We start from the raw sequence: 113675 nt of genomic DNA, 5'->3' as shown, positions 1-113675 counted from the left end.
CCGGCTGCGCATCCGGCTGGCCGCGGCCGCCCAGGCCCGCGAGTCCGCGGTGGTCCGGGCCCGCGAGGCCGCCCGCGCCTACGCCCGCCAGCCCACCGCCGCCCGCGGGCAGGCCCTGGCCTGGACCCGCGACGAGCTGACCCGCACCACCTCACGCTGTACCGACCTGCACCAGCGGCTCGCCGCCGTGGCGCCTGCCGACCCCGCCCCGGGCGACCCGGCCCCGGCCGAGCCGGAGCCCCCTGCGCGGCGGCCGCGGGGTGCGCGCTTCGCCCGGGCGTACGACCAGCCGGCCGGGTCGCCCCTGCGCCGGGCCACCGCGCCCGCCGCACCGGACGCGCCCGCCGCCCGGGCTCCACGGGGCGCCCGGTTCGCCGGGAGTTACGAGCAGCCGGCGGCGCCGCCCGCGCCGGAACCTGTCAGGGCGGCCGCCCCGCGCGGTGCCCGGTTCGCCGGGGCGCCCCAGCAGGACGCGGCGCCCGTGCGGCCGGCCGCCGACCCGCGCTGGGCGGCGGAAGCGCGCGACGAGGCCGCCCGCCTCGGGCGGCTCCGGCAGGCCGGCGAGAGCGGCGCCGCCTACCTGGTGCTGTGCGCGGCCGCCGAGGGCCCGCCCGACCGGCTTCCGTACGTGGTGCGGGAACTGGAGCGCACCGGCCTGGCCGCCGACGTGGCGACGCTGCTCTGGGAGATCGCCGCGCTGCCGCCGCAACCGGTCGCCGAGGCGGTCTCGGCGCTCGCCGCCGACGGGCGGGGCATGCATTCGCGCACCCTGCTGCACCAGGTCGCCGCCCGCCCGGCCGGGGATGTCGCGGTGGTCGCCGACCTGCTGCACGGCGGCGGCCGCTCCGCCGAGGCCGGCGAGCTGCTGGAGACGGTCGCGCGCGGCCGGACCGCGGACGCCGCGGCCGCGGTGGCCCGCGCCCGCCCCGCCCTCACCGACCCGCTGCTCGCGGCGGCCGCCCGCGTCTCGCCGCCCTGCCACCGCGACCTGGCAGCGGCCCTCCACCGGGGCACCGCCTGGTGAGCCGCCGCGGACCGAGGGCGGCCGGCGCCGCGCGGCGCACAGGCCCTAGGGTCGAGGGGTGACCGCAACCACCACCCGCACCTGGGACGTCATCGAGAGCCAGGGCTACGAGACCGCCTGGATCACCGTCGGCACCGACACGCTGCACGCCCGCGGCCGGGCGGTGGGCACCGTCCCGGAGCCGTACTGGATCTCCTACGAGCTGGAGACCGGCGAGGACTTCGTCACCCGCAGCCTGCGGGTGACCGCCGAGACGGCGACCGCCACCCGCGAACTCGACCTGAGGCGCCGCGACGACGGCCGGTGGTCGGCCGACGGGGTGGTGCTGCCCGAGGTGGACGGCGCGCTCGACTGCGACCTGGGTCTGTGCCCGGTCACCAACGCCATGCCCGTGCTGCGGCACGGCCTGCACCTCCGGCCGGGACGGCGCCGCTTCCTGATGGCCTGGGTCTCGGTGCCCGACCTGACGGTCCGGCTGTCCCGGCAGACCTACACGCACCTGTCCCGTACGGACACCACCGCGGTCATCCGCTACGAGTCCGGCGACTACCGCAGCGACGTCACCTTCGACGAGGCGGGACTGGTGCTGACCTACCCGGGGATGGCCCGTCCGCTGGGCGCGGCGGACTGAGCGCGGGCGCCGGGGCCGCCGTCCGGCGCTCTCAGCGGACCGGGCGGCGGCCGGGGCGGCGCAGGTGCCGGTAGAGATAGGCGAAGTCGGCGAGGAAGACCAGGATGCCGATGACGAGCAGGAACAGCAGGCCGTTGACGACCGCGCCGATCAGGCCGAGCACCATTGCCACGATGATCAGCAGCAGGAAGACGACCATGACGCGGATACCTCCTCGATGCGGTCCGCCGCGGGAGCTCCCGCGGCGGGGTCAGCGGCGGGCAAGCTGGCGTTCGCCGTTGGCGCCGGGACGGTAGGTGATGCCGTAGTGCTTGAAGATCGCCGGCTCGTCCTCGGCCGGCAGCACGTCGTCGGTGCCGATCGACGGTGAGGTCTTGACCAGCTCCTTGTCGTAGCCGACCTTCACGTAGCCCGGCCCGACCTGCGCGTCGTCCAGCGGCACGAAGACCAGCCGGTGACGGGTGGGCATCCCCACCTGGACGGTGGCCATCGCCGGCTCGTCACTGGTGGTGTCCACGTAGACGGACTCCAGTATGCCGATCCGGTGTCCCGCAGGATCGATGACGTCCTGCGTGCGCCACTCGCGGATGTCCCCGATGTGGATCATGTTTCGGTCCCTTCGCCCGGCCGGAGAGCCCGACCCCTGAGTGCAGCCTTCCCCGGACCGGCGGAATCAGCTCATCGGAAGCCGGTCGCGTACGCCGCCCGCGAGATCGCGCACGCCGTCCGCCAGACCGTCGGCCGCGGAGTGGACGCCGTCACCGGCGCGGTGTGCCTGCCGGGCGGCGGCGCCGGCCGCGTGCCGGGTGCCGGCCTTGGTCCGGTAGGCCAGCGACGGCTTGCCGTGCGTGTCGGCGGCGGCGAGCAGCAGGCCGCCCAGCATGGCCAGGTCCGCGAAGAACCTGGCACGCTGCCGCGCCCGCTCGTCGGGGTCGGCGACGGTCCACCAGGGCTCCGCCACCGCGGCGGGCACCAGGCTGACGGCCAGCGCCAGCGCCGCGACGCGCGGCAGCCGGCCGAGCGCCAGCAGGCCGCCGGCGCCCAGCTGCACGGCGCCGGTGATCCGGGCCAGCTGCTCGGGGTCCTGCGGCAGGCGCTGCACCCGTTCGGTGAGCGGCAGCGCGGTCGGGGTCACGTCCGGCGACAGCGTCTCGGGGCGGCGCAGCGCCGCATAACCCCCGCTGACGAAAACCGACGCGAGCATGGGGCGGGCGAACTTCCTCAGAACGGCCATACGATCCGTCTGCCCCGGCGGCAGGCGCCGACACCACACTCACCCCTGAGGACCATCCATCTGGCCGAAGCGGGTCTCGGCGAAGACAAACGCCGTACGGCCGACCCCGAAGGGCTCGCGGAAGGGGTGGTTGAGCTGGGCCGCCAGGACGACGGCGAAGGCGACGGCGGCGCCGACGAAGGACAGGGCGACCAGGTGGCGTGCCGTCGTGGTGAGGCCCAGTACCGCCGGATAGGCGATCAGGAAGACGCCGGAGACGACCATCGCCAGCCAGATGACCCGGGGTATCCCGGCCTTGGCGGCCGCGGCGCGGTCGGACCGCGTCTCGTACACGGTCGCCAGCGCCGACTGGGCCGCGGCCTTCGCCGCCTGCTGGTCGGGCCGGGTGGCCGCAGCGGTGCGGACGGCCGCCCTGACCCGGTCCAGCGCCTGCCAGGTCGCCGGGCTGGTCCGCCCGTGGGCCAGCTCGGCGAACTCGGCGGTGCGCACGTCGGCGGTGTACTGCCGCAGCAGCCCGCGTACGGCCGTACGGTCGGCGGCGGCCAGGCCGCCCGCGGCCCAGTAGGTGTCGGTCAGCGCGCGGGCCTCGTCGTAGGTGCCGCTGCGGGCGCTGCTGAGCGCCGACCAGCTGCCGGCGACCTGGAAGCCGGTCAGCAGGATGAAGGAGCTGAGCAGCACCGCCCCGATCAGGGACAGCGCCTGCCCGCCGAAGTCCGCGTCGGTGGCCTCGCGGTTCCTGCCGAGGAAGTGCCCGAGGCAGAAGGCGAAGGCGGCACCGCCGAGGGTGGCGAGCAGGGGGAGGGCGTAAGAGGACATGGGGCTCCCAGGGGTCGTGACGGGAGACGGCGGTGGCCGGCGGCCTTCATGGCCGGCGCCGGGTGTGGCGGTACGGGAGCGCGGCGAGCGCCGCGGGCAGCAGGACGACCCCGAGCGTCATGAGCCACCAGCGCGTGGCCGCGCCGGAGTCCCGGTCGTACGGCTCGTCGGCGAGCGGCGGCGGCGTGTAGCCGGCGGTGCCGGGCGGGCCGGGCGGGCCGGGCGGGCTGGACGCGGTGGGCGCGGGCGGCACCGGGCGGTCGGCGGCCGGTGGTACGGCGGCCGGCGGGCTGCTGCCGGCCGCGGGGGCGAAGGCCGCCGGGTGCGGTGCGGCCGTTACGCCGCCGGGCGTACCGGGCCCCGGGCCGGCCGGCGGGACCGGCGGCGCGGACCCGCCCGGAGCTGTCGGCGGCGGCGCGCCGGGCGGCCCGGTCGGCGTGGTCGGATGCGGCCCGGTCGGGGGCGCGGTGGGCGTGACCGTCCCCGTCGGCGGTGGTGCCGGGGTCGACGGCGGCGGCGTCGTCGGCGGCCGGCACGAGCCGCCGGTGCGTACCGTCAGCCGGCCGAGCGGCAGCGGCGGGGGAGCGCCGGCCAGCCGCACCACCTGCGTGACGTGCCCGCCGCTCCCGCAGACCACCACGGAGATCCCGCACCCGCCCGTCCGGCCGCAGCCGATGGTCACCGCCACCCCGCCCGGCGCGGGGTGCGGCGCGGCCCGCACCGGCCCGGCCAGCAGCACCAGCAGGGGTACGGCCAGCCCGGCGGCGGCCAGACGCACCCGCGTACGACGTACAGCTTTCACGATCAGTACGGTAAATGCGCATATCCCACCTGCTCAGCCGAACGGCCCACTATGGCGGGAAGGCGCACCCCGCCCCGCCGCGGCCGTTCGATTCGCCTGTCCCCACGGTCCGGTGGCACCGGGCCGCGCCGCTCGAACGCGGCCGGCCCCGCCGACGGCGCCATGAGCTGCTTCAAGCCACCGCGAGCGGGTCCGCTCCGCCCCGGCGGCCCGCAGTGAGCCGTATGGGTCGGGCGCGGGCGAAACATGGGGGACGTCAGGCGGTAACGGCGGGGGCCTTGTCAGAGTGGGGCAAGGGATTTACGTTCGTCGGACGGCGGGGATCTACGTGCGTAGAACCGGCGTGACGTCACGTCAGAGGAGCTGCTGTCATGAGCAATGTCGTGCGTGCCGCACTGGTCCAGGCGACCTGGACCGGTGACACCGAGACGATGATCGCCAAGCATGAGGAACATGCCAGGGCCGCCGCCGCGCAGGGCGCGAAGGTGATCGGCTTCCAGGAGGTCTTCAACACCCCCTACTTCTGCCAGGTGCAGGAGGCCGAGCACTACCGGTGGGCTGAGCCGGTACCGGACGGTCCGACCGTGCGGCGCATGCAGGAACTGGCCCGGGAGACGGGCATGGTGATCGTGGTCCCGGTCTTCGAGGTCGAGCAGCCTGGGGTCTACTTCAACACCGCCGCGGTCATCGACGCCGACGGCAGCTTCCTCGGCAAGTACCGCAAGCACCACATCCCGCAGGTCACCGGCTTCTGGGAGAAGTACTACTTCAAACCGGGCAATCTGGGCTGGCCGGTCTTCGACACCGCGGTCGGCCGGATCGGTGTCTACATCTGCTACGACCGGCACTTCCCCGAGGGCTGGCGCGCCCTCGGCCTGGCCGGCGCCCAGCTCGTGTACAACCCGAGCGCCACCAGCCGCGGCCTGTCGGCGTATCTGTGGCAGCTGGAGCAGCCGGCCGCCGCCGTCGCCAACGAGTACTTCATCGCCGCGATCAACCGGGTCGGCCGCGAGGAGTACGGCGACAACGACTTCTACGGCACCAGCTACTTCGTCGACCCCCGCGGGCAGTTCGTGGACGGCACCGCCTCCGACACCAAGGAGGAACTGCTCGTCCGCGACCTGGACTTCGGCCTGATCGACGAGGTGCGCACCCAGTGGGCCTTCTACCGCGACCGCAGGCCCGAGGCCTACGGCGACCTGACGGAGGCCTGAGCCGGTGGCCACCGAGACCGTCAACGCCCATGCCGCGCTGCACGCCAGGCACCGTGCGGTGCTGCCCGACTGGCTGGCCACGTACTACGCGCGGCCGATCGAGCTGACGCACGGCGAGGGCCGGCACGTCTGGGACGCCGAGGGCAACCGCTACCTGGACTTCTTCGGCGGCATCCTCACCACGATGACCGCGCACGGCCTGCCCGAGGTCGCCGCCGCGGTCGCGGAGCAGGCCGGCCGGCTGCTGCACTCCTCGACGCTGTACCTCAGCAGCCAGGCGGTGGACCTGGCCGAGCGGATCGCCCGGCTGTCCGGCATCCCCGACGCCCGGGTGTTCTTCACCACCTCGGGCACCGAGGCCAACGACACCGCGCTGCTGCTGGCCACGGCGTACCGGAAGTCCAACCAGATCCTGGCGCTGCGCAACAGCTACCACGGCCGGTCCTTCAGCGCGATCGGCATCACCGGCAACTCGGCCTGGTCGCCGACCAGCCTGTCCCCGCTGCAGACGCTCTACGTGCACGGCGGGATCCGCACCCGCGGGCCGTACGCGCACCTGTCGGACGCCGAGTTCATCACCGCCTGCGTGGCCGACCTGGAGGACGTGCTCGGCCAGGCAGGCGGCCAGGTCGCCGCGCTGATCGCCGAACCCGTCCAGGGCGTCGGCGGGTTCACGCTGCCGCCCGACGGGCTCTTCGCGGCCTTCAAGCAGGTGCTCGACCGGCACGGCATCCTGTGGATCACCGACGAGGTGCAGACCGGCTGGGGCCGCACCGGCGAGCACTTCTGGGGCTGGCAGGCGCACGGCAAGGCCGGGCCGCCGGACATCCTGACCTTCGCCAAGGGCATCGGCAACGGCATGTCGATGGGCGGGGTGGTGGCCCGCGCCGAGGTGATGAACTGCCTGACCGCCAACTCGATCTCCACCTTCGGCGGCAGCCCGGTCACCGCCGCCGCGGCGCTGGCCAACCTCGGCTACCTCATCGACCACGACCTGCCGGGCAACGCCCGCCGGGTCGGCGGCCTGCTCAAGGCCAGGCTCGAATCCGTGGCCGCCGGCCTCGGCGTGGTCCGCGAGGTGCGCGGGCGCGGCCTGATGCTGGGCGTCGAGCTGGTGGTGCCCGGTACCGACCAGCCGTCCGCGCAGGCCGCAGGCCTGGTCCTGGAGGCCGCCCGCGAGCACGGGCTGCTCATCGGCAAGGGCGGCAGGGCCGGCAACGTGCTGCGGATCGCGCCGCCGCTGTCGCTGACCGTCGCCGAGGCCGAGGAGGGCGCGGCCGCGCTCGAAGCGGCGCTGAAGGCCGCGCAGATCGAGCTGGAGACACCGAGCAGCAGCACGGGAGGCGTCACCGTATGAGCACCGGCACCCGCACCGTCGTCCGCGGCGGCCTGGTCGTCACCGCCGCCGACGAGATGCACGCCGACGTCCTGATCGAGGGCGGCAGGATCGCCGCGCTGGCCGCCCACGACAGCGACACCGCGGCCGGCTGGACCGCGGACACCGTCATCGACGCCACCGGGAAGTACGTCATCCCCGGCGGCGTCGACGCGCACACCCACATGCAGATGCCCTTCGGCGGCACCACCGCCTCCGACACCTTCGAGACCGGCACCAGGGCCGCCGCCTGGGGCGGCACCACCACCATCGTGGACTTCGCGATCCAGGGCGTCGGCGCCTCGCTGCGGGCCGGTCTCGACGCCTGGCACGAGAAGGCCGACGCCCAGTGCGCCATCGACTACGGCTTCCACATGATCGTCGCCGACGTCAACGACAAGACCCTCGCCGAGATGGACACCCTGGTCGAGGAGGGCGTCACCAGCTTCAAGATGTTCATGGCCTACCCGGGGGTCTTCTACAGCGACGACGGGCAGATCCTGCGTGCCATGCAGCGCGCGTCGGGCAACGGCGGCCTGATCATGATGCACGCAGAGAACGGCATCGCCATCGACGTCCTGGTCCAGCAGGCGCTCGCCGCCGGGAAGACCGACCCCCGCTACCACGGCGAGGTGCGGCTGGCGCTGCTGGAGGCCGAGGCCACCCACCGCGCCATCCAGCTGGCTCGGGTGGCCGGCGCGCCCCTCTACGTCGTGCACGTCTCCGCCGAGCAGGCCGTCGCCGAACTGACCGCGGCCCGCGACCTCGGCCTGCCGGTCTTCGGCGAGACCTGCCCGCAGTATCTGTTCCTGTCCACCGACAACCTGGCGGAGCCGGACTTCGAGGGCGCCAAGTACGTGTGCAGCACGCCGCTGCGCCCGCGCGAGCACCAGGCCGCGCTGTGGCGCGGGCTGCGCGGCGACGACCTCCAGGTGGTCTCCACCGACCACTGCCCGTTCTGCTTCTCCGGGCAGAAGGAGATGGGCCGCGGCGACTTCTCGCAGATCCCCAACGGCATGCCGGGGGTGGAGAACCGGATGGACCTGCTCCACCAGGCGGTGGTCGACGGCCACATCACCCGCCGCCGCTGGATCGACATCGCCTGCGCCGCCCCCGCCCGGATGTTCGGCCTCTACCCGCGCAAGGGCACCATCGCCCCCGGCGCCGACGCCGACGTGGTCGTCTACGACCCGCACGCCGAGCAGACCATCTCGGCGAGCACCCACCACATGAACGTCGACTACTCCGCCTACGAGGGCCGCCGGCTCACCGGCCGGGTGGAGACCGTGCTCTCGCGCGGCGTCCCGGTGATCGAGCGGCAGAGCTACGTGGGCCGGGCAGGACACGGCCAGTACACCCCGCGCGGCATCTGCCAGTACCTGTAAGCCACCCGTCACCCAAGGAGTTGCGGCCCATGGACTTCGGCCTCGTGCTGCAGACCGACCCGCCCGCGTCCGACGTCGTCGAGCTGATGCGGCGCGCCGAGCGCAAGGGCTTCACCCACGGCTGGACCTTCGACTCCGCCGTGCTGTGGCAGGAGCCCTTCGTCATCCACAGCCGCATCCTGGACCACACCGAGCGGCTCACCGTCGGCACCATGGTCACCAACCCGGGCACCCGCACCTGGGAGGTGACCGCCTCCACCTTCGCCACCCTCAACTCGATGTACGGCAACCGCACGGTGTGCGGCATCGGCCGCGGCGACTCGGCGATGCGGGTCGCGGGCCGGCCGCCCAACACCCTGGCCAGGCTCGGCGAGGCCATCACCGCCATCCGCGACCTGGCCGAGGGCCGGGAGGCCGTGGTCGAGGGCACCGCCCTGCGGCTGCCGTGGGTCGAGGACGGCAGGCTGCCGGTGTGGATGGCCGCGTACGGCCCCAAGGCGCTGGCCATGGCCGGCGAGCTGGCCGACGGCTTCATCCTGCAGCTCGCCGACGTCTACCTCACCGAGTGGATGGTCAAGGCGGTCCGCGCCGCGGCGGAGAGCGCCGGCCGCGACCCGGCCGCCGTCACGATCTGCGTCGCCGCCCCCGCCTACGTCACCGCCGACGACTCGCCGGAGGCGCTGGCGCACGCCCGCGAGCAGTGCCGCTGGTTCGGCGGCATGGTCGGCAACCACGTCGCCGACCTGGTCGGCCGCTACGGCGAGCACTCCGCGCTGGTCCCGGCGGAGTTGACGGAGTACATCAAGCAGCGGCACGGCTACGACTACGCCCACCACGGCCGCAGCGGCAACCCCGACACCGCCTTCGTGCCCGACGACATCGTGGACCGCTTCTGCCTGATCGGCCCGCCCGAGGCGCACGTCGCCAAGCTCAAGGCGCTGCGCGACCTGGGCGTCGACCACTTCGCCGTCTACGACATGCACGACGCCAAGGAGGCCACCATCGACGCCTACGGCGAGCAGGTCATCCCGGCCATGGGATGAGCGGGCCGGCCTTGCGGGGTGGGGAACCACGGTGCCCCGGTGTCTGGTTGGATGGCGCCATGGGCAACGGAGTCGGTGTGTGCGAGAACCCGGCCGGCCGGACGGCGGCCCGGCCGTGAGGCGGGCCGTCGTCGCCGACGCGGTGGTCGTCGGAGCGGGCCCCAACGGGCTGACCGCGGCGGTCGAACTGGCCCGTGCGGGGCTGAGCGTGCAGGTCTACGAGGCCGCGGACACCGTGGGCGGCGGGGCGCGCACCGAGGAGCTGACGCTGCCGGGCTTCCGGCACGACCCCTGCTCGGCCGTGCACCCCTTCGGTATCGGCTCGCCCGCCTTCAAGGCGCTGCCGCTCGCCCGGCACGGCCTGGAGTGGCTGCAGCCCGAGGTGCCGATGGCGCACCCCTTCCCCGACGGCACCGCCGCGGTGCTCGGCCGTACGGTCGGCGAGACCGCCGCCTCGCTCGGGCCGCGCGACGCGGTCACCTACCGCAAACTGATGGCGCCCTACGTCGGCCACTGGGACACCATGGCGGCCGACTTCTTCCGGCCGCAGTGGGCCGGCATACCCAGGGACCCGTACCGTTTCGTGCGTTTCGGGCTGACCGGGACCCCGCCGGCCGCGCTGCTGGCGCTGCGCTTCCGCGACGCCCGGGCCCGTGGGCTGCTCGCGGGGCTCGCCGGGCACGCGATCTCCCGGCTGGGGCAGCCCTTCACCGGGGCGATGGCCATGATGTTCGCGCTGGCCGCCCACGAGCGGGGCTGGCCGGTGGCCCGCGGCGGCTCGCAGGCGATCGCCGACGCGCTGGCCGGGCATCTGACCGAGCTGGGCGGGGCGATCCGCACCGGGGTGACCGTGCGCAAACTGGACGAGCTGCCGCCGGCCCGCGCCTATGTCTTCGACACCTCGCCGACCGCGCTGGCCAGGATCGCCGCGCTCGGCGACGCCTACCGCGGCTACCGCTACGGCCCCTCGGTCTTCAAGATCGACTACGCCCTCGACGGCCCCGTCCCGTGGACGGCGGAGCAGGCCAGGCGGGCCGGCACCGTGCACATCGGCCCGACCTACACCGAGATCGGCGACGCCCTGAACCGCGCGGTCACCGGGCGCCCGCCGCACACCCCGTTCCTGATCACCTCGCAGCCCACCGTGGTGGACCCGTCGAGGGCGCCGGAGGGCAAGCACGTCTTCTGGGCCTACGGCCACGTCCCGCACGACTGGCACGGCGACGCCACCGGCGCCGTCGAGCGGCAGATCGAACGCTTCGCACCGGGCTTCCGCGACCTGGTGCTGGCCCGGGCGGTCACCGGGCCCGCCGGGCTCGCCGCGCGCAACGCCAACTACGTCGGCGGCGACGTGGCCTGCGGCGCCTTCGCGGGCCTGCAGGCCGTGCTCCGGCCGCGGCTGGCCGCGGTGCCCTACGCCACCCGCCGCCCGGGGGTCTTCCTGTGCTCCTCGGCGACCCCGCCGGGTCCCGGTGTGCACGGTATGAGCGGCCACCACGCGGCCCGTGCCGTCCTGCGGCACCTGCGGCGCGCGGCCCGGCGGTGACACCCGGCCCGGCGCCGACCGCACTCCTGGGGAGGGGCGGCGCCGGAGCGGGCGGCGGCCAGGGTCAGGGCGCGTACGGCGACTCTGCGGCCGACTGCGCGAACGCCTGCTGCGGGGCGGCGAAACGGACCTCGGAGAGCGCCTTCTTGGTGATGACCTTGGAGAAGTAGCCGGAACCGAAGAGGATGCACTGCACGACGTACCAGAACTTCTCGGCGCCGGTCAGCTCGACGAGGCCGTACTCGCTGAGCGCCTTCTTCGCCGGGACCTTGGACAGATAAGCGGCGCCGAAGTAGATGCAGCCGAGGACGTACCAGAACTTCTCCCACGAGGTGGACTGGCCGTTGCCGAGCGTCTGGGGCTGGGACATTGATGTAGCGCCTTTCGAAGATGAGCGGGTGCTGTGTGGGGACGGGCGGCCGGCAGAACACGACAAGCGGCCCTCGAAGGGCCGCATGGTGGGGGAGGACATGCCGAAGAAGCGGCTTGAGCCGCAAGGCACCTGTTTCCGCAGGCAGTTCACGGGTGCCGAACCGGAAGCATAGGGGTAGAGGTTGCTCTGTGTCGCCGCTTTACGGCCCGTTCGTGGATCTTCCAGATGAACAGCCGTCCGCGCCCTGTACGGGTTGTCACCATGGCGTACGGAAACTAGTCTTACTCGCTGGTAAGTTTACTCTGGAGTAAGGACGGTGGCCGATGGCCGCACTGGACGACCTCGACCTGGAGACCCTGGACTTCGGCTCGGTGGGGCCCCGCGAATTCGCCCGGATCGTCAAGGGCCTGCCGACCCGGCGGATCGCCGAGCTGATGAGCGGAACCCACCGGCGCCGGGTGCTCGACGAGGTCTTCGGCCGGATGCACACCCTCTTCAAGCCCGACGCGGCCGCCGGCAAGGACGCGCTGATCCGCTGGCGCATCACCGACGACGCCGGCGGGGCGGACGACGTCTACGAGACCCACATCGGCGGCGGCACCTGCACGGTGACCCCCGAGCGCACCGACCGCGAGCCGCAGCTCAGCCTCACCATGGCCGGGCCGGAGTTCCTCCGGCTCGTCTCCGGCAACGCCTCGGGCCCCACGCTCTTCTTCACCCGCAAGCTCAAGGTCAAGGGCGACATCCGGCTGGCCGGCGGGCTCACCTACTTCTTCGACATCCCCAAGCCCTGAGGCCCGAGCGGCCGCCCGCGCCCGGTCACCCCCCGTCGGTGGCCGGGCGGCCGTTGACCAGCTCCGCGGTGCCGGTGCCGTCGGCCAGCGCCGCCAGGGCGGCACGGATACGGCCCGCCTGGCCGCGCCCGAAGTAGCGCTCCGTCTCCGCCGGGTCCATCAGCCGCCACGAGTCCAGCTCCTCCTCCTGTAACCGCACCGACGCCAGCTGCTCCTCCGACAGCACCCCGCCGTCGTAGAGGTAGCTCACCCACGGCGGCCGGCCCGGAGCCGAGGACCAGTCGACCACCAGCAGCGGGCCGGGTGCCACGTCCAGCCCGACCTCCTCCGCGGTCTCCCGGCGCGCACCCTGCCGCGGGGTCTCGCCCTGGTCCGACTCGATCGTGCCGCCCGGCAGGTTCCAGGTGCCGTCGTGACGGTAGTTCGGCTCCACGATCAGGATCCGCCCGTCCGCCGAACGGCACAGCATGCTGGCCCCGGCCAGGATTCTCGGCAGCCCGGCGATGTAGCTCGCGAAATCGGTCGTCATGCCGCCAATTTACGGCGCGCGACGCGCCGGCGCGCCGTATTCGGGCGATCACGGAGCGCGCTGCCGATGGGCGCGGCGGCCGGGCCGGGATAGGGTCCGAAACGGCGCGATGTTCCGTATCGGATGGAGAAGACGAAGGTGTCCGACACCGCAGGGAATTCCACCGGCCGCGTGCTGATCGCCGCCGACAAGTTCAAGGGCTCGCTGACCGCGGTACAGGTGGCCGCACACGTCGCGGCCGGACTGCGCTCTGTCGTACCCGGCCTCGACGTGACCGAGCTGCCGGTCGCCGACGGCGGCGACGGCACGGTCGACGCGGCGGTCGCCGCCGGGTTCGAGCGCCGGACGGTACGGGTCACCGGGCCGATCGGCGAGACCGTCGAGGCCGCGTACGCGCTGCGCGACGGCACCGCCGTGGTGGAGATGGCCGAGGCCTCCGGGCTGCGCCGGCTGCCCCCAGGGATCTTCGCGCCGCTGACGGCCACCACGTACGGCACCGGGGAGCTGCTGCGGGCCGCGCTCGACGCCGGGGCCCGCACCATCGTGCTCGGCGTCGGCGGCAGCGCCACCACCGACGGCGGCGCGGGCATGCTCAGCGCGCTGGGCGCGCGGCTGCTCGACGCCGAGGGGGCGCCGGTGGCGCCGGGCGGCGCCGCGCTGGCCGGGCTGGCCACCGCCGACCTCGGCGACCTGGACCCCCGGCTGGCCAGCACCGAGGTCGTACTGGCCGGCGACGTCGACAACCCGCTGCTCGGCCCGAAGGGCGCGGCGGCCGTCTACGGCCCGCAGAAGGGAGCGTCCGTCGAGGACGTCGCCGCCCTCGACGCGGCGCTCGCCCAGTTCGTCCTGGTGCTCGGCGCCGCTGACGAGGCCCAGGCGCCCGGCGCCGGTGCCGCCGGCGGCATCGGCTTCGGCGCGCTGGTCGGCCTGCAGGCGTCCTTCCGGCCCGGGATCGAGGTGCTGCTCGACGTCCTCGGCTTCGAGGCCGCGCTCGACGGTGTCACGCTCGTCATCACCGGTGAGGGCTCCCTCGACGAGCAGAGCCTGCACGGCAAGGCGCCGGTGGGCGTCGCCCGGGCCGCCCGGGCCCGCGGCATCGACGTCGTCGCCGTCTGCGGCCGCCTCACCCTCCCGCCGGCCGCCCTCGGCCACGCCGGCATCCGCCGCGCCTACTCCCTCGCCGACCTGGAACCCGACCCCGCCCGCTCCATGTCCGACGCGGCCCCCCTTCTGGAACGCCTCTCCTCCCACCTGGCCCAGGACTTCCTCACCTGACCCTCCCGGGGGCGCGCGGTTCGTCACCACCCGCAAGCGGCACCCCCCCTTGGGCGCGGGGCGAACGGCGCGCCCAGCCCCCCCACCGGCCGTCGTGTGGCGACGGACCGCCACCACCCCAGGGGCGCGGCGAACGGCGCCCCCAGCCCCCACCAGCCGTCGTGTGGCGCCGGACCGCAAGCGCCACCCCCCCAGGGGCGCGGGGAACTGCGCGACAAGCCCCCACCGGGGGCGCGGGTCGTCACCGACCGAAAGGGGCTGTTCGGTCCGACCCGGGCCACCGGCCGGTGGTGGGCTGAGCGCCCAGTTCCCCGCGCCCCTGTCCGGCACCCCCCTGCGTAAGGGGAACCGCCAACCACCGCGGCCAGCGGATGGGCGCGGGCAAGCGCAAAAGCCCCCGCGGCCGGCGGTAGGAATGCCGCGGCCGCGGGGGAAAGGGGTGCCCGGGGGGACCCCGGGTAGGGCTAGCGGAGGGCCTCGGCGCGGGCCTCGCGCCGATTGGCCCGCATCGTGTTCACCCGTCGCGTCGTGGCGAAGCACGGAATGACCGCCGCCGCCAGGCACTGCAGTGCCGCCCCGGTCTGCAGGAGCTGGTGGCCGCCGGGAGCGTCGAGGGTCCAGGCGGTGAGGCAGCCCATGCTGACCAGGATCCAGGCCAGCGTGAGCACGGCCAGCCGCCCGCGCGGCTTGGGGTACTCGACCCGGCTCACCATCAGCCAGGCCACGCCCACGATCGCCACGATGGTGGGGACGAAGGGCAGCTCCAGCAGCACCACCGAGACCACCGTCATCGCCCCGAAGGGGCTGGGCATGCCCTGGAAGACGCCGTCCCGCAGCGTCGTGCAGGAGAAGCGGGCCAGCCGCAGCACCACCGCGAGCACCACGAGCACCGCGGCGACCGCGGAGACCTTCCCGTGGGCGTCGTCGGCCACCAGTCCCCACACGACCACGAAGTACGCCGGGGCGAGCCCGAAGCTGATCAGGTCGGAGAGGTTGTCCAGCTCGGCCCCCATCGCCGAGCTGCGCAGCTTGCGCGCGACGAGCCCGTCGAAGAGGTCGAAGACCGACGCGAGCAGCATCAGCGTGACCGCCGTGGCGGCGCTGTGCTTGGACATGCCGCCGTCGCTCGTCCCCATCAGGTGCGGGACCAGCACGCCGGTGGTGGTGAAGTACACGGCCATGAAGCCGCAGATCGCGTTTCCGAGGGTGAGCGCGTCGGCGATGGACAGCCGGGTCGACAGGGGGAGGTCGTCGACCTCGTCCTGGAGCTCGGAGACCCAGGTGGACTGCGCCGTATCCGGATCAGTCACGGTCAAGGCGTGTCACCCCAGCCGTGGTGTTCTGCCCGACCTCGACACCCGCTTCGATCCCGGCCGGCAGGTACACGTCGACCCGGGAGCCGAAGCGGATCAGCCCGATCCGGTCACCCTGCTCGACCTTGCAGCCACGCGGCACGTACGGGACGATCCGCCGCGCGACCGCGCCGGCGATCTGCACCATCTCGATGTCACCGGCCTCGGTGTCGAAATGCCAGATCACCCGCTCGTTGTGCTCGCTCTCCTTGTTGAACGCCGGTACGTAGCCGCCGGGGATGTGCTCGACGGAGGTGACCGTGCCGGCGAGCGGCGCCCGGTTGACGTGCACGTTCAGCGGGCTCATGAAGATCGCGACGCGGGTGCGCCCGTCCTTCCACGGCATGACGCTCTGGACCACGCCGTCGGCGGGGCTGATCACCCGGCCGTCGGCGATCTCCCGCTCGGGGTCGCGGAAGAACCACAGCATCCCGGCCGCGAGCGCGGTGGCGGGGACTGCCACGGTCGCCCAGCGGCCGGAGTGGCGCGCCTTCGCGAGGGAGACCGCCGCGGTGGCCACGGTCGGGAGGAGCCACGGTGATGCGCCACGCGCGAGGCGGACCCGGCCGCGTGGTGCAGGGGAATGGCTGTGGGGCATGGAAGACCTTCGTAGCGGAGGATGCCGCGAATTACTTCAGGGGACGGCGGCTTTGGTCGATGGTATCGGCTGACACCGGCAACTCGGCAAGCGCGAGGGCGAGTCGATGGCTGGTTCCGGTGGCACAGGCCATGACGTACTGTGACCTTCCCCTCGGATAAATCGCCATGAATGCGGACATTCAGCCCTGGATCCGGTACTCCTCCAAGAGTCTTCTTCCGATGATCATTTTCTGGATCTCGGCGGTTCCCTCGCCGATCAGCAGCATCGGGGCCTCCCGGTAGAGCCGCTCGATCTCGTACTCCTTGGAGAACCCGTAGCCGCCGTGGATGCGGAACGCGTCCTCGACGACCTCCTTGCAGAACTCCGCCGCCAGATATTTCGCCATTCCGGCTTCCAGATCGTTGCGCTCGCCGGAATCCTTCTTGCGCGCGGCATTGACCATCATCTGGTGGGCGGCCTCCACCTTGGTGGCCATTTCGGCGAGCTTGAACTGGATCGCCTGGTGCTCGGCGATGGCCTTGCCGAAAGTGTGCCGCTGCTGCGCGTAGCCGATACCGAGCTCGAAGGCCCGCCGTGCCACCCCGCAGCCGCGGGCGGCCACGTTGACCCGGCCCACCTCGACGCCGTCCATCATCTGGTAGAAGCCCTGCCCGCTCCGGCCGCCGAGCACGCGGTCGGCCGGCACCCGTACGTCCTGCAGGATCAGCTCGGTGGTGTCGACGCCCTTGTAGCCCATCTTGTCGATCTTGCCGGGCACGGTCAGGCCCGGGACCGTGGGATTGGGCCCGAAGCCGGGCTCCTTCTCGATCAGGAAGGTCGTCATCGACCGGTGCGCGGGCGCGTCCTGCGGCTGTCCCTCGTCGGTGCGGCACAGCACCGCCACCAGATTCGACGTGCCGCCGTTGGTCAGCCACATCTTCTGGCCGTTGACGACGTAGTCGTCGCCGTCGCGTACGCCCTTGGTGCGGATCGCCGACACGTCCGACCCGAGGCCCGGCTCGGACATCGAGAAAGCGCCGCGCACCTCGCCGGCCGCCATACGCGGCAGGAAATGCGCCTTCTGCTCCTCGGTGCCGTGCTGTTTGATCATGTAGGCCACGATGAAATGCGTGTTGATGATGCCCGACACGCTCATCCAGCCGCGGGCGATCTCCTCCACGGTCAGTGCGTAGGTCAGCAGCGATTCCCCGAGCCCGCCGTACTCCTCGGGGATCATCAGGCCGAAGATGCCGAGCTCTTTGAGGCCCTCGACGATGGCGGAGGGATATTCGTCGCGATGTTCGAGTTCGGTGGCGACCGGCAGGATCTCCTTGTCCACGAAATCGCGGACGGTGGAGAGGATCTCCTGCTGGATGTCGGTCAGGCCGTCGGTCTGTGCGAGTCGGTTGGCCATCTCTCAGTTCCCCTCCGGCTGCGGGCGGCCGGGCTGTTCCCCGCCCCGCTGCTCGATGTACCTGGCGGTGGGCACCATCACCTTGCGGCGGAACACGCAGACCAGGGTGCCGTCCTGGTTGTGGCCGCGGGTCTCGACCTGGACGATGCCGCGGTCGCTCTTCGACTTCGACGGCCACTTGTCCAGCACCGTCGTCTCGCCGTAGACGGTGTCGCCGTGGAAGGTCGGCGCGACGTGCCGCAGCGACTCGACCTCCAGATTGGCGATGGCCTTCCCCGACACATCGGGCACCGACATGCCGAGCAGCAGCGAGTAGACGTAGTTCCCGACGACCACGTTGCGGCCGAAGTCCGTTGTCTTCTCTGCGTAGTTGGCGTCCAGGTGCAGCGGGTGGTGATTCATGGTCAGGAGGCAGAAGAGGTGGTCGTCGTATTCCGTGACCGTCTTCCCCGGCCAGTGTTTGTACACCGCACCGACCTCGAACTCCTCATACGTGCGGCCGAACTGCACCGTCATACCTCCAGCTTGTTCGCGAGCCGGATCTCGTCCACGATCCGTCCGATGATCCCGGTGATACCGAAGTCCTTGGGGGTGAACACCGCCGCCACACCGGCGGCCCGCAAGGCGGTGGCGTCCGCGGCCGGGATGATGCCGCCTACGACCACCGGGACATCGTCCACCCCGGCCGTGCGCAACCGCTCCAGCACGTCCGGCACCAGCGCGGCGTGCGACCCCGACAGGATCGACAGGCCCACGCAGTGCACGTCCTCGGCGACCGCGGCCGAGACGATCTGCTCGGGGGTCAGCCTGATCCCCTGGTAGACCACCTCGAAACCGGCGTCCCTGGCGCGTACCGCGATCTGCTCGGCGCCGTTGGAGTGCCCGTCGAGACCCGGCTTCCCGACCAGCAGCCGCAGCCGCCCGCCGCCCAGCTCCTTCGCGGTCAGCGCGACCCTGCGGCGTACGTCGGCCAGCGGGCTGCCCTCCTCCGCGGCCGCCGCCACCGGCGCCCCGCCGACCCCGGTGGGGGCGCGGAACTCGCCGAAGACCTCCCGCAGCACTCCGGCCCACTCGCCGGTCGTCGCCCCCGCCCGCGCGCACTCCAGCGTCACCGTCATCAGGTTCCCGGTGCCCGCCGCGGCCGACCGCAGCGCGTCCAGCGCGGCCCGGGCACGCGGTTCGTCGCGGGCCCGCCGCCAGTCGTCAAGCGCGGCCACCACCCGCGCCTCGTTCGCCGGGTCGACGGTCATGATCGCGGTGTCCAGGTCGGCGGTCAGCGGGCTGGGCTCGGTGGCCTCATGGACGTTGACCCCGACGATCTTCTCCTCGCCCGACTCGATCCGCGCCCGGCGCTCGGCGTGCGAGGCGACCAGTTCGGACTTCAGGTAGCCGGACTCGACGGCCGCCATCGCGCCGCCCAGCGCCTCGATGTGCGCCATCTCGGCGGTCGCCTGCTCGACCAGTTCGGCGACCTTCGCCTCGATCACATGGCTGCCGTCGAAGATGTCCTCGTACTCCAGCAGGTCGCTCTCGTGCGCGAGCACCTGCTGTATGCGCAGGCTCCACTGCTGGTCCCACGGCCGGGGCAGGCCCAGCGCCTCGTTCCAGGCGGGCAGCTGGACCGCCCGGGCGCGCGCGTCCTTGGACAGCGTCACCGCCAGCATCTCCAGCACGATCCGCTGGACGTTGTTCTCCGGCTGCGCCTCGGTCAGCCCGAGGGAGTTGACCTGCACCCCGTAGCGGAACCGCCGGTGCCTGGGATCCTGGATGCCGTAGCGCTCCCGGGTGACGGTGTCCCAGATGCGCCCGAAGGCCCGCATCTTGCACATCTCCTCGACGAACCGGACACCGGCGTTGACGAAGAAGGAGATCCGGCCCACCACCTCGCCCCTGCGCTCCTCGGGCACCTGCCCGGACGCGAAGACCGCGTCCAGCACGGCGATCGCGGTGGACATCGCGTAGGCGATCTCCTGCACCGGCGTGGCCCCGGCCTCCTGCAGGTGGTAGCTGCAGATGTTGATCGGGTTCCACTTCGGCAGCTGGTGCACGGCGTACGTGATCATGTCCGTGGTCAGCCGCAGCGACGGCACCGGCGGGAAGACGTGCGTCCCGCGGGACAGGTACTCCTTGACGATGTCGTTCTGCGTGGTGCCCTGCAGCGCGGCGAGGTCCGCGCCCTGCTCCTCGGCGACCACCTGGTAGAGCGCCAGCAGCCACATGGCGGTGGCGTTGATGGTCATCGAGGTGTTCGTCCGCTCCAGCGGGATGTCCGCGAACAGCCGCCGCATGTCGCCGAGATGCGCGACCGGCACCCCGACCCGGCCGACCTCGCCGCGGGCCAGCACGTGGTCGGCGTCGTAGCCGGTCTGCGTCGGCAGGTCGAAGGCCACCGACAGTCCGGTCTGCCCCTTGTCGAGGTTGCGCCGGTAGAGGGCGTTGGAGGCCTCCGCGGTGGAGTGCCCGGCGTAGGTCCGCATCAGCCACGGACGGTCCTTGTGCCGGTGGCCGCCCGCCTGGCGCTCCATCAGGCGTCCCGGAAGCGGTTGATGGCCGGCAGGTGCCGCTCGCGCATGGCGGGGTCCGTGACGCCCATGCCCTCCTCGGGGGCCAGCGCCAGGACGCCGACCTTGCCGTGGTGCAGGTTGCGGTGGACGTCGTAGGCGGCCTGGCCGGTGTCCGCGAGGCGGTAGGTGCGCGACAGCGTGGGGTGGATGCGGCCCTTGGCGATCAGCCGGTTGGCCTCCCACGCCTCGCGGTAGTTGGCGAAGTGCGAGCCGACGATCTTCTTCAGGCTCATCCACAGGTAGCGGTTGTCGTACTCGTGGGTGTAGCCGCTGGTCGAGGCGCAGGTGACGATGGTGCCGCCCTTGCGGGTGACGTAGACCGAGGCGCCGAAGGTCTCGCGGCCCGGGTGCTCGAAGACGATGTCCACGTCCTCGCCGCCGGTCAGCTCGCGGATCCTGGCGCCGAAGCGCTTCCACTCCCGCGGGTCCTGGGTGTGCTCGTCGCGCCAGAAGCGGTACCCCTCGGCGCTGCGGTCGATGACCGCCTCCGCGCCCATCCGGCGGCAGATCTCCGCCTTCTCCGGGTTGGACACCACGCAGATCGGCGTGGCGCCGCCGGCCAGCGCGAACTGGGTGGCGTACGAGCCCAGTCCGCCGCTCGCGCCCCAGATCAGCACGTTGTCGCCCTGCTTCATGCCGGCGCCGTTGCGGGAGACCAGCTGCCGGTAGGCGGTGGAGTTGACCAGGCCGGGGGCGGCGGCCTCCTCCCAGCTCAGGTGCTCGGGCTTGGGCATCAGCTGGTTGGACTTGACCAGGGCGATCTCCGCCAGGCCGCCGAAGTTGGTCTCGAAGCCCCAGATCCGCTGCTCGGGGTCGAGCATGGTGTCGTTGTGGCCGTCGGCCGACTCCAGCTCCACGCTCAGGCAGTGCGCGACGACCCGGTCGCCGGGCTGCCACTTGTTCACCCCGGGGCCGGTGCGCAGCACGACGCCGGACAGGTCGGAGCCGATGACGTGGTAGGGCAGGTCGTGCCGGCGGGCCAGCGGCGACATGCGGCCGTAGCGCTCCAGGAAGGCGAAGGTCGAGACCGGCTCGAAGATCGAGGTCCAGACCGAGTTGTAGTTCACCGAGCTGGCCATCACGGCGACCAGCGCCTCGCCCGGGCCGATCTCCGGCACCGGCACGTCGTCGAGGTGCAGCGAGCTGCGCGGGTCCTTGTCACGGGTGGCGAGGCCGGCGAACATCTCCGCCTCGTCCTTGTGCACGGTGACCGCGCGGTAGGTGGCGGGCAGCTTCAGCGCCGCGAAGTCCGCGGCCGTACTGTCCGCCGCGAGAACCGCGTCCAGGATTTCCTTCATATGACTCGCCTCCGGCGAAGCGTTCCGCGTGCGCGCCGGTGTCTCCGGGTCCGTGTGGGGTGGCGCGTACGGGAACGCGGGGGTCGGGTGGGGTGGAGGTGCCGTCGGTCCGGCCAAGGGCTTGACGGTGGAGGAAAGGAGCCGCGCGGTGACGCGGAATGCCTGTGACGCAGGCGTCCGGGCCAGGGGGACAGCCGGCCTGCGCGGGAACCTTGCATGCCGTCCGCCCGGACTGGGGATACCGTATGGCACCGCGTGCCAGTCGTAAAGACACTGGGTGCCAAATTTTCATCCCAGTGTCACCCCGCCGCCGGAAAGCGGCAACAGCGGCCGCCCGGCAGGCCGGACAGCCGCTGTTCCGCGGGGTGCGGGCGGGCGGTCAGGCCTTGCGCAGCGCCTCTTCGATACTGCGCAGGATCTGCGCGGGGGAGGCGTCGGTGCGGGCCACTGCGACCACCACCTCGCCGTGCCGGGACACGGTCGGCGCGGCCGTGGAAGCGGCCCTGGAGGGTATCCGCCCGGCGCCGATGCCCGTGCCGAAGGTCGCCTTGATGACGTCGAAGGCGTGGTCGAGCTGCGCCTCCACGTCGCCCTTGCCGTCCGCCCGCAGCCAGCGCCGCAGCACGTGGTTGTGGGCGGCGACCACCGCGGAGGCGGCGACCTCGGCGAGCAGCGGGTCGTCGTCGCCGTAGCCCTGTGCGCCCTCGTCGAAGTGGCCCAGCAGATAGCGCGTGAAGAGCCGCTCGTAACGGGCAACCGAGGCGATCTCGCGCTCGCGCAGCGTCGGCACCTCGCGGGTCAGCCGGTAGCGCTCCACCGACACCTCGGGCACCTGCGCGTACATCCGCAGCACCTCGGTGATGCCGCGGCAGACGGTGTCCAGCGGGTGCTCGTGCGGGTCCGCGGAGTCCAGGACGGCCTGGACGCGGACCAGGGTGTCGTCGTGGTCGGGGAAGATCGCCTCTTCCTTGGACCGGAAATGCCGGAAGAAGGTCCGCCGGGCCACCCCGGCCGTCGCGGCGATCTCGTCCACCGTGGTCGCCTCGTAGCCCTGCGTCGCGAACAGGTGCATCGCCGCCGACGCGAGGTCCTGCCGCACCCGGTGGCGCTGGGCGGCGGCGCGGCGGACGGTCGCGGTCTCGGGAGGACCGGACTTCGCGGACTGGGGCATGTGGGGAACGTAACACGGCGGACCGCCCCGCCCGGCGGCCGGGGGGAAAACGCCCCAGCTCGCCGCACGGGTGTCGCGCCCGCCGGGACGCTCAGTCGCGGGCATACTCGCGGAAACCACGGCCGGTCTTGCGGCCCAGACAGCCCGCCGAGACCAGGTGCTCAAGCAGCGGCGCCGGCGCCAGTCCCGGGTCGCGGAACTCCTCGTGCAGCACCTGCTCGATCGCCAGCGACACGTCAAGGCCCACCACGTCGAGCAGTTCGAAGGGCCCCATCGGGTAGCCGCCGCCGAGCTTCATGGCCGCATCGATGGCCTCCACGCTCGCGTAGTGGTCCTGCACCATCTTCACCGCGTTGTTCAGATACGGGAAGAGCAGCGCGTTCACGATGAAGCCCGCCCGGTCGGCGCAGTCCACCGGGTGCTTGCGCAGGGTCCCGCAGACCTGGTGGACGGTGGCCCGGACCTCGTCGGAGGTGAGCACCGTGTGCACCACCTCCACCAGCTTCATGGCCGGCGCCGGGTTGAAGAAGTGCATCCCGACGACGTCCTGCGGGCGTTCGGTGGCCCGAGCGATCGCCACCACCGGCAGCGAGGAGGTCGTGGTGGCCAGTACCGCGCCCGGCCGGCACACCTTGTCGAGGACCCGGAAGAGCTGCTGCTTGACGAAGAGGTCCTCGACCACCGCCTCGACCACCAGGTCGGCCTGCCCGAGGGCGTCGTAGGAGCCCGCGGGCGTCACCAGGGCCACGGCCGCGTCGCGCTGCTCGGCGCTGAGCCGGCCCCGCGAGACCGAGCGGTCCAGGGACTTCGCCAGCCGCGCCACCGCCTTCTCGGCCTTCTCCGGGGTGCGCGCGGCGAGTTGCACCGGGAGACCGGCCTTCGCGAAGACCTCGGCGATGCCGGTCGCCATGGTGCCGGAACCTGCCACGCCCACGCTGCGGACCGTACGCCCCCGGGCCTGCGCGGGCCCGCCGGCCGCGGTCTGCGGGTCCGGCACCACCACCGAACTGCCCGGCGCCTGGTAGCTGTAGAAGCCGCGGCCCGACTTGCGGCCGAGTAGCCCGGCCGCCGTGAGCTGCCGCAGCACCGGCGCCGGGGCGTGCAGCCGGTCCCTGCTGGCCTCGTACATCGCGTCGAGAACGGTGGTCGCGGTGTCCACCCCGATCAGGTCGAGCAGGGCCAGCGGCCCCATCGGCAGGCCGCAGCCCAGCCGCATCGCCGCGTCGATGTCCTCCCTGGTGGCGTAGCGGGCCTCGTACATGGCGGCGGCCTGGTTCAGATACCCGAACAGCAGCCCGTCCGCGATGAAACCCGGCCGGTCGCCGACCGGCACCGGCTCCTTGCCGAGGCTGCGCACCAGCGCGGTGACGGCCTCGGTGGTCTCCGGCGAGGTCAGCACGGTGGACACCACCTCGACCAGCTTCATGGCCTGGGCGGGCGCGAAGAAGTGCAGCCCGAGCACCCGGTCGGGGCGGCCGGTCTCGGCCGCGAGCCGGGTCACCGACAGCGCGTTGGTGCCGGTGGCCAGGATCGCGCCGGGTTTGACGATCCGGTCGAGGGCGGTGATGACGTCCCGCTTGGTCTCGTAGCGCTCGTCCACCACCTCGATCACCAGGTCGGCGGCCGCGACCGCCTGCAGGTCGGGGGAGGTGCGGAAGCGGGCGAGCGCCTCGGTGCGCTCGGCGGCGGTGCTGCGGCCGCGTTCCACCGCGCGTGCGGTGGAGCGCTCCAGCGAGGTGACCGCGCGGCGGGCGGCCGCCGGGTCGAGGTCGACGCCGACGACGTCGTGGCCTGCCCTGGCCATGACCTCGGCGATGCCGGTGCCCATGGTGCCCAGGCCGATCACGGCGACGGCGGAGAGGGGGGTGACGGCGGGCGCGGGGGAGGGCGCCGCGGAGGGGTTTGCGGATGCCGAAACTGCGGAGGGACGGTCCATCGCGTGACTCCAGACGCTGAGGAGACCGGGCGCGGCCAGGCACGCACGGCAGGGGAGTGAGGGTGGAGACGGAGTCGCGGGCCGGTCGCCGAGATGTGCGCGCCCGCGTGGACTGCCGGCCGGCCCTGTCCCGGGGCCGCGCCGCGCTGATGCCGAACCGACGTGGTGGTGCGGAGTGCGCGGCGGCTGCGTCACCAGGCCGCCGAGCACGGTGCTTCGAGGGTAACCGGCGGGTAACTTGAGCGCCACCCCTCTGCGCATGTGATTCGCACCGCCGACAGATGAGCGCGACGGTGGGGGGATCTGCCGGCCGTGCGCCCCCGTGGAGTACGGCCGGCAGAAGTCGTGGTGGTGTGCGGCGGCGTCAGAGCAGGGTGAGCTGGGTGTCCCCCGGCTCCGCGGGCGGTCCGGACTCCGGGTGCGACCCCCGCCGGTGCGGCCGCCCCTGCTCGCGGATCCCCGACCGCTCCTGCTCCTGGCCCTGGGGTGGCAGCTCCTGCTCCCGCCCTTGCGGCTGCCGGAAGCCGGGCCTGCGGGACGGGCCGCAGCCGAACTCCGCGGCGAATTCGTGCACCTGGCGGGTGATCTTGCGCTGATACCAGGTCGGCGCGTAGGACCCGCCCGCGTACAGCGCCTCGTAACGCCGCACCAGATGCGGGTGGTTGCGGGCCAGCCACGACATGTACCACTCCCGCGCTCCCGGGCGCAGATGCAGCACCAGCGGGGTGATCGATCCGGCGCCCGCCTGGGCGATGGCGCGGACGGTCGCCCGCAACTGCTCGGGCGAGTCGCTGAGGAACGGCAGTACCGGTGCCATCAGGACCGAGGACGATATGCCGTTCTCCCTGAAGGTGCGGCAGACCGCGAGGCGCGTCTGGGGGGAAGGGGTGCCCGGCTCCACGCTGCGCCACAACTCGCCGTCGAGGAATCCGACGGACAGCGCGATGGACACCTCGGTGACGCGCGCGGCCTGCCGCACCAGTTCGAGGTCGCGCAGGATCAGCGAGCCCTTGGTGAGGATCGAGAACGGGTTGGCGTGGTCCCGCAGCGCCGCCAGGATCCCCGGCATCAGCTGGTAGCGACCCTCGGCCCGCTGGTAGCAGTCGACGTTGGTGCCCATCGCGACGTGCTCGCCCTGCCAGCGCGGCGCCGCCAGCTCCCGGCGCAGCAGCTCCGCCGCGTTGGTCTTCACCACGATCTGGGTGTCGAAGTCGTGTCCGGTGTCCAGGTCGAGGTAGCTGTGCGTCCTGCGCGCGAAGCAGTAGACGCAGGCGTGGCTGCACCCGCGGTAGGGGTTGATCGTCCACTCGAAGGGCATCCGCGACGCCCCCGGCACCCGGTTCAGGATCGACCGGGCCCGCACCTCGTGGAAGGTGATGCCGCGGAATTCGGGGGTGTCGAAGCGACGGGTGACCGCGTCCGTGCCGAAGAGCGCGGCCGTGGCGTCGTCCCGGCCCAGCTGTTCCCAGCGCATGGCGCCCTCCTTCGGGTGTCCGGCGTGTGCTGCCTGCGTCCACAATAGAACACAAATTCGAAAAGCGGGTGTGATTGGCTTGTGCGGCGCGTGCAGGACGTGCACAGGAACGGACCCGAGGGAGATTTCATGGCGCTGGTCGAGGCCACCACGGAGCGGATCGTCGCGGCGGAGCCGGAGCGGGTGTACGACGCCCTCGCCGACTACGCGGGCACCCGCGCGCGGCTGCTCCCTGAGCAGTTCAGCGAGTACGAGGTGCGTGAGGGCGGCACCGGCGCGGGCACCGTCGTGCACTGGAAGCTGCAGGCCACGAGCAAGCGCGTACGGGACTGCCTGCTCGACGTCACCGCGCCGGCCGAGCGGACGCTGGTCGAGACCGACCGCAACTCCACCCTGGTGACCACCTGGACGGTCACCCCGGCCGGCGCGGGCAGCAGCAAGGTGGTCGCGGCCACCCGCTGGCAGGGCGCCACCGGCGTCGGCGGCTTCTTCGAGCGCACCTTCGCCCCCAAGGGCCTCGGCCGCATCTACGACGCGATCCTCGCGTCGCTCGCCGCCCACGTCGAGGGCGGCACCCCGCAGGCCTAGCCCTCCGTCCCACGACACGGCCGCCGCCTGCGGGCGGACCGCGCCATGTGTTCGGACACGCCCTAGCAGACCGCCCCGTCACCCGGTTGGTTTCGTGATCTTTCACTGATACGGGTGGTTCTGCCTACTTCCTGAGAATCGCCGCGCCGCTTCTTCGTTGTCGCCTCATGCGGGAGACGGTGGCGCAACAGGTGTGACGAGGGGAGTGAAGGGTGGCTGGCAGCACGCTGACCGACCGGACGGCGGCACTGGTCGAGGACGGAGGCGGGGGCGGAGGCGGCGGCGCGGGCGGCACGCTGGTCGAGGGCGTCGCCCCGGCGCCCGACTCCGGGGCCGCCGCGCCCGCTGCCGGGCCGGATCTGACGCCGCGCCGGGTCCGGCTGGTCTTCCTCGGCCTGATGCTGGCGCTGCTGCTCGCCGCCCTCGACCAGATGATCGTGGCCACCGCCCTGCCGAAGATCGTCGGCGAGCTGCACGGCCTCGACCAGATGTCCTGGGTCGTCACCGCCTATCTGCTGGCCTCCACCATCGGGCTGCCCATCTACGGCAAGCTCGGCGACCTCTTCGGCCGCAAGGGCGTCTTCCAGTTCGCCATCCTGACCTTCGTCGCCGGCTCCGCCCTCGCCGCCTGGTCACGCTCCATGAACGAGCTCATCGCCTTCCGCGCGGTCCAGGGCATCGGCGGCGGCGGTCTGATGATCGGCGTGCAGGCGATCATGGCCGACATCGTGCCGCCCCGCGAACGCGGCCGCTACATGGGCATGATCGGCGCCGCCTTCGGCCTCGCCTCGGTCGCGGGGCCGCTGCTCGGCGGCTTCTTCACCGACCACGCCTCCTGGCGCTGGTGCTTCGCCGTCAACATCCCCTTCGGCATCGTCACCCTGGTCGTCATCACCATGGTGCTCAAGCTCCCCAAACCCACCGCCCGCCCCCGCCTCGACGTGCTCGGCGCGCTGCTGCTCGCGGCCGGCTCCACCTGCCTGGTGCTGCTCACCACCTGGGGCGGCTCCACCTATGGCTGGCAGTCCCGGGAGATCCTGGGCCTGGGCGCCGCAGCGGTCGGCTGCGCCCTGCTGTTCCTGCTGGTGGAGCGCTTCGCCGCGGAGCCGGTCATCCCGCTGCGGCTCTTCCGCGACGGGGTCTTCAACGTCACCGCGCTGATCGGCTGCGTCGTCGGCATCGCCCTGTTCGGCGCGGCCAGTTACCTGCCGACCTTCCTGCAGATGGTCGACGGGGCCAGCGCCACCGGCTCGGGGCTGCTGATGCTGCCGATGATGCTCGGCGTGGTGGTCGCGTCCATCGTCAGTGGCCAGCTGATCAGCCGCACCGGGCGGTACAAGATCTTCCCCGTCGCGGGCGGCGCCCTGTCCTCGGCCGGGATGTGGCTGCTCTCGCTGATGGACGCGGACACCCCGCAACTCACCTACAGCGTCTACATGGCGGTGCTGGGCCTCGGCATCGGCCTGGTGCTGCCGGTGCTGGTGCTCGCCGTGCAGAACTCGGTGAGTCCCGCCGACATCGGCGCCGCCACCAGCGCCAACAACTACTTCCGGCAGATCGGCGGCTCGGTCGGCGCGGCCGTCTTCGGCACCCTCTTCGCCGACCGGCTCAGCAAGGGGCTGGCGGTGCGGCTGCCGCACGGCGCCCACCTGCCCGACCCGCAGTCCGTCACCCCGCAGCTGGTCCGCACCCTGCCCGCGGCGGTGCGCGACGGCTATGTGCAGGCGTACGCCGACGCCATGCCGCGGATCTTCCTCTACCTGGTGCCGGTGCTCGTCCTCGGCTTCCTCTTCGCCTTCCTGCTCAAGGAGAAACCCTTGGTCACCCAGCACGGCCCCGCCGCAGCGACCGCCTACGACGCTCCACCCACCGACCGCCTCGACGGCGCCGTGGCCGGCGCCCAGCTGCCCGGCGCCCGCCGGCTGTCCGCCCCGCCGCACGCCGGTGTCGCGGTCTGCGGCACCGTTCAGCACTCCGACGGCAGCAGCGTCGGCCGGGCCGCGCTGACCCTCATCGACGGCACCGGCCGCCAGATCGGCCGCGGCGCCACCGGGGAGGACGGCCGTTACGCGCTGAGCACGCCAGGGGCCGGCAGCTACGTCCTGATCGCGGCGGCGGGCGGCCACCAGCCGCAGGCGGTGAGCGTGACCGTCGGCGAGCACCCGGTCGACCTGGACGTGGTCCTGGGCGGCGCCGGGCGCCTCGCGGGCGCGGTACGCACCGCGGACGGCACGCCGGTGCGGGACGCCATCGTGACCCTCACCGATGTGCGCGGCGACGTCGTGGCCACCGCGCGCAGCGGCCGCGAGGGCGCGTACGTCCTGGAAGAACTGGTGGCCGGCGAGTACACCCTGGCCGCCAGCGCCCCGGCCTACCGCCCCGCCGCGCTGCCGGTCACCGTCCAGGCCTCGCGGGAGACCCGCCAGGACGTCGAACTGGCCGGCGGCGCCGTCCTGCGCGGCACCGTCCGCGCCCCCGGCGGCCGCCTGGTCGAGGACGCCAGGGTCACCCTGCTGGACGCCGCGGGCAATGTCGTCGACTCCGTCACCACCGGCGCCGACGGCCACTTCCGCTTCGTCGACCTCGCGGCCGGTGAGTACACCGTCATCGCGGCCGGTTACCCGCCGGTGGCCACCGTCCTCCAGGTCGCCGGCGGCGGCCGCACCGAACGCGACCTCCAGCTCGGCCACCCCGACTAGCCGGTGCGGGGGGCGCGGCGAAAAGGGCTACGGGGTCTTGACCTTGGGGCACTGCGTCCCCCGGATGGACGCGTAGGTCCCGCCGATCCGGTACGTACCGGCGGCCGGCACGTTCAGCCGCGTCCACTCCCCGTCGGGGATGAGGCACCCGTGCCGGTTGTCGTCCGTGCCCTCGATGCCCAGCACCGGCGACCACGGGATGCGCAGCAGCACCGAGCCCGCGGTGGGCATCGAGACGGTCAGCTCGGCCGGCCCGGCCTCCTCGACGGTGGCCGGCGGGTCGGCCAGCGGGTCGACGTCGCCGGAGACCCGGAAGATCTGCCAGTTCGCGTCCTGCCACACCGGCACCAGCCACTGCGGCGCGGACCGCACGAGCTTGGCCTCGGCGACGGCGGCGCCGTCCGGCTGGTCGGACGGCAGCACCACGAAGTAGACACTCCAGTGCTGCAGCCACTCCCGGTAGCTCTCGGTGGTCAGCGTGCCGTCGTAGAACAACGGGTTGCGCTCGACGTCGGCCTGCCGGTTCCAGCCGCGGGCCAGGTTCACGTACGGCGACAGGCCGGACGCCTCCCAGTGCGAGCGCAGCGGTACGACCTCGACGCGGCCCTTGTCCGCGTGCACCTTCTGCAACTCGGCGATGAGCGGCGGCGCGTGCCGCACGATGGAGCTGACCGCGGAGGTGTTGACCAGGTCCACGATCGGCTTGGCGATCTGCCAGCCCGCCACCCCCGCGAAGGCCAGCCACAGGGCCAGCAGGCGCCGCCCGGTCCAGTTGCTGTCACGGGCCACCAGCAGCAGCACCGTGCCGCCGAAGAGCAGCGCGAGACGTTCCACGTTGCTGCCGATGGGGGAGGGGATCGCCCAGGTCAGCGCGACGCCGACGGCGTAGAGCCACGCCCCGGTACGCATCACCCGCCACGCCGTCGGCACCACCAGGGCGGTCACCACCGAGACGGCGAAGGGGATGATCGCGAAGTACCAGGCGAAGGGCTGCACCCCGTAGAAGGGGAAGAGCAGCGAGGTCGCGCCGACCACCAGCGGTGGTACGGCGCTGAGCACGTAGCTGTCGGCCCTGCGGCCGGTCAGGAACAGCGCGGCGGCCACCACCAGCAGGAACAGGCCCGCCACCGGGCTGCACATGGTGGCCAGCGCGGTCATCACCGCCGCGGTGGCCAGCCGCGGCGAGCGGCCGCGCAGGTTCAGGGCGGCGGGGAAGAGCACCAGCGTGGCGACCATCGCGAAGAGCATGCCGAGTGCGAAGGTGACCCGGCCGGAGACAACGTCACACCAAAGGGCGAACGTGGTCCACAGCGCCGGCAGCATCGGGCGGCGGATGCCGCTGCGGATCAGCAGGGCCGCCCCGACCGTCGCGGTGAGCGTGCCCGCGACCACCGCGGTGACCCGCACCCCGAGCGCGGCCATGATGTAGGGCGACAGGATGCTGTAGGAGGCGGGGTGCATCCCGCCGTACCAGGACAGGTTGTACGAGGCCGAGGGATGCGCCCGTATGAAGTCCGTCCAGGCGTACTGCGCCGCCATGTCGCCGGAATCCCTGGCCAGGAAGAACGCCCACAGCAGGTGCAGGACCGCCGCCACCGCGGTGGCCACCACGACGGGGTGGCCCAGATTCACCCGGCGCAGCATGGCTCTCGGTTTCCGGGGCACGGAAACAGGCGCAGGCTGCCAGGTCGTCACGGGGCCTCTTCCGGTGGCGGTGCGGTGCGGATGTCCCGGCCGGCTGACGCCTGGCGGGATCGGACTCCCACCCGTGACCGGCTCGGATCAGAGTTCGAACACAGAGTTTGGACGCTAGCACGGCTCGCGCGGTTGCTCGCGCGCGGGCGTGCGCCCGGATTCCCCCGTTGCGGCCCGGCAAGGACGCCCCGGCCGTACCGTGGTCCCGGCGTCGCGGACCGCACGCCGGAGGGGCGTGCCCACCCCGGTGCGGGGCCCGCCGATGCCCGGGGAAGGGGCCCGCGGTGCCTCGGAGCAGGGCCTGGTGGCGGCGCCGGCCCATCCCGGTGCGGGGAGCGCCCGGATCGTCGGATCGGCGCCCGGCGTCCGGTTCGGAGCACGGCCCGCCGGTACGCCCCGGGCGCTGATTCCGGCCCCCGGCGACCGGCCGGCCTTTCCGTACGATCACGACGTGGGGAGCGGTGAGTACGTGTGAACGTCTCCAGCGGCTACGCACAGGCGTGGGAGCGATTCTGGCAGGACGCGCCGGACGGGCCGGGCGGCGCCTTCTGGGACGTGGCACCGGCCCTGGCGGCGCAGCGGCACCTGGCGTACTTCGAGGCGCACTTCGACCCGGGTCTGCCGGTGGTGGACCTGGGCTGCGGCAGCGGCACCCAGACCCGCTTCCTGGCCGGCCGCTACCCGCGCGTCCTCGGCGTCGACCTGGCACACGCCGCCGTCGCGCGGGCCCGCAGGGACGACCCGCGCGGCCTGGCCGGCTACCAGCGGCTGGACGCCGTCGACACCGACGCGGTCCGCGCCCTGCACGCGGAAGTGGGCGACGCCAACGTCTACCTGCGGGGCATCCTGCACCTGTGCGAACCCGGCGACCGCAGCCGCCTGGTGGACGGCGTCGCCACCCTCACCGGCCAGCGAGGCCGGGCCTTCGCGGTGGAATGGGCCGAGGCAGCCGGGGACGTGCTCAGGGACCTGGCGCGGGGTCCGGACGGGCCGCGGCCGGAGCTCGCCGCGGTCCTCGCGTACGGCGTCGCCCCCGGCGGGCTCCGCGACGACGCGGTGCCCGGCTACTTCACCTCCGCGGGCCTCGACGTGCTCGCCGCAGGCCAGGAGCGGCAGCACGCCGCCGGACTCCGGCCGGACGGGGCACGGACCGAGGTCCCGTCCCACTGGCTGGTCGCGGGACTGGCCGCGTAATGTGATCTCGCATGCGGAAGATCCTCATCTCGGCCGACATGGAGGGCGCCACCGGTGTGACCTGGCCGGCTGACGTCCTGCCGGGCACCGAGCAGTGGCAGCGCTGCCGCCGGATGTTCACCTCCGACGTCAACGCCGCCGTCGCGGGCTTCCTGGACGGCGGGATCGACCAGGTGCTCATCAACGAGGCGCACTGGACGATGCGCAACCTGCTCCTGGAGGAGCTGGACGAGCGCGCCGAGCTGCTCACCGGGCGGCACAAGGAACTGTCCATGGTCGAAGGCGTCCAGCACGGCGACGTGGACGGCATCGCCTTCGTCGGCTACCACACCGGCGCCGGGACCGAGGGCGTCCTGGCCCACACCTATCTGGCCAACTCCATCACCGCGGTGCGGGTGAACGGCGAGCCCGCCAGCGAGGGCCGGCTCAACGCCCTGGTGGTGGCCGAATACGGCGTCCCCGTGGTCCTGGTGACCGGCGACGACCGCACCGGCGCCGACGCCCTCGGCTACGCCCCGCAGGCCCGCACGGTCGCGGTCAAGGACTACGTGTCCCGTTACGCCGCCGTCTGCCGGCCGCCCGCGAGGACCGCCGCCGACATCCGTGCCGCGGCTCAGCAGGCCGCCGGCCTCGCGGTGCGGCACGAGCCCGTACAGGCCGGGCCGTTCACCGTCGAGCTCGAATTCGACGCATGGCACCTGGTCGGCGCCGCCACCGTGGTCCCCGGGGTGGAGCAGACAGGTGAGCGGCGGGTGGCGTATACCCTGCCGACGATGTACGCGGCCCTGCGCGCGTTCAAGGCCGTGACCACGCTCGTGTCCCAGGCGGTGGAGGAGCAGTATGGCTGAGCGGCCCGTGGCGGCCCCGCGCGAACCCGGTGCACCGGTCGTCGACGAGACGGCGCTGGAGGAGGTGGTGCGCTTCACCTCCGACCTGATCCGGATCGACACCACCAACCGCGGCAGCGGGGACGGCAACGAGCGGGCCGCGGCCGAATACGTCGCCGAACGCCTCGCCGAGGTCGGGATCGAACCGGCCGTGCTGGAGAAGGCCCCCGGGCGCGGCAACGTGGTGGCCAGGATCGCCGGCACCGACCCGTCTGCCGACGCGCTGCTGGTGCACGGCCACCTCGACGTGGTGCCCGCGCAGGCCGACGACTGGACCGTGCACCCCTTCTCCGGCGAGGTCCGCGACGGTGTCGTCTGGGGCCGCGGCGCCATCGACATGAAGAACATGGACGCGATGGTGCTCGCCTGCGTCCGCGCCTGGGCCCGCAGCGGCACCCGGCCGCCGCGCGACATCGTGCTCGCCTTCACCGCGGACGAGGAGGACAGCGCCGCCTACGGCGCCGGCTTCCTCGCCACCGAGCACGCCGCCCTGTTCGCCGGCTGCACCGAGGGCATCAGCGAATCCGGCGCCTACACCAACCACACCGACAACGGGATGCGGGTCTACCCGGTCGGCGCCGGCGAGCGCGGCACCGCGTGGCTCGAACTGACCGCCGAGGGCAGGGCCGGCCACGGCTCGAAGATCAACCACGAGAACGCCGTGGTCCACCTGGCCGCCGCCGTCACCAGGATCGGCGAGTACCGCTGGCCGATCCGGCTCACCACCACCGTGCGGGCCGCGCTCACCGAACTCGCCGCGCTCTACGGCGTGCCCGCCGACCTCGACGACGTCGACGCGCTGCTCGACCGGCTCGGCACCGCCGCGGCCTTCGTGCGGCCCACCGTCCGCAACAGCTCCAACCCGACGATGCTGCAGGCCGGCTACAAGGTCAACGTCATCCCCGGCACCGCCACCGGCTTCGTCGACGGGCGCATCCTGCCCGGCGGCCAGGACGAGTTCACCGCCACCATGGACCGGCTCACCGGGCCGCTGGTGCGGTGGGACTACCACCACCACGAGGTGCCGCTCGAAGCGCCGGTCGACTCGGCGTCCTTCGCCGCGATGCGCGAGGCCATCGAGCACTTCGACCCGGGGGCGCACGTGGTGCCGTTCTGCATGTCCGGCGGCACCGACGCCAAGCAGTTCTCCCGGATCGGCATCACCGGTTACGGCTTCTCGCCGCTGCGGCTGCCGCCGGACTTCGACTACCAGGCGCTCTTCCACGGCGTCGACGAGCACGTCCCCGTCGACGCCCTGCACTTCGGCGTACGCGTACTCGACCGGTTCCTGCGCGGAACCGCCGGGGAGGAGAAGACCGCATGACAGCTACCGCACAGCAGCACACCGGTTACGGCAGCTGGGCCTCGCCGATCGACGCGGCCACCGCCGCCGGCCACGACGGCAGCCCCGACAGCCTCGGCGTCGTCGGCGACGACCTGTGGTGGACCGCGCCCCGCCCCGCGGAGGGCGGCCGCCGCGCGCTGATCAGGCGCCGCCCTGACGGCACCGAGGAATGCCCGCTGCCCGCGCCCTGGAACGTCCGCAACCGCGTCATGGAATACGGCGGCACTCCCTGGGGCGGCGCCGTCGTCGACGGCTCCCCGCTCATCGTCTTCGCCCACCACGCCGACCAGCGGCTCTACGCCTTCCGCCCCGACCGCCCGCAGGACCCGCCCTATCCGCTCACCCCGCTCTCCGCCGTCGGCGGCGGACTGCGCTGGGCTGAGCCGTCCGTGCACGCCGGGCGCGGCGAAGTGTGGGCGGTGCTCGAGGAGTTCACCGGCGAGGGGCCCAGCGACCTGCGCCGGGTCCACACCGCCGTCCCGCTGGACGGCACGGCCGCTGACGACCGCGCGGCCGTACGCGAACTCGCCCCCGCCGACCACCGCTTCGTCACCGGGCTGCGGCTCTCCCCCGACGGGGGCCGGGCCGTCTGGCTGGCCTGGGACCACCCGCGGATGCCCTGGGACGGCACCGAACTGCGCTGCGCCGACGTCCGCGCCGACGGCACCCTCGGTCCGGCCCGCACCCTCATGGGCGGCGCCGAGGAGTCCGTCCCGCAGGCCGAGTGGGCCGCAAACGGCACGCTGCTGGCCGCCACCGACCGCACCGGCTGGTGGAATCTGCACCGGGTCGACCCGGCGACCGGCGAGGCCGTCAACCTGTGCCCGCGCGAGGAGGAGTTCGCCGGGCCGCTGTGGAAGCTCGGGCAGCGCTGGTTCGTGCCGCTCGACCACGGCCTGATCGCCGTCCTGCACGGCGTGGGCGCCGCCCGGCTCGCGCTGCTCGACCCCGCCACCGGAGCGCTCACCGACGCCCCCGGCCACTGGACCGAGTGGGGCGCCACCCTCGCCGCCTCCGGCAGCCGCGTCATCGGCCTTGCCGCCGGCCCGAGCAGCGCCGCCGAGATCGTCGAACTCGACGCCGCCACCGGCCGCACCCGGGTCATCGGCAACCCGCACCAGGACACCGTGGACCCCGCCTACATCCCCGGCGCCGTCTCCCGCGTCTTCACCGGCCCCGGCGGCCGCGACGTGCACGCCCACGTCTACGCCCCGCGCCACCCCGACCACGCCGCCACCGAGCCGGCCCCGTACGTCATCTGGGTGCACGGCGGACCCACCAGCCGCACCTCCATGGTCCTCGACCTGGAGATCGCCTACTTCACCTCGCGTGGCATCGGCGTCGCCGAGGTCAACTACGGCGGCTCCACCGGTTACGGCCGCGCCTACCGCAACCGGCTGCGCGAGCAGTGGGGCATCGTCGACGTCGAGGACAGCGTCGCCGTCGCCGAGGGCCTGGTCGCAGAGGGTGCCGCCGACCCCGCGCGGCTCGCCATCCGCGGCGGCAGCGCGGGCGGCTGGACCACCGCCGCCGCACTGACCACCACCTCGACCTTCGCCTGCGGCGCGATCAGCTACCCGATCCTCGATCTGGCCGGCTGGTCGCCGGCCGGCGGCGAGACGCACGACTTCGAGTCCTGGTACCTCGAATCCCTCATCGGCCCGCACCTCGACGTCCCCGAGCGCTACCACGACCGGTCCCCGGTCCACCACGCCGACCGGGTCACCGTGCCCTTCCTGCTGATGCAGGGCCTGGACGACGTCATCTGCCCCCCCGCCCAGTGCGAACGCTTCCTCGCCGCGCTGGCCGGCCGCACGCTCCCGCACGCCTACCTCGCCTTCGCCGGCGAGAGCCACGGCTTCCGCCGGCTGGACACCCTGGTGACCTGCCTGGAGGCGGAACTCTCCCTCTACGGCCAGGTCTTCGGCTTCACCCCGCCGGGCGTGCCACTGCTCGACCTGACGCCGTGACGCGCGGTCCCGTGCGGGACGCCGTGCGCGTGCCCGCCCTCGTCAGGCCGCGGCGGCTGGTGGCGGGCGACCGGGTCGGCATCGTCGCCCCGGCGGGACCGGTGCCGCAGGCCATGCTGGAAGCCGGGCTCGACGTGCTGCGGGACTGGGGGCTCGACCCCGTCGTCGCGCCGCACGTGCTGGACGACCACCCCTCCGGCTACCTCGCGGGAGCCGACCAGGCACGCGCCGACGACCTGCGGGACGCCTGGTGCGACCCGGCGCTGGCCGCCGTGATCTGCGCCCGCGGCGGCTACGGCACCCAGCGGATGGCCGACCTGCTGGACTGGGACGCCATGCGGCAGGCCACCCCGAAGGCCTTTCTCGGCTACAGCGACATCACCGTGCTGCACGAGGCCTTCGCCTCCCGCCTCGGCGTGGCCACCCTGCACGGCCCGATGCCGGGCACCCCGGCCTTCCTCGCCGACACCGCCGGCCGTGAGCACCTGCGCCGCACCCTCTTCACGCCCGAGGAGGTCCTGGCGCTGCACGCCCCCGCCGCCCGCGCGCTGGTGCCGGGCCGGGCCGCGGGCGTCACCCTCGGCGGCTGCCTCAGCCTGCTCGCCTCCGACCTCGGTACGCGCTCCGGCCGGCCGTCGGCCGCGGGCGGCATCCTGTTGCTCGAGGACACCGGCGAGGAGGCGTACCGCCTTGACCGCTTCCTCACCCAGCTCCTGCGCGCCGGATGGCTCGACGGCGTCGCCGCCGTCGCGCTGGGCTCCTGGCTGGGCTGCGGCCCCGCCGACGATGTGCGAGCCCTCCTGCTCGACCGCCTCGGCCCCCTCGGCGTCCCGATTCTGGACAACCTCGGCTTCGGCCACTGCGTCCCGTCCCTGACCATCCCCCTCGGCGTCCCCGCCGTCCTCGACACGACGACGGCCACCCTGACCGCCGACCTCCCCGCCCTCACCTGACACACCCGTCCCGCCGGAATCGCCGGGACCGGCCCGCCCGGCCACGGACCCACCGCCAGGACACAGCGGGCGGCGACGCGGCACCCGCCCCGGGGCGCGGGGAACCGCGCGCGACGCCGGGACACGGTACGTCACATGGCTGGCCACATCGCCCGGCACGGCACCTGGGCCCCGGGGCGCAGGGAACCGCGCGTCCGGACGTGACGCCGCCGCATCGCACGCCACATCGCCCGGCACGGCACCTGGGACCCACCCGCGGCCCGCACCCCGGACGTACCCGCTACCCCCTCCCCGGCAGGGTCGCGGCCGCGGGCAGCACGACCTCGAACCGGCACCCGCCGGGGACGTTGCGCACCGCGGCCCGCCCGTGGTGGGCCTCCACGATCCCGCGCACGATCGCGAGCCCCAGCCCCGCCCCCGCGGGCGGCGTCGGCGTGCGCGCCCCGCTGCCCCGCCACCCGGTGTCGAAGACCCGGGGAAGGTCCGCGGCCGGAATGCCGCCGCATCCGTCCGTCACGGACACGACGACCGCCCCGGACGCGGTGTCCCGCGACGCGGACACCGCGACCGTCCCGTCCGCCGGCGTCCGGTGGATCGCGTTGGTCAGCAGGTTCGCCAGCACCCGCGTCATCTCCCGCCCGTCGACCTCGATAGGGATCCGCTCCACCCGCTCGCCGACGATCCGCACGCCGTGCTCCGCGGCGAGCGGATCAGCCCCGGCTATCGCGTCACCGACCAGGTCGTAGACGGACATCCGTGATGGGCTCAGCGCCAGCACCCCGGCCTGGATCCGGGACAGCTCGAACAGGTCGCCGACCATCCCGCTGAGCCGGTCGACCTCGGCGCGGATCTGCCGGTGGTAGCGGGCGGGGTCCTCCGCTATGCCGTCCTCCAGCGCTTCGGTCATCGCCCGCAGGCCGGCCAGCGGCGTGCGCAGGTCGTGCGAGATCCAGGCGACCAGCTCGCGCCGCGACGCTTCGAGCGCGCGCTCCCGCTGCCTGGAGACCTCCAGCTTGGCGCTGGTGGCGGCCAGTTCGCGGCCGAGCTCCGCCAGTTCGGCCGTGGGCGCGCCCGCGGGCGCGGCGAAGGCGTCGCCGTCCCCGAAGGCACGGGTCGCCGCGGCGAGCGCCCGGCTGCCGGCGACCACCGTACGGCCGAGCAGCAGCGCCACCCCGAGCGAGACGGCTGCGGCTATCGCGCACACGGTGGTGACGACACCGAGGTCGTGCTCGGAGAGGAACATCGCCCAGGCCACCGAGAGCGTCCCGGCCAGCATCGCGCAGACCGCGACAGCGACCACCACCGCGAGCGACAGCGCGACCGAGCGATGCCGCAGCAGCCGCAGCGCGGCGCCGCCGAGCAGCCCCACCACCGCCGCACCCGCCGCGGCATAGGCGGCGATGACCAGCAGATCACTCATCGCCCGCGCCCCCGTCCGCCCGCTCGGGGGACGGGTCGAAGCGGTAGCCGACCCCCCACACCGTGCTGATCAGCCGGGGCCTCGCCGGGTCGTCCTCGATCTTCTCCCGCAGCCGCCGTACGTGCACGGTCACCGTCGACAGGTCGCCGAACTCCCAGCCCCACACCCGCCGCATCAGCTCCTCTCGGCCGAGCACCCGCCCCGGGTGCTGCAGGAAGAAGGCGAGCAGATCGAACTCCCTTATGGTCAGCGGCAGTTCCACCCCGTCCCGCAGCGCACGGCGGGCGGCCGGGTCGAGGGCAAGCGGCCCCGACCGCAGCCACGGCCCGGCCGCGGGCGGCGCGCCCGCGCGGCGCAGCACCGACTCGACCCGCAGCACCAGCTCGCGCGGCGAGAACGGCTTGGTCACGTAGTCGTCCGCCCCGACCTCCAGGCCGAGGATGCGGTCGTCCTCGTCGCCCCGCGCGGTGAGCATGACCACCGGCAGCGGCCCCGCCACCCGTATCGCCCGGCACACTTCGAGCCCGTCCATGCCGGGCAGCATCAGGTCGAGCACGACCAGGTCGGGACGCGCGGCGGCGGCGCGGGCGACCGCGGTCGGGCCGTCCGCGGCCCGCTCCACGGCGAAACCGGCCCGGTCGAGATAGCCGGCGACGACCTCGGCGACCGTCGGGTCGTCGTCCACGACGAGGATCCGCCGGCGCGGGGGCGGTACGGACACGGATGCGGTACTCATGCGGACGAGTCTGGCACCCACCACTGACAGTGACCACGAAGCGGCGGCCCGGAGCCGCCGACGTCCGTAATCCGTAAGGATCCTCGGCCCTTTCTGTCACGTCCGGCTCCGGAGCGTGAGCGGCCCGGCGCCGGCCCGGCCGCCCGCTCGCAGGTGCGAGGGCCGTCAGTCGCCCGCCTCCGCCCCTGCGGCCGAACGTGGCGACCGCAGGGGCTGCTGAGACCCGCGTACGCCCTTCGCGGTAGCGCGCCCGCGACGGGTCGCGTAACAGGCGCGGTAGCACCGTTGACACCTCCGCGGCGGCCGTGTCGTACTAACGGGATCGAACTCGATGTCGTAATGCGGCCCTGGTTCCGTGTCAGGGCTCCTGGGGGATTGCGGTGGCGAGGATGGCGGGGATGCTCTACCCGACGACCGACGAAGTGACTGCGGGTGCACGAGCGCTGACAATGAGTTATCCGGGGATCTGCCGGCTGGGGAGGGTCGGCAGGTCACGCGCCGGCCGCCCGCTGCTGATGCTGACGGTGGGCGAGGGGCGCCGCAACGTCCTGGTGGTCGCCGGCCCGCACGCCAACGAGGCCGCGGTGGGTGGTGCGACGGCGCTGCGACTGGCCCGCCTCATCGCCCGCCGGCGGGCACGCGGCGAGCACGACGGCAGCAGCTGGCACTTCCTGCTGTGCATCGACCCCGACGGCGCCGCGCTCAACGAGCCGTGGCTGTCCGGCCCCTACACGCTGCGCGGCCACTACGAGCACTTCTTCCGGCCCTGCACCGCGGAACAGCCCGAGTGGCTGCCGCCCGAGGGTGACGACCGCGGCCCCGCCCTGCCGGAGACCCGCGCCCTGGTCGGCGTGCTGGACAGGCTGCGCCCGGTGCTGCAGTGCTCGCTGCACGGCATCGACGTCGGCGGCAGCTTCGTCCAGCTCACCAGTGAGGTGCCGGGGGTGCCGGAACGGATCGGCAAGTCGGCCGCTGAGCTGGACATCCCGCTGGAGAGCGGCTCGTCCGACGCCTTCCAGTGGCCGAGCCCCGGCCCCGGTGTCTACGTGATGCCGCCAAGCGGTGATCCCGCCGCCGGCGACGGCGCCCACTCCACCTGGGTGCACGCCAGGCGCTACGACGGGGTGACCGCGGTCGTGGAGGTCCCGATGTGGGCCTGCGACCGCAGCGCCGACACCGCCCCGCACCCCGACCCCGACCGCGCGCTGCGCACCGCCGGCGCCGCCCTGCGCCGCGACCTGCCCACCGTGGCGCGCCTGCTTGAAGCGGTACGCCCGCAGCTCAGAGGGGCGGACTGCGCCCTGCTGCGCACCGTACGGGAACTGGTGGTGCTCGGCCCCGCGCTCACCGCCGGCTGGGATCCTGCCGTCCGCGTGCCGGGTGCCGCGCCGATGCCCGACATGACCATGGCCCTGGTGAACAGCATCGAGGTCTACGCCCAGCGCATCCCGCTGCGCGCCGCCGCGATGCTCCGCCAGGTCGCGGACGTCCCGCTGATCGCCCGGCTCGTCGACAGGTGGTGCGAGGCGTACGAGCGCGCCTACCGCCCGCGCTGGGTCCCGGTCACCGACCAGGTCGAGCAGCAGACCCGCAGCGTGATGGCCGTCTACGAGGAGCTGCCCGCCTGAACGCGTCGCCCGCCCTCACCCGTTCGGAGCAGTACGCACCCGCACCCGCCGCCGTTCCCGGGGATCATGAGCCGCACAGGGACCGGCAGCCGAGCGCTGGAGGGCGTCATGACTTCCGACAAAGCAACCGGCCGCGGCGCGCGGGAACGGATGACGCCGGGCAGGGTCGTCGTCCTGGTGCTCGGCCTGCTCGGGCTGGTCTTCGTCTTCGAGAACACCAAGGACGTCCGCATCCGGCTGCTGATCCCCGAGGTCACCATGCCGCTGTGGCTGGCGCTGCTGATCACCCTCGTCATCGGCTGGCTCTGCGGGCGCTTCCTGCGCCTCTTCCAGCGGCGGCGCTAGCGGCCGCCGCGTGTCCTGCCCGCGGGCTCAGCCGCGCGGCTCGACCAGCGACTTGCCCAGGCACAGGCTGAGCTCCGCTTCGCGGTAGTGGCCGAACTTCTTGACCGGCAGGTAACCGCAGGACGTGTACAGCGCTATCGCCTCGGGCTGCCGCTGGCCGGTCTCCAGCACCATCCTGGTCCGTCCGGCCGCCGCCGCGCTCGCCTCCAGCTCCGCCAGGATCGCCCGGGCCAGACCCCGCCCGCGCGCCTCGCGCACCACGAACATCCGCTTGATCTCCGCGTCGCCGTCCTCGTACCCCTCGGGCGAGGTGTCCTGCGCCCGCCACCCGCCGCTCGCGACCGGCTTGCCGTCGGCGTCGTAGGCCACCAGATAGAGCCCGCGCGGCGGGTCGAAGTGGTCCGCGGCCATCGGGGTCTCGTCCCCGTCGCCGTACCGCTCGACATACTCCAGCTGCACCAGGTCGTTCAGCAGCACCGCGGCCGGCTCGTCGTAACGCGTCCTTCTGATCTCCACGCCAGCCATCGTACGTGGTGGGCGCACGTACATCTCGCACAGGCGTGCGACGCGACTTTCTGCCGTCCGGCCGCTGCGGGTATCGTCCGTCCGGTGCTGACCGTGACCTCCGCGAACGTGAACGGGCTGCGGGCCGCCGCCAAGAAGGGCTTCCTGCCCTGGCTGGCGGCGACCGCGGCCGACGTCGTCTGCCTGCAGGAGGTCCGCGCCGAACCCGACCAGCTGCCCGACGAGCTGCGCGACCCCGACGGCTGGCACGCCTATCACGCCCCCTCGGTCACCAAGGGCCGCGCCGGCGTCTCCATCTACTCCCGGACCGCGCCCACCGCGGTGCGGGTGGGCTTCGGCTCGGCCGAATACGACGCCTCCGGCCGCTACCTGGAGGTCGACCTCCCGGGCGACGGCAACGGCGCCGCGCTGACCGTCGGCAGCCTCTACCTGCCCACCGGTGAGGCGGAAACCGAGCGCCAGACCGCGAAATACCGTTTCATGGCGGAGTTCCGCGCCCATCTCGACGCCCTGCACGGACGCGCCGCGGACAGCGGCGGTCACGCGCTCATCTGCGGCGACTGGAACATCGCCCATCAGGAAGCCGACCTGCGCAACTGGCGCGGCAACCTCAAGTCCTCCGGCTTCCTGCCGGAGGAGCGCGCCTGGCTCACCGACCTCCTCGACCCCCCGACGGGCTGGACCGATGTGGTCCGCCGCCTGCACCCGGGCGTGGACGGCCCCTACTCGTGGTGGTCCTACCGCGGCAAGGCCTTCGACAACGACACGGGCTGGCGCATCGACTACCACGTGGCCACGCCCAAGCTCGGTGCCGCGGCCACCGCCGCCTCGGTCGAGCGGGCCCCCAGTTACGCCGCCCGCTGGTCGGACCACGCCCCGGTCACGGTGACCTACACCATCTGAGGCTCCGCCCTCACCGCGCCACATCGGCCGCCCCGGCTCGCTCACGCCGTCTCACCGACAAGAGTTTTGCTCTGGACAAAAAAAGTGTTCGGTGAGACGGTGGAGCCATGTTGGACGTGAGCGTGATCGAGGACGCCGAGGCGGCCGCCGTCTCCCTGGACCCGATACGGGCCCGGCTGCTCGCCGAACTGGCCGCGGGACCGGCCTCCGCGGCGATGCTGGCCGGGCGGGTGGGACTGCCCCGGCAGAAGGTGAACTACCACCTCAAGGCACTGGAGAAGCACGGCCTGGTCGAGCTGGCGGGCGAGCGCAGGAAGGGCAATGTCACCGAGCGGCTGATGCGCGCGACGGCGGCGTCCTACGTCATCTCGCCGCTGGCGCTGGCCGCCGTGCAGCCCGACCCGGCCCGCTTCCGCGACCAGCTGTCCGCACGCTGGCTGCTGGCACTCGCCGCCCGGCTGGTCAGGGACACCGGCGCGCTGATCACCGGCGCCGACCGCGCCGGGCAGCGGATAGCCACCTACGCGCTGGACGGCGAGGTGCGCTTCGCCTCCGCGGCGCAGCGGGCCGCTTTCGTCGAGGAGTTGACCCGCGGCGTGGGCGCGCTGATCACCAAATACCACGACGAGGACGCGGCCGGCGGGCGGCCGCACCGGATCGTCGTCGCCCTGCACCCCACCGTGAAGCAGACGGCAGCAGCGGCCGCCGAAGCCCGCCCCGAACTGCCGGCCCGGCAGCCCGCACCGAACGAGGGAAACGAGGAGCAGTCACCATGAGAAAGCTGATCGTCAGCGAGTTCCTGACCGCGGACGGCGTCATCGAGGCGCCCAACGAGTGGCACGGGCCGTACTTCGACGACGACATGGCCCGTACGGTCAGCGCGCAGATGGCCGCCACCGACGCGCTGCTGCTCGGCCGCGTCACCTACGAGGGTTTCGCCGCCGCCTGGCCGGCGATGATCGACGAGCCCGGTGGCGCGCACATGAACGGCGTCGCGAAGTACGTCGTCTCCCGCACCCTCGACAAGGCCGAGTGGAACAACTCCACGCTCATCGGCGCGGACCCGGTCGACGCGATCACCCGGCTCAAGGAGCAGGACGGCAAGGACATCACCGTCGCGGGCAGCGCCACCCTCGTGCAGTGGCTGCTCCGCCAGGGCCTGGTCGACGAGATCGACCTGCTCATCGACCCGGTCGTGGTCGGCCGTGGCAGGCGGCTCTTCCAGAGCGGCCTGCCCACCACCGCCCTGACCGTCCTGCGCTCGGAGTCGTTCGGCTCCGGCGTCCAGCACATCGTCTACGCACCCCAGCGCGCCTGACACCGAGGAGAAGTGACGCATCATGTCCAAGCCGTTCGAGATCGTCCGCGAGTTCGAGGTCGAGTCGTCCCCCGAGGAGGTCTTCGCCGCCCTCACCACCGGCACCGCCGGCTGGCTGTGGCCTTCCGAGTACGAACCGAAGGAGGGCGGGGCCGCGCCCTTCGGCGCCACCGTCACCGCGTGGGACCCGCCGCACCGGCTGACCGCGCGGGCCGAGGCGTCGCAAGGCGTGCAGGGGCAGAGCCTCAACCAGCTCGACCACCTCATCGAGCCGCGCGAAGGCGGCGGTTCGTGGGTGCGGTACGTGCACAGCGGGATCTTCGTCGGCGACTGGGACAACCAGTACGACGGCGCCTCCCACCACACCGACTTCTACCTGCACACCCTCGGCCAGTACCTGGCACATTTCAACCGCCGCGCCGCCGCGTACGCCTCGGTGAACGGGCCGGCGGCAGCCGGCTCCCCCGACGCTCTGGAGGGCGCCTGGCAGGCGCTCGGCCTGCCCGCCGGCGCCGCCGAGGGCACGAGGGTCGACATCGAACTGCCCGGCGCCGGGCGCGTCTCGGCGGTGGTCGACTACCGCAACGCGTACTTCTTCGGCCTGCGTACGGGCGACGCGATGTACCGCTTCTTCGGTCGCAACCACTGGGGTGCCACGGTCGGTGTGGCCGTCCACGACTTCACCCCGGGCGCGGACGGAGACCGCATCGGCGCCGACTGGAACGCCTGGCTCGGCCGGGTCTACGCCTGACGGGCCCGACTTCCCGTTATCCGCCTCCCCGCGCGCGGTCTCCTGATCGGACCGGAGGCCAAGCGCGGGAGGCGGCGGCATGGGCAGCAGGGCGCGGCATCGAGGGCGGCGGCCGGGAGCGCTGGGCTGGACGGCACTGGCCGTGGTCGCCTTGTGCGTGGCCGGGTTCGCCCTGACGGCCCGGCAGTCGGACGGTGGCCGCTCCACCGCCGGGGTCCGGACCCCGCAGTCCACCGCCGCCACCTCCCCGCCGGCCGCCCCGGCCGCCACCGCGACGCCCACGCCGTCGCCCGCCCGCGACACGCCGACCCCCTCGGCCACCCGCACGGCCGGGCCCACGACGCAGTCCGCGAAGTCCGCACGGTCCCCGAAGGTCACAGCGGCGCCGCCGAAGCTCGCGGCGAAGTCCGGCACCCGGGTCTTCAGCTTCGTCAACGGGCTGCGGCAGACCGTCTGGCTCGCCTCGGGCGAGCAGACCGCCACACCCGCGCTGAGCACCACGGGATGGGTGCTGCGTCCCGGCCGGACCCTCAGCGTGCGGGTGCCCGACCACTGGAACGGGCGCTTCTGGGGCCGCACCGGATGCACCTTCGACAGCGCCGGGCACGGGCACTGCGCGACAGGTGCCTGCGACAGCAGGTTCCAGTGCGCCGGCTACGGGGCGATTCCCGCCACCCTCGCGGAGTTCAACCTCAATTCCTGGGACGGCATGGACTTCTACGACGTGAGCCTCGTGGACGGTTCCAATCTGCCCATGTACATCAACCTCGTGGGCGGCGCCACCAAGGACCCGATCTCCGCACACGGCTGCTCCCGGGCCGGCTGTACGCACCTCGTCGACTGCCCGTCCGCCCTCCGCGTCAAGGGCGACGCCTGCGAGTCACCCTGCGGTGTATTCGACACCGACCAGTACTGCTGTCGCGCGCAATGGGCCCCGCGTACCGAATGCCGCCCCGACCAGTGGCCCGTCAACTACGCGGCGGCCTTCAAGAAGGCCGAGCCTTTCGCCTATTCCTACGTGGACGACGACGCGACCAGCACTTTCACCAGCCGTGGCGAGGCCGGCTACCGCATCACCTTCGCCACCAGCCCCTGACGACCCCCACCCGGCACGGCGATTCGCCGACTCCCTGCGCACAGCACCGTGCCTCGCCCCGTAAATTGGCACCAACAGTTGGGAGTACGCATGTCCGGCCAGACCCAGAGCACGCGCCCCCAGGGCGCCCCGGGAAGCCTCCGCCTCCGCACACCCGCGCGCACCAAGGCCTGACGCCATGGCGACATACATCCTCGTCCCCGGCGCCGACGGCACCGCCTGGTACTGGCATCTGGTCGTAACGCAACTCCGCGACCAGGGCCATACGGTGGTCACCGTCAGCTTCCCGGCCGACGACTCCGCCGGTCTCGACGCGTTCGCGGACGCGATCATCTCGGCCGTGCGGTCCACGGCACCCGGCCTCGACGGCCCCGTCGTCCTGGTGGCCCAGTCGCTCGGCGGCTTCTCCGCCCCCCTGATCTGCGACCGCGTCCCGGTCGACCGGATCGTGCTGGTCAACGCCATGGTGCCGCGGCCCGGCGAGAGCGCGGGGGAGTGGTGGGGCAACACCGGGCAGGCCGCGGCCAGATCCGCGTACGCGGAGGCGCTCGGTCGCGGCGCGGACGCCGAATTCGACCTGCGCACGGACTTCTTCCACGATGTGCCGCCCGAGGTGACCGAGGAGGCCCTGGCGGCCCCGCAGTCCGGACCGCCGGCGGCCATCTTCGCCCAGCCCTGGCCGCTCGCGGCCTGGCCGGGCGTGCCGACCCGCTTCCTGCAGGGCCGCGACGACCGGTTCTTCCCGCTGGAGTTCCAGCGGGGCGTCGTCCGTGAACGGCTCGGCATCGACGTGGAGGTGGTGCCCGGCGGCCATCTGGTGGCGCTCAGCCACCCGGGCGAACTCGCCGCCGAACTCCTCAAGGAGGCGTGACGACAGTGCGGGAGATCTCAGCTGCCGCCATGACGGGACATGCGAAATGCGGACGTGCAGGATGAAACGGGCGCCCATGGGGGCTGGGTGACGGAAGGGAAGCGGGTGTTTGCGAAGATCGTGCCGATGACTGCCACACCCTCCGACGCATATGCCGACCGCCGGCCGACCCCGGCGCCGGCCCCACAGGCCGCTCCCGGCGCAGCCGCCCCGCGCGCCCGCGACGACGAGGAGCAGGGCCGCAACCGGCACCGCAGGCCTCGCCGCAGACGGCGCGCGATGGTCCTGGCGGCGGTCGGCGTGGCCGGACTCGCCGTGGTGGGCGCCGGATACACCGTCGTGGACCGGTACACGGGGACCGCCGCCGCCCAGAGCGCCGGCAGCGACCACGGCCGGCCGGCCGCCGCTGCCGCCCCGCCGCCCGGCGCGGCAGCCAGTCCGAAGGCCACCCCCGACGGATCGGTGGCCATGATCACCGGTCTCGGCCCCAGGACCCGGGCGGCGATCCCCGCTGCCACCCGCCAGGTGCTTGTCGCCTCCGGCAGGGCGAAGAACTCCTCCGACACCGTCGTCACCCTGTGGACCAGGACCGGCGCCGGCCGCTGGCACCCGGGTGCCGCCTGGGCCGCGCACAACGCTCTGCGCGGCTGGACCACCGGCCATCGCTCGGGCGATCTGCACAGCCCCATCGGGGTGTTCACACTCAGCGACGCCGGCGGCTTCGACGCCGACCCGGGCACCAAGCTGCCCTACCACCACTCCGCCAAATTCCAGGCGGGCGGCGTCGGCTTCGACGGCGAACCCCTCGACGAGGCCTTCGACTACGTCATCGCGATCGACTACAACCGGGTCCCGGGCACGTCGCCGCTGGACGGCACCCAGCCGCTCGGGTCCAGCCGCGGCGGGGGCATCTGGGTGCACGTGGACCACGGCGGCCCGACCCACGGCTGCGTCAGCATCTCGGCCGCCCACATGGTCGACCTGCTGCACACCCTGCTGCCCGCCGACCACCCGGTGATCGTCATGGGCGACCGGGGCTCGCTGGCGACCTGAGGCCGGTCGTCGCAGCGCGCTCATGGCCGGTTACTCCCAGGGGAGTACGCCATGTCGGTGGCGGCACTGACCGCAGGAGTAGACGTAAGCCCTACCCCAGGTCGATGTCACATTCGTGCGGGCGCGGGAGTCTTGAGGGCAACAGGGATTGCCCAACTCTCCCCGGGCGCAACGGAGGCAACGGCATGGACGACGACCAGGAACTGTCCGACTTCGCGCGGCGGTGGACCGAGGCCGAGCGGCTGGGCGACGTCGCCGCGCTGGACGCCCTGCTCACCGAGGACTTCACCGCCGTGGGTCCGCACGGCTTCGTCCTGGACAAGAAGCAGTGGATCGACCGCTATGCCTCGGGCGCGCTCATACACGACGTCTTCACCTGGGAAGAGGTGACGGTCCGCCGGCACGGGCGGGCGGCGGTCGCGGTGGGCGTGCAGGGCCAGCAGAGCGTCTACGACGGGCGGGACGCGGACGGCCATTTCCGGGTCACCCAGATGATCGTCGCGGACGGCGCGGGATGGAAGCTCGCAGCCGTGCACCTCAGCCCGACCGGGGCGAGGCCGGCCCCCGAGGCGTAGCCGATCCGGGGTCGCCGGAGTCCGATGTCCCGGCGGCCCGTTCGGCTCCGGAGGGGCGTGCGCCCCGCGGCGGACCGACCACCGCGGGGCGCGGTCAGGGGCGGCGGGCCGCCGCCGCGATGCTCAGCCGCGCGGCAGGACCAGCGACTGGACCTGGGGCAGGCCCTTCCAGTCGTTGGAGGCCACCGTGGCGTGTGCCTTGGCGAGTTGGGCGACCCTGGCCTGCGCCTCGGCCGGTGCGGGATTCACATCGTCCAGCGCGGGTGCCACGTTCTGCGAGTCGGTCATGAAGAGCAGGTAGTGGTGCGTGTCGTACCAGCTCGTGTCGATGCTGCCGTTCAGGTAGGTGGCGGCGTCGCCGTCGAAGGCCACGAACCACGGCCGCAGCGAGGTGTCGGAGTACCGCGTCCTCGGGTCGCCCGCCTGGGCGGTGTGGACCGACGGGAAGATGTTGGCCTGGGCGGTCTTCCCCTGGCTGTGCAGGTCCCGCAGGTAGCCGGCGTATTCGCGGTCGGTCCACAGCGAGTCGGTGGGGTTGGCCTCCTCCACGGTGCCGGGGATGACTTCGAGCAGCACCTTGCCCGCCAGCTGGGCGCGGGTCGGCCAGTTGCCGGCGTTGGCGGCCTCGTCGAGGGTGGCGTACTGCCCGCCGCCCGGCTTGTTCAGCAGGTCGTTCGGCTTGAACACCAGATTGCCCAGGTGGGCGCTGATGGACTGGTCGAGCTTGGCGGGGCTCAGACCGAGGCTGGCCTGGAAGCCCGCCTTCATCTCCAGCTTGATGATCAGCGGCGCGTGCCCGGGGTGCGCCCCGAGCCACACGCGTACGTCGTCCAGGCAGCTCTCCAGGTCCTTGTTCGCCCCGCCGGTGTAGAGCTGGGCGGCGGAGGAGGCGTTGACGCAGTTGTTGCTGTTGCCGGTCGGGTTGGAGTGGCTGACCTTCCATTCCTGGGTGAAGAAGTCGTCCCACACGTCGAGTTCGATCATCGAGGTGCCCGTGTCGAGCGCCTGCGCCAGGTAGCTGAACGTGGCGGGGTCGTAGGTGTTGTGCAGTCCCGACGTGGTGGCGCCGGACAGCGGCAGCTCATCGGTTCCCGCGGCCGACGCGGTGCCGCCGCCGGGGCCGGCGACGGTGAAGGCGAGGCAGGCGGCGAGCGCGCCGAGCAGTGCGGTACGCGCGGTGGCGCGCGGGCGGAGCGTAGGGCGGCGGGTCAGCGGACCGGTCACGTGTGTCCTCCTGTGGGGGTGGCTCTCCGTCAGGACGGTGACGTCCGTGGGTGAAGCGACGGAGACATGACACGTAACACGGCCTGCATTCCGGCTGTCACCTCCGAGTTCGGCCACATTGCCGCCCGTCTCGCGGCCCCCGGCGTCAGGACACGCCGAGCAACCGCAGGACGGCGGTGGTCACCGCCGCGGTGACGACCACCACGAGGAAGGGAGCCTTGCGCCATGCACACAGCGCCCCGGCCGCGACCCCGGCCGGCCGGGCGGCCCCGGCGAAGGAGTGCGCGTCGGTCAGCGCCGACGTGGCCACCAGCGCGGCCAGCAGCACCACCACCGCGACCTCAAGCAGCCGCTCCGCACGGGCCGGCAGTGTCACCCGGGAGCGCAGCGCCGGGCCCGCGAGGCGGAAGGCGAAGGTGCCCGCGCCCAGGACCGCGGTGGCGGCGACCAGTTCCGTCCCGCTGCTCACCTCGACCCCCCGGCTTCGGCCCCGCGCCCCCCATGTCCGTCCCGCCCGGTGCCGGCCGCGGCGACTCCGGCCAGCGCGAGCAGTACGGGTAGCCCCGCGGGCAGGAACGGCGTCGCGGCGAGCGCGATCAGCACTCCCGCGAGGGCGGCCCGCCGGGTCGGCGCCGCGCCCAGCGACGGCAGCAGCAGGGCGATCAGCACCGCGGGGAACGCCGCGTCGAGCCCGAGGGCGTCGGTGTCGCCCACGGCCCGCCCACCGTAGGTGCCCAGCACCACACCGGCGTTCCAGCTGAGGAACAGCCCCGTTCCGCACCGCCAGTACGCCATGCGCCGCCGGGCCGGATCGGGCTGTGCCAGCGTGAAGGCCACCGTCTCGTCCACCATCAGGTGGCTGCCGGCGATCCTCCGCAGCCACCCCGTGCCGAAGACGTCGCTCACGGCGAAGCCGAACGGCACATGACGGGCGTTCACCAGCAGTCCGGCGGCCACCGCCGCGAGTGGACTGCCGCCCGCGGCCACCAGACCGATGAAGAGGAACTGCGCGGCGCCGGCGAAGACCACCACCGACAGCAGCATCGGCAACCACGCCGGCAGGCCGAGGCCGACCGCGATCGCTCCGAAGGAGGCGCCGACCACCGCGTCGGCGGCGCACACCAGCGCAATGTCCCGCGCCAGACCCTGCGTTGAAGCTCGTCTTGTTCGCCATATCGAACGCATCGCCGCCTATACTGAACACCGCAGGGGTCGTTCGTCAAGGCGAACGAATCGACTCTTCCAGCGAACGAAGGAGCGGGTGTGGCATCCGACGAGAACTCTCCCGGCGGGCCCCCGCTCGCCGTCATCGCGGCCTCGCTCCAGCGCGAACGGCGGCGGGTGGGCCTTTCGCTCGCCGAGGTCGCCCGCCGCGCGGGTATCGCCAAGTCGACGTTGTCGCAGCTGGAGTCCGGTACCGGCAACCCGAGCGTGGAGACGCTGTGGGCGCTCAGCGTCACCCTCGACGTGCCGTTCGCCCAGCTCGTGGAGCCGCCGCGCCCCCGGGTGCAGGTCATCAGGGCCGGCCAGGGCCCCGCCTTCGCCGCCGAACGCGCCGACTACATCGCCACCTTGCTCGCCTCGTCCCCGCCCCACACCCGGCGCGACATCTACCTGGTCTCCGCGCAGCCCGGCACCGCGCGCGAGTCGGACCCGCACATGCCGGGAGTCGTCGAGCACGTGGTGCTCAGCGCCGGCCGCGCCCTGGTCGGCATCGCCGAGGACCCCGTCGAACTCGCCGCCGGCGACTACATCGCCTATCCGGGCGACATCGCCCACGTCTTCAGGGCACTTGAGCCGGACACCGTCGCGGTGCTCGTCCAGGAGCACCGCTGATCCGCCGACCGCAGGGAGCCGGGCGACGCCATGCCGCAACCGTCGGAACCGCTTCAGCCGCCCGGGCCGACCCCGCCATCGGAAGGGCACGCCCAGACCGTACGGACCGAGCGCAAGGGCGCGGTGACCACCGTCGTGCTGTCCCGGCCGGCGGCCCGCAACGCCGTGGACGGGCCCACGGCACGCGCGCTGGCTGACGCCTTCCGCGCCTTCGACGCCGACGACGAGGCAGCCGTCGCGGTGCTCTGGGGCGAGGGCGGCACCTTCTGCGCGGGCGCGGACCTCAAGGCGATCGGCACCGGGCGCGGCAATCACGTCACCGACATCGCCGACGCCGAGGCCGACGCCGCTTCAGGCGTCGTACATGGTGACGGCGTCGTACATGGCGACGGTCCGATGGGGCCCACCAGGATGCGGCTCGGGAAACCGGTCATCGCGGCCGTGTCGGGCCACGCGGTGGCGGGCGGTCTCGAACTGGCGCTGTGGTGTGACCTCCGGGTGGTGGAGGAGTCGGCCGTCTTCGGTGTCTTCTGCCGCCGCTGGGGCGTTCCGCTGATCGACGGCGGCACCGTACGGCTGCCCCGGCTGATCGGTGCGGGACGCGCCATGGACCTGGTCCTCACCGGCCGCCCGGTGGAGGCCGCCGAAGCCCTCGCCATCGGTCTGGCCGACCGTGTCGTCGCCACCGGTACCGCGCGCGCCGCCGCCGAACAGCTCGCCGCGGAGATCGCCGCCTTCCCGCAGACCTGCCTGCGGCACGACCGCCTCGCCCTGCTGGAACAGCAGGGCCTACCGGAAAACGACGCCCTTGCTGTGGAGTTGGCCCATGGCCGGATCTCGCTGGCCGAGGCGGCGCGGGGCGCGGCCCGCTTCGCCGGGGGCGAAGGGCGGCACGGCGCCTTCGGCAGCTGACCGAGGCCGTGCGCGGCCGCAGCCGCGGGATCAGTGCCGGAACAGCCGCAACCTGGTGTGGGCCAGGGCGATCCCGTGCTCGCGGCAGGCCTCCGCCACGTCACCGGAGCGGATGGAGCCGCCGGGTTCGGCGATCCAGCGCACACCGTGACGGGCCGCGTGGTCGACGTTGTCGCGGTAGGGCAGGGCGCCGTCGGAGGCGAAGGCCACACCGGTCAGCCGGGCGCCCCACTCCCGGCGCTGCGCATTGCTGAGCGGGGCGGCGGGAGCGGCCAGCGCCTTGCCGAACCGGGTCCGTTCGTCCGCCGTCATGTCGCCCTCGACGAAGCGCACCCGCCAGTTGACGCGGTCCTGGCGGCGTATCCCCGGCACGAAGTCCAGGGCCGCCACGGCCGGATGCCTGCGCAGCCACCAGCTGTCGGCCTTCGCGCCCGCCAGTCGCGTGCAGTCCACCCGCGACTGCTGCCCGGCGCCGATACCGAGCGTGAGCCCGTCCCGCACATAACACACCGCATTGGACTGGGTGTAGCGCACCACGGCCAGCCCGAGCAGCAGATCCTCCACCGCCGTGGCCGGCAGCGGCCCCCCGCACACCACGTCGTCGAGCAGCGACACGTGCAGAGGTACGTCGTCGCGCTGCTGGGTCAGCCGCAGCCCGTGCACCTCGCGGTCCTCCTGCGGCGGCGCGACAAAACCGGGGTCGGCTTCGAGGACCAGGAAACGGCCCTTCTTCTTCCGGCTGAGCGCCGCCACCGTGCCCGGCGCATACCCCGGCGCGACGATGCCGTCGCAGACCACGCGGGCCAGCAGCGCCGCCAGTTCCTCGTCCACCGGGTGGGACACGGCGGCGAAGTCGCCGTAGGAGGACTTCGGGTCGGCGTCACGGGCGCGGACGTAGGCGCTGGTCAGCGGGCCGCCGTCGAGGTCGGCGCCGTAGAGCGCCGCGGTGGTGGCATCGAGCGGGCCGGCGAGCGCGGCGCCGGCCGGCGAGACGTGCTTGAACGACGCCGCCGCGGGCCGTCCCAGCGCCCCGGCCGCGTCCCTGACCAGCTGCCAGCCGCTCAGCGCGTCCAGCAGGTTGATGTACGACGGCTCGCCGTTGAGCACCCGGACAGGCCACGCGCCCGCGCTCACGGGCACCGCGCTCGCGGTGTGCTGCTGGGGGTTGGTTCCGTACCGCAGATCCACGTCCCGGCCTCCTCGGTCCGAGCCCGTGGTCCCGCAAGCGCGGGACGGGCGGGCTGCGTTGACGGAGGCGCCCAGGCGGTCGACGCATCGCGGATGCGGACGGCCGCTCCCCGGTGGTGGTCCACCCTCGCCAGTCGCGACCGCCACCGACTCTAGCGGAGCCGGCGCGTCACGGCGGGTCACGCGCGACCGGCAGCACCCGCCACCCGCATCGCCCACGCCAGGCAGCCGAGCGCGCCGCTGGTGACCAGGGTGCGTGCGAGGTTCCAGTGCACCCAGGTGGCCTCGAACTGCGCCCGCACCGCTGCCGGATCGTGGACGTGCCCGGGTGCCCCCGCGTCTGCCAGCCGGTTGTTGAGCGGCACGCTGAAGCCCATCGTGATGACCAGCGAGACCGCGTAGAGCACGACGCCGGCGATGATCCACGGCAGCGCGGACCGCCCGTCCCCGCCACGGTGCAGCACCGCCGCCAGCACGCCGAGCACGAGGGCGCCGCCGAAGGCGAGAGTGAACCATCCGTTGAGGACGGCCACGTTCACGCGCTGCATCGTCTCGATGAACGAGCGGTCCCCGGCCTGTCGGAGGCCGGGCATCACGGCGACCGAGAAGGCGAAGTACAGCCCGGCCATCAGACCGGTCGTCAGGGTGGCGGCAAGCAGCACCAGGCTGCGGAGGTCGCCGTCCATGGCAACTCCTCGGGTCGGGCGGGGCGCGCGATCAGGCACGGGCACGTACGGGCGGGATGGGCGATCGGGCACGGGCACGTGCGGGCGGGCGGCGGATCCGGCGGGCGGGTTCTGCGTCATGACCTCAGTGAATCCGCGGGATACACCACCCGGCCATCGCTGAAAAGCTCACCCCCATACGCAGGCGTCCAGCCCTAGGCTGTCGGTCATGGACGCACTGGCCGAACTGCTCGACGGCCCGCGGGCACGCGGCGCTTTCCTGCTCAGGTCGGTCCTCACACCGCCCTGGTCGGTCAGGATCGCCGATCTCGCGCCACTGACCCTGGTGCTGATGGTCAGGGGCGACGCCTGGATCCGGACCGAGGACGCCGGGACGCGTGTGCTGCGCCCCGGCGACATCGCGGTGATCCGCGGACCCGAACCGTACGTCCTCGCCGGCGACCGGGAGACCGCGCCGCGGATCGTCATCGGGCCGGGCCAGGTCTCCACTGCCGACGACGGCACCGAACTGTGCGAGCGGATGGATCTGGGCGTGCGGACCTGGGGCGACGACCCCGGCGGAGTGTCGGCCGGCGGGTCGCCGGGGTCCGCCGTCATGATCAGCGGGACGTACCAGATGCGCGGCGAGATCAGCGGCCGGCTGCTGTCCGCGCTGCCGCGGGTGCTGGTGCTGCCGGGCGACGGGTGGTCGAGCCCGCTGCCCGCGCTGCTCAGTGACGAGGTCGTCCGGGACGAGCCGGGCCAGGACGTGGTGCTCGACCGGTTGCTCGACCTGCTGCTGATCGCGGTGCTGCGAGCCTGGTTCGGCCGGCCCGAGGCCGCCGCCCCCGCCTGGTACGCCGCCCAGGGCGACCCGGTCGTGGGGCCGGCGCTGCGGCTGCTGCACGACGACCCGGCGCATCCCTGGACGGTCGCCGACCTGGCCGCCAGGACCGGGGTGTCCCGGGCCGCCCTCGGCCGTCGCTTCACCGACCTGGTCGGCGAGCCGCCGATGGCCTACCTGACCGGTTGGCGGCTGGCGCTGGCCGCCGACCTGCTGCGCGAGCCGGACGCGACCGTCGCCTCGGTGGCCCGCAGGGTCGGCTACGGCAGCCCCTTCGCGCTCAGCGCGGCCTTCAAACGGGTCCGCGGGGTCAGCCCGCAGCAGCACAGGGACCGCGCCGCGGCGGCCACCTGGCGCACCGGCTGGACCTGGTGACCTGCCGGCCCTCGTGACCCGGCCGGCAGGGGCGGGCGCAGGGCCGGTGCGGGGGCCGGTATGGGCGGTCGGCACCGCCGTGGACCACCAGGTCCCGCCCCGGGTCGGCAGCACAAGTCGGCAGCACATTTCTCCCGTGAATGTTTAGGCTGCCTGCATGAAGGACTGGGACCTCCGCAAACTGCAGATCCTGCGCGCCCTGCACGACACCGGCACCGTCACCGCCGCCGCCGGCGCCCTCCGAATGACGCCGTCGGCGGTGTCGCAGCAGCTGGCCGCCCTGTCGAAACAGGTCGGCACGCCCGTCATCGAGGCGCGCGGCCGGGGCGTCCGGCTGACCGGGGCCGCGCACGTGCTGCTGCGGCACGCCGAGATCGTCTTCGCCCAGCTCGAACGGGCCGGCGCCGAGATCGACGGCTGGGCGCAGGGAGAGGCGGGCGTGGTGCGGATCGGGACCATCGCCACTGCGATCACCCGGCTCGTGGTACCGGCCGCGGCGCTGCTGCGCCGCAGCTCACCGGGCATCACCATCTCCGTGCGGGAGGCTGAGGCCGCCGAGGCCTACGAGCGGCTGGCCGCCGGCGAGGTCGACCTGGCGCTGTCGCTCGCGGTCGACGCGCCCACCGCCGGGGACCCGCGTTTCGTGCTCTTCCCGCTGCTCACCGACCCGCTCGACATCGCGCTGCCGCCCGGCCATCCGCTGGCGACCGCACCCGGGCTACGGCTGGCGCAGCTCGCGGAGGAGAAGTGGATCTTCGGGAGCAGCGGACCGTGGCGCGACCTGACCCTGGCGGCCTGCGCCGATGCCGGGTTCGTGCCGGAGCAGGCGCATGCGGCGGCGGCCTGGCCCGCCATCTTCTCGCTGGTCGCGGGGGGTATGGGGGTCGCGCTGGTGCCGCGGATGGCGACGGCAGGCGGGCTGCGGCAGGAGGTCGTGGTCCGTGCGCTGGAGGCCGACCGGCCGCGGCGCCGGATCGTCGGGGCGGTACGCGGCGGGGCACAGGACGCGCCGCTGCTGCGGAGAACGCTGGGCGCGCTCCGGGAGGCCGCTGACCTCGACCCACTGTACAGCGCAACTGAAAGGTCAGTTCAGTAAGTTTCGATGGACGTGAACGGTCGCCGGGGCGGAGAGTGGAGGGAACAGGCGAGCGGAGTACGGGAGAGAGGCGGACGGACGATGACGAGCACGGGTGCGGGCGCGGGGCCGACCACGGGTGTCGGCGCGAGTGCGGCCGCCGGCACGAGGGGCGGCACGGCCGCGGGGGAGTCATTCACGGCGCTGACGGCCTTCACGGGGGACGCACTGCCCTACGCGGGTGGTAATCCGTTCGCCGACTACCGGCGCGGGGACCTGGGCCCGGCGGCCCTCGCAGAGCTGACGGACCTGGCCGACCGCAGGCTCGGAGCAGGGGTCGTCGCGGCCAACGACGAATTCTTCGCCGAGCGGGAGAATCTGCTGGTCCGCGGGCCCGCCGTCTTCGACCCGGAGCGCTTCGGGCACAAGGGCAAGATCATGGACGGCTGGGAGACCAGGCGGCGGCGCGGCGGGTCCGCGCAGGTCCCGCACCCCGATGCGGCCGACCATGACTGGGCGCTGATCCGGCTGGGGACGCCCGGAGTGATCCGCGCGATCGTGGTGGACACGGCGCATTTCCGGGGGAACTACCCGCAGGCGGTGTCGGTGGAGGCGCTCGCGACCACACCGTCGGCGTCCCCGGAAGAGCTGCTGGATCCGGGGCTGCGCTGGACCGTGGTGATACCGCGCTCTCCTGTCGGCGGTCACGCGGAGAATGTCTTCGCGGTCCATGTGGAGCGCCGCTTCACCCATCTGCGGCTGCGGCAGCATCCGGACGGCGGGATCGCGCGCCTGCGGGTGCTGGGTGAGGTGGTGCCCGACCCCGCATGGCTGGCGGCGCTGGGGACGTTCGACCTGGTGGCGCTGGAGAACGGCGGGGCCGTCATGGACGCCTCCGACCGCTTCTACTCGCCGCCGGAGCACACCATCCTGCCCGGCCGTTCGCAGAAGATGGACGAGGGCTGGGAGACCAGGCGGCGGCGGGACAGCGGGCACGACTGGATCAGCTACCGGTTGGCGGAGCAGGGTGAGATCCGCGCCATCGAGATCGACACCGGCTATCTCAAAGGCAATGCGGCCGGTTGGGCGGAGGTGTGGGTCAGGGACGGCGCCGGGTGGGTCCCGCTGCTGGACCGGGTGCGGCTGCAGCCCGACACGATCCACCGCTTCCTGGTTGACCCCCGACCGGCCACCCATGTCAGGGTCGACATCTTCCCGGACGGCGGGATAGCCCGGCTGCGGCTGTTCGGCTCCCTGACCGAGCAGGGTGCCGGCAGGCTCGCCCGGCGCGCGGCGACCCTGACATGAGCCGGCCTGAACCGATCTGGCCGGGCGTCAGCTCCCGCCCGGCCAGCGGGACTCATCCGGCGCCGAAGAGCCTGAGCAGCTCGTCCTTGCCGAACATCCGGGCCGTCTCGACCGCGGACGGCATACCGACCATGGGGTCGGCACCGCCCTCGACCAGCGCGTCGATCACGTCCCGCTCGCCCTTGAAGACCGCGCCGGCCAGCGGGGTCTGACCACGATCGTTGATCCGGTTGGGTTCCGCCCCGCGCTGGAGCAGCGCGCTGACGGTGTCGGCGTGACCGTGGTAGGCGGCGAGCATCAGCAGCGTGTCGCCGCGGTCGTTGGTCAGGTTCGCCGGGACGCCGGCATCGATGTAGGCGGCGAGTTTCGCGGTGTCGCCCTTCCGGGCGAGATCGAAGACCTGCGCGGCGAGCTGCAACACCTCCGGGTCGTGGGCGGGTTCTTGCTCGGCGTCGGGCTGGTGGCTCGGCCCGGGGTTCGGCTCGGTCATGGACCCACCCTATGCAGGGCACTCGCCGCGGAAGAAAGAGATCACCACCCGCTGTGGCGCGCCGTCACCCACCCGGATGTCCAGCGGCACGCAGGCCCTGCCGTCACCCGCGACGAAGAACGCACCGAGATAGGAGGTCGCCGCATCAGGACACGCGTAGAAGGTCACCGAGGGCGCCGGCGCCATGCCCTGGTTGCCGCCGAATTCCAGACCTGCCCGGGCGCGCAGTTCCGCCCCGATCGTGACGGTCACCGCACCGCCGTCACGGACGGAGGCGCCGATCAGATAGTGCCAGCCGTCGGCGTTGTGCACGGCATGCGCGTTCTGGTCGCCGCCGACCAGTCCGCGCAGGCCTTCCAGGGTCAGTGGACCGACCGTCACGTCGTCGTGTCCCGGGCTGGACGATGGCGAGGCGGGCGGTGACCAGGGACGGCCCGGCGTGACGGTCGGGTCGGGAGTCGTCGCCAGGGTCGCCGTGGCAGCCGTGCGGGTCGGGCCGCCCGTACGGCCGGACAGCGGAGTCGCGCCGTCCGTGCAGTCCACCGGGCGGGGGTGTTCGATGCTGCCGACCGGGGGGCCGGGTGACCCGGTGGGGTCGGGTGTTTCTGCCGAATCCTGGTGGCCGCCCCAGGCGCAGCCGACTAGCAATAACAGTGCCCCACCCGTCACACCGGCCGCCCGCCACGCTCGACCTGACATGGGCATCACCCCTTTAAAGGACGGTACGTCCTCAACCGAGCGGGGGCCAGACCACCAACTGCCATACGAGGGCGGCATCGCCGGTCACCCGCAGGGCCCCGTCGTCCCAGGGCGCCCGGCGGTAGAGGGCCAGCAGCAGATCGCTCGCCGGGGCGGAAAGTGTCGCATCGGCCTCGGGGCGGCCCTCGCCCGCGGCGCTGCGGACCGCCGAGGCGCCGGTCGCGTCCAGGATCAGCGTCCACGCCGGCCCCTCGTCCGCGACCAGCGCGACCCGGGCGGGGGAGTGCGGCCAGCCGTCCATCGAACCGAAGCCGACATGGAGGAACTCATCGACCGCATCCAACGCGAGCCCGGACGGCAGGGGTTCTGCCACACCCGCCGCGTCCTGGACGTCCCTGACGTGCACAGCGACTTCCTGCGCGTGGTGCCGGGCCACCGCGCCCGCCGTGGAGGCGCTGCCCGAGTCCGCCCACCAGGTCCAACATCGTGCCTCCCCTCCCGCGGCCCGCAGCGAGTCGAGCAGGACGTCGGTGGAGTGCGCCGACCACTCCAGCGCGTCACCGGTCGGCGCGCCGTCCGGCAGCCCACCGTCGGCCGGCGGGCGGGACGCGGGACCGGCCGTGACGGCGGCGGCCCAGAAGCGCTGCGTCCGGCCGACGTGGGCCAGCAGGTCGGGCACCGTCCAGTCCGGACAGGCCGGGATCCGGGCGTCGGACGGTGCCTTGCCGGCCACGGAACGCAAGGTGGCGGACCGCTCGTCTATCAGGTCGAGCCATTCATCGAACCGCGGCCCCGGCGAAGTCGTCATGACCTCCGTTGTAGCAGCGAACACCGACAACCAACCCGGTCGCGCACGTGCCGGACCAGCTCGCGGCCCAGCTGACCGATTACGGCAGCTTTGCCCAACCCTGACCCGGGCGGGGCCTGTTCAGGCCGCGGCGAAGGCTGTTCCATGGTGATCGTCAGTCCTGTCAGTCCCGCACACCCGACGACGGCCCACCGCACACCGCGGCGGCCGGCCCGTACCCGACGAACCGGATGAGGTGGCCTTGGCTACGACCGTGCGCAGTACGAAGGTGAGCATTCCGGCCGCCCCGCTCGGACCGGAGAACCCACTGCCCGCGCTGCGCCCGCACGGCGAGCTGCACCGGATCGACCCGGCCGATCTCGACGGGCTGCCCGCCGACATGGTGCGGCAGATCGGCTACGCGCCGCTGCGGACGGTGCTCCCGGTCCGGCTGCTCGACGGCTACGGGCGGGACCGCGAACCGACCGACCTCGATGCCCTGGTGGTGGAGAACAGCCGGCTGCGCGCCACCGTGCTGCCCGGGCTCGGCGGGCGGCTGCACTCGCTGTTCCACAAGCCCACCGGGCGCGAACTGCTCTACCGCAACCCGGTGTTCCAGCCCGCCGACTTCGGCCTGGCCGGGGCGTGGTTCTCCGGCGGGGTCGAGTGGAACCTCGGCGCCACCGGACACGCCGCGCACACCTGCGCTCCGCTGCACGCCGGGCGGGTGCCGGCGCCGGACGGCGGCGAGATGCTGCGACTGTGGGAGTGGGAGCGGCTGCGCGACCTGGCATTCCAGATCGACCTGTGGCTCCCGGAGGATTCGGACTTCCTCTACGTCGGCATCCGGGTCCGCAACCCGCACGACCGCACCGTGCCCGCCTACTGGTGGTCCAACACCGCCGTCCCCGACACCGACCGCACCCGCGTACTGGCCCCGGCGGAGGCGGCCTGGCACTTCGGGCACCGGCGCGTGCTGCGGCAGGTGGGGATGCCCGTCCCGGCACCCGGCGGCCCGGACGTGAGCTATCCGACCGGATCGCCGCACCCCGCCGACTACTTCCTCGACATCCGCGGCGACGACCGCCGCTGGATCACCGCGCTCGACGGCGACGGCCACGGGCTGGTCCAGACGTCCACCGACCTGCTGCGCGGCCGGAAGGTCTTCCTGTGGGGCCGGGGCAGCGGCGGCCGGCGCTGGCAGGAGTGGCTCACCGAGCCGGGCACCGGCGGCTATCTGGAGATCCAGGCGGGGCTGGCCCGCACCCAGTTCGAGCACATCCCGATGCCCGCAGACACCGACCTGTCCTGGCTGGAGGCCTACGGCCCGCTCAGCGCCGACCCGGACCTGGTGCACGCCGAGGACTGGCCGGCGGCCCGCGCCGAGGCGGCCGCCCGGCTGGAGGCGGCCCTGCCCCGCGCGGCCGTCGACACCGCCTATGCCGACTGGCTCGGGTACGCCGACACCGACCCCAAGGAGATCCTGGCCACCGGTTCCGGCTGGGGTGCCCTGGAGGCCGAGCGCGGCCACTTCCGGCTGCCCGGCACGCCCTTCGACGCCACCACGCTCGGCGACCCGCAGAAGCCCTGGCTGGAACTGCTGCTGGCCGGCGTCTTCCCCCGCCCCGCCCCCGGCGCCGTGCCCGGCCCCTGCCTGGTGTCACCGCAGTGGCGCGAGCTGCTGGAGTCCGCCGACACCTACCCGGGCAACGAATGGTTCCGCGACTACCACCTCGGCATCGCCCAGTGGGCCGCCGACGACCGGGCACAGGCGGTGCGCAGCTGGCAGCGCTCGCTGGCCGCCCACCCCTCCCCCTGGTGCCATCGCGCGCTGGCGGTCGCCGACAGCGTCGCGGGCAGGACCGAGCAGGCCGCCGAGCGCTACACGGCGGCCTGGGACAGCCTGCTGGCCACCGCCGGGCAGTACGGCCCGCAGGCCCGGGCGGCCCAGCGCGCGCTGCTGGTCGAGGCGGTGCCGGTGCTGCTCGCGGCGGGCCGGACCGCCGAGGCCGAGCGGTTCCTCGCCGAGCCGGCCGCCGGCGGGACCGCCCCGCCCGACGACGGGCGGATCCGGCTGCTCCGTGCCCGTACCGCACTGGCCCGGGGGGACGCACAGGCCGCCCGCGCCCTGCTGGACGCCGGGATCGTCGTCGCCGACCTGCGGGAGGGCGCGGAGGAGCTGAGCGAGATCTGGTACGCCGTCGCGGAGCGCCTGCTGGCCGGCGACGGCGAGATCACCGAGGCCGTGCGGGCCGCAGCCAGGGCCGGGCATCCGCTGCCCGCCGAGTACGACTTCCTGATGCGCCCCGACGACTGAGCCGCGCCCGCCGGCGGTTAAATCCGGTGGTCCGGCCCGTACGACGCCCGCCACAGTGGTGGCTGCGCCCCCGGCCAGGGGGCGGCCACCGGACCGACGGGGGAGTCGGGGGAAGGGGACAGCCATGTCCACACTGCGAGTGACCGCCGAGCAGCTGACCATCGTGGAGCACCCGAACGCGGACGCGCTGGAGCTCGCGCAGGTCGGCCTGTATCGCGCGGTGGTCGCCAAGGGGGAGTACCGCACGGGGGAGTTCGCGGTGTACATCCCCGAGCAGGCCGTGCTGCCGGAACCGCTGGTCGCCGAACTGGGCCTCACCGGACGGCTCGCCGGCGGCGCGGCCAACCGGGTGCGGGCGGTCCGGCTGCGCGGGGAGCTGTCCCAGGGCATCGTGTGCCGCCCGGCGGTGCTGGCAGGCACCGATCTGGAGCGCGCGTCCGCCGCCGACGAGGACTTCGCCGGGCGCCTCGGCATCACCAAGTGGGTGCCGCCGGTGCCGATCTCGATGAGCGGCGACGTGGAGTCGGCGCCCGATCTGCTGCCGTGGACCGACATCGAGAACCTCAAACGGTACCCGGACATCTTCGCGCCCGGTGACCTGGTCACCGTGACCGAGAAGCTGCACGGCACCGCCTGCTGCCTGACGTACTACGCCGGCTCCGGCGCGATCCACGTGACCTCCAAGGGCCTGGGCTCGCAGCGGCTGGCCCTGGTCGAGTCGCCAGGCAACCTCTACTGGCGTGCGGTGCGCGGCCACGGCCTGCCGCAGCTCGCCGCGGATCTGGCCGGCACGCTCGGCGCGACCAGGGTCGGCATCTACGGCGAGGTCTACGGCAGCGGGGTGCAGGACCTCGGCTACGGCCTGGACGCGCGCGGCGGGCTGCCCGGATATGCCGCCTTCGACGTGTGCGCGGAGATCGGCGGAAGGCTGAGCTGGCTCGACCCGGCCGAGCTGCCGGTCGGCGACCTGCCGCTGGTGCCGCGCCTGCACCACGGGCCCTTCGACCTGGACCAGGTGCTCGCGCTGGCCCGGGGCAAGGAGACGGTGTCGGGCCGGGGCGCCCACATACGCGAGGGCGTCGTCGTCCGCACCGCCGACGGCACCTACAGCCCCGTCATCGGCGGCCGGGCCGTCGCCAAGGTCGTCAGCGACGCCTATCTGACCCGCAAGGGCGGCACCGAGTACGAGTGAGGCTCCCGGCGCCGCCGGCCCGGCCGCCCCGCCGGCAGGCCCGGGTGACGTCAATCCCTGGCCGGACCGCATGGTCCGGCCAGGGATGGGTACGCGCCGGGTTCAGCGAACCGAGACCGTACCCGCAGCAGGACGGGCCCCCGCGGCGAGAGGACACAGAAGCGATGACCGACGACATCAGCCCCAACGGCGCCCTGCCCCCCGCGCAGCGCGCGCTGCACGAGATCGCGAACGGCAGTGAGAACGTCATCGCGCTCAGCACCCTCGCGGTCAGCGAGGTGCTGCTGCCGGTACCTGCCGTCGACGACTACCCGGACGGGGTGGACGGCGCCGAGCTGCCCCAGGAGATCCAGCTGCCGGTCTTCGAGCAGGAGGACGGCAGGCAGCTGGTTCCGGTGTTCACCTCGGAGACGCGGATGGCGGAGGCGCTGCCGACCACCCGCAGCTACCGGCTGGTCCAGCTGGCCGCGCTCAGCGGCGCCTGGCCGTCCGACGAGCTGATCCTCTCGATCGACACCGGCAACGCCGACTCGCTCAGCATCTCGGGCGAGGGCGTACGCGCCCTGGCCGGTCTGGCCGGCGGCAGCAACTGACGACCCCGCGTCTCCGGGGCCCGGGGCAGCAGGATCCCGGGCCCGGGAGACATCAGCGCCGCCCGCGGTAGACCACGAGTCCGCCGCGCACCTTGTCGAGCAGCAGTTCCCGTGGCGCGGCCTCGACCTCGCCGTCGCAGGCCAGGTGGACGCCGGTGCCGGGCACCCGGAGCCGCAGTCGCGGGACCGTCGCGGCCTCGTAGACCGGCGACCTGGTGAGCACCCCGGTCAGCGCCGCCCCCAGCAGCCGGGTCCTGGCGAAGGGGCCGCCATCCACGATCCGCACGTCCAGCCGCCCGTCCGCCAGGTCGCGGCGGCGCACCGGCGCGAGCCCGACGCTCGAATAGCGGCAGTTCCCCGCGAAGAGCAGCCACACCGAGCGCGGCCTGCCGTTGATCTCGATGTCCACCGGTTCGCAGGTCCGCAGCACGTGCACCGCGGCCAGGACGCTGGCCGGCCACGACCCGACCCGCCGCGACCAGCGCTCCCGCACCCGGACCAGGTCCGGGTAGGAGCCGATGCTGAAGGTGTTGAGGAACGGCTGCGCCACCCCGTCGGGCGTGTCGAGCCCGGTGGTGCGGGCCACGTCCACCCTGGCCGCCCGCCGGTCGAGCACCGCGGCGGCGGTGTCCTCGACGGTCTTGAAGCCCAGGTCGAGCGCGAAGTGGTTGCGGGTGCCGCCGGGGAAGACCGCGAGCGGCAGCCCGTGCCGCAGCGCGACCGTCGCCGCCAGCCGTACGGTCCCGTCGCCGCCGCACACCCCGAGCGCGCCGCCCAGCTCGACCGCGGTCCGCGCCGCCTTCTCCATCGCCTCCACGAGGTCGTCGTCCTCCGTGCACTCGGTGACCTCCGCCTCCGGCAGCGCCGCGGCGATCCGCACCTCGGGCGGGGTCAGCAGCGGCGGCGGGCCCGATGCGGCGTTCACCACCACCTGGAGGCCGCGCCCGCCGGGCAGCGACGGCACCCGCGCCACCGGTCCCGAGCGCGGTGCGCCCGGCGCGGGCGGCAGCAGTGCCCGTACGGTCAGCGCCGCGCCGACCCCCAGCGCGCAGCCCACCAGCACGTCGCTCGGGTAGTGCACGCCGGTGTAGATCCGGGAGAAGGCCACGCTCGCCGCCACCGGGGCCACCGCGGCCCCCCAGCCGAGCGACTCCATCGCCGCGCCGGCCGCGAACGCCGCCGCGGAAGCCGAGTGGCCGGACGGGAAGGACGAGGTGACCGGCTGGCGGTGCAGCCGCCGTATCACCGGAACGGCCTCCAGCAAGGGCCTGGTCCGCCGGACCGCGCCCTTGCCGACGGTGTTCACCGTCAGCGAGGCCAGCGCAAGCGAGCCCATGCCGCGCAACGCCGCCCGCCGCCCGTCGCGGCCGCCCGCCACCGCCATACCGGCCGCGACCGCACACCACAGCCGGCCATGGTTCGCCGCCCGGCTCAACCGCGGCAGCACCGGTTCCGCGCCCGGCCAGTGCCGACCCGCCACCTCGGCGAAAAGCGCCGTGTCCCAGCTCTTCCAGGGGTATGCCATGCCTGCCGGTTACCCTGCGGCGGCCCGCACACGCGCGCTGTACGCTCCCCGGGTGAACGCCACCCCTCCCGAGCCGCCGGACCTGGTCGTCTTCGACTGCGACGGGGTCCTGGTCGACAGCGAGAAGATCGCGGTGCGGATCGACGTGCGGATGTTCGCCGAACTGGGCTGGCCGCTGTCGCAGGACGAGATCGTGGAGCGTTTCGTCGGCCGCTCCTTCGCCGACATGGGCGCTGAGATCGCCGCACACCTCGGGCGGCCCCTCCCGGGCGGCTGGGGCGCCCGTTACCGGCAGCTCTACCACGACGCCTTCGAGGCCGAGCTGACCCCGGTCGACGGCGTCGTCGAGGCTCTCGACGCAATCACCCTGCCGGTCTGCGTCGCCTCCAGCACCAGCCACCGCGGCCTGCGGCACACCCTCGGGCTGACCGGGCTCCTCGACCGTTTCGCCGGCCGTGTCTTCAGCGCCGCCGACGTCGCCCGCGGCAAGCCCGCCCCCGACCTCTTCCTGCACGCGGCCCGCACGCTCGGCGTCGACCCCGCGCGTTGCGTGGTCGTCGAGGACAGCCCCTACGGCGTCGCCGCGGCCCGCGCGGCGGGCATGTACGCCTACGGCTACTGCGGCGGCCTCACCCCGGCGCACCGCCTCGAAGGCCCGGGCACCACCGTTTTCGACGACATGCGCGAACTCCCGGCACTGCTGCAGGGCTGACGCCCGGCGGCACGCGCTGCTGGTGCGGGACGGCCGACGGCGGGGGAGGGTGGGCGCACGGCGCCTACCAGCGGAGGTGCGCAATGCCGATCAGCCCGCCGTTTGACGCCAGGCCGGAGCCCGGCCTCCCGGTGCCCGCGTACTGGCACGCCCAGCTGTCCGTGGCCACCACCGGCACCGAAGCCGTGGGGGGCGGTCCCGAGCTGCTGGAGGCCGCCTGCGGCTACTTCACCCGGCGCGGCATGTGCTGCGGCCCCGGGCAGCTGCTGGTGGCCCCCGGCGCGGAGTCGCTGCTGCTCGCGCTGCTGTCCGCGTCCGGCGGCGACCCGGTGCTCGCCCGCCCCGCACCCGCCTGGCAGGCGCCGGTCGCCGCGCTGCTCGGCCGGCCCGTGCACACGGTGCCCAGCGCGCCGGAGGGCGGCGGCGTGCCGGACCCCGTCGCGCTGCTCGAGACGGCCCGCAGGGCCAGGGCTGCGGGCGCCGACCCGCGGCTGCTGGTGCTCTCGGCCGCCGACGACCCGACCGGCACGGTGACCGCGCCCGAGCTGCTGCACGAGACCTGCGAAGCCGCGGCCGAGGCCGGCCTGCAGATCGTCTCCGACGAGACGTACTCCGACACGCTGCATCACCGCCACACCGTGCTGCTCAGCCCCGCCGAGATGCTGCCCGACCACACCGTCGTGATCAGCGACCTCGGCGCCACCCTGGTACCCGCGGCCGTCCCCGTCGCGATCGCCCGCTTCCCCGCCACCGCTCACGGCGCGGCCTGGCGGCAGCGCACCGCCGCCGCGCTGGCCGCGCTGCGGGCGGCGCTGCCCGCGCCCGTCGCGGCGGCCACCGCGTACGTGCTCGGCGAGCCCGCCGAGGTCACCGACCGGGCCGCCGCCGCGAACCGGCTGCACGCCAGGACGGCCGCCGCCGCCTACCGGGCGATCACCGCCACCGGCGCGGTGTGCCGCCCGCCGCAGGCCGGCTTCCAGCTCTACCCGACACTGCGCGCCCCCGACCTGGACGCCGCCGCCCTGGAGGAGCGCCTCAGCGCCGCGCTCGGCCGGAGGCTGCCCGGCGGCCACCGCTTCGGCGACGATCCTGCGGAGCCCCGGGTCCGGGTCGGCACCGGCGCCCTGCACGGCCGCACGGAAGGCGAACGCCGTACGACGCTGGCCGCCGCCGACCCGCTGGCCGTCCCCCATGTGGCGGCGGCACTGGACGCCCTCACCGCCGCCTTCGCCGCGCTGACCGGCCCCGATGTGGTCAGCGGTTCGGCCGACCTGGGATCGCGGGGCGGGGCCGGCTGACTTACCTTCGAGGCGTCGCCCCCTGACCCGCGACCTTCCGACCAGTCGGAGAACGGGCCGCACGGACGGAGTTCCGATGACCGATCAGAGCGAACGGATCCTGGCCGCGCCCCGCCCGCCCGGTGAGTACCGGGTCTGGCCCAGGTCCTTCGCCGACCGGCTCACCGAACCACTTCCCGGGCTGCGCACGCTGGCCCGCGCCATCCGCGAATGCGTCATCCGCCCGCCCGCCCACACCCTGCGCCAGGTGCCACTGCTGCCGGTCGAGCCCGGCCCGCTCCCGGAGCCGCGGCCCGGCACCATCGGGGTCACCTGGGCCGGGCACGCCAGCTGGGTGATCAGGGTCGGCGGGCTGACCGTGCTGACCGACCCGGTGTGGTCGCACCGTATCCCCGGCACGCCCGCCCGGGTGACGCCGGTCGGCGTGCCGTGGGAGGCGCTGCCCCCGGTCGACGCGGTCGTCATCAGCCACAACCACTACGACCACCTCGACCTGCCCACGCTGCGGCGGCTGCCCCGCGACACCCCGCTGCTCGTCCCGGCGGGACTCGCCGCCTGGTGCCGCCGGCGGGGCTTCACCCGCGTGACGGAACTGGACTGGTGGGAGGCCGCCGAGATCAGCGGTGTCCGCTTCGACTTCGTCCCCGCGCACCACTGGAGCCGGCGCACTCTCACCGACAACTGCCGGTCGCTGTGGGGCGGCTGGGTGCTCACCGACCCGGCCGGGCGGCGGGTCTACTTCGCCGGCGACACCGGCTACGGCGACTGCTTCACCGACATCGGGCGAGCCCACCCCGGTATCGACCTCGCGCTCCTGCCGATCGGGGCGTACGCGCCACGGCGGTTGCTGCGGGCGGTCCACATCGACCCGGAGGAGGCGGTGCAGGCCTTCCGCGATCTCGGGGCCGCGGCGATGGCGCCGATGCACTGGGCGACCTTCCTGCTCTCCAGCGAGCCCCCCCTCGAACCCCTCACCCGCCTGCGCGCGGCCTGGTCCGCGGCCAAGCTCTCCCGTGAGACGTTGTGGGACCTCCCCATCGGCGCCTCCCGCACCACCGCCCCCGCCCGCCGCTGACCCGCCCCTCGCGGGGCATCATCCCCTGGGAGGTCGCCCCCTGCGGTGCGTGCGCGCCGGTGCGTTGTGGCCGGTCGCGCAGTTCCCCGCGCCCGTGAAAAACGCTCACCCGCTGCGGCAGCGGAGAGAGTGCACCCCCGCAGCGGCGCCGCTACGTACGGAAGTGGCGGAAGACGGCCGGCCCCGAGGCGATCGTGAAGGTCAGGGCGACAGCGAGGGCGACGCCCTGCCAGGGCTCGGGGAAGAGGGAGCCGCCCAGGATCCCGATCAGCTGATACGTGGCCGCCCAGGCCAGGCAGGCCGGCACGTCCCCCCGCACGAAGCGGCGCAGCGGCATCTCGGACATCAGGCACGCCACCATCACCGGGATCCGGCCGGCCGGCACCAGCCGGGACAGCACCAGGACCACCACTCCGTGCTCGTCGAGCCGGTGCTGCGCGGCGGCGAGGGTGTGCTCGTCGACCCGTTGCTGCAGCCGGTGCAGCCAGCGTGAGCCGCCACGCGAACGTATGCCGCGCAGCCCCAGCACGTACAGGCCGATGTCGCCGAGGAGCGCGGCGAGGGACGCCACGCAGAAGACCCCCAGCAGCGCGAACGGGTCGCTCTGGTGGAAGGCGACCACCGCCGCGCTGGAGACTATTGCCCCGGTGGGCACGACCGGTACCAGCGAACCCAGGACCACCAGCAGGAACAGCGAGGGGTAGCCGACCGCCTGCTGCGTGCTCTGCGACGAGGGCGGGGTCGCCGCCGCCGAGGCCAGGAAGGCGATCACCTGGAGGTCTCCCGTCCCGCGGCCCCGGTGTCCGGGACGGTGACGCTCTGCCCGTGGTCCAGCCGGTGCACGGCCACCCGCGGGGCGGCGTCCGCGGCGAGGCGGACGAACTCCGCACCCGGGGTGTGGAATTCGTGCGGCCGCACCGCGTCCATGCCGATCGGCCAGTACGTCCCGTAGTGCATCGGTACAGCCGCCCGCGGCGCCAGCCGCGCCAGAACCTGCGCCGCCCGCCCGGCGTCCAGGTGGCCGTGGCCGAGGAACGGCCCCCAGCCGCCGACCGGCAGCAGAGCGATGTCGCACGGGCCGACCGCGTCCGCCATCCCCTCGAACAGCCCGGTGTCACCGGCGAAGTACGTCCGCGCGGTCCCCTCCACCACGTAGCCGAGCGCCTGCGAGCGCTGCGGCCCGTACGGCACCCGCCGCCCGTCGTGCACGGCGGGCACGGCGCGCACGCTCAGCGCGCCGAAGTCCCGTGACTCGCCCGCCTCGACCTCCGTCAGCCGCAGCCGGTCGCGCACCCGGCGCAGCCCGGGGACGGCGGCCTGGGCGCCGCGCGGCAGCAGCACCGGCGTGCCGGGCGCGAGGAGTGCCAGCGACCCGATGTGCAGGTGGTCGGCGTGCAGATGCGAGACCAGCACCACGTCGGCCGCGGCCGCGGCCGCCGGGGGCACGGCTCCCTTGCGCCGGCGCAGATGCGCGAGCCGCCGTGCGAACAGCGGGTCGGTCAGCACCCGCGTTCCGGAGTCCCGCACGGTCACCGTGGCATGACCCCACCACGTGATCTCCACAGACACCGCGCCCGTCCCTCCGCCGTGTGCGCCGCCCGTGCGCGGCGCACGCCGTGCCGGCCCCCCGCCGTACCGACCCCGAGGGTATGCCCTTACCCGCAGGTCCGGCCGTACGGGTATGGCAGGGTGGTGGGGTGCCTCAGCCGGGACGGAATCCGAGTCGGAGACGGGCCGCGGGGCGCAGCGCGCTGCGGGCCGTCGGACGCGTGCTCGCCGTGTGGATGGTGGCCTCCGCCACCCTTGCCGTCCTGGCCTGGCTTCTCCCCGACTTCCGCATCGAGGCGCAGAACGGCGACAGCCCCACCCAGATCGCGGCCACCGCGGCGGTCGGCGCGGGTGCCTTCGGCGTGCTGAGCGCACTGGTGTGGCCGCTGCTGGTCAGGGCGTTGCTGCTGGTTCCCGCGCTGCTGCTCGGCGCGCTGGTGTTCTTCCTCAACGGTTCGCTGCTGTTGGTCGCGCTGCGCTTCACCCCGGACGGCAGGGGAGAGGTCACGCCGGTCACCGCGGTGGTGATCGCCGCGGTGATGTCGGCGGCCTCGTCGGCGACGAGCACCGCGCTCGCCGTACGGGACGACGCGGCCTACGGGCGGCGGCTGGCGAGGCTGGCGGGCCGTCGCAGGCGGCACGCGGGCGACCCGCCGCTGCCGACCGCCCCGGGCACCGTCTTCCTGCAACTCGACGGTGTCGGCCACGATGTGCTGGCGTCCGCCCTGGCCGGCAGCCGGCCCGCGATGCCCACGCTGGCCGGCTGGCTCGGCAGCACCCACCGGCTCACCGCCTGGCGCACCGACTGGAGCAGCCAGACCGGCGCCAGCCAGCTGGCGATCCTGCACGGCAGCAACCACGATGTGCCCGCCTTCCGCTGGTTCGAGAAGGAGACCGGGCAGGTCATGGTCTGCAACCGGCCCTCCAGCGCGGCCGAGTTGGAGCGCAGGGCGGTCGAACGCACCGGCTCGCGCGGCCTGCTCGCCGCGGACGGCGCCAGCCGCGGCAATCTCTTCACCGGCGGCGCGGAGCAGTCGGCGCTGGTGATGTCGGTGGCGGCGCAGCGCGGCAAGTTCAGCCGGTCCAGGTCCGGTTACTTCGCCTACTTCTCCGATCCGGCCAACGCGGTGCGCACCGCCTGGTCGTTCGTCGCCGAGGTCGGCAGGGAGGTCGTCGAGTCCAGCGCGTCCCGGCTGCGCAGGGATCGCCCGCGGATCAAGCGCGGCGGCGTCTACCCGGTGCTGCGGGCCTTCGCCACCGTCGTCGAACGGGACGTGGCGGTGGCCGCGGTGGTCGGCGACATGCTCGCCGGGCGCACCGCCGTCTACGCCGACCTGGTCGCCTACGACGAGGTCGCCCACCACTCGGGACCGGACAGCCGGGACGCCCGCAAGGTCCTCACCCGGCTCGACAGCTCGGTCCGGCTGATCGCCGACGCGGCACGCTACGCCCCCCGGCCGTACCGCTTCGTGCTGCTCTCCGACCACGGCCAGAGCGCCGGCGAGACCTTCGAGGACGCCTACGGGACCGGCCTGCGTGAGCTGGTACGTGCCGGGTGCGGGCTGCCGCCCACCGGGCGGGAACCCGGGTGGCGGGCCCGGCGGCGTACCGGCGCCGAGGCGCGGGCCGCCGCACGCAGCGCTCTGCGCCGCCCGGAAAGGGGCCGGCGGGCCGCGGAGGAGGCCGCCTGCGGGGGGCCGCCCTCCGACCCGATCGTGCTCGCCTCGGGCAACCTCGGCCTGGTCGCCTTCCCCGACATCGCCGGGCGGGCGACGCTGGAGGAGATAGCCGGGCGCTGCCCCCGCCTGCTGCCCGCGCTCACCGGGCATCCCGGGATCGGCTTCGTCCTCGTACGCAGCGAGCAGCGCGGCCCGCTGGTGCTGGGTCCGGGCGGCAGCGAGCACGAGCTGGCCACCGGCCGGGTGACGGGCCGCGATCCGCTGGCGTGGTTCGGGCCCGACGCGGCGGCCGCGGTGCTGCGGGCGGACTCCTTCGCGCACACGGCCGACCTGATGGTCAACTCGGCCGTCGATCCGCTCAGCGGGGCGGTGCACGCCTTCGAGGAGCAGGCCGGCTCGCACGGCGGCCTCGGCGGTCCGCAGTCCCGGCCCTTCCTGCTGGCGCCCGCCGAACTCCCGCTGCCGGCCGAGCCGATCGTCGGCGCCGAGACGCTGCACACGGTCTTCCGCACCTGGCTCACCCCGGGCCTCTGCCCGGAGCCCGCGCCGGCGGTCGCCCGCCCGCGCAACCGCCGCGGGCTGTCGCGTACGTCGGCCCGACCCTGAGCCCAACCGATCGGCCGGCAAGAATGAGCCGATCGTCAATGACGGGTTGACGATCCAGTATCGTCAACGTACGGTTGACGCATGCCTCGGCACCCGGTACGCCTCAGCGACCTCATCGACTACGTCAAAGAGCAGCACCCCGACAGCGACCCGCTGGCCGACCTCGAACACGCGGTGACCATCGCCGCGTATCTGGACGACGTCGCCGACCACCTCATCGGCCACTTCGTCGACCAGGCGCGGCGGGTGGGCGCTTCCTGGACCGACATCGGCCGGCACATGGGGGTGAGCAAGCAGGCCGCGCAGAAGCGCTTCGTGCCGAGGATCCCCGAAGACCTCAACGTCGAGGCGAACTTCAGCCGGTTCACCGCCCGCGCCCGCCAGGCGGTCGCCGACGCCCAGGAGGAGGCCCGTACCGCACGGCACGGAGCCATCGAGCCGGAGCACCTGGTCCTCGGCCTGCTCGACCAGCAGGGCACCTTCGCCCTCCGCGCCCTCACCGACCTGGGCGCCACCCCGGAGGCGGTACGCGCCGCCGTGGGCACCCCTGGCGCGAAGAAGAAGCCCCTGGAGGGCCATCTGCCGATCAGCCCGGCCACCAAGAAGACCCTGCAACTGGTCTTCCGCGAGGCCCTGCGCCTCGGCCACAACTACATCGGCACGGAACACATCCTGCTCGGCGTGCTCAGCGACGACCAGGACCCCTCGGCGCAGGCCGTCACGGCCCTCGGTGTCACCCACCAGGCCGTCGAGGACTGGCTCGCCGCCGCCCTGTCGGAACTCAAGCCCTGACAGCCCCGATCACAGCGCCTGTCTCACACCGTCTTGCGCAGCGCCAGCAGCCGGTAGACCGGGTCCGGGCGGGGCACGTCCGGGTTGGGCAGCAGCGACAGCCGCTCGGCCAGCGCCGACGTCTGGGACTCGTCCAGGACCAGCGCGGAGGCGAAGTAGCCGCCGGCCACGGCCCCGGCCGTACTGTTCGGGGCCCTGCCCTGCCCGTGGCCGGTGAAGCGGGCCTCGCCCACCCGGCTCAGGCCGTGCTCGCAGGCCGCCGCCAGGATCCGCGCCGCTCCGTCGAAGGCCCTGCTCACCCGGTAGGGGGCGAGCAGCCGGTCGACGTCGCTGTCCATGTCGTGCCCGGCGTCCTTGTCGACGGTGGTCACGAAGACCCCGCCGGGCCGCAGCACCCGGGCGCACTCGGCGACCACCGTCGTCGCGTCCGGCAGCAGGTGCAGCAGCCACACCGCGCTCACCGCGTCGAGCGACTCGTCGGCGAACGGCAGCCGGTGGCAGTTGCCGCGCACCACCGTGACGCCGGTCCGGTCGGCCGTGGCGGCCACCATCCCCGCCGCCGCGTCCACCGCGAAGAGCTGGAGACCCGGCCGTGCCAGGTACTCGGTCACCAGGCCCGTGCCGCACCCGACGTCCAGCAGGGTGCGGGCCCGATCGGGCACGAGGGCCAGCACGGCCCGTGCCGCCGACCGCGCCCGCGGCACCCCGCCGCGCGTCGCGTCGTAACGCTCCGCCTCCACGTCATAGTCCAGCATGCGGCCGATGCTAGACGGCTCCGATGAACAGCAGCCTCCCCGGCACCTTGCGTTGCCGTTACGCGCAAGATCGTCCGAAAGGGTCCGGATCGGGCCAGAACAGGGTGCCGTCGCCGCGCGCCGGCGGCCCGACCAGGTCCGCCGGCGGCAGCCCGGCGTCATAAAGACGTGCGACTCGACCTGCGCGACCGCGGCCGCCACGTCGGTCCCGGGCACGGGCGGGCGCGGCCGCGCGGGCGGCGTGCCGGACGTCCCGGTGGCCGGTGCCTGCCCGCCGGCCGCTGCCCGCTCCCGGGCAGGCCGCGTTTCCGTATACGCGTCACCCGCTGGCCGCGGCGGCCGATCGGCGCATTCCCGCGCCCCCCGGCGGCGCGAGCCGATAGCCTCTCGCACGGGGACCCGGCCCGGCCGGGGCGGGTGAGAGGGCGGGACCGATGGCGGGCCACGAGGGGCCGAGTCCTGGGGCGCGAGCAGGGGCACCGGCGGCACTGCGCCGTGGCGGGCCGCGCCGCGCCCGGCGGAGCAGGGATCTGGAGCCGCAGCCCTTTCCCGACGTGCCGCCCGCCGCCGCCACCGACCCGGCCGCACAGCGCGAGACGCTGGCCGCCCTGCGGACCTGGGCCGAGCAGGAGGCCGAGACCGCCATCGACTGGTATCTGAACGACAAGCGGCTCAAGCGCGTCGGCTCCCGGCTGCTCCAGGGCCTGGCCATCGCCTTCGCCGTGGCGGGCACGGCGGTGCCGCTCGGCACGGCCGCCTACGGCGGTTCCGGGCAGGGCTGGGGCTACGTCCTGCTCGCGGTCGCCGCGGGCTGCAAGGGCTTTGACCACTTCTTCGGGGTGTCCGCCGCCTGGATGCGTGACATCGTCGTCGCGCACGCCCTGCGCACCGAGCTGAACGCGGTCCGGCTGGAGTGGGCCACCGATGTGCTGCGGGCCGGACCCGGCGCGGACATCCCCGGGCGGCTGCTCGAACCGGCCGAGGTCGAGCGGCAGTTGGCCCTCATCCAGCGGCTGGCCGACTCCGTGCGCGGTCACGTCGACGGCGAGACCGCCGACTGGCAGGCCGAATTCAGCTCCAGCACCAGGCAGTTGCAGGGCCAGAGCACGCTTCCCGGCGCGGACCGCTGAGCCGGCGGGACCGGGACGGGATCGGGATCGGGGCAGGACGGCGATGCGCAGGATACTGACGGTGGTGACGCTCGACGGGACCGAGCACGACATCGAGCTGACCGCGCCGGAGATCGCGGTGATGCAGGAGCTCGCCGAGCTGTTCGGCCGACGGTGGCCGTGGCGGGGGATGGAGGAGTCGGACACCCCCGTGACCTGCTACACCCCGCAGGACGACCCGGGTTTCGACCTACCGATGCTCTACGTCGGCGACACCGCACTGCCCGCCCTGATACCACTCGCCCGGTCACCGCTGCGCGACGGCGTACGCGTCAGCCTCGGCACGCCGTTACCGGACGGCGCTGTGCAGGGCAGCGCGGAGCTGCGGGTCGTCGCGGGTGAGGACGCGGGGGAAGTGGTCCATCTCACCGCGGAAAGCGTGGGTCGCACCAAGTCGCTCGACACCGACAGCCTGATCGAGCTGTTCGGTGCCGGGTCCCGCCCCCGGCGGCCGCTCCTCGTGCTGCCCGGCGCCGGGCTGTCCCATGCGCCGCCCCCTTCCCCGGAGCACGACCAGTGGTGGGACGGCAGCGCCCGGGACGCCGCGGACCGGCGGGTGGGGTGGCGCCGGCGCGGCTCCGCCGAAGCGGCCCCCCTGCCGGCCGGCGAGGGCGGCACGCTGCTCTTCGCCCGGCCGCCGCGCGTCCTGCCGCAAGCGCGGGCCGACTCCCCCGAAGCGCCCGCACGAGTGCGCTGGTGGCACGGTTCCGACGCGCGTCTGATGCGGCTGCGCGAGCATGGCCGGCTGCTCCGGGCTCGGGTGGTCGCCATCAACGCGGCCTGGACGCCGCTCGCGCTGTCCGGCGAATCGCTGGCGGACCTGCGGCTGGCCGGCAAGGTCGTACCCGATATCGCCGCCCTGCTGGCCAGGGCGTACCCGGAACCGGCCGACGTCAAGATGACCGCCGTCCTGCACGGCCGGCGGCTGTGGGAACGCCGCCGCGCCGACCCGGACTTCCTCGCCCTGCGCTCCGGCCTGCGCACCGTGGCCCCCGCCAGCCCCGGCTTCCGCCTCCCGGCGGCGGGCGGCCTCGTGCCGCTGGCGGAGCACGCCTTTCCCGCCGTGGTGAGCCTGCCGGAGCACGGGGTGATCGGTGTGGTCGGCGCCGGCGACCGCCCCCGGCGGCTGGCCGGCTGGCTCGCACTGCAGACCGCCGTCCACCACTGCCCGGAGGATGTCGTCCTGCGGGTGCTGACCGATGCGAGGGGCGCCCTGGACTGGCGGTGGCTGCGGTGGCTGCCGCGCTCCTCCTCCGCGCTGGACGACGGCGACGCGCCCCGGGTGCACGCCGACCCGACCTCGGTGGCCGAGCAGATCGGCGAGCTGCTCCTGCTGCTCGCCGACCGGCAGCGCGGTGCGGCCGCCGCGGCGGCGGAACCGCCGGCCGCGGCGTCCCCGGGCGCGGAACCCGCGCCCCCGGCGCCGCCCGCCGGCGTCAGCGAGGGCGCGGCGGCGGACGGCCCGCCCGGACCCGCCGTCGTGCTGATCCTGGACGGCATCCGCCGGCTGCGCGCGCTGCCCGGTGTCGCCAGGCTGGTCCAGGAGGGGCCCGCGGTCGGGATGTACGTCGTGTGCCTGGGCACCGAGGCACGCCACCTGCCGCCCGGCTGCGGGTGGTCGCTCGACACCGAGGCGGACGGCGGTCCGCAGGTCGTCGAGGGGAGTGTGCGGTATCCGGTCATGGCCGACCTGCCGCGCGGCGGCTGGTTCGAGGCGCCGGCCAGGGCGCTGGCACCGCTGCGCGACGCGGCGACCGTACAGCGCGCGCTGGATCTCGCCGACCGGCCGCTGCCGGAACTGCTCGGCCTGGACTCGCCCGAGGACCCGGGGCCGATCGTCGCGCGCTGGTCGGCGGTGCCCCGGTCGACCACCGCGGTGGTCGGGCAGGCGGACGGCTTCCCGTTCGAGGTCGACCTGCGCAGGCACGGCCCGCACGCCCTGGTCGCGGGGGCCGGCGGCTCGGGGCGCACCGCCTTCCTGCGTACCTGGGTCACCTCGCTCGCCGTCGCCAACCGGCCGGACGAGATGATCTTCGTCCTGGTCGACTACAAGGGCGGCACGGCCTTCGGCAGCGTCGCCGAACTGCCGCACGTCACCAGCCTGATCGCCGACCTCGACACCCGCCAGGCCGAGCGGATACTGGGCCGGCTGCAGGCCGCGCTGCGCTCCCGGGAGACCCAGCTCAGTACGTACGCGGCCCGGGACATCGACCACTACCACCACCTGCGCGACCGGGACCGGGACCTGCCGCCACTGCCGCGGCTGGTCTTCGTGATCGCCGAGTTCACCGGTCTGGTCCGCGAACTGCCCGACCTGGTCACCGGGTTGCTGAACATCGCCCAGCGCGGGCGCTCGCTGGGCGTGCACCTGGTGCTGGCCACGCAGCGTCCCGGCGGGCTGCTGCCGTCCGTCATCCAGTCCACCACCAACCTGCGGATCGCGCTGCGCGTATCCGGCGCCCACGAGAGCGTCGCGGTCATCGACGCGCCCGACGCGGCGGCGATCCCCCGGTCGAACCCCGGCCGGGCCTTCCTGCGCAGCGGCGCCGACGAACTCCGTGAATTCCAGGCCGCCATGCCGGTCGAGCCGGACCGGCCGCACCCGTTGGACCTCAAGGTCACGATGCGGGAGCTCGACCGCCCTGCCCCGCCCCGGAACCAGCCGGCACACGCCGCACCGTCCGGCGGCCGCGGCGGCGCCGGGCCGACCGACCTCGACCAGCTGGTGTCCGCGGTCCGCACCGCGGCCCGCCACATCGGGCTGCCCTCGGTCCCGGGGCCGCTGCCCGACCAGCTGCCGTTGGTCGTCACGCTGTCCGAACTGCCCGCGCCGGAAGGGCCCGTACGGGACCCGGCACCGGTGGCGTACGGGGTGATGGAGTTCGCCGACGAACCCGGCAGGCAGCCGGCGCTCTTCGACCTCGCCGCGGACGGCCCGCTGGCCGCGATCGGCGCGCCGCGCAGCGGCAAGTCGCAGCTCCTGCGCACGATCGCGGCAGCCCTGGCCGTACGGCACAGCGCCGCTGACGTCCACCTGTTCGGTATCGACAGCGGCAACGGCGCCCTCCAGGCGCTCAGCGGGCTGCCGCACTGCGGCGCGGTGGTCACCCGGGGCCGGCCCGATCACATGGCGCGGCTCGTCGGCCGGCTCACCGCCGCCCTCTACAGCCGCCAGCAGCTCTTCGCCGAGGGCGGCTTCAGCGACATCGCCGCCCAGCGCCAGGCGGTGCCAGAAGAGCGCAGGCTGCCGTATCTGGTGCTGCTGCTCGACCGCTGGGAGGCCTTCGCCGAGTTCGCGCAGCACGACGGCGGCCGGATGGCGGACGATCTGGACCTGCTGAGCAGCCAGGGCCCCGCGGCCGGCATCCAGCTCGTGCTGACGGCCGAAACGATGCTGGAGGCCTTCGCGACGCGGGCGGGACTTCAGGTGCAGGACGCACTGGTCTTCAACCAGCGGGCCAGGGACGACTACCCGGGCTGGGGCGTCGAGGTCCCCGCAGCTCCTCTCGAACCCGGTCGAGCCTTCCAGGCGTTCAGCCCCGTCGAGCTGCAGATCGCGCTGCTCGACGGCGAGCCCACCGGACGCGGCCAGAGCGACGCCCTCGACCGGCTGGCCGCCGAGCTGCGCACCCGCGAGGCGCACGTACCGCACGCGCGGCGGCCGTTCACCATCGACGACGCGCCGCGCGCCGCGGAGAAGTTCCACGTCGGCCCCGGCAAGGGCCGCCCGGTCGGCCGGGAGGACGTGCTGGCCTGGCTGCGCGACCGGCACGCCACCGGTGCCTCGGCCGCGTTGCTCGGGCCGCGCAGGGCGGGCAAGAGCTGGGTGCTCGAAGAGCTGAGGCGGCGGCTGGCCGCGGAAGGCGGCCGCAGGGAGATCCACCGGCTGACCGTGCCGCCGTCGAAGTCCGAGGTGGCGGACGACCCCGACGCGCTGGCCGGTCTGCTCGACCGCTGGGTGCGGGACGCCGGCAACCCCGCCGAGGCACTGCTCGACAAGGCGGCGGAGTCCGCGGCCGGATCCCGGCTGGTCTTCCTGCTGGACGAGGTGGGACGGCTGACCGACTACGGCCCCGCCGCCGTCTCCTGGCTGCGCGACCTCGGCCAGGCCGGCGCCTGGCTGGTCTACACCGGCACCGAGAAGGACTGGCGGACCGTGGTGCGCTGGGCGCTGACCGCGCCGGGCTCCAGCTTCGGCAACGACGTCAACGCCCGGCTGCTCGGCCCGCTGGACCGGGACGCCGCGCTGGACTTCCTGTCGGGCACCGCCGCCAACCTCGGGGTGGCGCTGGGCCGGGACACCACCGCGGCGGCCGTGGTGGCCGCCGTCGGCAGCTGGCCCTACTACCTCCAGGTGGTCGGCGACGCCCTGGTGCGCGCCGTCCAGGGCAACGACCTGAGCGCGCTGTCCAGCGCGGACGCGCTGCGGGCGCTGATCGGAGCGCGGCTGCTCGACGAGTGCTCGCTGCACTTCCAGTCCCGCTGGGCCGAGATCGGCCCGGCCGGCCGGGCCGCGCTGCTCACCGCGCCCGGCACGATGCCGCGCGACGCCACCCCAGCCCAGCGGGAGGACCTGCGCGAGGTGGGGCTGCTGCGGCCGGGCGAGGAGTGGCTGGACGACCCTCCGCTGCTCGACTGGATCGCCAGGAACGACATTTCGCTGCGCGACGGGGAGTTACCTGTATGAGCGTCTTCCGGCCGAGCCAGTCCTACCGCGCCGACCTCGACGTCAGGCTCGGGCCGGGACGGCTGCCCAGCTGGATCCGGCCGCCCGCCGAGGGCGCCCGTCCCAACAGCGCGGCCTGGCTGGTCGTCATGCCCCGCAGGGCGGGGAAGACCTGGCTGGCGGCGGGCATCGCCGGCCTCAGGGCGGACGGCGGCACCGTACGGGTCGACCTGCGGTCCTCCGTCTCGGTGCGCAGGACCAGGCTCGGCTGCCTGACCGGCGCCAGGCCGGCGCCGCCGGTGGAGGAGGGACAGCTCGTCATCGTCGACGAACCCGCCCTCGCCAGGCCCGGCGGTCCCGGCGTGCCGCCCGAGGCGCTCGCCGAGGGACTGCTGCGGGTCAAGGACACCGGCGCCACCGCTCTGGTCCTGGCCACCCCCGCGGAAAGCGCGCTGCTGGTCGGGCACCTGGGGCCCGACGTGCGCAAGGACGTGCTGCGCCCGCCGGTGCTCGACGCCGACGAGTGCGCGCGGATGGCGGCCAGGGCGCCGCAGTGGGCGCCCGCACTGGTGGAGCGGCTGCGCGCGGCGGACCCGGGCTGGCTGCACACCCCCTTCCTCCTCGAACTCGCCCTGCACACCGCCGAGGAGCGCCCCGCGCTGCGCGCCGACTCCGAAGCGCTGCTGCGGGCCGCCGTCGAGGTGGCCGACGACCGCCACGAGTACATCCAGCAGTGGTTCCGCAACGGGCTCGGCGAGCAGCACCGCGCCGCCCTGCGCGCTGCCCGCTGGCGTGCCGCCGGCCTCACCGTCCCGGCCAGGACGGCGCCCGCCGGGTCCGCGGAACCGGCGTACGGCGAGGGGTCCGCCGCCGACGTGACGGCGTACGGCGCCGCGGCCGTGGACGCGGCGGACCGGGTGCGCCGCGGCGCCTCGCTGGCCGACGACCCGGTGCTTGCCAGGCACCTGCCCGAGGTGCTGCGCGTCCACCACATCTCCGACCTGCACCACGGCGGGCGGCTGTCGGCGACCGTCGACACCAAGGACCCCACGCAGGCCGGGCACCGCATCGCGGCGCTGGCCGGCGCAGGCACCGCACTGGACAGTTACCTGGACCACGTACGCCAACTCGCCGCGCAGGGCCGCGCCCCGCACCTGGTGGTCGTCACCGGCGACATCGTCGACCGGCCGTCCGAGGCGCACGGCGCCCTGGCCCGCGGCTGGCTGGACGACCTGGCGGCGCTGCTTGCCCCGCACCGCGACCTGCGGCCCGACGACCCGCGCGTGCTGCTGGTCGGCGGCAACCACGACGTGTCCTGGGACTTGGCACTCGACCCGTCACCGCAGGCCAGGCACCGGTGGTTCGCGGCGAACTTCGCCGGCCTGCCGCACCCGGACCTGCAGCTCGCCGACCCGCGGGAGCGCCGGCTCTACGTCGGCTACCAGGGGGTCGGGCTCCGCTTCGCGCTGCTCGGCAGCGCGGAATCCGGCGGCGAGGCCGCCCGCGACGAGGACCGCGAGCTGCTGCGCGGCTTCCAGGAGCGCTACCTGGCCGCGGGCGGCGGCGCCGACGGTGCGGCCGCGTCCGCCGACGACGCCGGGATCGCCGCCGCCGTCCGGGACTTCGAGCGCCACGACCCCGGTGTCATCGCCCGTGGCGTCCTCGACCGGCTCTCGGCCGGACACGGCTACGTCACCGTCGCCGCCCTGCACCACCCGCTGTCCCCGGTCCCAGCGGTGGAGGTCGCGCCCTACTCCGGGGTCGTCAACGCCGGGCAGGCCAAGCGCGCGCTCGCCGCCGCCAGGATCTCGCTGGTGCTGCACGGCCACACCCATCTGGCCTTCGCGGCCGCCGAGCGCCTGCTCGGCGCAGGCCCGCCGTGGACGCTGCGGATCGCCGGGGCGCCCGCGCTGGCCAGCCGGGAGACCGAGGAGCGCAACGGCTACAACGAGCTCTTCGTGGCCAGAGAGGGCGGCGCCCACAGCCTCGCGGTCCGCACCGTTCGCCTCGACGGCGGCCAGTGGACCCCGGGCGAGGTCTACGCCTTCCGGCCGGGCGCCGCCGACGAGTGCGACCTCGCCGAGCTCTGCGCGGACGACCGGCCGTGAGCGGCGCTGACCCGGTGCTCGCCGCTCACGGCCGGCCGTCCGGCGGAGCGGCGCTCACGGCCGGTAGAGCGCGGCGATCTCCGCCGCGTACGTGGTCTCGATCGCTCGCCGCTTGAGCTTCATCGACGGTGTCAGCGTGCCGCCCTCCTCGCTGAACTGCTCGCCCAGTATCCGGAACGTCCTGATCGACTCGGCCTGCGAGACCAGGGTGTTGGCGGCGACCACCGCCCGCCGGATCTCGGTCTCCAGGTCCGGGTCGTGCAGCAGCTCGGAGGAGTGGAGCCGCGGCTTGCCGCGCATCGTCAGCCAGTGCGTCACCGCCTCCGGGTCCAGCGTCACCAGCGCCGCCACGTACGGCCGGTTGTTGCCGACCAGCACGCACTGCCCGACCAGCGGATGCGCCCGCACCCGGTCCTCCAGCGCGATCGGCGACACGCTCTTGCCGCCGCTGGTCACCAGGATCTCCTTCTTCCGCCCGGTGATGGTCAGATAGCCGTCCTCGTCGAGTGCCCCGATGTCGCCGGTGGCCAGCCAGCCGTCCCGCAGGACCTCCTCGGTGGCCTTGAGGTTGTTGAGGTAGCGGGTGAAGACCTGCCCGCCGCGCAGCCAGATCTCGCCGTCCTCGGCGATCAGCACGGTCGTCCCCGGCACCGGCTGGCCGACGGTGCCGAAACGGGTCTGCTCGGGCGGGTTCGCGGTCGCGGCCGCGGTGGTCTCGGTGAGGCCGTAACCCTCGTAGATCGTCACGCCCGCGCCGCAGAAGAACAGTCCGAGGCGGCGCTCCATCGCCGAGCCGCCGGATATCGCGTGCCGCACCCGGCCGCCGAGCGCGTCGCGCACCTTGCTGTAGACCAGCTTCTCGTAGAGCTGGTGCTGCATCCGCAGCGACGTGCTCGGCCCGGGCCCGGTGCCGAAGGCCTTGGCCTCCATCGCCTCCGCGTGCCGGACGGCGACCTCCACGGACTTGTCGAAGGGCCCCAGCCTGCCGCCGATCTCCGCCTTGCGGCGGGCGGCCTGGTAGACCTTCTCGAAGACGTACGGCACCGCGAGCACGAAGGTCGGCCGGAAGCCGGCCAGCGACGGGATCAGATCGGCGGCGGTCATGCTGGGCTGGTGCCCGAGCCTGATCCGGTGCCGGACGCAGGCCACCTCGACCATCCGGCCGAAGACGTGCGCGAGCGGCAGGAAGAGCAGCGTGGACGGTTCCTCGCCGGGCTTGCTGGCGAAGACCGGCTGCCAGCGCGCCACCACGTTGTCGGTCTCGGCCATGAAGTTGGCGTGGGTCAGGACGCATCCCTTGGGCCGCCCGGTGGTGCCCGAGGTGTAGATGACGGTCGCGACCGCGTCCGGCGTCACGGCCAGCCGGTGCCGCTCCACGACGTCGTCGCCGATGTGCCGGCCGGCCTCCGAGAGCTCCTCGACGCACCCCCCGTCCAGCTGCCACAGCCGCAGCAGCCGGGGCAGCTCGTCGACCGCGGCGCCGATCGTCATGGCGTGGTCCTCGTGCTCCACGACCGCGGCGACCGCGCCCGAGTCGTGCAGCATCCAGCGGACCTGCTCGGAGGACGAGGTCGGGTAGACCGGCACCGACTGGGCGCCGATCGCCCACAGCGCGAAGTCGAACAGCGTCCACTCGTAGCGGGTGCGGCACATGATGGCGACCCGGTCGCCGAAGCGGACGCCCTGGGCCAGCATGCCCTTCGCGACCGCCAGTACCTGGTCGCGGAATTCGGCGGCGCTGACGTCGTGCCATGCGCCCTGGTCGTCGGCGCGGGCCAGCACCACCTGCTCCGGGGCCTGGAGAGCGTTGCCGAACACGGCATCCGCCAAACCGCCGGCCTTGGGTGCGGTGGCCAGTGAGGGGACGGTGAACTGACGCAACGGGTGCTCTCCTCGGACCGCTCAGTGCGGGGCCGTAAGTTACCCGATCCGCAAGGCCTGCGGGAGGGGTCGCAGATTATCGGTGATTCGGACGTTTGTGCTGGTCGAGGCGTGTCTTCCGGCTGTGACAAGGTCGTGGGCGGAATCCGGGGTTCAGCTCCGCCACCGGGAGGGCCGCGGATCTCCACCAAATCTGCCCGGCACGGTCACGGTCGCTCCACCCTCTCGGCCCCCTCCCGCCCCCCGTGTCCCAGCCGGCACCACCCCTCGGACACGCCGCCGGTGGCTGCTTCCCGCCGCTCAGGGCAGCGGCCGGTGCAGCAGGTCGCCGGCCGCCAGGATGGCCTCGGCCAGCGCGTCCGCCGCTTCCTGCGCGCGGGAGTCCCGGCGGCCGTGCAGCAGCACGAAATCCACCCCGCCGAGGTCCGGCAGCCCGCAGGCCCGGGCGGGCACCCGGACCAGACCGGCCGGAATCAGCCCTTGCGCGTGCGCCATCACCCCCAGCCCCGCCCTGGCGGCCGCGACCAGACCGCTCAGCGACGCGCTGGTGCCCGCCACCTGCCACGCCCTGCCGTGCCGCTCCAGCACGTCGAGCACCCTGGCCCGGGTGATCCCCGGCGGCGGGAAGGCGATCAGCGGCACCGGGCGGCGCGGGTCGAGCCGCAGCCGCTCGCCGCCGATCCACACCAGCTTGTCCCGCCACACCAGCCGGCCCGGGCCCTCCGGGCTGTGCCGCTTGGCCAGGCACAGGTCCAGGCCGCCCGCGTCGAGCCGCTGGTGCAGCGTCCCGGACAGCTCGACGGTCAGCTCCAGGTCGACCTCGGGGTGGTCGTGCCGGAAGGCCGCCAGGATCTCCGGCAGCCGGGTCGGCACGAAGTCCTCCGAGACCCCGAACCGCAGCCGCCCGCGCAGCCGGGTCCCGGCGAAGAAGGCTGCCGCCCGCTCGTTGGCCTCCAGGATCGGCCGGGCGAAACCCAGCATGGCCTCGCCGTCCTCGGTCAGCTCCACGCCGTGGGTGTCCCGCAGGAACAGCCGGCAGCCCGCGGCCTCCTCCAGCCGCCGCACATGCTGGCTGACCGTGGACTGCCGCAGCCCGAGCCGGTGCGCCGCCTGCGTGAAGCTCAGCGTCTGCGCGACGGCAAGGAACGTACGCAACTGCGCCGGCTCGAACATGGCGGCACGTTATCGCGGGGCGTGATGGCAGTCAGGGCGGTAACCGGCCAACCTGATCGTGCGCCCTTGACCCGCTCCGGCGGCCGGCCCGGATCAGCGTGTCGGCTCCGGCGCCAGCGCGATACGGTCCTCGCCCGCGTAGACGTTCATCGAGTCGCCGCGCAGGAAGCCCACCAGCGTCAGCCCGCTCTCCCGTGCCAGGTCAACCGCAAGCGAGGACGGCGCCGACACCGCCGCGAGCACCGGGATCCCGGCCATCACCGCCTTCTGCGCCAGCTCGAACGAGGCGCGGCCCGAGACCATCAGGACGGTGTCCGCCAGCGGCAGCCGCCCGTCCCGCAGCGCCCGCCCGACCAGCTTGTCCACCGCGTTGTGCCGCCCGACGTCCTCCCTGAGGTCGAGCAGCTCGCCTTCGCCGGAGAAGAGCCCGGCCGCGTGCAGCCCGCCGGTCCGGTCGAAGACCGCCTGGCCGGCCCGCAACCGGTCGGGCAGCAGCGCGAGCAGCTCCGGTGTCACCCGCGGCAGTGCGGTGTCCGCGATCGGCAGCCGGGTGGCGGTGCGCACCGCGTCAAGGCTGGCCTTGCCGCACAACCCGCAGGAGGACGACGTGTAGACGTTGCGCTCCAGGCTGATATCGGGCAGCGCCACCCCGCGGGCGAGCGTCACGTCCACCACGTTGTACGTGTTCCCGTCGTCGGCCGTCGCGCCGGCGCAGTAGACGACGTTCGCCACCTCCTCCGCCGCGGCGAGCACCCCCTCGCTGACCAGGAAGCCGGTGGCGAGGGCGAAGTCGTCACCCGGCGTACGCATGGTGATGGCCAGCGGGCGGCCGTTCAGCCGGATCTCCAGCGGCTCCTCCGCGACCAGGGTGTCGGCCCGGTGGGCCGCCGTCCCACCGCGGATCCGCAACACCCTGCGCCTTTCGGTGACCCGTCCCATCCGCACTCCGTCCTTCCTTCGCCGTCCCCGCCCCGGCCGTACACCGTGCGAGCGTGTCATAGGGTGATCGGGACCGTGCAGCCGTGCACCACGGACCTACCAGGATGGCACCGAGATGAGCGACCAGCCGACCGCCGAGCACACCCTGGTGGGTGACGAGCAGGCACTGCGGCGCCTGAGGGAGCTGCGCGGCAGCATCGACAACCTGGACGCGGCCCTGGTGCACCTGCTGGCCGAGCGCTTCAAGTGCACCCAGCAGGTCGGCGAGCTCAAGGCCGCCCACGACCTGCCGCCCGCCGACCCGGCCCGCGAGGCCGACCAGATCGCCCGGCTGCGCCGCCTCGCCGAGGACGCCAGGCTCGACCCGGCCTTCGCCGAGAAGTTCCTGAACTTCATCATCGACGAGGTCGTCCGCCACCACCGCGCGATCGCCGCGCGCCCCCAGCAGGGCGACGGGAATCGCAGGTGAGAAGCACTGCCGATCCTTGGTATCGTGGTCGGTGTCACCACGGCCCCGCGGCCGCGGCGGCACACCCGGTCCGGGTGGCGGAATGGCAGACGCGCTAGCTTGAGGTGCTAGTGCCCTTTATCGGGCGTGGGGGTTCAAGTCCCCCCTCGGACACTTACCGGTCGTGGCAACGACCATTCGTCAGCGCTTCAACTCCTCAGCGCAAGAGCCGTCGGCGGTGCCGACGGCGTCACCGCAGGTCGGTGATCTCCGGCGCGAAGACCGTACCGAGCGGCTCAGGACCCACGTACTGCTGGCAGTTGCACTGCTGGGGCTCGTACTGCAGCGGCTTGCGGTCGGCGTCCCACAACGACGGTGCCTCGACCACCTCGTGGCACTTGCCGTCGTCCTTGCCGTGCATCGCCAGGTGGTGGGTGCAGCCGCAGACCGGTTCCGGCGGGCGGTTGGCGGCGCTCAGCTCACGCTGCCGGCGCTCCTGGGCCTTGATGAGTTCGAGCTTGCGCCGGTGCCGGATCTTCGCCGCGGCGCTGATCTTGTCGCCCACGAAGCCGCCGCCGAACAGCAGAACCGGAATAATCCACCACAGATTGTCCACGCCGACCACCCCGTCCCGTTGTACGTGCCAGCATATCGTCGCCGATGGACGGTTGTTCGAGCCTTCCGGGTCACGGAGCGGCCGGCCGTCCGCCCACCGCCATGACGGCCTCGGCGCCGCTCCGGCAGCCGGCCGCCAGCGCCTCCGCGAGATCCGCGCCCGCCAGCCGGGCCGCGAGCAGCCCCCCGGTGAAGGCGTCGCCCGCCCCGGTGCTGTCAACGGCGGTCGCCGGCACGGCGGATGCCCGAGCGCTGACCCGCCCGCGGGTCGCGGCCAGCGCGCCGCCCGCGCCGAGCGTCACCACCACGGTGCCGCAGCGGCCGCTCAACCCGGCCGCCGCGGCGGCCGGTTCCGCGGTACCGGACAGCAGCGCCGCCTCGTCGGCGTTCGGCAGCAGCAGGTCCGTGCCCGCGACCAGGTCCAGGAAGCGCGGTACCCCGAGGCCGCGCAGAAAACCGGCGGACGCCGGGTCGACGCTCACCGGCAGGCCGCGGGCGCGGGCCGCCGCGCCGGCCAGGGCGGCCAGCTCCCGGCCCGGCTCGCAGAAGAACAGGTAGCCGGAGAGGTGGACATGGCCGATCCCGTCGAGCAGCGCCTCGTCCCAGTCGGCCGGCCCGAGCCGGAAGGCGGCGCCGCTGTCGGTGACCAGGGTGCGTTCCGCGGCGGCGTCGACCAGCGCGATCACCACCGCGGTGGGCTGCTCCCGGTCGACCCGCAGCACCGGCTCGACGCCGGCCGCCGCCAGGGCCGCGCGGTGCCAGTCGGCGGAGTCCGCGCCGACCCTGGACAGCAGCCGCACGTCAGGCGCGCCCCGATGGGCGGCCCAGCAGGCCACGTTGGCGCCCGCGCCGCCCGGCAGCACCGCGATACGGGCCGCGGTGTCGGTGTCCGCGGCCAGCGGCTCCGCGTGCCGGGCCACCACATCGGTCACGGTGTCGCCGACCACCAGCAGCCCGCGGCCCGCCCGGCTCACGGCCGCCGCGACCAGGCCACGGCGATGTCCCCGGCCAGCGCCACGTTGCCGCGCACCGCGGCGAGATTCGCCTCCAGCGAGGCGCCCTCGGTGTGCTCGGTCAGATACGCCAGCAGATACGGCGTGATCGCCTGCCCGGTGACACCCTCGCGCTCCACCGCCGCCAGCGCCTCGGCCAGCACCCGGTCGTGCAGGGCGCGGTCGAGCTGGTGCTCGGCGGCCACCGGGTTGGCCACGATCAGGGCGGCGTCGTGGCCGCCGAGCGCGTCCTGGCCGCGCATCACCGCGGCCACCTCCCCGGCGTCCCGCACCGTCCAGTCCACCGGCTCACCGGAGTCGGTCAGGTAGAACCCCGGGAAGCGGCCGGTGCCGAAACCGACGACGCCGACGCCCAGCGTCTCCAGCCGCTGCAATGTGGCGGGCACGTCCAGGATCGACTTCACACCCGCGCACACCACGGTGATCCGGGTACGGGCCAGCAGGGCCAGGTCGGCGGACTCGTCCTGCACCTCGGTCCACCCCCGGTGCACCCCGCCGAGGCCCCCGGTGCCGAACACCCTGATCCCCGCACGCGCCGCCAGGAACGCGGTGCCCGAGACCGTCGTCGCGCCGCTCACCCCTGCCGCCATCGCCGGCGCCAGGTCGCGAAAGCCGAGCTTGCGCATGTCCGGGTCCTGGGCGACCCGCTCGACCTCGCCCTTCGTCAGGCCCACCCGGGGCACACCGTCGATCACCGCGACGGTGGCCGGCACCGCGCCGGCCTTCCTGACGAGCTCCTCCAACTCCCGGGCCACCCGCAGGTTGCGCGGTCTCGGCAGGCCGTGGGCGATGATCGTCGATTCCAGCGCCACCACGGGCTGCCGGCGGCTGAGGGCGTCTGTCACCTCGGCCGAGGTCACGACCCCGGCCGCCCGTTGATTCTCCATGCCCCCTACCTGGCACTCTCCGCCCGCCCCCAAACATCCGAAGCCCGCCCCGGACCCCGCAGGGCACCCCCGGCCCGGCTCGGCGGGAGAGGCGCGGGGAAAGGATTTGGCCTGAGCGCGCCTGACGCGTAGTGTGATGTTCACCGACGCGGGGTGGAGCAGCTCGGTAGCTCGCTGGGCTCATAACCCAGAGGTCGCAGGTTCAAATCCTGTCCCCGCTACTGCACGGAAAGGCCCGGTGCCCTCAGGCACCGGGCCTTTGCGCTGCCCGCCGGCGCGACCGCGCCCGCGGACTCGACGGCCGCCACCGCACGCACCCCGGGTCAGTCGCGGAGCGCCTGGTCGAGCACCGCGGCCCATTGCCGGACGATCCGGCCGCGCCGGGCCGAGTCGTCGCTGAGGAGATTGGCCAGGCCGAGGCCGCGGGCCATGTCCAGGGTCGCCTGCACGGTCTCGCGCACGCCCGGCCGGGACTCGTCGGCGCCGAGGAAGTCCACGGCGAGACGGTGCGCCTCGCGCCCGATCCGCGCTTCGAGCGCGGTCACCCCGGGCCGCAGCCGCTCCTCCGCGGTGGCGGCCGTCCACAGGTGCAGGGCGGCGCGGAAGAGCGGGCCGGTGTGCACGGCGACCAGCATGTCGACCACCGCGTAGGTCCGGTCGGGGCCCTCGCGGGGCAGTGCGAGGGCGCGTTCGCGTACCGCGGTCAGCCACTGCTCCGCCATGTGCCCGATCGCGGCGGTGAACAGCTCCTCCCTGGTGGGGAAGTGGTGCTGGGCCGCGCCGCGGGACACCCCGGCCCGGGCGCAGACGACCGCGACCGTACTGCCCGACCACCCGTGTTCGGCCAGGCAGGACACCGCGGCCTCCAGGACGCGCAGCCGGGTGGCGCGACTGCGGTCCTGCTTGGGGAAGCGGTCGGGGGAGGCGGCGGCCCCGGCGGCTAGCACGCCCATGGCGGGTCCCGGCGTTCCAGTGCGGCCCTGATGCCCTCGGCGGCCTCCGCCGACGCGAAGAGCCGCGCGCTCTGCTCCTGCAGTCCCGCCGCGGTGCCGGCGATCCGCTGTCTGAGCAGCGCCGTGCTGATCTCCTTGGACGCCGCGAGCCCCTGCGGCGAGGCCGCCCGCAGCCCGGCCAGGATCCCGTCGAGCGCCTCGTCCCACGCGGTGACCAGGCCGATCCTGACCGCCTCCGCGGTGCCGAAGGTCTCGCCGGTGAGCAGGTAGCGGGCCGCGGCCCGCGGGTCGGCCCGCGCCAGCACCGGGATCGAGGCGACCGAGGCGGCGAGGCCGAGGCGTACCTCGGTGAAGGCGAAGGTGGCCGCCTCACCGGCCACCGCGATGTCGCAGGCCGCCAGCAGCCCGAGGCCGCCCGCCCTGACGTGCCCGTCGGCCCGCGCCACCACCGGCTTGGCCAGGGCGGCGATCCGCTCGATCAGCGCCACGAGCAGCTTCGGCCCGCCGCGTACGCCGTCGGCCTTGAGGTCGGCGCCCGCGCAGAAGGTGGTGCCGGTGTGGGTGAGCAGGACGGCCCGCACCTCCGGATCGGCGTCCGCGCTGTCCAGGGCCTCGGTGAGCTCGGCGATCAGCGCGGCGGACAGGGCGTTGCGGTTGTGCGGTGAGTCGAGCGTGAGCACGGCTATGGCACGTTCGGTGTGCCGGCGCACCAGCGGCTCATCGGGCACGGGGGTTCTCCTTCACCTCGGGTGGGCGGCGGGCGCACGCCGGTGGCCGGTCGCGGGGGGCGGTACGGGGACGGGTCCTGGTCAGTACGACTTGGGCAGCCCGAGGCTGTGGTGGGAGACGAAGTTGAGGATCATCTCCCGGCTGACCGGGGCTATCCGGCCCACCCGGGAGGCGGTGAGCAGTGACGCCAGACCGTACTCCGTGGTCAGGCCGTTGCCGCCGAGGGTGTGCACGGCCTGGTCGACGGCCCGCGCGCACGCCTCCGCTGCCGCGTACTTGGCCATGTTCGCGGCCTCGCCCGCGGCCATGTCGTCGCCGGCGTCGTAGAGGTAGGCGGCCTTCTGCATCATCAGCCGGGCGAGTTCCAGCTCGATGTGCGCCTGCGCCAGCGGGTGGGCGATGGCCTGGTGGCCGCCGATCGGGGTGGACCACACCTGCCGGGTGCGGGCGTAGTCGACCGCGCGGTCGACGGCGTAGCGGCCCATGCCGATCGAGAAGGCGGCGGTCATGATCCGCTCGGGGTTGAGCCCGGCGAAGAGCTGCAGCAGCCCCGCGTCCTCGTCGCCGACCAACGCCTCGGCGGGCAGCGCCACATCGTCCAGGAAGAGCTGGAACTGCTTCTCGGGCGCCGACAGCTCCATCTCGATCGGCCGGAAGTCGAAGCCGGGAGTCTCCCGTTCGACCAGGAACAGGCACGGCTTGAGCCGTCCGGTGCGGGCGTCCTCGGTGCGGCCGACGATCAGCGTGGCGTCGGCGATGTCGACACCGGAGACGAAGACCTTGCGGCCGGTCAGCAGCCAGCCGCCGGTGTCCGGGTCGCGGCGGGCGGTGGTGGTGATGCGGTGCGAGTTGGACCCCGCGTCGGGCTCGGTGATGCCGAACGCGATACGCAGCGAGCCGTCCGCGAGCCCCGGCAGCCAGCGCTGCCGCTGTGCGTCGGTGCCGAACCTGGCGATGACCGTGCCGCAGATCGCCGGGGAGACGATGAGCAGCAGCAGCGGGCAGCCCGCCGCCCCCAGCTCCTCCAGCACGATCGACAGTTCGGCCATCCCGCCGCCCCCGCCGCCGTACTCCTCCGGCAGGTTGACGCCGAGGTAGCCGAGGCCGCCCGCCTCCTGCCACAGCTCGTCGGTCTGCTTGCCGGCCCTGACGGCCGCCGTGAAGTAGTCGCGGCCGTAGCGGCGGCCGAGGGCGCCGACGGCCTCGCGCAGGGCGCGCCGCTCCCCGGTCTCCAGCAGGGCGCTGTCGAAGGTGCTGCGGACGGTGGTCATGGTCCTGTCTCCTCCCTCTCCTCCTTGACGACGGCCAGTACGGCGCCGAGTTCGACCTGGCGGCCGACGTCGGCGGTGAGTTCGAGCAGCGTCCCGGCGGTCGGGGCGGCGACCACGTGTTCCATCTTCATCGCCTCCAGCCACAGCAGCGGCTGCCCCGCCTCGACCCGGTCGCCCGGGGTGAGGCCGGCGGTCCTGACGACGGTGCCGGGCATCGTCGCCCGCAGCGAACCGGGCGCGGCGGACTGCCCGGGGTCGGGGAAGCGCGGCAGCACGGTGAGCGCGGCGGACCCGAACGGCGAGTCCACGAAGGTCCGTTCCGGGTACACCGCGATGTCGAAGGTCCGCCGGACCCCGTCGATCTCCAGCGCGACCCGGTCCGCGGCGGCACTCACCAGGCGGACGCCGTCGAAGCCCTCCGCGGTCAGCCCGTCCCGGTCCAGCCGGTAGCGGATGTCGTACGCCCGCCCGCCCGGTTCACCCGCGTAGCGCTTGAGCTGCGGCTGCGAGGGGACGTTCCGCCAGCCGCCGAGGCGTACCGGCACCGGCGCGCCGGCCGCTCCCGTACGCCGGGCGGCGTCCGCGAGCGCGGCGGCCAGCGCGGCGAGCCGCTCCCGGTCGTCGGCAGGTCGCGGAGCCTCCTGACCGGCGAGGCCGAGCGCGGCGGCGTGCCGTTCGAGGAAGGCCGTGTCCAGCCGCCCGGCGGCGAAGTCCGGATGGCGCAGCGCGCGGACCAGCAGGTCCCGGTTGGTCACCGGGCCGTGCAGCCGCGCCCGCTCCAGCGCGTGCGCCAGCCGGCGGACCGCCTCGGCGCGGGTCGGCGCCCAGGCGATCACCTTGGCCAGCATCGGGTCGTAGTGCACCCCGATCCGCTCGCCGCCGGTCACCCCGGAATCCAGCCGCAGCCCCGCCTCCCGCCCCGGCGGCACGCCGAACTCCGCGTCCACGCCGGGTATCTCCAGCCGGTGCAGCCCGCCCGGCTGCGGCTGCCAGCCGCGCGACGGGTCCTCGGCGCACAGCCGGGCCTCCACCGCGTGCCCGCGCGGCCGCGGCGGCCGCGGTGGCAGGGCCGCGCCCTCGGCGATCCTGATCTGCCACGCCACCAGGTCGAGCCCGGTGACGCACTCGGTGACCGGATGCTCCACCTGGAGGCGGGTGTTCATCTCCAGGAAGTACGGCCGGCCGTCCGCCGCCACCAGGAACTCCGCGGTGCCCGCGCCCCGGTAACCGATCGAGCGGGCCGCACGCTCGGCCGCCTCGTGCAGCCCCGCGCGCAACGCCTCGGTCAGGCCGGGCGCCGGGGTCTCCTCGATCACCTTCTGGTGCCGCCGCTGCAGCGAGCAGTCCCGCTCGCCGAGCACCCACACCGTGCCGTGCCCGTCGGCCAGCAGCTGCACCTCGACGTGCCGGGCGCCCTCGACATACGGCTCGACGAAGACCTCCCCGTCGCCGAAGGCCGCCGCCGCCTCGGCCCGCGCCGCCGCCAACTCCCCTTCCAGGGCCGCGACGTCGCGCACCACCCGCATCCCGCGGCCGCCGCCGCCCGCGGCGGCCTTCACCAGCACCGGCAGATCCGCTCCGGTGACCGCCGCCGGGTCGAGCGCCGCGAAGACCGGCACACCGGCCGCCGCCATCAGCTCCTTCGCCCGGGTCTTGGATCCCATCGCCTCGACCGCCGCGGCCGGCGGACCGATCCACACCAGGCCGGCGGCGACGACCGCCCGCGCGAAGCCGGCGCTCTCCGACAGGAAGCCGTATCCCGGGTGCACCGCGTCCGCGCCCGCCGACAGGGCCGCGGCCACCAGCAGGTCCGCCCGTAGATACGTCTGGGCGGGCGCGTCACCCGGCAGCCGCACGGCGGCGTCGGCCTCCACCACGTGCGCGGCGGCCGCGTCCGCGTCGGAGTGCACCGCGACCGTGGCGATGCCCAGCTCGCGGCAGGTGCGGAAGACCCGCCGGGCGATCTCGCCCCGGTTGGCCACCAGCACAGAACCGATCGGCGTGCCCACAGGCCCGCCCCCTCCCTCTCACCGACGCAGACCACCGTCACATCCGGAAGACCCCGAAACCGCCGCGCGCTCCCTCCACCGGCGCCCCGTGCACCGCCGACAGGCACAGGCCGAGCACCGTACGGGTGTCGCGCGGGTCGATCACGCCGTCGTCGTAGAGCCGCCCCGACAGGAACATCGGCAGCGACTCCGCCTCGATCTGCTGCTCCACCGCCGCCCGCAGCCCCGCGTCCGCGTCCTCGTCGTAGGGCAGCCCGCGCGCCGCCGCCGACTGCCGGGCGACGATCGAGAGCACCCCGGCGAGCTGGCTGGGGCCCATCACCGCGGACTTGGCGCTCGGCCAGGAGAACAGGAAGCGCGGCTCGAAGGCCCGCCCGCACATCCCGTAGTGCCCGGCGCCGTAACTGGCGCCCATCAGAACCGAGATGTGCGGGACCCGCGAGTTGGAGACCGCGTTGATCATCATCGCGCCGTGCTTGATGATGCCGCCCTGCTCGTACTGCTTCCCGACCATGTAGCCGGTGGTGTTGTGCAGGAACAGCAGCGGGATGTCCCGCTGGTTGGCCAGCTGGATGAACTGCGCGGCCTTCTGCGACTCGGGGCTGAAGAGCACGCCCTGCGCGTTGGCCAGGATGCCGACCGGATAGCCGTGCACCTCGGCCCAACCGGTCGCCAGGGACGGCCCGTACAGCGGCTTGAACTCGTCGAAGGCCGAGCCGTCCGCGATCCGCACGATGACCTCGCGCGGGTCGAAGGGGGTGCGCAGGTCGCCCGGCACGATGCCCAGCAGGTCCGCCGGGTCGAACAGCGGCGCCGCCGGGTGCGGACGTGGACCGGGTCCGGGCTTGCGGATGTTGAGCCGCGCCACCACCCGGCGGGCGATACGCAGCGCGTCCGGCTCGTCCAGGGCGAAGTGGTCGGCCAGGCCGGAGATTCTCGCGTGCATGTCGGCGCCGCCCAGCGACTCGTCGTCGCTCTCCTCGCCGGTGGCCATCTTCACCAGCGGCGGGCCGCCGAGGAAGACCTTCGCGCGCTCCTTGACCATGATGACGTGGTCCGACATCCCTGGGATGTAGGCGCCGCCCGCGGTGGAGTTGCCGAAGACCACCGCGACCGTCGGGATGCCGGCCGCGGACAGCCGGGTCAGGTCGCGGAAGAGGGCGCCGCCCGGGATGAAGATCTCCTTCTGGCTGGGCAGGTCGGCGCCGCCCGACTCCACCAGGCTCACCACCGGCAGCCGGTTGGCGAAGGCGATCTCGTTGGCCCGCAGCGCCTTCTTCAGCGTCCACGGGTTGCTCGAACCGCCGCGCACGGTCGGGTCGTTGGCCGTCACCACGCACTCGGTGCCCTCGATCACGCCGATCCCGGTGACCAGCGACGCGCCGGTGGTGAAGTCGCTGCCCCAGCCGGCCAGTGGCGACAGCTCCAGGAAGGGCGTGTCCGGGTCGAGCAGCAGCTCGATACGCTCCCGGGCCTGCAGCTTGCCGCGGGCGCGGTGCCGCTGCCGATACTTCGGGCCGCCACCGGCCAGGGCGTCGGCGTGCGCCGCGGCCAGTTCGGTGAGCCGCGCGGTCATCGCGGCGGCCCGCTCGGCGAAGTCCGTGCCGCGGACGTCGAGGGACGTCATCCCGCCGCTCCCCGCGACGGCTTCCGGCTGTCACCCGGCGGCCCCGCGAAGGCCTGCACCAGCGACAACCAGGCGTCGGCGTCCGGGCCGTGCGCCTCAAGCCGCACGTCGTCGCGATGCCTGCGGCGTACCGCAAGCAGGCAGAAGTCCAGCGCGGTCCCGGTCACCCGCTGGGCGGCGTCGTCCGGGCCGAAGGTCCACAACGAGCCGTCAGGGGCGGTCAGTTCGACCCGGAACTCCTCCGCGGGCGCAGGTCTGCCGTGCACGGAGAAGGCGAAGTCCCTTGCGCGCACGCCGATGCGGGCCACGTGCCACAGCCGGGCGGTCGGCTCCCGCCGCACGCCGAGGGTGTCCGCGACGTCCTCGCCGTGTGCCCAGGTCTCCATCAGCCGGCCCGTCGCCATCGACGCGGTGCTCATCGGCGGCCCGAACCAGCGGAAGCGGACGCCTTTCGGCTGCGACGCCAGCGCCTCGGACAACCGGTCGCGGCCCTCCCGCCACCGCGCAAGCAGCTCGCCCGGCGGCAGGGCCGCGCCCTGACGGGCGCCGTCGTCCACGTAGGTGTCGAAGTGCGCCGCGGCCGCGTCGAACTCGCGGGCGAAGGCCTCGGGTTCGGTCACCGCCAGCAGGGCGCGGTGGTCGGTCCAGGCCAGGTGGGCGATCTGGTGCGCGATCGTCCACCCCTCGGCCGGGGTCTCGCGCCCCCATGCCGCCGGTTCCAGCTCCGCCACCAGGGCGTCGAGGCCGGCGGTTTCTGCGAGCAGGTCGTCCAGGACCGGTGTTTCCACGGGCACCCCCAGTTCGGCGTGTCCCGAGGGTCCCAGCGGACCCGGAATCAATCAAGCCCGCACGCTTGGATTTCGTCGCCAACGCCGTTCTCGGCCGGCGTGCGCCTTACGGCGACGCCGCCGCGGCGGCGGGCCAGAGCTGCCGGTGGGGCGGGCCGGGCGTCAGAACCTCCGTTGGGGTGGGCCGGACGCCAGAACCGCCGGTGGGGCGGGAACCACCCGCCCCACCGGCCGGCGGCCCGCAGGGCGCCGGCCGGGCGCCCCGCGGGGCGCGGGATCAGGCCTTGGCGCGCCGCGCCAGCAGGGTGGCGCGCTTGGTGTCGAACCGCACCGCCTGCTCGTTCAGGCCGCCCATGAAGAGGCCGAGCTCCTCCTGGGCCCGCAGCCCCTCCGGGCCGAGGCCCGAGACCTCGAGCACCTTGAGGTGCCGCAGCACCGGCTGCAGCACGTCGTCATGGTGGATCCGCAGGTTGTAGATGCCGCCGATGGCCATCCGCGCCGCGGCCCGCTCGAAGCCGGGCATACCGTGGCCGGGCATCCGGAAGGCGACGACGACGTCGCGGATCGCCTGCATCGCCAGGTCGGGCGCGAGCTGCAGCGACGCGGCCAGCAGGTTGCGGTAGAAGACCATGTGCAGGTTCTCGTCGGTGGCGATCCTGGCGAGCATCCGGTCGCACACCGGGTCGCCGGACTCGCGGCCGGTGTTGCGGTGCGAGACCCGGGTGGCGAGCTCCTGGAAGGCCACGTAGGCCACCGAGTGCAGCATGCTGTGCCGGTGGTCGTGCTCGAAGCCCTCCGACATGTGCATCATCCGGAAGCGCTCCAGCTCGACCGGGTCGACGGCCCTGCTGGTGAGCAGGTAGTCGCGCATGACGATCGCGTGCCTGCCCTCCTCCGCGGTCCACCGGTGGACCCAGGTGCCCCAGGCGCCGTCGCGGCCGAAGAGCGTGGCGATCTCGTGGTGGTAGCTGGGCAGGTTGTCCTCGGTGAGCAGGTTGACCACAAGAGCTATCCGGCCGATCGCCGAGACCTTGGACTGGTCGGGCGCCCACGCCTCGCCCTCCATGACGCCGTCGAAGTTCCGGCCGTCACTCCACGGCACGTACTCGTGCGGCATCCACTCCTTGGCCACCCCCAGGTGCCGGTTCAGCTCGCGCTCGACCACCTCTTCCAGTGCGTGGAGGAGCGCTGCGTCACTCCAGACATCCGGTCGGGCGAGGTGGGGCGAGGTAACGGTCACGGGGGCTCCTGGGGACGGAGGGGGACAGTACGGGGGGATCAGCGGAGACAGCGGGGACGGCGAAAACACCTACGCTGTCGTAAGTTACGCAACCGTAGGTTAAGGCGGCGTAAGAAGGCAACCCATGCGCCCGCCTGCGAAGATCGTGTCTGCCGGGCGCCGGCGCCGGTCGCCTCGCCGCGCTCGCCGGCAGCCGCTAGGATCCTGGGCCTGATGAGTGCCACCCTTGTAGCCAGGAATCTCGCCGCAGGACATGGCGACCGCGCGCTGTTCTCGGGCCTCGACCTGGTGGTCGGGCCCGGTGACGTCATCGGTCTCGTCGGCGCCAACGGTGCCGGCAAGTCGACGCTGCTGCGGCTGCTCGCCGGTCTCGACACCCCGGAGGACGGCACGCTGCGGCTCAGCCCCGCCACCGCCACCGTGGGCCATCTGCCGCAGGAACCCGACCGCTCGGACAACGGCGAGACGGTTCGGGACTTTCTGGCCCGCAGGACCGGTGTCAGCGCGGCCCAGCAGGCACTGGAGGCGGCCACCCAGGCGCTGGTCGACGGAGCGCCCGGCGCGGACGACGCCTACGCGGTGGGCCTGGAGCGCTGGCTCGCGCTCGGCGGCGCCGACCTGGACGAACGCGCGGCGGAGGCCACGACCTCGCTGGGCCTGGGCATCAGCCTCGACCAGGAGATGTACGCCCTGTCCGGCGGCCAGGCCGCCCGCGCCGGGCTCGCCTCGCTGCTGCTCAGCCGCTACGACGTCTTCCTGCTCGACGAGCCCACCAACGACCTCGACCTGGACGGCCTGGAGCGGCTGGAGAAGTTCGTCACCGGCCTGCGCGCCGGCACCGTCCTGGTCAGCCACGACCGGGAATTCCTCACGCGCACCGCCAACCGGGTGGTGGAGCTGGACCTGGCACAGCATCAGGTCGCGGTCTACGGCGGCGGGTACGCCTCGTATCTGGAGGAGCGGGCCACCGCCCGTCGGCACGCCAGGGAGGAGTACGACGAGTACGCCGACACCAAGGCGGGCCTTGAGGCCAGGGCACGCATGCAGCGCGGCTGGATGGACAAGGGCACCCGCAACGCCCTGCGCAAGGCGCCCGACAACGACAAGATCGCCCGCAAGGCGCGCGCGGAGGGCAGCGAGAAGCAGGCGGCCAAGGCCCGGCAGACCGAGCGCCTGATCGAGCGGCTGGACACGGTCGAGGAGCCGCGCAAGGAGTGGGAGCTGCGGATGGAGATCGCCGCGGCGCCCCGGGCCGGCGCGGTGGTGGCCACCCTGAGCGGCGCCGAGGTCCGCCGCGGGGACTTCCGCTTCGGCCCGGTGGACCTGCAGATCGACTGGGCCGACCGGGTCGCGATCACCGGCGCCAACGGCTCGGGCAAGTCCACCCTGCTGGCGGCACTGCTCGGCCGCCTGCCGCTGGACCGGGGCCGCAGCGCGCTCGGCCCCGGTGTGCTGGTCGGCGAGGTCGACCAGGCGCGCGGCCTCTTCCGCGGCACAGAACCGCTGCTCGACGCCTTCCGCGGCCCGGCGCCCGACCTGGACCCGGCCGCGATCCGCACCCTGCTGGCGAAGTTCGGCCTCAGGGCCGACCACGTGATGCGGCCGGCGGCCACGCTGTCGCCGGGGGAGCGCACCCGGGCGGCCCTGGCGCTGCTGCAGGCCCGCGGGGTCAATCTGCTGGTGCTCGACGAGCCCACCAACCACCTCGACCTGCCGGCGATCGAGCAGCTGGAGGCGGCCCTGGCGGCGTATCAGGGCACCCTGCTGCTGGTCACCCACGACCGGCGGATGCTGGACGCGGTGCACACCACCCGGCGGATCGAGGTCGCGGGCGGCCGGATCACCGAGGCCTGACCCCGGACCGCACGGATCGCCAGGCAGGAGTGGGAAGTCCGGGGCGAGAACACCGGGAACCCGATCGCGCCCGCCTGCGTCCCACCCTTGACCGCCGCGAAACGGTCACGGGAGGAGGACGGTGATGCGCCATCGGATACCTGCTGCCGCCGTCGCGGGCGCCGTCGCCGTCACCGTGCTCGCGGCGGGCTGCAGCTCGGCGTCCGGGGTGCGGGTGGTGCCCCCGGACCCCGCGGGCGGTACGGACGTCTCCGCGGACTGCGGCGACGTGGTCCTCGACCTGTCGAGCAAGGACACGCCGGGGAAGATCTGCCTGAGCGTCGGCAGCACGCTCCGGCTGCGTTTCGGCGAGCGGGGAAATACCGCGGCCGAGTCGGGTGGGGCGTTGACCGAGGTCTCGTCGGGTGTCTACCGGGGTGCCGCCGTCGGCGACGCCACCCTCAGCGGCAGCCGGCGGGCCTGTCCGGACGAGCCCGGCGGGATGTCCTGCCTGGCCATCGTGCCGTGGAGCATCACGGTCGACGTCCGATGAACGCCCCGGGCGGCAGGGTGCGTCCGGGACGGCGAAGGACCCGGGCCGGCAGTGGGGGCCGGTCCGGGTCCGCCGATCGCTCAGCGATACCGCGGTGCCGTGTGTGTCAGCTGACGTTGACGGCGGTGTCGTCGATGAGGAACGAGGTGGCCAGGGAGGAGTCCTCGGTCCCGGTGAACTTCAGGGTGACGGTCTGGCCGATGTAGGGGGTGAGGCTGACGGTGCGCTGGACGTAGCCGGTGCCCTTGTTGATGTTGGAGTAGGAGGCCACGGTGGTGGTGCCGGCTGCGACGGTGAGCTTGTCGTAGGCGGTGGTGGTGGTGGTCTCGCTGGAGTCGACGTAGAGGTAGAAGGTGAGGGTGGCGCTGGTGCAGCCGGCGGGGATGGTGACGGGCTGGGAGAGGGTGTCGGTGTGGGTGGTGCCGTAGCCGTCGAGCCAGGCCTTGTAGGAGCCGGCGTGGGCGGGGGCGTCGGTGCTGCTGTCGATGACTCCGCTGGAGGAGGTCCAGCCGGTGGCGCCGCTTTCGAAGCCGGGGTTGGCCAGGAGTTGGCCGGCGGTGCAGCCGCCGCCTCCGCCGCTGCTGGTGACGGACCAGGTGAAGGACGCGGTGCCGGTGGCGTTGGTGGAGTCCTTGGCGGTGACGGTGACGCTGTAGGTGCCGGTGGTGGCGGAGGTGGTGCCGGAGATCAGGCCGGTCGAGGAGCTGATCGACAGACCCGGCGGCAGACCGGTCGCGGTGTAGGTCAGGGTCTGGCCGGACGCGGAGTCGGTGGCGTGGATCTGCAGGCTGACCGCGGTGCTCACCTTGGTGGACTGGTTGCCCGGGCTGGTGACGCTCACGGTGTTCCCGGTCGAGCCGCCGCTGGTGAAGGCGGCCGTGCCGTTCGGGGTGCCGAGGCCGGTCGGGCCGTCGTAACCCGCCTTCGCGGTGCACAGGTAGCTGCTGCCGCAGGAGCCGTTGGTGCCGGTGGTCACGTCGTTGAGCGCGCTGGTGTGCGCGTAGGGGTAGGAGGCCGGGGTGGTGCCCGCGGCCGGGGTGCCGGCCAGCGCGTAGACCGAGGCGATGATCGGCGACGAGGCGCTGGTGCCGCCGTAGACCTGCCAGCCGCTGGCCTGGTAGCTGTCGTAGACGGCCAGGCCGGTGGCCGGGTCGGCGACCGCGGAGACGTCGGCGACGGTCCGCCGGGCGCAGCCGGTGTCGGTCTGCCAGCTGGGCTTGGCGTCGTAGGCCGAGCAGCCCGAGCCGGCGCCGTCGCCGGTGGTCGAGCCCCAGACCTTCTCGGTCCAGCCGCGCGAGGTGCCGCTGGACCGGGACAGCGAGGTGCCGCCGACCGCGGTGACGTAGCGGGAGGAGGCGGGGTACTCGGCGCCGTAGCCCTCGTCGCCGGAGCTGACGGTGATGGCCACGCCGGGGTGGTTGAAGTACTGCGAGTCGGAGGTGGTGTCGCTGGAGTCCTCGTCGCCGCCGTAGCTGTTGGACACGTACTTCGCGCCCAGGGTGACGGCCCGGTTCACCGCGGTGCCCAGGTCGGCCATGCTCGCCGAGGTGGCCTCGACCAGCAGGATGTGGCACTGCGGGCACACGGCGCTGACCATGTCCAGGTCGAGCGAGATCTCACCTGCCCAGCCGGAGTCCGCTGACGGGTAGCTGGTGCCGCCGCTCTGGTTGACCTTCTTGAAGCAGCCGTTGGCCGTGGTGCAGGCCGGCAGGCCGTACTGGCTGCGGTACGTGCCCAGGTCGGCCTCGGCGCTCGGGTCGTCCTGCGCGTCCACGATCGCCACGGTGGCGCCGGAGCCGGCCGACGAGGGCAGCGCGTACGCGCCCTGCAGGTCGGTGGGGCCGTAGCCGGACGGGGTGGCGTCGGGGGAGATGCCGAGGTGGTGCACGACGTCGGTGCGCGCCAGGGCCAGGCACGACATCACGCCGGGCGTGGCCGGGGCCGAGCAGAGCCTGGTGGTGTGCGCGCCGGTGGCCGCGGCGGGGGTGGCCGCGGGGGTGCCGGCCGCGGACGGCGACGCGGCGGCGACCATGCCGCCGGTGACCAGCGCGCCGGCCGCGACGACCGCGACGGCGGCGCGGCGGACGGCACGTCTGATCCGGCCGGGATTTGTCAGCTGCAATGAACTGCCCTCCGATGGGGGGATCTGCTCCCGAGGGCGCCCGCGGATGATCTCTTTGTCAAGGTCATGACAACTGATCATGGAGCGGTGTCGCCTGGGACTTCGTGTGGCGCACGTTCACCGGTGATCACGTCGATGACTGTTGTCAACTTCCGTTCACTGCCACCCCGTTCAGTGGTGGCCGAGGTCGAAGGTAGTGAAACCATTCCCAAGGGACTACCGGGCAATGGCAAAGGCTTCCCCTCGAACCACCGTCGGCGGGCGGCCTGATCGCTTCCCCGCATGGATCAGCGCCGTATACCTTGTGGCGCCATGGACACCGAGGAAGAACCCGTCAACGACCTCGTCGCGCTCGGCCTGGCGCGCTACGAGGCGCGGGTCTACCTCGCGCTGGTCCGCCGCGAGTCGTATACGGCCGCGGAGGTCGCCCGCGCCGCCGACGTACCCCGGCAGCGGGTCTACGACGTGCTGGACGCGCTCGTCCGGCGCCGGCTGGCGGTCGCCCACCCGGGGCGGGTGGCGACCTTCTCCGCCATCGCGCCCGAACTGGCCGTCGCCCGGCTGATGACCCTCCAGCGCGAGCAGCTCGAACGCCTCGACCGGGTCTCGAACGCGCTGACCGCGGCGCTCGTCCCGGTCTGGGCGGACGGCCGCAACCACACCGTGCCGCTGGACTACGTCGAGATCCTGCGCGACCCCAAGTCCATCGCCGAGGCCTTCACCGACATCCAGGCGCACGCCGGCCACGAACTGCTCAGCTTCTGCAAACCGCCCTTCGTCGCCCCCGCCGCCAACACCCCCGGCATCAAGGTCGCCCGCCGGCTGCACCGCTCGGGGGGCACCGTGCGCGCCATCTACACCCATGAGGCGCTCGACGACGCGGACGTGCTGGAGAACGTCAGGCGCTTCGGCGCGGCGGGGGAGGAGTGCCGCTTCACCGCGGAGCTGCCGCTGAAACTGGTCGTCGCCGACGCCCGCCTGGTGCTGTGCGACATGCCGGACCCGGTCGCGGGCACCGGCACCACCACCGCGCTCTACATCGAGCACCCGGCGCTCGCCGCCTGCCTCCGGCTGGCCTTCCTGACCGTGTGGGAGAGCGCGCAGACCGTGCCGGGCACCCACGCGTGAGGCCGCCGGGCCGCAGGATCTGGCACCCCGGCCCGGCGTACTCGCATGTCGGAGGGGGTCCCGGGCTACAGTGAGCGGGTGGCTGTGTTCCTGCTCGGGCTGGGCGCCGCCTGCTGCCTCGGCTTCGGGTTCGTGCTGCAGCAGCGCGCGGCGGCGCGTGCCCCGCTCGCGGACTTCCTGTCCTTCCGGCTGCTGCTCGACCTGATCCGCATGCCCGACTGGCTGCTCGGCGTCGGGCTGATGGTCTGCGGCCAGATCCTGGGCGCGGTCGCCCTCGCGTACGGCGAGGTCTCGCTGGTCGAACCGCTCACGGCGACCAATCTGCTGTTCGCGATGGCGCTGTCCCGGCGGCTGAGCGGGCAGCCACTGGGGTGGAACGGCTGGTTCGGCGTGGTCGTGCTCGCGCTCGGCGTCACCGGCTTCATCGTGGCCGGCCGGCCACGCGGCGGCGGCCCGGAAGCCGGCGCCCTGCGGCACTGGCTGGTCTTCGGCATCGTCGCCGGCCTGGCGATGCTGCTCACCCTCAAGGCCCGCAGACTGCCCCGGTCCGGCGAGGCGGCACTGCTGGGCCTCGCGGCGGGCCTGCTCTACGGGCTGCAGGACTCGCTCACCCGGGTCTGCGGCCAGATCGTCGAGGACAGCGGCCTCGCCGTGCTCGCGGTGTCCTGGCAGCCGTACGCCGTCGGGGTGCTCGGGCTCTCCGGCATGCTGCTGGTGCAGAGCGCCTTCGAGATGGCCCCGCTGCGGATGTCGCTGCCCTCGCTGACGGCGGCGCAGCCGATCGCCGGCATCGTCTGCGGCGTCGGCTTCCTCGGCGACCGGCTCCGCTTCACCGCAGGACCGCTGGCCTGGGAGGCGGCTGGCCTGGCGGCGATCGTGGTCGGCGTGGTCCTGCTCGGCCGGCACCCCGCGATGCCGGCGGGCATCGCCGAGGAGGAACCGGTGGGCGCCAGCAGGTTCGACCCCTGACCGGCCGGGTGCGCCACCAGGCCTGGGGCGCTGACACCGCCTACGGGGACCAGGTGAAGTGCGGGTCGCGGCGGGTCAGGAAGGCGGTGGCGCCCTCCAGCGGATCGGGGCTGGCGGCGGCCTGCGCCGACCAGTAGGCCTCGCGGTCGGGGGCGGCAGTGCCCGCGGTGAAGTCCTTGGCGGCGTGCTGGGTCAGCCGGGAGCGGGTGGCGAGGAGCGCCGCGTATTCGGCGACCCGGGTGGCGAGCGCGCCGGGCGCCCACACCTCGTCGACCAGCCCGGCGCGCAGCGCGCGCTCGTGGTCGATCAGCTCGGCGGAGAAGAGCAGGTGCTTCGCGGTGGCCGGACCCGTCAGCCGTACCAGCCGGCGGGTGGAGGACGCGGGATAGACGATGCCGAGCCGCGCCGGCGTGACCCCGAACAGCGCGCCCCGCGCGGCGAAGCGCAGGTCGCAGGCCGCCGCGAGCTGGCAGCCGCCGCCCACGCAGTGGCCGCGCACCGCGGCCAGCGTCGGCTTGGGGAAGGCGGCGAGCGCCTCCTCCGCCGCGACCGCGGCCTCCTGGGCCGCCCGCAGCCCGGCGGCGTCGGTGAAGCCGCTGATGTCGGCGCCCGCGCAGAAGGTGTCGCCCGCGCCGGTGAGCACCAGCACCCGCACCGCGGGATCGGCCGCGAGCGGCGCCAGCAGGCCGGGCAGCGCCGCCCACATGGCCGGCGTCATCGCGTTGCGCCGGGCCGGGTTGGCGATGGTGACGGTCGCGGTGCCCGCCATGGTGCCGACCGTCAGTCCCGGCGGCATGGTCATGACGGCTCCTCGGACAGGACGGGCGCCCGGACGGCACGAACACGGCAACACGCGATCAGCAACGATCGCCGGAGTGACATTACCGCTCGACCCCGGTCGTAAATCGCTGAAAGGCGCGGACTTACGGTTTCCCGCCTGACGCGGCCCCGGCTTTGCGGACACTCGAAGCCATGAGGCGGAATCCGCCGGGACACCGGCGGGGCCTGCGGGGACACGCACGCGAAGGCGATGGTGGGTACGGTCATGGAGGTCCGCGGGAGCGTCCCGCACGATCAGGCTCCGGCCCCGGGACCGTACGAGGGGGTGTGGCGTTTCACGGCCCCCGCCGTGGACTCCTCCGTCCCCCAGGTCCGGCGCGGGGTCCGCACGCTCATCGGCGACCTGGCGGTGCCGATCGACGAGGACGTCCTCTACGGCCTGCTGGTGATCGTCTCCGAGCTGGTCACCAACGCGGTCAGGCACGCGGCGGTGCTCTCGCCCGAGCTGTGGGTCGAGGTCGCGGTCGGCCCGGACTGGATCAGGATCGCCGTCGAGGACCAGCACCCCTACCGCCCCAAGGCACTGGAGACCGACCATGCCAGGACCGGCGGGCGCGGGCTGCTGCTGGTCAAGACGATCGCAGCGGAGGCGGGCGGCTCGTGCGACATCGCGCAGACCGCGACCGGCGGCAAGGTGATCTGGGCCGCCCTGCCGCTCCAGCCGCCCACCCGCTGACCCGGCGGCTACCAGCCCGCCCGGCCCCCGGTCACCTCGCGCACCGTGGGCAGCGCCGCGTCCAGCACCGAGCCGAACCACGCGGAGAAGATCCCCTCGGCCCGCAGCTTCGCCAGGTCCGCGGGGCCCGCGAAGGCGGTGTCGTCGATCTCCGCCGGGTCCGGGTGCAGCGGACCGCTGACCAGCCCCACGTAGAGGTGGTTGAACTCCTGCTCCACCAGGCCGGACGCCGGGTCCGGATGGTTGTAGCGCACGGTCCCCGCCTCGCGCATGAGCGCCGGCGCGACCCCCAGCTCCTCCGCGGTGCGCCGGGCGGCGGCGACGAAGGGCTGCTCACCGGGGTAGGGGTGGCCGCAACAGGTGTTGGACCACACGCCGGGCGAGTGGTACTTGCCCAGCGCTCTGCGCTGCAGCAGCAGCCGGCCGTCCTCGTCGAAGAGGAAGACCGAGAACGCCCGGTGCAGCCGGCCGGGCGCCAGGTGCGCCGACAGCTTCTCCGCTGTGCCGGTTGTCACACCGTTCTCATCGACCAGTTCGAGCATGATCGGCTCTTCGGCCCCGCCGGCGGGCGGCGGGGCGGCGGCGGCAGAGCCGGGTCGATCGGTGGCAGGACTGCTGGGCATAACCATCCTTCGCATTCGACGGCAAGTCCTCAGTCTGCCTCACGCGAGGTGCCGCTAATCGCGGACACCGTATTCGGTGGCGCAGCCGTGATTCAGTGGCACAGCCGTGCCTCGTGCTCCGCGTGCCCGGCGGGCTCCAGCTGGAATGTGCAGTGCTCGACGTCGAAATGGACTCCGAGGCAGCCCTGCAGATCGTGCAGCATTTTCTCGTAGCCCACCTCGTCGAGCACCTCCTGGCTGACCACCACGTGCGCCGACAGCACCGGCATCCCCGAGGTGATGGTCCAGGCGTGCAGGTCGTGCAGGCCCTCCACGCCCTTGAGTCCCTCGATGTGATGCCGCACCGCCGCCATGTCGACATCCTTGGGGGCCGCTTCGAGAAGCACGTCCACGGCCTCGCGCAGCAGCCGCCAGGTGCGCGGCACGATCAGCAGCCCGATCAGCAGCGAGGCGACCGCGTCGGCCTGCCGCCAGCCGGTGGCCAGGAACACGCCGGCCGCCACCACGACCGCCAGCGAGCCCAGCGCGTCCGCCATCACCTCCAGGAAGGCGCCGCGCACGTTCAGGCTCTCCCGCTGGCCGCCCATCAGGACCAGCAGCGACACGCTGTTGGCGACCATGCCGATCAGGCCGAAGACGATGGTGGCCCCGCCGTCGAAGTGCTGCGGCGAGATCAGCCGGTTGACGCCCTCGGCGAAGATGAAGGCGCCGACACCGAACAGCAGCACCGCGTTGATCACCGCCGCCAGGATCTCGGCGCGCGCGTAGCCGAAGGTGCGGCGCTCGCTCGCCGGGCGGCTCGCGATGTGCACGGCGATCAGTGCCATGGCGATGCCGGCCGCGTCGGTGGCCATGTGCCCGGCGTCGGCGAGCAGCGCGAGCGAGTCGGTCAAGGCGCTGCCGACCACTTCGGTGACCAGCACCAGCAGGGTGATGCTCAGCGCCACCAGCAGCCGGCCGCGGTGCGCGGCGGTCGCGGTGCCGCCGTGGCCGTGAGCGTGGCTGTGGCCTGCCCCCATCGGCGCGTCCCCTTCCCTTTTGCGCGGTGGTGTGCCGTTCTGTAGTCCGGGCCGCCGTCGGATTCCCCGGTTCGGGCTTTTCCGGCCGCGGCGGTCAGTCAACACCGGTCACCCACGGTGGGCAAGCCGGTACTGGAGACCGTTGTCATGTGCGATGACCTGCGGTGATGAGCCACGCGGAAGGGGTAGCCGAAGACGTCTCGCGGTCACTCGTACGGCGTACGGGGGATGCTGGTTGTCGGGGCGGCGCCGATCGCGCATGATGATCACACCGTGCGCACCAAGTCTGGGCGAATAGTCGGTGAACGGCCGCCATCGTTCATCCGATAGCCTCTGCCGTCGTGCCGGGCGGCCCGGCTCCTATGCCGCCGACCGCCCGCGGGCACGGTCTCCGCACGCTTCCAGGGAGTGGGTTCCTCTGCCGACCGCTATTCTCACCGGCCCCCCCGCCGCGGGTTCGTCGTCACCGCTGACCGACGACCTGCGGGCGCTGGGGTTCCAGGTCGTCGAGGCTGACACGCCGGACGCCGTCGCGGCCCGGCTCGAAGCGGTTCCGGCCGGCGACCGGGTGGCCGTGGTGGACCGCCGCTTCCGCGGCCACCGGCACGCGCTGCGGCTGGCCCTGACCGACCCGCGGTTCGACGCCGCGGCGGTCCCCGGCGCCCTGACCGCCCGTCCGGCCGCCCGCGCCGCCCTGGTCCGGGCCCTGGCGGACGTCCCTGGCGGACCGTCCGCCCACGGCGGCGCGCGGAGTGCCGCCGGGGACGCCGCGGTCGGCGCCGCGACGGCGCCCGGTCCCACGACCGGCGGCGCGACCGCCACCTCGACGGTGACCGCCGCGGGGACGACCACCGAGACCGCCACCGTTCCCGCGCAGGGCGCGGCCGTACCGCTGCCGGCCCCCCGCCGCGGCGCCGCGGTCGACGTGCTGCCCGACGCGCTGGCCACCGCCCTGGAGGCGGCCGGCGAGCAGCCGCACCGGCCCGAGCTTGGCGTGCTGGTCGCCGAGGTGCCCACCGACCGGACCGCGGTCGAGGCCGCGGTCGCCGCGATCGGCGCCGTGGACGAGGAGTCCGTGCGGCTGCGCAGCGCGGTCAAGGCCCGCGACGGATTCTTCACCACCCACTGCATCAGCCCCTACTCGCGCTACCTGGCCCGCTGGTGCGCCCGCCGCGGGCTGACCCCGAACCAGGTCACCACCGCCTCGCTGCTGGTGGCGCTGATCGCTGCCGGCTGCGCGGCCACCGGCACCCGCGCCGGATTCGTCGCGGCGGGCGTGCTGCTCCTCGGCTCGTTCGTGCTGGACTGCACCGACGGGCAGCTGGCCCGCTACTCGCTGCAGTATTCGACGCTCGGCGCCTGGCTTGACGCCACCTTCGACCGGGCCAAGGAGTACGCCTACTACGCCGGCCTCGCCCTGGGTGCCGCCCGCGGCGGCGACGACGTGTGGGCGCTGGCGCTGGGCGCCATGGTGCTCCAGACCTGCCGCCACGTCGTGGACTTCGCCTTCAACGAGGCCAACCACGACGCCACCGCGAACACCAGCCCCACCGCAGCGCTGTCCGACAAGCTGGACAGCGTCGGCTGGACGGTCTGGGTGCGCCGGATGGTAGTGCTGCCGATCGGCGAGCGGTGGGCGCTGATAGCGGTACTGACCGCGGTCAGCACCCCCCGGATCACCTTCGTGGTGCTGCTGGTCGGCTGCGCGCTGGCCGCCTGCTACACCACCGCTGGCCGGGTGCTCCGCTCGCTGACCCGCCGGGCCAGCCGTACCGACCGTGCCGCGCGGGCGCTGGACGACCTGGGCGACAGCGGCCCGCTCGCCGAGGCCCTGTCCGGTGTGCTGCGCCCGCTCGCCCGCCGGACGCCGGCCTTCGCGGCGCCCGCGGTGGCTGCGCTCGGCGCCGCCGCGGTGGCCGCGACGGCCGCGCTGGCCCCGCACGGCAGCTGGTATCCGGTGATCGCCGCCGGGCTGTACGTCCTCACCTCGGCCTTCGCCGTCGCGCAGCGGCTGAAGGGCGCGCTGGACTGGCTGGTGCCGCCGCTGTTCAGGGCGGGGGAGTACGGCACGGTGCTGGCGCTCGCCGCGGTCTCCGATGTGAACGGAGCGTTGCCCGCTGCTTTCGGACTGGTTGCCGCGGTCGCCTACCATCACTACGACACGGTGTACCGCATACGCGGTGGTGCCGGAGCGCCGCCACGGGCCGTGGTGCGCAGCGCGGGCGGCCACGAGGGCCGCACGCTGATCGTGGCCCTGGCGGCCGCCGTCGCCGCGCACCGCACGGGCTTGACGGTCACGCTGACGGTGCTCGCCATCGCCATCGCGCTGCTGGTCCTCACAGAGAGCATCCGCTTCTGGGTGTCCTCGGGGGCCGCCGCCGCCGTACACGACGAATCAGGAGAACCCGCATGATCGGCCTCGTGCTGGCGGCCGGCGCAGGCAGGCGCCTGCGTCCCCACACCGACACGCTGCCCAAGGCGCTGGTCCCGGTCGGCCCGGAGGGCGCGCGCGACAGCCTGACCGTGCTCGACCTGACGCTGGCCAACTTCGCCGCGGTCGGACTCACCGAGGCCGCGATCGTCGTCGGCTACCGCAGGGAAGCGGTCTACGCGCGCAAAGCGGAGCTGGAGGCACGTTACGGACTCCCGCTGACCCTGATCGACAACGACAAGGCCGAGGAGTGGAACAACGCGTACTCCCTCTGGTGCGCCCGTGACGTCCTGAGCCAGGGTGCGATTCTGGCCAACGGCGACACCGTGCACCCGGTCTCGGTGGAGCAGACCCTGCTCGCCGCCCGCGGTGAGGGCCGGCGGGTGATCCTCGCGCTGGACACCGTCAAGGCGCTCGCGGACGAGGAGATGAAGGTCGTCGCCGCCCCCGGCAAGGGCGTGCGGCGGATCACCAAGCTGATGGACCCGGCCGAGGCCACCGGTGAGTACATCGGGGTGACCCTCATCGAGGCCGAGGCGGCGGCCGACCTCGCCGACGCCCTCAAGGCGACCTTCGAGCGCGACCCCGGCCTGTACTACGAGGACGGCTACCAGGAGATGGTCGACCGCGGCCTGACCGTGGACGTCGCACCGATCGGGGACGTCGCCTGGGTCGAGATCGACAACGACGACGACCTCGCCAAGGGCCGGGAGATCGCGTGCCTGTACTGACCCGGCTGATCCCCTCGCCGGTCGTCGTCGACATCCGGGCGGGCGCGCTCGCCGACCTGTCCCGGCTGCTGGCCGACCAGCGCATCTCCACCTCCGGCAAGCTCGCCCTCGCCGTCAGCGACGGCTCGGGTGCCCGGCTGCGCGCGTCCCTGGAGCCGGAACTGCCGGGAGCCGACTGGTTCGAGGTCTGCGGCGGCACCATCGACGCCGCCGTCACGCTCGCCGACGCCATCCGGGGCAACCGCTACGACGCGGTCGTCGGCCTGGGCGGCGGCAAGATCATCGACGTCACCAAATACGCCGCCGCCCGGGTGGGCCTGCCCATGGTCGCGGTCGCCACCAACCTCTCGCACGACGGCATCTGCTCCCCGGTCTCCACGCTGGACAACGACAACGGCCGCGGCTCCTACGGCGTCCCCACCCCGATCGCCGTGGTCGTGGACCTCGACGTCATAAGGGAGGCACCGGCCCGCTACGTACGGGCCGGGATCGGCGACGCGGTGTCCAACCTGTCGGCCATCGCCGACTGGGAGCTCTCGCACCGCGAGACCGGCGAGCGGGTCGACGGACTGGCCGCCGCGATGGCCCGCAGCGCCGGCGAGGCCGTCCTGCGGCACCCCGGGGGCATCGGCGACGACGCCTTCCTCGGCACGCTGGCCGAGGGCCTGGTGCTCTCCGGTATCGCCATGTCGATCAGCGGCGACACCCGGCCGTCCTCCGGCGCCTGCCACGAGATCAGCCACGCCTTCGACCTGCTCTTCCCCAAACGGGCCGCCGCGCACGGCGAGCAGGTCGGCCTCGGCGCCGCCTTCGCCATGCACCTGCGCGGGGCGCCGGAAGAGGCGGGCCTGCTCGCCGAGACGCTGCGCCGGCACGGGCTGCCGGTGCTGCCCGCGGAGATGGGCTTCACCGAGGCGGAGTTCGCGCAGGCGGTGCACTACGCCCCGCAGACCCGCCCCGGCCGCTTCACCATCCTGGAACACCTCGACCTGTCCGCCACCGAGATCAGGGACGCATACGCCGACTATGCCAAAACCATCAGTAGCTGAACTGCGCCCGGTCGTTCACCCCCCGGGGGTCAAGGACCGGCGCAGCGGCGAGCACTGGGCCGGCCGGCTCTACATGCGCGAGCTCTCGCTGCGCATAGACCGGCACCTGGCGCCCACCCGGATCACGCCCAACCAGCTCACGTACCTGATGACCGTCTTCGGCGTGCTCGCCGCCCCGGCGCTGCTCGTGCCGGGGATCACCGGCGCCGTGCTCGGCGTGCTGATGGTGCAGCTGTACCTGCTGCTCGACTGCGTCGACGGCGAGATCGCCCGCTGGAAGCAGCAGTTCTCGCTCAGCGGCGTCTACCTCGACCGGGTCGGCGCCTACCTGTGCGACGCCGCCGTCCTGGTCGGCTTCGGCATGCGCGCCGCCGACCTGTGGGGCGACGGCCGGATCGACTGGCTGTGGGCCTTCCTCGGCACCCTCGCCGCACTCGGCGCGATACTGATCAAGGCCGAGACCGACCTGGTCGGCGTCGCCCGCCACCAGGGCGGCCTGCCGCCGGTCAAGGAGACCGCCTCGGAGCCGCGCTCCTCCGGTCTCGCGCTGGCCCGCAGGGCGGCCGCGGCCCTGCAGTTCCACCGGCTGGTGCTCGGCGTCGAGGCCTCGCTGCTGATCCTGGTGCTGGCCTTCGCCGACCAGGTCCGCGGCGACCTGTTCTTCACCCGGCTCGGGGTCGCCGTCCTGGCCGGAATCGCACTGGTGCAGACCCTGCTGCATCTCGTATCGGTGCTCGCGTCCAGCAGGCTGAAGTGAGGCGGGCATGAGCGAACCGCTGAAGGTCGGCGCGGTCGTCATCACGATGGGCAACCGGCCGGCCGAGCTCCAGGACCTGCTGGACTCGGTCGCCAAGCAGCAGGGGCCCCGGGTCGACGTCGCCGTCGTCGGCAACGGCTCCCCGCTGCCGGAGCTGCCCGACGGGATCCGCACCGCGGAACTGCCGGAGAATCTGGGCATCCCAGGCGGCCGCAACGCCGGCATCGAGCTGTTCGGCCCGGACGCCGCCGACGTCGACGTGGTGCTCTTCCTCGACGACGACGGCCTGCTGCCCGGCGACGACACCGCCGAGCTGGTCAGGGCCGCCTTCACCGCCGACCCGCAGCTGGGCATCATCAGCTTCCGGATCGCCGACCCCGACACCGGGATCACCCAGCGCCGCCACGTCCCCCGGCTGCGCGCCGCCGACCCGATGCGCAACTCCCGCGTCACCACCTTCCTCGGCGGCGCCTGCGCCGTCCGCAGCACGGTGATCCAGCAGGTCGGTCCGCTGCCGGCGGAGTTCTTCTACGCCCACGAGGAGACCGACCTCGCCTGGCGCGCGCTCGACGCGGGCTGGATGATCGACTACCGTTCCGACCTCGTACTGCACCACCCGACCACCTCGCCGGCCCGGCACGCGGTCTACCACCGGATGGTGGCCCGCAACCGGGTGTGGCTGGCCCGGCGCAACCTGCCGTGGCTGCTGGTCCCGGTCTACCTCGGAGTGTGGTTCGCCCTGACGCTGCTGCGGCGGCCGTCCGGTCCGGCGCTGCGCGCCTGGCTCGGCGGCTTCCGCGAGGGATGGGCCACTGACTGCGGTGAGCGGCGGCCGATGAAATGGCGGACGGTCTGGCGGTTGACCCGGCTGGGCCGACCCCCGATCATCTGACAAGCTCGGACCTGAGAGCATCAGGCGCAGCCCGGGAATCCCCTGCACCCGGCGCGCACCTTGAGGACGAAAGTGTCAACTGTGAGCGAGACAACGCACAATGGTGCGGTCGCCGTCGGTGCCCCACCCGCACCCACGGCCGATGACGGCCTCAGTCCCTCCCAGCTCGCTGCCAAGTACGGGCTGACCGTCAGCGGTGCCCGTCCGGGGCTGGCGGAATACACCCGGCAGCTGTGGGGCCGCCGACATTTCATCAACGAGTTCGCCAAGGCGCGTACTGCGGCGCAGTACACCCAGGCCCGCCTCGGCCAGCTCTGGCAGGTCATGACGCCGCTGCTGAACGCGGCCGTCTACTACCTGATCTTCGGTGTGCTGATCGGGACCAGAAAGGGCGTCGACAACTTCATCGCCTTCCTGGTCACCGGCATCTTCATCTTCACCTTCACGCAGTCCTCGGTGATGAGCGGCGTCCGGGCGGTGGCCGGCAACCTCGGGCTGATCCGGGCGCTGCACTTCCCGCGGGCCTCGATGCCCATCGCCTTCACGCTGATGCAGCTCCAGCAGCTGATGATGTCGATGTTCGTGCTCATCGCGATCGTGCTGATGACCGGTGAGGTGCCCGACGCCTCCTGGCTGCTGATCATCCCGGCGCTGATCAC

At 73.6% G+C, this 113675-nt stretch carries 103 protein-coding genes, 2 tRNA genes and 1 riboswitch (2 of these 106 running past the window's edge); of the genes, 56 read left to right on the top strand and 49 right to left on the bottom strand.

The features are described from left to right. Positions 1-1024: the 3' portion of a hypothetical protein gene (locus tag OG702_RS07745; RefSeq protein ID WP_327288119.1), read on the top strand. 275 nt of this gene lie to the left of the window's left edge; the window shows 1024 of its 1299 coding nt (coding positions 276-1299); the start codon falls outside the window, past its left edge; its stop codon occupies positions 1022-1024. Between the two features lie 58 nt (positions 1025-1082). Beyond that, on the top strand, positions 1083-1655 hold the full coding sequence (locus tag OG702_RS07740) for a putative glycolipid-binding domain-containing protein (protein ID WP_327288118.1): 573 nt from the start codon (positions 1083-1085) through the stop codon (positions 1653-1655). 31 nt (positions 1656-1686) lie between these two features. Here the strand turns inward: OG702_RS07740 and OG702_RS07735 are convergent, their stop codons facing one another. The 5 genes from OG702_RS07735 to OG702_RS07715 all read right to left on the bottom strand — a co-directional run bounded on the left by OG702_RS07735 (position 1687) and on the right by OG702_RS07715 (position 4507). Then, positions 1687-1854: a hypothetical protein gene (locus tag OG702_RS07735; protein ID WP_327288117.1), complete on the bottom strand. Its 168-nt coding sequence runs from the start codon at positions 1852-1854 to the stop codon at positions 1687-1689. Positions 1855-1905: 51 nt separating this feature from the next. Further along, entirely contained in the window at positions 1906-2262 is a 357-nt protein-coding gene (locus OG702_RS07730; protein ID WP_327288116.1) for a PRC-barrel domain-containing protein, read from the bottom strand. A 66-nt stretch (positions 2263-2328) separates the two neighbouring features. After that, positions 2329-2889, bottom strand: a complete 561-nt coding sequence (locus OG702_RS07725) for a DoxX family membrane protein (protein WP_327288115.1) — start codon at positions 2887-2889, stop codon at positions 2329-2331. Between the two features lie 39 nt (positions 2890-2928). Then, on the bottom strand, positions 2929-3705 hold the full coding sequence (locus tag OG702_RS07720) for a bestrophin-like domain (protein WP_327288114.1): 777 nt from the start codon (positions 3703-3705) through the stop codon (positions 2929-2931). A 46-nt stretch (positions 3706-3751) separates the two neighbouring features. After that, complete coding sequence (locus OG702_RS07715; RefSeq protein ID WP_327288113.1) at positions 3752-4507, bottom strand: hypothetical protein; 756 nt, start codon at positions 4505-4507, stop codon at positions 3752-3754. Between the two features lie 371 nt (positions 4508-4878). Between OG702_RS07715 and OG702_RS07710 the strand changes: the two genes are divergently transcribed. The 5 genes from OG702_RS07710 (at position 4879) to OG702_RS07690 (ending at position 11070) form a co-directional block, all read left to right on the top strand. After that, positions 4879-5721 (top strand): nitrilase-related carbon-nitrogen hydrolase, encoded by an 843-nt coding sequence (locus OG702_RS07710; protein WP_327288112.1) that lies wholly within the window; start codon positions 4879-4881, stop codon positions 5719-5721. A gap of 4 nt (positions 5722-5725) precedes the next feature. Further along, positions 5726-7078, top strand: coding sequence for an aspartate aminotransferase family protein (locus OG702_RS07705; protein WP_327288111.1), 1353 nt, complete (start codon positions 5726-5728; stop codon positions 7076-7078). Further along, entirely contained in the window at positions 7075-8481 is a 1407-nt protein-coding gene (gene hydA / locus OG702_RS07700; protein WP_327288110.1) for a dihydropyrimidinase, read from the top strand. Before OG702_RS07705 ends, hydA begins: the two co-directional genes overlap by 4 nt. A 29-nt stretch (positions 8482-8510) precedes the next feature. Further along, entirely contained in the window at positions 8511-9524 is a 1014-nt protein-coding gene (locus OG702_RS07695) for a TIGR03842 family LLM class F420-dependent oxidoreductase (RefSeq protein ID WP_327288109.1), read from the top strand. Positions 9525-9603: 79 nt separating this feature from the next. Further along, positions 9604-11070, top strand: coding sequence for a phytoene desaturase family protein (locus OG702_RS07690; protein WP_442814329.1), 1467 nt, complete (start codon positions 9604-9606; stop codon positions 11068-11070). Between the two features lie 64 nt (positions 11071-11134). Here OG702_RS07690 and OG702_RS07685 read toward each other — a convergent pair whose 3' ends face one another. After that, positions 11135-11440: a hypothetical protein gene (locus OG702_RS07685; protein ID WP_327288108.1), complete on the bottom strand. Its 306-nt coding sequence runs from the start codon at positions 11438-11440 to the stop codon at positions 11135-11137. A 326-nt stretch (positions 11441-11766) separates the two neighbouring features. Here OG702_RS07685 and OG702_RS07680 point away from each other — a divergent pair, with 326 nt between their 5' ends. Continuing rightward, positions 11767-12237 carry an SCP2 sterol-binding domain-containing protein gene (locus tag OG702_RS07680; RefSeq protein ID WP_327288107.1) on the top strand — a complete coding sequence of 157 codons (471 nt, stop codon included), beginning with the start codon at positions 11767-11769 and terminating at the stop codon, positions 12235-12237. A gap of 25 nt (positions 12238-12262) precedes the next feature. On the opposite strand, the gene OG702_RS07675 is transcribed toward OG702_RS07680, so the two are convergent. After that, complete coding sequence (locus tag OG702_RS07675) at positions 12263-12766, bottom strand: NUDIX hydrolase (RefSeq protein ID WP_327288106.1); 504 nt, start codon at positions 12764-12766, stop codon at positions 12263-12265. 123 nt (positions 12767-12889) lie between these two features. Here OG702_RS07675 and OG702_RS07670 point away from each other — a divergent pair, with 123 nt between their 5' ends. Further along, on the top strand, positions 12890-14041 hold the full coding sequence (locus tag OG702_RS07670) for a glycerate kinase (RefSeq protein ID WP_327288105.1): 1152 nt from the start codon (positions 12890-12892) through the stop codon (positions 14039-14041). Positions 14042-14505: 464 nt separating this feature from the next. Here the strand turns inward: OG702_RS07670 and pssA are convergent, their stop codons facing one another. The 9 genes from pssA to OG702_RS07625 all read right to left on the bottom strand — a co-directional run bounded on the left by pssA (position 14506) and on the right by OG702_RS07625 (position 25830). Continuing rightward, complete coding sequence (pssA, locus tag OG702_RS07665; RefSeq protein WP_327288104.1) at positions 14506-15357, bottom strand: CDP-diacylglycerol--serine O-phosphatidyltransferase; 852 nt, start codon at positions 15355-15357, stop codon at positions 14506-14508. Beyond that, positions 15344-15991, bottom strand: coding sequence for a phosphatidylserine decarboxylase (locus OG702_RS07660; protein WP_327288103.1), 648 nt, complete (start codon positions 15989-15991; stop codon positions 15344-15346). Before OG702_RS07660 ends, pssA begins: the two co-directional genes overlap by 14 nt. 181 nt (positions 15992-16172) lie before the next feature. After that, a complete protein-coding gene (locus OG702_RS07655) occupies positions 16173-17387 on the bottom strand; it encodes an acyl-CoA dehydrogenase family protein (protein ID WP_327288102.1) in 1215 nt (404 codons plus the stop codon). Positions 17388-17390: 3 nt separating this feature from the next. After that, entirely contained in the window at positions 17391-17897 is a 507-nt protein-coding gene (locus OG702_RS07650; RefSeq protein ID WP_327293120.1) for a MaoC family dehydratase, read from the bottom strand. A gap of 2 nt (positions 17898-17899) precedes the next feature. Beyond that, positions 17900-19915: a methylmalonyl-CoA mutase family protein gene (locus OG702_RS07645; protein ID WP_327293119.1), complete on the bottom strand. Its 2016-nt coding sequence runs from the start codon at positions 19913-19915 to the stop codon at positions 17900-17902. Next, positions 19912-21249, bottom strand: coding sequence for a crotonyl-CoA carboxylase/reductase (gene ccrA, locus OG702_RS07640; RefSeq protein WP_327288101.1), 1338 nt, complete (start codon positions 21247-21249; stop codon positions 19912-19914). The genes OG702_RS07645 and ccrA overlap by 4 nt, the downstream gene beginning before the upstream one ends. Positions 21250-21628: 379 nt before the next feature. Continuing rightward, positions 21629-22420, bottom strand: a complete 792-nt coding sequence (locus OG702_RS07635; protein WP_327288100.1) for a TetR family transcriptional regulator — start codon at positions 22418-22420, stop codon at positions 21629-21631. Positions 22421-22511: 91 nt separating this feature from the next. Beyond that, positions 22512-24356 carry a 3-hydroxyacyl-CoA dehydrogenase family protein gene (locus OG702_RS07630; RefSeq protein WP_327288099.1) on the bottom strand — a complete coding sequence of 615 codons (1845 nt, stop codon included), beginning with the start codon at positions 24354-24356 and terminating at the stop codon, positions 22512-22514. A 364-nt stretch (positions 24357-24720) separates the two neighbouring features. Next, positions 24721-25830 (bottom strand): Rv2578c family radical SAM protein, encoded by a 1110-nt coding sequence (locus tag OG702_RS07625; protein WP_327288098.1) that lies wholly within the window; start codon positions 25828-25830, stop codon positions 24721-24723. Between the two features lie 129 nt (positions 25831-25959). Here OG702_RS07625 and OG702_RS07620 point away from each other — a divergent pair, with 129 nt between their 5' ends. Then, positions 25960-26418 carry an SRPBCC family protein gene (locus OG702_RS07620; RefSeq protein ID WP_327288097.1) on the top strand — a complete coding sequence of 153 codons (459 nt, stop codon included), beginning with the start codon at positions 25960-25962 and terminating at the stop codon, positions 26416-26418. Positions 26419-26714: 296 nt separating this feature from the next. After that, complete coding sequence (locus OG702_RS07615) at positions 26715-29117, top strand: MFS transporter (protein ID WP_327293118.1); 2403 nt, start codon at positions 26715-26717, stop codon at positions 29115-29117. Positions 29118-29144: 27 nt separating this feature from the next. Here OG702_RS07615 and OG702_RS07610 read toward each other — a convergent pair whose 3' ends face one another. Beyond that, the gene (locus tag OG702_RS07610; protein WP_327288096.1) at positions 29145-30761 is read right to left on the bottom strand and encodes an MFS transporter; all 1617 of its coding nucleotides are present in this window, start codon (positions 30759-30761) and stop codon (positions 29145-29147) included. Between the two features lie 522 nt (positions 30762-31283). Here OG702_RS07610 and OG702_RS07605 point away from each other — a divergent pair. Genes OG702_RS07605 through OG702_RS07585 form a run of 5 tightly spaced genes read left to right on the top strand, consistent with a single transcriptional unit; the run spans position 31284 to position 37161 of the window. After that, a complete protein-coding gene (locus OG702_RS07605; RefSeq protein WP_327288095.1) occupies positions 31284-32006 on the top strand; it encodes a class I SAM-dependent methyltransferase in 723 nt (240 codons plus the stop codon). 11 nt (positions 32007-32017) lie between these two features. After that, positions 32018-32854 (top strand): M55 family metallopeptidase, encoded by an 837-nt coding sequence (locus OG702_RS07600; protein ID WP_327288094.1) that lies wholly within the window; start codon positions 32018-32020, stop codon positions 32852-32854. Beyond that, positions 32847-34217, top strand: coding sequence for a M20/M25/M40 family metallo-hydrolase (locus tag OG702_RS07595; protein WP_327288093.1), 1371 nt, complete (start codon positions 32847-32849; stop codon positions 34215-34217). The genes OG702_RS07600 and OG702_RS07595 overlap by 8 nt, the downstream gene beginning before the upstream one ends. Further along, entirely contained in the window at positions 34214-36208 is a 1995-nt protein-coding gene (locus OG702_RS07590; protein ID WP_327288092.1) for an LpqB family beta-propeller domain-containing protein, read from the top strand. The genes OG702_RS07595 and OG702_RS07590 overlap by 4 nt, the downstream gene beginning before the upstream one ends. Next, positions 36205-37161, top strand: a complete 957-nt coding sequence (locus OG702_RS07585; RefSeq protein WP_327288091.1) for a S66 peptidase family protein — start codon at positions 36205-36207, stop codon at positions 37159-37161. The genes OG702_RS07590 and OG702_RS07585 overlap by 4 nt, the downstream gene beginning before the upstream one ends. Before the next feature lie 280 nt (positions 37162-37441). Here the strand turns inward: OG702_RS07585 and OG702_RS07580 are convergent, their stop codons facing one another. Continuing rightward, complete coding sequence (locus OG702_RS07580) at positions 37442-38581, bottom strand: sensor histidine kinase (protein WP_327288090.1); 1140 nt, start codon at positions 38579-38581, stop codon at positions 37442-37444. Beyond that, positions 38574-39317, bottom strand: a complete 744-nt coding sequence (locus OG702_RS07575; protein ID WP_327288089.1) for a response regulator transcription factor — start codon at positions 39315-39317, stop codon at positions 38574-38576. Before OG702_RS07575 ends, OG702_RS07580 begins: the two co-directional genes overlap by 8 nt. 449 nt (positions 39318-39766) lie before the next feature. Here OG702_RS07575 and OG702_RS07570 point away from each other — a divergent pair, with 449 nt between their 5' ends. Together OG702_RS07570 and OG702_RS07565 are read left to right on the top strand one after the other, a co-directional pair. Beyond that, the gene (locus OG702_RS07570; protein ID WP_327288088.1) at positions 39767-40945 is read left to right on the top strand and encodes a M14 family zinc carboxypeptidase; all 1179 of its coding nucleotides are present in this window, start codon (positions 39767-39769) and stop codon (positions 40943-40945) included. A gap of 108 nt (positions 40946-41053) precedes the next feature. Beyond that, the gene (locus OG702_RS07565) at positions 41054-41290 is read left to right on the top strand and encodes a LapA family protein (RefSeq protein WP_327288087.1); all 237 of its coding nucleotides are present in this window, start codon (positions 41054-41056) and stop codon (positions 41288-41290) included. 27 nt (positions 41291-41317) lie between these two features. Here OG702_RS07565 and OG702_RS07560 read toward each other — a convergent pair whose 3' ends face one another. Further along, on the bottom strand, positions 41318-41806 hold the full coding sequence (locus tag OG702_RS07560) for a GNAT family N-acetyltransferase (RefSeq protein ID WP_327288086.1): 489 nt from the start codon (positions 41804-41806) through the stop codon (positions 41318-41320). Positions 41807-41899: 93 nt separating this feature from the next. Between OG702_RS07560 and OG702_RS07555 the strand changes: the two genes are divergently transcribed. From OG702_RS07555 to OG702_RS07520, 8 genes are all read left to right on the top strand, one after another. Continuing rightward, positions 41900-42718 carry an exodeoxyribonuclease III gene (locus tag OG702_RS07555; protein ID WP_327288085.1) on the top strand — a complete coding sequence of 273 codons (819 nt, stop codon included), beginning with the start codon at positions 41900-41902 and terminating at the stop codon, positions 42716-42718. A 107-nt stretch (positions 42719-42825) separates the two neighbouring features. Next, positions 42826-43494 (top strand): ArsR/SmtB family transcription factor, encoded by a 669-nt coding sequence (locus tag OG702_RS07550; protein WP_327288084.1) that lies wholly within the window; start codon positions 42826-42828, stop codon positions 43492-43494. Next, on the top strand, positions 43491-44036 hold the full coding sequence (locus OG702_RS07545; RefSeq protein WP_327288083.1) for a dihydrofolate reductase family protein: 546 nt from the start codon (positions 43491-43493) through the stop codon (positions 44034-44036). Before OG702_RS07550 ends, OG702_RS07545 begins: the two co-directional genes overlap by 4 nt. A gap of 22 nt (positions 44037-44058) precedes the next feature. Beyond that, entirely contained in the window at positions 44059-44787 is a 729-nt protein-coding gene (locus OG702_RS07540; RefSeq protein ID WP_327288082.1) for an SRPBCC family protein, read from the top strand. Positions 44788-44866: 79 nt separating this feature from the next. Next, positions 44867-45883, top strand: a complete 1017-nt coding sequence (locus tag OG702_RS07535) for a thaumatin family protein (RefSeq protein ID WP_327288081.1) — start codon at positions 44867-44869, stop codon at positions 45881-45883. Positions 45884-46061: 178 nt separating this feature from the next. Next, positions 46062-46754 (top strand): alpha/beta fold hydrolase, encoded by a 693-nt coding sequence (locus OG702_RS07530; protein WP_327288080.1) that lies wholly within the window; start codon positions 46062-46064, stop codon positions 46752-46754. A 126-nt stretch (positions 46755-46880) separates the two neighbouring features. Further along, positions 46881-47807, top strand: coding sequence for a L,D-transpeptidase family protein (locus OG702_RS07525; RefSeq protein ID WP_327288079.1), 927 nt, complete (start codon positions 46881-46883; stop codon positions 47805-47807). Positions 47808-47992: 185 nt separating this feature from the next. Next, the gene (locus OG702_RS07520) at positions 47993-48382 is read left to right on the top strand and encodes a nuclear transport factor 2 family protein (protein WP_327288078.1); all 390 of its coding nucleotides are present in this window, start codon (positions 47993-47995) and stop codon (positions 48380-48382) included. 123 nt (positions 48383-48505) lie between these two features. Here the strand turns inward: OG702_RS07520 and OG702_RS07515 are convergent, their stop codons facing one another. From OG702_RS07515 to OG702_RS07505, 3 genes are all read right to left on the bottom strand, one after another. After that, positions 48506-49606: a phosphatidylinositol-specific phospholipase C domain-containing protein gene (locus OG702_RS07515; RefSeq protein ID WP_327288077.1), complete on the bottom strand. Its 1101-nt coding sequence runs from the start codon at positions 49604-49606 to the stop codon at positions 48506-48508. Between the two features lie 145 nt (positions 49607-49751). Beyond that, positions 49752-50075 carry an AzlD domain-containing protein gene (locus OG702_RS07510; RefSeq protein ID WP_327288076.1) on the bottom strand — a complete coding sequence of 108 codons (324 nt, stop codon included), beginning with the start codon at positions 50073-50075 and terminating at the stop codon, positions 49752-49754. Continuing rightward, positions 50072-50728 carry an AzlC family ABC transporter permease gene (locus OG702_RS07505; RefSeq protein ID WP_442814326.1) on the bottom strand — a complete coding sequence of 219 codons (657 nt, stop codon included), beginning with the start codon at positions 50726-50728 and terminating at the stop codon, positions 50072-50074. Before OG702_RS07505 ends, OG702_RS07510 begins: the two co-directional genes overlap by 4 nt. A 141-nt stretch (positions 50729-50869) precedes the next feature. On the opposite strand from OG702_RS07505, the gene OG702_RS07500 reads away from it, so the two are divergent. Further along, complete coding sequence (locus tag OG702_RS07500) at positions 50870-51442, top strand: helix-turn-helix domain-containing protein (RefSeq protein ID WP_327288074.1); 573 nt, start codon at positions 50870-50872, stop codon at positions 51440-51442. A 30-nt stretch (positions 51443-51472) separates the two neighbouring features. Further along, positions 51473-52354 (top strand): crotonase/enoyl-CoA hydratase family protein, encoded by an 882-nt coding sequence (locus tag OG702_RS07495; protein WP_327288073.1) that lies wholly within the window; start codon positions 51473-51475, stop codon positions 52352-52354. Positions 52355-52384: 30 nt separating this feature from the next. On the opposite strand, the gene OG702_RS07490 is transcribed toward OG702_RS07495, so the two are convergent. Together OG702_RS07490 and OG702_RS07485 are read right to left on the bottom strand one after the other, a co-directional pair. Next, a complete protein-coding gene (locus OG702_RS07490) occupies positions 52385-53542 on the bottom strand; it encodes a phosphoribosylaminoimidazolecarboxamide formyltransferase (protein WP_327288072.1) in 1158 nt (385 codons plus the stop codon). Between the two features lie 62 nt (positions 53543-53604). Continuing rightward, positions 53605-53690, bottom strand: a riboswitch (ZMP/ZTP riboswitch). Positions 53691-53721: 31 nt separating this feature from the next. After that, positions 53722-54228, bottom strand: coding sequence for an anthrone oxygenase family protein (locus OG702_RS07485; RefSeq protein ID WP_327288071.1), 507 nt, complete (start codon positions 54226-54228; stop codon positions 53722-53724). Positions 54229-54436: 208 nt separating this feature from the next. On the opposite strand from OG702_RS07485, the gene OG702_RS07480 reads away from it, so the two are divergent. The 3 genes from OG702_RS07480 to alc all read left to right on the top strand — a co-directional run bounded on the left by OG702_RS07480 (position 54437) and on the right by alc (position 57809). Continuing rightward, positions 54437-55426, top strand: a complete 990-nt coding sequence (locus OG702_RS07480; protein ID WP_327288070.1) for an AraC family transcriptional regulator — start codon at positions 54437-54439, stop codon at positions 55424-55426. Between the two features lie 157 nt (positions 55427-55583). Continuing rightward, positions 55584-56522, top strand: a complete 939-nt coding sequence (locus tag OG702_RS07475; RefSeq protein WP_327288069.1) for a LysR family transcriptional regulator — start codon at positions 55584-55586, stop codon at positions 56520-56522. Between the two features lie 81 nt (positions 56523-56603). Further along, entirely contained in the window at positions 56604-57809 is a 1206-nt protein-coding gene (gene alc, locus OG702_RS07470; protein WP_327288068.1) for an allantoicase, read from the top strand. Positions 57810-57861: 52 nt separating this feature from the next. Here the strand turns inward: alc and OG702_RS07465 are convergent, their stop codons facing one another. From OG702_RS07465 to OG702_RS07455, 3 genes are all read right to left on the bottom strand, one after another. Continuing rightward, positions 57862-58299, bottom strand: coding sequence for an ankyrin repeat domain-containing protein (locus tag OG702_RS07465; RefSeq protein ID WP_327288067.1), 438 nt, complete (start codon positions 58297-58299; stop codon positions 57862-57864). 9 nt (positions 58300-58308) lie between these two features. Continuing rightward, on the bottom strand, positions 58309-58842 hold the full coding sequence (locus OG702_RS07460) for a hypothetical protein (RefSeq protein WP_327288066.1): 534 nt from the start codon (positions 58840-58842) through the stop codon (positions 58309-58311). 187 nt (positions 58843-59029) lie between these two features. Then, the gene (locus OG702_RS07455; protein ID WP_327288065.1) at positions 59030-59806 is read right to left on the bottom strand and encodes a maleylpyruvate isomerase family mycothiol-dependent enzyme; all 777 of its coding nucleotides are present in this window, start codon (positions 59804-59806) and stop codon (positions 59030-59032) included. 241 nt (positions 59807-60047) lie between these two features. Here OG702_RS07455 and OG702_RS07450 point away from each other — a divergent pair, with 241 nt between their 5' ends. From OG702_RS07450 to OG702_RS07440, 3 genes are all read left to right on the top strand, one after another. Beyond that, complete coding sequence (locus tag OG702_RS07450) at positions 60048-62102, top strand: DUF5107 domain-containing protein (protein WP_327288064.1); 2055 nt, start codon at positions 60048-60050, stop codon at positions 62100-62102. 124 nt (positions 62103-62226) lie between these two features. Continuing rightward, positions 62227-63294 carry an RNA ligase (ATP) gene (locus OG702_RS07445; RefSeq protein WP_327288063.1) on the top strand — a complete coding sequence of 356 codons (1068 nt, stop codon included), beginning with the start codon at positions 62227-62229 and terminating at the stop codon, positions 63292-63294. Positions 63295-63458: 164 nt separating this feature from the next. Then, entirely contained in the window at positions 63459-63887 is a 429-nt protein-coding gene (locus OG702_RS07440; RefSeq protein WP_327288062.1) for an SseB family protein, read from the top strand. A 52-nt stretch (positions 63888-63939) separates the two neighbouring features. Here OG702_RS07440 and OG702_RS07435 read toward each other — a convergent pair whose 3' ends face one another. After that, complete coding sequence (locus tag OG702_RS07435; protein ID WP_327288061.1) at positions 63940-65412, bottom strand: bifunctional phosphatase PAP2/diacylglycerol kinase family protein; 1473 nt, start codon at positions 65410-65412, stop codon at positions 63940-63942. A gap of 52 nt (positions 65413-65464) precedes the next feature. Between OG702_RS07435 and OG702_RS07430 the strand changes: the two genes are divergently transcribed. From OG702_RS07430 to OG702_RS07420, 3 genes are all read left to right on the top strand, one after another. Then, a complete protein-coding gene (locus OG702_RS07430) occupies positions 65465-66124 on the top strand; it encodes an HAD family hydrolase (protein WP_327288060.1) in 660 nt (219 codons plus the stop codon). Positions 66125-66207: 83 nt separating this feature from the next. Then, complete coding sequence (locus OG702_RS07425; RefSeq protein WP_327288059.1) at positions 66208-67422, top strand: aminotransferase class I/II-fold pyridoxal phosphate-dependent enzyme; 1215 nt, start codon at positions 66208-66210, stop codon at positions 67420-67422. A gap of 76 nt (positions 67423-67498) precedes the next feature. Beyond that, positions 67499-68497 (top strand): MBL fold metallo-hydrolase, encoded by a 999-nt coding sequence (locus OG702_RS07420; RefSeq protein WP_327288058.1) that lies wholly within the window; start codon positions 67499-67501, stop codon positions 68495-68497. A 151-nt stretch (positions 68498-68648) separates the two neighbouring features. On the opposite strand, the gene OG702_RS07415 is transcribed toward OG702_RS07420, so the two are convergent. Both OG702_RS07415 and OG702_RS07410 read right to left on the bottom strand, forming a co-directional pair. Then, entirely contained in the window at positions 68649-69269 is a 621-nt protein-coding gene (locus tag OG702_RS07415) for a DedA family protein (protein ID WP_327288057.1), read from the bottom strand. After that, complete coding sequence (locus OG702_RS07410; protein WP_327288056.1) at positions 69266-70066, bottom strand: MBL fold metallo-hydrolase; 801 nt, start codon at positions 70064-70066, stop codon at positions 69266-69268. Before OG702_RS07410 ends, OG702_RS07415 begins: the two co-directional genes overlap by 4 nt. 215 nt (positions 70067-70281) lie before the next feature. Here OG702_RS07410 and OG702_RS07405 point away from each other — a divergent pair, with 215 nt between their 5' ends. After that, positions 70282-72330: a phage holin family protein gene (locus tag OG702_RS07405; RefSeq protein WP_442814697.1), complete on the top strand. Its 2049-nt coding sequence runs from the start codon at positions 70282-70284 to the stop codon at positions 72328-72330. An 81-nt stretch (positions 72331-72411) separates the two neighbouring features. Beyond that, positions 72412-73122, top strand: a complete 711-nt coding sequence (locus OG702_RS07400; protein WP_327288055.1) for a Clp protease N-terminal domain-containing protein — start codon at positions 72412-72414, stop codon at positions 73120-73122. 23 nt (positions 73123-73145) lie between these two features. Here OG702_RS07400 and OG702_RS07395 read toward each other — a convergent pair whose 3' ends face one another. Next, entirely contained in the window at positions 73146-73877 is a 732-nt protein-coding gene (locus tag OG702_RS07395; protein WP_327288054.1) for a class I SAM-dependent methyltransferase, read from the bottom strand. 434 nt (positions 73878-74311) lie between these two features. Between OG702_RS07395 and OG702_RS07390 the strand changes: the two genes are divergently transcribed. The 3 genes from OG702_RS07390 to OG702_RS07380 are packed head-to-tail and all read left to right on the top strand — an operon-like array spanning position 74312 to position 81820. Continuing rightward, positions 74312-75007 carry an SLATT domain-containing protein gene (locus OG702_RS07390; RefSeq protein WP_327288053.1) on the top strand — a complete coding sequence of 232 codons (696 nt, stop codon included), beginning with the start codon at positions 74312-74314 and terminating at the stop codon, positions 75005-75007. A gap of 43 nt (positions 75008-75050) precedes the next feature. Further along, positions 75051-79733, top strand: a complete 4683-nt coding sequence (locus tag OG702_RS07385; RefSeq protein WP_327288052.1) for an FtsK/SpoIIIE domain-containing protein — start codon at positions 75051-75053, stop codon at positions 79731-79733. Next, the gene (locus OG702_RS07380) at positions 79730-81820 is read left to right on the top strand and encodes a metallophosphoesterase family protein (protein WP_327288051.1); all 2091 of its coding nucleotides are present in this window, start codon (positions 79730-79732) and stop codon (positions 81818-81820) included. The genes OG702_RS07385 and OG702_RS07380 overlap by 4 nt, the downstream gene beginning before the upstream one ends. Positions 81821-81874: 54 nt before the next feature. On the opposite strand, the gene OG702_RS07375 is transcribed toward OG702_RS07380, so the two are convergent. The 3 genes from OG702_RS07375 to fdhD form a co-directional block, all read right to left on the bottom strand. Beyond that, entirely contained in the window at positions 81875-83701 is a 1827-nt protein-coding gene (locus OG702_RS07375; protein ID WP_327288050.1) for an AMP-dependent synthetase/ligase, read from the bottom strand. 300 nt (positions 83702-84001) lie between these two features. Further along, positions 84002-84874, bottom strand: a complete 873-nt coding sequence (locus OG702_RS07370; protein WP_327288049.1) for a LysR substrate-binding domain-containing protein — start codon at positions 84872-84874, stop codon at positions 84002-84004. Positions 84875-84967: 93 nt separating this feature from the next. Then, positions 84968-85813, bottom strand: coding sequence for a formate dehydrogenase accessory sulfurtransferase FdhD (gene fdhD, locus OG702_RS07365; protein ID WP_327288048.1), 846 nt, complete (start codon positions 85811-85813; stop codon positions 84968-84970). Positions 85814-85928: 115 nt separating this feature from the next. On the opposite strand from fdhD, the gene OG702_RS07360 reads away from it, so the two are divergent. Together OG702_RS07360 and OG702_RS07355 are read left to right on the top strand one after the other, a co-directional pair. Then, complete coding sequence (locus tag OG702_RS07360) at positions 85929-86282, top strand: chorismate mutase (protein ID WP_327288047.1); 354 nt, start codon at positions 85929-85931, stop codon at positions 86280-86282. A 68-nt stretch (positions 86283-86350) separates the two neighbouring features. Beyond that, a tRNA-Leu gene (locus OG702_RS07355) sits at positions 86351-86435 on the top strand. 76 nt (positions 86436-86511) lie between these two features. Here the strand turns inward: OG702_RS07355 and OG702_RS07350 are convergent. The 3 genes from OG702_RS07350 to OG702_RS07340 form a co-directional block, all read right to left on the bottom strand. After that, entirely contained in the window at positions 86512-86868 is a 357-nt protein-coding gene (locus OG702_RS07350) for a hypothetical protein (RefSeq protein ID WP_327293116.1), read from the bottom strand. Positions 86869-86947: 79 nt separating this feature from the next. Then, positions 86948-87850 carry a carbohydrate kinase family protein gene (locus tag OG702_RS07345; RefSeq protein WP_327288046.1) on the bottom strand — a complete coding sequence of 301 codons (903 nt, stop codon included), beginning with the start codon at positions 87848-87850 and terminating at the stop codon, positions 86948-86950. Next, entirely contained in the window at positions 87847-88776 is a 930-nt protein-coding gene (locus OG702_RS07340; RefSeq protein ID WP_327288045.1) for a pseudouridine-5'-phosphate glycosidase, read from the bottom strand. Before OG702_RS07340 ends, OG702_RS07345 begins: the two co-directional genes overlap by 4 nt. Before the next feature lie 147 nt (positions 88777-88923). On the opposite strand from OG702_RS07340, the gene OG702_RS07335 reads away from it, so the two are divergent. Further along, a tRNA-Met gene (locus tag OG702_RS07335) sits at positions 88924-88997 on the top strand. A 102-nt stretch (positions 88998-89099) separates the two neighbouring features. Here the strand turns inward: OG702_RS07335 and OG702_RS07330 are convergent. The 7 genes from OG702_RS07330 to OG702_RS07300 all read right to left on the bottom strand — a co-directional run bounded on the left by OG702_RS07330 (position 89100) and on the right by OG702_RS07300 (position 97393). Continuing rightward, a complete protein-coding gene (locus OG702_RS07330; RefSeq protein WP_327288044.1) occupies positions 89100-89729 on the bottom strand; it encodes a TetR/AcrR family transcriptional regulator in 630 nt (209 codons plus the stop codon). Further along, positions 89717-90457, bottom strand: a complete 741-nt coding sequence (locus OG702_RS07325; protein WP_327288043.1) for an enoyl-CoA hydratase family protein — start codon at positions 90455-90457, stop codon at positions 89717-89719. Before OG702_RS07325 ends, OG702_RS07330 begins: the two co-directional genes overlap by 13 nt. Before the next feature lie 81 nt (positions 90458-90538). After that, the gene (locus OG702_RS07320) at positions 90539-91729 is read right to left on the bottom strand and encodes an acyl-CoA dehydrogenase family protein (RefSeq protein ID WP_327288042.1); all 1191 of its coding nucleotides are present in this window, start codon (positions 91727-91729) and stop codon (positions 90539-90541) included. After that, entirely contained in the window at positions 91726-93738 is a 2013-nt protein-coding gene (locus tag OG702_RS07315) for an ATP-binding protein (protein WP_327288041.1), read from the bottom strand. The genes OG702_RS07320 and OG702_RS07315 overlap by 4 nt, the downstream gene beginning before the upstream one ends. A 37-nt stretch (positions 93739-93775) precedes the next feature. Next, positions 93776-95365, bottom strand: coding sequence for an acyl-CoA carboxylase subunit beta (locus tag OG702_RS07310; protein WP_327288040.1), 1590 nt, complete (start codon positions 95363-95365; stop codon positions 93776-93778). Beyond that, a complete protein-coding gene (locus OG702_RS07305) occupies positions 95362-96159 on the bottom strand; it encodes a TIGR03084 family metal-binding protein (RefSeq protein ID WP_327288039.1) in 798 nt (265 codons plus the stop codon). Before OG702_RS07305 ends, OG702_RS07310 begins: the two co-directional genes overlap by 4 nt. Positions 96160-96430: 271 nt before the next feature. Further along, positions 96431-97393, bottom strand: a complete 963-nt coding sequence (locus OG702_RS07300; protein ID WP_327288038.1) for an acyl-ACP desaturase — start codon at positions 97391-97393, stop codon at positions 96431-96433. A 213-nt stretch (positions 97394-97606) separates the two neighbouring features. On the opposite strand from OG702_RS07300, the gene OG702_RS07295 reads away from it, so the two are divergent. Together OG702_RS07295 and OG702_RS07290 are read left to right on the top strand one after the other, a co-directional pair. Next, the gene (locus OG702_RS07295) at positions 97607-99247 is read left to right on the top strand and encodes an ABC-F family ATP-binding cassette domain-containing protein (protein ID WP_327288037.1); all 1641 of its coding nucleotides are present in this window, start codon (positions 97607-97609) and stop codon (positions 99245-99247) included. A 124-nt stretch (positions 99248-99371) separates the two neighbouring features. Then, a complete protein-coding gene (locus OG702_RS07290) occupies positions 99372-99779 on the top strand; it encodes a hypothetical protein (protein WP_327288036.1) in 408 nt (135 codons plus the stop codon). A 106-nt stretch (positions 99780-99885) separates the two neighbouring features. On the opposite strand, the gene OG702_RS07285 is transcribed toward OG702_RS07290, so the two are convergent. Next, positions 99886-101901, bottom strand: a complete 2016-nt coding sequence (locus OG702_RS07285; RefSeq protein WP_442814325.1) for a putative Ig domain-containing protein — start codon at positions 101899-101901, stop codon at positions 99886-99888. Between the two features lie 312 nt (positions 101902-102213). Between OG702_RS07285 and OG702_RS07280 the strand changes: the two genes are divergently transcribed. Together OG702_RS07280 and OG702_RS07275 are read left to right on the top strand one after the other, a co-directional pair. Continuing rightward, a complete protein-coding gene (locus tag OG702_RS07280) occupies positions 102214-103029 on the top strand; it encodes a TrmB family transcriptional regulator (RefSeq protein ID WP_327288035.1) in 816 nt (271 codons plus the stop codon). A 78-nt stretch (positions 103030-103107) separates the two neighbouring features. Further along, entirely contained in the window at positions 103108-103998 is an 891-nt protein-coding gene (locus OG702_RS07275; protein ID WP_327288034.1) for a DMT family transporter, read from the top strand. Between the two features lie 40 nt (positions 103999-104038). Here OG702_RS07275 and OG702_RS07270 read toward each other — a convergent pair whose 3' ends face one another. Next, the gene (locus OG702_RS07270) at positions 104039-104794 is read right to left on the bottom strand and encodes an enoyl-CoA hydratase/isomerase family protein (RefSeq protein ID WP_442814696.1); all 756 of its coding nucleotides are present in this window, start codon (positions 104792-104794) and stop codon (positions 104039-104041) included. Between the two features lie 249 nt (positions 104795-105043). On the opposite strand from OG702_RS07270, the gene OG702_RS07265 reads away from it, so the two are divergent. After that, positions 105044-105514 (top strand): ATP-binding protein, encoded by a 471-nt coding sequence (locus OG702_RS07265; protein WP_327288032.1) that lies wholly within the window; start codon positions 105044-105046, stop codon positions 105512-105514. An 8-nt stretch (positions 105515-105522) separates the two neighbouring features. Here the strand turns inward: OG702_RS07265 and idi are convergent, their stop codons facing one another. Both idi and OG702_RS07255 read right to left on the bottom strand, forming a co-directional pair. Beyond that, positions 105523-106137 carry an isopentenyl-diphosphate Delta-isomerase gene (idi, locus tag OG702_RS07260; protein WP_327288031.1) on the bottom strand — a complete coding sequence of 205 codons (615 nt, stop codon included), beginning with the start codon at positions 106135-106137 and terminating at the stop codon, positions 105523-105525. Positions 106138-106229: 92 nt separating this feature from the next. Continuing rightward, positions 106230-107156, bottom strand: a complete 927-nt coding sequence (locus OG702_RS07255) for a cation diffusion facilitator family transporter (protein WP_327288030.1) — start codon at positions 107154-107156, stop codon at positions 106230-106232. A 577-nt stretch (positions 107157-107733) separates the two neighbouring features. On the opposite strand from OG702_RS07255, the gene OG702_RS07250 reads away from it, so the two are divergent. From OG702_RS07250 to OG702_RS07225, 6 genes are all read left to right on the top strand, one after another. Then, complete coding sequence (locus OG702_RS07250) at positions 107734-109569, top strand: DUF5941 domain-containing protein (RefSeq protein WP_442814324.1); 1836 nt, start codon at positions 107734-107736, stop codon at positions 109567-109569. Then, positions 109566-110318, top strand: coding sequence for a phosphocholine cytidylyltransferase family protein (locus tag OG702_RS07245; RefSeq protein ID WP_327288029.1), 753 nt, complete (start codon positions 109566-109568; stop codon positions 110316-110318). Before OG702_RS07250 ends, OG702_RS07245 begins: the two co-directional genes overlap by 4 nt. Further along, complete coding sequence (locus OG702_RS07240; RefSeq protein ID WP_327288028.1) at positions 110306-111367, top strand: iron-containing alcohol dehydrogenase family protein; 1062 nt, start codon at positions 110306-110308, stop codon at positions 111365-111367. Before OG702_RS07245 ends, OG702_RS07240 begins: the two co-directional genes overlap by 13 nt. Continuing rightward, positions 111345-112124 carry a CDP-alcohol phosphatidyltransferase family protein gene (locus tag OG702_RS07235; protein WP_327288027.1) on the top strand — a complete coding sequence of 260 codons (780 nt, stop codon included), beginning with the start codon at positions 111345-111347 and terminating at the stop codon, positions 112122-112124. The genes OG702_RS07240 and OG702_RS07235 overlap by 23 nt, the downstream gene beginning before the upstream one ends. Positions 112125-112143: 19 nt before the next feature. Then, positions 112144-113016 carry a glycosyltransferase family 2 protein gene (locus OG702_RS07230; protein ID WP_327293113.1) on the top strand — a complete coding sequence of 291 codons (873 nt, stop codon included), beginning with the start codon at positions 112144-112146 and terminating at the stop codon, positions 113014-113016. 81 nt (positions 113017-113097) lie between these two features. Further along, on the top strand, positions 113098-113675 hold the 5' portion of the coding sequence (locus OG702_RS07225; protein ID WP_327288026.1) for an ABC transporter permease. The gene runs 352 nt beyond the window's last position; the window shows 578 of its 930 coding nt (coding positions 1-578); it begins with the start codon at positions 113098-113100; its stop codon lies beyond the right edge, outside the window.

Origin of the sequence: Streptomyces sp. NBC_01198, from assembly GCF_036010485.1 — a bacterium.
In the GTDB taxonomy this organism is placed as follows: Bacteria; Actinomycetota; Actinomycetes; order Streptomycetales; family Streptomycetaceae; genus Actinacidiphila.
This window is presented reverse-complemented; position numbering and strand designations above follow the sequence as displayed.

Bases quoted from the DNA above. Each gene is read 5' to 3' on its own strand.
- OG702_RS07380 (WP_327288051.1), top strand. From the start codon at position 79,730: ATGAGCGTCTTCCGGCCGAGCCAGTCCTACCGCGCCGACCTCGACGTC.
- OG702_RS07525 (WP_327288079.1), top strand. From the start codon at position 46,881: ATGACTGCCACACCCTCCGACGCATATGCCGACCGCCGGCCGACCCCG.
- OG702_RS07495 (WP_327288073.1), top strand. From the start codon at position 51,473: ATGCCGCAACCGTCGGAACCGCTTCAGCCGCCCGGGCCGACCCCGCCA.
- OG702_RS07675 (WP_327288106.1), bottom strand. From the start codon at position 12,766: ATGACGACCGATTTCGCGAGCTACATCGCCGGGCTGCCGAGAATCCTG.
- idi (WP_327288031.1), bottom strand. From the start codon at position 106,137: ATGCCCAGCAGTCCTGCCACCGATCGACCCGGCTCTGCCGCCGCCGCC.
- OG702_RS07540 (WP_327288082.1), top strand. From the start codon at position 44,059: ATGTCCAAGCCGTTCGAGATCGTCCGCGAGTTCGAGGTCGAGTCGTCC.
- OG702_RS07570 (WP_327288088.1), top strand. From the start codon at position 39,767: ATGAGTTATCCGGGGATCTGCCGGCTGGGGAGGGTCGGCAGGTCACGC.
- OG702_RS07595 (WP_327288093.1), top strand. From the start codon at position 32,847: ATGGCTGAGCGGCCCGTGGCGGCCCCGCGCGAACCCGGTGCACCGGTC.
- OG702_RS07600 (WP_327288094.1), top strand. From the start codon at position 32,018: ATGCGGAAGATCCTCATCTCGGCCGACATGGAGGGCGCCACCGGTGTG.
- OG702_RS07735 (WP_327288117.1), bottom strand. From the start codon at position 1,854: ATGGTCGTCTTCCTGCTGCTGATCATCGTGGCAATGGTGCTCGGCCTG.
- OG702_RS07730 (WP_327288116.1), bottom strand. From the start codon at position 2,262: ATGATCCACATCGGGGACATCCGCGAGTGGCGCACGCAGGACGTCATC.
- OG702_RS07420 (WP_327288058.1), top strand. From the start codon at position 67,499: ATGACCGATCAGAGCGAACGGATCCTGGCCGCGCCCCGCCCGCCCGGT.
- OG702_RS07265 (WP_327288032.1), top strand. From the start codon at position 105,044: ATGGAGGTCCGCGGGAGCGTCCCGCACGATCAGGCTCCGGCCCCGGGA.
- OG702_RS07340 (WP_327288045.1), bottom strand. From the start codon at position 88,776: ATGGAGAATCAACGGGCGGCCGGGGTCGTGACCTCGGCCGAGGTGACA.
- OG702_RS07550 (WP_327288084.1), top strand. From the start codon at position 42,826: ATGTTGGACGTGAGCGTGATCGAGGACGCCGAGGCGGCCGCCGTCTCC.
- OG702_RS07720 (WP_327288114.1), bottom strand. From the start codon at position 3,705: ATGTCCTCTTACGCCCTCCCCCTGCTCGCCACCCTCGGCGGTGCCGCC.
- OG702_RS07655 (WP_327288102.1), bottom strand. From the start codon at position 17,387: ATGGCCAACCGACTCGCACAGACCGACGGCCTGACCGACATCCAGCAG.
- OG702_RS07520 (WP_327288078.1), top strand. From the start codon at position 47,993: ATGGACGACGACCAGGAACTGTCCGACTTCGCGCGGCGGTGGACCGAG.
- OG702_RS07400 (WP_327288055.1), top strand. From the start codon at position 72,412: ATGCCTCGGCACCCGGTACGCCTCAGCGACCTCATCGACTACGTCAAA.
- OG702_RS07680 (WP_327288107.1), top strand. From the start codon at position 11,767: ATGGCCGCACTGGACGACCTCGACCTGGAGACCCTGGACTTCGGCTCG.
- OG702_RS07535 (WP_327288081.1), top strand. From the start codon at position 44,867: ATGGGCAGCAGGGCGCGGCATCGAGGGCGGCGGCCGGGAGCGCTGGGC.
- OG702_RS07625 (WP_327288098.1), bottom strand. From the start codon at position 25,830: ATGCGCTGGGAACAGCTGGGCCGGGACGACGCCACGGCCGCGCTCTTC.
- fdhD (WP_327288048.1), bottom strand. From the start codon at position 85,813: ATGGGACGGGTCACCGAAAGGCGCAGGGTGTTGCGGATCCGCGGTGGG.
- OG702_RS07580 (WP_327288090.1), bottom strand. From the start codon at position 38,581: ATGAGTGATCTGCTGGTCATCGCCGCCTATGCCGCGGCGGGTGCGGCG.
- OG702_RS07405 (WP_442814697.1), top strand. From the start codon at position 70,282: ATGGTGGCCTCCGCCACCCTTGCCGTCCTGGCCTGGCTTCTCCCCGAC.
- OG702_RS07440 (WP_327288062.1), top strand. From the start codon at position 63,459: ATGACCGACGACATCAGCCCCAACGGCGCCCTGCCCCCCGCGCAGCGC.
- OG702_RS07710 (WP_327288112.1), top strand. From the start codon at position 4,879: ATGAGCAATGTCGTGCGTGCCGCACTGGTCCAGGCGACCTGGACCGGT.
- OG702_RS07545 (WP_327288083.1), top strand. From the start codon at position 43,491: ATGAGAAAGCTGATCGTCAGCGAGTTCCTGACCGCGGACGGCGTCATC.
- OG702_RS07245 (WP_327288029.1), top strand. From the start codon at position 109,566: ATGATCGGCCTCGTGCTGGCGGCCGGCGCAGGCAGGCGCCTGCGTCCC.
- OG702_RS07235 (WP_327288027.1), top strand. From the start codon at position 111,345: ATGCCAAAACCATCAGTAGCTGAACTGCGCCCGGTCGTTCACCCCCCG.
- hydA (WP_327288110.1), top strand. From the start codon at position 7,075: ATGAGCACCGGCACCCGCACCGTCGTCCGCGGCGGCCTGGTCGTCACC.
- OG702_RS07255 (WP_327288030.1), bottom strand. From the start codon at position 107,156: ATGGGGGCAGGCCACAGCCACGCTCACGGCCACGGCGGCACCGCGACC.
- OG702_RS07485 (WP_327288071.1), bottom strand. From the start codon at position 54,228: ATGGACGGCGACCTCCGCAGCCTGGTGCTGCTTGCCGCCACCCTGACG.
- OG702_RS07395 (WP_327288054.1), bottom strand. From the start codon at position 73,877: ATGCTGGACTATGACGTGGAGGCGGAGCGTTACGACGCGACGCGCGGC.
- OG702_RS07660 (WP_327288103.1), bottom strand. From the start codon at position 15,991: ATGCCCCACAGCCATTCCCCTGCACCACGCGGCCGGGTCCGCCTCGCG.
- OG702_RS07480 (WP_327288070.1), top strand. From the start codon at position 54,437: ATGGACGCACTGGCCGAACTGCTCGACGGCCCGCGGGCACGCGGCGCT.
- OG702_RS07475 (WP_327288069.1), top strand. From the start codon at position 55,584: ATGAAGGACTGGGACCTCCGCAAACTGCAGATCCTGCGCGCCCTGCAC.
- OG702_RS07370 (WP_327288049.1), bottom strand. From the start codon at position 84,874: ATGTTCGAGCCGGCGCAGTTGCGTACGTTCCTTGCCGTCGCGCAGACG.
- OG702_RS07590 (WP_327288092.1), top strand. From the start codon at position 34,214: ATGACAGCTACCGCACAGCAGCACACCGGTTACGGCAGCTGGGCCTCG.
- OG702_RS07620 (WP_327288097.1), top strand. From the start codon at position 25,960: ATGGCGCTGGTCGAGGCCACCACGGAGCGGATCGTCGCGGCGGAGCCG.
- OG702_RS07635 (WP_327288100.1), bottom strand. From the start codon at position 22,420: ATGCCCCAGTCCGCGAAGTCCGGTCCTCCCGAGACCGCGACCGTCCGC.
- OG702_RS07725 (WP_327288115.1), bottom strand. From the start codon at position 2,889: ATGGCCGTTCTGAGGAAGTTCGCCCGCCCCATGCTCGCGTCGGTTTTC.
- OG702_RS07445 (WP_327288063.1), top strand. From the start codon at position 62,227: ATGTCCACACTGCGAGTGACCGCCGAGCAGCTGACCATCGTGGAGCAC.
- OG702_RS07270 (WP_442814696.1), bottom strand. From the start codon at position 104,794: ATGCCGCCGGGACTGACGGTCGGCACCATGGCGGGCACCGCGACCGTC.
- OG702_RS07630 (WP_327288099.1), bottom strand. From the start codon at position 24,356: ATGGACCGTCCCTCCGCAGTTTCGGCATCCGCAAACCCCTCCGCGGCG.
- OG702_RS07390 (WP_327288053.1), top strand. From the start codon at position 74,312: ATGGCGGGCCACGAGGGGCCGAGTCCTGGGGCGCGAGCAGGGGCACCG.
- OG702_RS07320 (WP_327288042.1), bottom strand. From the start codon at position 91,729: ATGACCACCGTCCGCAGCACCTTCGACAGCGCCCTGCTGGAGACCGGG.
- OG702_RS07280 (WP_327288035.1), top strand. From the start codon at position 102,214: ATGGACACCGAGGAAGAACCCGTCAACGACCTCGTCGCGCTCGGCCTG.
- OG702_RS07425 (WP_327288059.1), top strand. From the start codon at position 66,208: ATGCCGATCAGCCCGCCGTTTGACGCCAGGCCGGAGCCCGGCCTCCCG.
- OG702_RS07435 (WP_327288061.1), bottom strand. From the start codon at position 65,412: ATGGCATACCCCTGGAAGAGCTGGGACACGGCGCTTTTCGCCGAGGTG.
- OG702_RS07385 (WP_327288052.1), top strand. From the start codon at position 75,051: ATGCGCAGGATACTGACGGTGGTGACGCTCGACGGGACCGAGCACGAC.
- OG702_RS07295 (WP_327288037.1), top strand. From the start codon at position 97,607: ATGAGTGCCACCCTTGTAGCCAGGAATCTCGCCGCAGGACATGGCGAC.
- OG702_RS07565 (WP_327288087.1), top strand. From the start codon at position 41,054: ATGACTTCCGACAAAGCAACCGGCCGCGGCGCGCGGGAACGGATGACG.
- OG702_RS07575 (WP_327288089.1), bottom strand. From the start codon at position 39,317: ATGAGTACCGCATCCGTGTCCGTACCGCCCCCGCGCCGGCGGATCCTC.
- OG702_RS07695 (WP_327288109.1), top strand. From the start codon at position 8,511: ATGGACTTCGGCCTCGTGCTGCAGACCGACCCGCCCGCGTCCGACGTC.
- OG702_RS07330 (WP_327288044.1), bottom strand. From the start codon at position 89,729: ATGGGCGTGCTAGCCGCCGGGGCCGCCGCCTCCCCCGACCGCTTCCCC.
- OG702_RS07685 (WP_327288108.1), bottom strand. From the start codon at position 11,440: ATGTCCCAGCCCCAGACGCTCGGCAACGGCCAGTCCACCTCGTGGGAG.
- ccrA (WP_327288101.1), bottom strand. From the start codon at position 21,249: ATGAAGGAAATCCTGGACGCGGTTCTCGCGGCGGACAGTACGGCCGCG.
- OG702_RS07670 (WP_327288105.1), top strand. From the start codon at position 12,890: ATGGAGAAGACGAAGGTGTCCGACACCGCAGGGAATTCCACCGGCCGC.
- alc (WP_327288068.1), top strand. From the start codon at position 56,604: ATGACGAGCACGGGTGCGGGCGCGGGGCCGACCACGGGTGTCGGCGCG.
- OG702_RS07465 (WP_327288067.1), bottom strand. From the start codon at position 58,299: ATGACCGAGCCGAACCCCGGGCCGAGCCACCAGCCCGACGCCGAGCAA.
- OG702_RS07310 (WP_327288040.1), bottom strand. From the start codon at position 95,365: ATGACGTCCCTCGACGTCCGCGGCACGGACTTCGCCGAGCGGGCCGCC.
- OG702_RS07360 (WP_327288047.1), top strand. From the start codon at position 85,929: ATGAGCGACCAGCCGACCGCCGAGCACACCCTGGTGGGTGACGAGCAG.
- OG702_RS07455 (WP_327288065.1), bottom strand. From the start codon at position 59,806: ATGACGACTTCGCCGGGGCCGCGGTTCGATGAATGGCTCGACCTGATA.
- OG702_RS07530 (WP_327288080.1), top strand. From the start codon at position 46,062: ATGGCGACATACATCCTCGTCCCCGGCGCCGACGGCACCGCCTGGTAC.
- OG702_RS07290 (WP_327288036.1), top strand. From the start codon at position 99,372: ATGCGCCATCGGATACCTGCTGCCGCCGTCGCGGGCGCCGTCGCCGTC.
- OG702_RS07610 (WP_327288096.1), bottom strand. From the start codon at position 30,761: ATGCTGCGCCGGGTGAATCTGGGCCACCCCGTCGTGGTGGCCACCGCG.